The following is an 88,796-nucleotide window of genomic DNA, read 5'->3' as shown; positions in this document are numbered from 1 at the left end:
CCCCCCCCCCCCCCCCCCCCCCCCCCCCCCCCCCCCCCCCCCCCCCCCCCCCCCCCCCCCCCCCCCCCCCCCCCCCCCCCCCCCCCCCCCACCGCCGTACGCGTGTGCGCAGCCGTTCCGAGGGCCCCCGGCGGGGGCCGACGTACCCAGGGAGTGCCATGTCCGGGTTAGCGCCCGAACCCGAGCCCCAGAACGAACCCCAGCCCGCGCCGCAGCCGCAGCCGCAGCCGCAGCCGCAGCCGCAGCCGCGGCCCGCACCGGAGCCCGGTGCCGGATCCGGGCCTTCCGACGCGGAGCTCATCCGGCGGCTCCGCCGCGCGTTCGCGGCCGGGACCGCGGACGCCGGAGTCTGCGAACTGCTCCACCGGCGGCACGGTGCCGCCGCTTTCGCATGTGCGCGCGCGTGCTGCCGAACCCCGCACGACGCCGAGGACCTCGCCTCCGAGGCCTTCCTGCGGACCCTCCAGGCCGTCCGCTCCGGAGCCGGCCCGCGGGAGCGGTGGCGCCCGTACCTGCTGGCGGTCGTCCGGCACACGGCCGCCGAGTGGCGGGCCGGCGCGGGCCGGACGGTGCTGACGCCCGACGTCGAGCCGTGGTGCGGCCCCGGGGCGGGCGGGGACGATCCGCAGCGCCGGCTGCTGGAGTGCGAGGACCGCCGGCTCGTCGCCCGCTCGTTCCGCACGCTGCCCGAGCGCTGGCGGGCCGTCCTGTGGCACACCCTGGTCGAGGACGACTGCCCGCACCCCGTGCCGCTGCTGCTCGGCATCACCCCCAGTGCCGTGACGTCGCTGGCGTTCCGGGCCCGTGAGGGGCTCCGGGAGGCGTACCTGCGCGCGCACCTCGACGGGGCCCCCGACCCCCGCTGCCGCGCTTACGCGGGCCCGCTCGGCGCGGCGGTCCGGCGCGGCGGGGCCCTGCGCGCGCCCGGCCTGGCCGGACACCTGGCGTCCTGCGCGCACTGCTCGCGCGCGTACGCCGAACTGCTGGACCTGCACGCCGCGCTGCCCGGCGGCGGGCACACGCACGGCCCCGGACCGCTCGCGCCGGATGGGCGGCGAGCGGGCCGGGGCCGCGGGGGAGCAGGGGAGTAAAGGGGAGGGGACTGGGTGCGGGCTGGCTGTGGAGGGGCCGCCCGCGCCGGCGGGGGGCGGTGCTAGAGGCCGTTGACGCGGGCCATGCGGTCCACGCCGAGGGGGCGGAAGTCGGTGGCGGCGGCGCGGGCCTTGCGGCCGACGCGCGCGTACTGGCGCCGCACCTGGGCCATGAGCCGGCGGCTGCGCAGGGCCATCTCCAGCTCGAAGCGGGTGCGCGGGTCGCGCAGGCCGGGGCCGAAGAGCTTCTCCAGCTGCCGCATCCGGTAGCGGACGGTCTGCGGGTGGACGCTCAGCGCCTTGGCGGCCTCGGGGGCGCCGCCTCCCTCCAGCCAGGCCAGGAGGGTGACTTCGAGCCGCTCGCTCTGGCGCGGCGTCAGGTCGGCCAGCGGCCGCAGCCAGCGGGCGGCGAGGGCGTGCGCGAGGGGTTCGTCCTGGAGCAGGAGGAGAGTGGAGAGGTGGTCGTCGACGAAGAGGGGCCGGCCCTCCGGTCCGGGCCGCTGGGGGGCGAGGGCCAGCAGGCGCAGGGCCCAGCGCAGGGAATGGCTCGTGTCGCGCGGTGCGACGGGATGCCCCACGGCCGCGAACCGGCCGCGCAGCAGGGTCTCCAGGGCGATGCGCGTGTCGGGGTCGTCCGGACTGGGGACGAGGAGGCACGGCTGGCCGCCGACCATGCCGGCCAGGGCGTCGCCGAGGGCGGCGGCCAGCTGCTGGGTCTCGCCCGGTGTCGCGAGGGCGATGGCGCGTATCTCCGGGGGGAGGGGCCAGCCGGCGGCGCGGGCGAGTTCCGACAGCGCGATTTCAGCCATGGGCATGTCATGTGTGAGAGCGAAGAAGAGCTCCCTCCGCGCCCGTTCCGAGGCGCCGCCGCCCGGGCCGTCCGACGCGACCACCGTGAGCGGCGCCGTCCGCGTCCGGTACGAGCCCTGGCGGGGGATCCGGTCCAGGACCGGGTCCGTAGCCCCGCCGTGCAGTCCCGGCCCGTGCAGGGCGCCTCCGTGGAGCCCGGCCCCGGCCGCGTCCAGGGCCGCCACGTCGAGGTCGACGTCCTCCTCCGGGTCGATCCCCGTGCGGCCGTCCTCGTCGGTGTCGTCGTCGACGTCCGGATGCCCCGCGGGCGTGCCGTACGGGCCGGCCCTGACCGGTTCGGGGCCGCCGTCGGGCGCGGCGCCGTGGACCTCCGCGCGCTCCTGGTGGCGCGCCGCCGGCTCCCGGTACCCGAGCGCCGTCAGCAGGGCCGCCTCGACCTGTGCTCTGACCACCTCGTCGTCGAAGTCATCCACCAGCGCGGCGAAGCCGGGGAGGCCGTCCCTCAGCTCCTCCACCATCCCGGATGCCAGCGCGGGGAGCTCCCGGCGCAGGACCCGGGTCCACTCGCCGCGCGGTCGGGCCCAGATACGGTTCAGCAGTTCGCACATTGTTACCTCGTTCATGCCGGGGTACGGCCTGCCCCGCGGGGAGGGTGACAGGCCCGCGTCGAGCCGCCCCCCTGCCCGTACCGGCCTTGCGGACGGGGCAGTTGAGCACCTCGTACACCCTCCAGGAGGGCGTCAGCCACTTGCGGTCCCGCGGCTTTGCCTCGATTTTGCCGACGGGGAGGTGTGGCGGACGACCAGGCGTGGCCGTGGGGGCCGCCGCACCGTTGGAAGGGAATCTTCCGGGGACGTTCGTCGCGGCGGCGCCACACGCACAAGAACTTGTCACGATTCGATAAATACTGTGGAGGCGTTGCGAAGGTCCACGATGCTTCTGCACTCCGGCCCCCGCTCCCGGCCGGCGAGGCCCATCTCCCGCCCGCCGCGGAGCAGTTCCGTCGACCACCCCGGGCGCCGAGTGCGAAGTGGAGTGCCTCGGGCCCGGCGTATGGGAGAACCCGATGCCCCTGTCCCAGACCCGCGCGCCCCGCTCCCACCGGGCCCGCCGGACCAGACGCCACGCCGGCGCGGCCGCGGCCGCGGCAGCCGGACGGCGGGCGGTGCGCCGACCCCCGCTGCTGTCCCCCGCCGGAGGTCCACGCCCCGCCACCCTGGCCCTCGGCGCGCTCGCCGCCCTTCTGGCCCTCGGCGTCGCCGCCCGGGCCGGCGCCCTCACCAACCTGTGGGAGTTCCTGGACTACGGGGCGGGCGTCCTCTCGCTCGTCTCCCTCACCTCCGCCGTCCTGTGGGGCCTCGCCGCCACCGACCGCGTCCTGCTCACCTCCGGCCACCGGATCGTCGCCCAGGGCGTCCACCGCGGACTCGCGGTCGCGGGGCTCGGCTTCCTCGCCCTGCACGTCTGGATCAAGATCGCCGAATCGCGGACGGACGTCGGCTCCGTCCTCGTCCCCTTCACCGACGACAACCAGCCGATGCTGATCGGACTCGGCAGCCTCGCCGGGTACTTCTTCGTCAGCGTGGCCGTCTCCGGCGCCGTCCGCAGCGCGTTCGCCACCAAGGGCCGCTCCCGCTGGTGGCGGGTGCTGCACGTCGGGGCCTACCCCGCCTGGGGGGCGTCGCTCGTGCACGGCCTCAAGGCCGGCCGCCCCGCCAGCGGCTGGGTCACCGCCGCGTACGCCCTCTGCCTCGTCGCGGTCGCCACCCTGCTCGTCCTGCGCATGCGGGAGCGGATGCGCACCGAACGGGCCCGCCCCGCCGCCGCGCAGCCTCAGCCCGCCGCCCGCCCCGGCGGCCCGGACCGCGCCGGGGCCGCCCAGCGCTTCGTACGCCGGCCCGCCGAGTGGGCCGCCGAGCGGCTGACCGCCCGCCTCGCCCGGCAGGGCGGCCGGAACCCGTCCGGACCCCAGCCCGGCCCGTTCGTCGACACCCTCCCCGATCCCGTGAGCGTGCAGGGCGCCGCCGGCCCGGCCGCCGCCGGACGGGCGCCGCGCCCGGAGACCCCGCCGCGGCCCACCCTCGCCCCCATACCCGACCGCCCGCCCTACGGCGCGGGCGCCGCGTTCGTCACCAGCCGGCTCGACATCGTGCCCGACCTTCCCGGACAGCCGCTCGGCGGCAGGCGGAGGGGCCGGTGACCGAGGTGACCCCGGCCCTCGGATGCGTGGGCCAACCCCGGGTGCTGGCAGGCCTCGACACCCTGCCGCGCCTGGACCGCGCCGACCACCTGGCCGTGCACGGCGCCCTGCCCCTCTACCGGCCCGAAGAACTCGTGGAACTCGCCGAGGACATCGACCTGCGGGGCCGCGGCGGAGCCGGCTTCCCCTTCGCCCGCAAGCTGCGGGCGGTCATGCGCACCGCCCGGTCCCGCGACGGGCGCACCGCCGTCGTCGTCAACGGCAGCGAGGGCGAGCCCAGTTGCCTCAAGGACAAGGCGGTGCTGCTGCACGCCCCGCACCTCGTCCTCGACGGGGCGCTCCTCGCCGCCGCCGCGCTCGGCGCCGACGACGTGGTCGTCGGCGTCACCCGCGACGACGTGGAGCAGTCCCTGCGCGCGGCCGTCGCCGAGCGTGGTCCGGCCGGCAGCCGCGTCCGCGTCGCCAGGCTCCCCGAACGCTTCGTCACCGGCGAGGGCACATCCCTCATCAACGGCATCGAGGGCGGGCCCGCCCTGCCCAACGGGCAGAAGGTCCGCACCAGCGACCGGGGCCTCGGCGGGGTCCCGACCCTGCTGTCCAACACCGAGACGTACGCCCAACTCGCCGTCGCCGCACGGCTCGGCGCCTCCGGTTACTGCTCGGCCGGCCTGCCCTCCGAGCCCGGCACCGTCCTGCTCACGGTCGCCGGGTCGACCGTCGTCGAGGTGCCGACCGGCACCTCCCTGGCGTACGTCCTGGAGCTGTGCGGGTACTCCCCGGGGCAGGGCGTCCTCGTCGGCGGGTACCACGGCCGGTGGCTCACCGCCGCCGCCGCGCGCTCGGTGAACCTGTCCCGGCAGTCGCTGTCCTCCGTCAACGCCGTCCTGGGCGCGGGGGCCGTGCTGCCGCTGCCGGAGGACACCTGCCCGGCCGGCGAAGTGGCCCGCGTGGCCCGCTGGATGGCCGACGAGTCCGCCGGCCAGTGCGGCCCGTGCGTCAGGGGCCTGCCCTCCCTCGCCACGGCCGTGGAGGAACTCGTCGCGGGCGGCGGCAGGACGGCCTGGGAGGCGATCGAGACCCGCATGCGGGCGGTACGCGGCCGCGGCGCGTGCAGCCACCCCGACGGCACCTCCGGCTTCGTCGCCTCCGCGCTCGCCGTGTTCCCCGACGAACTGCGCGACCACGCCCTCGGCAGCGGCTGCGGCCGCCGCGTCCTCGGGGCGCTGCCCCTGCCCGCCGACGAGAACCCCGAGCGGCTCGTCGTCGACTGGACGCTGTGCCGGGGCCACGGGCTCTGCGCCGACCTCCTGCCGGACGTCGTCCGCCTGGACGCGGACGGCTTCCCGGCGCAGGCCGTCATGCCCGTGCCGGAGCGGCTCAGGGCGAAGGCCCTGCGGGCCGTGCGGCGCTGCCCCGCCCTCGCGCTGCGCATCCAGGAGTGAGCAGCCGGCGACGGTGCGCACGGCGGCCAGTTCACCGGTTAGCGGCTTCTGACAAATTCCCCGCCTTTTCCCTTCCAGGCCCCTTGCGGGGTTTATGAATTACTCGGCAGCAAAACCCCCGGGAAAAACCCGAAGGAGCGATCGTGAACAAGATGCGCCGCGTGACAACCGTCGGATCGGTGGCCGCCGTCCTGATGCTTACGGCGGCCTGCGGAGGCGGCGGCGAGGCGCGCGGCGGGAATTCCGTACAGCCCGTGGGCGCGGGGAAGTCCCTCGCGGACGCCTACGGCTCGGGCAGCGGCTACGGGGCCGCCCCCGGAGAGCTGAGCGGCTCCGGCGCGGGCTCGGCGGCGGGTGACGCGGCCGGCGGCGGCAAGGGCGGGCCGGCCGGGCAGCTCGCCGTACGGGAGATCGCGTCGGTCGGCAGCGTCGTCACCGACGGGGCCGGGGCCACGCTGTACCGCTTCGAGAAGGACACGCCGCAGCCGCCGAAGTCGAACTGCGACGGTGACTGCGCCACGGCGTGGCCGCCGGTCCCCGCCGACGACGCCACCGCCTCCGCCGGCATCGACGCGGGCCTGCTCGGCGCGGTCACCCGCTCCGACGGGACCAGGCAGCTGACCCTCGCCGGCTGGCCCGTCTACCGGTACGCCAAGGACACCCGGGCGGGCGAGGCGAACGGCGAGGGCGTCGGCGGGACCTGGCACGCCCTGGCGCCCGACGGGAAGAAGGCGGTCGACAAGAAGCAGCAGGGAGGCGGCGGCCAGACCGGCACGGGAATGGGAATGGGGATGGGAACGGGCGGCGGATCGGGTTCGGGCGGATATTCGAAGAATCCGGACAAGGAACTCTCCGTCGCCGCGAACGAAAAGCTCGGGAAGATACTCGTCGACGGGCAGTGGCGCACCCTCTACCGGTTCGACAAGGACAGTGCCTGGCCCATGAAGGTCACCTGTGTCGGGGCGTGCGCGGAGACGTGGAAGCCCGCCGCCCCGGTCGACAAGTCCAAGGCGTCGGGAATCCGGCCGGAGCTGATCGGCACGGTGAAGCGGCCCGACGGTACCGAGCAGCTGACGATCGACTGCTGGCCGGTGTACACGTTCACCGGCGACACCCAGCCCGGTCAGACCAGCGGGCACAACAAGCAGGGCCTGTGGTTCGCGGTCACCGAGACCGGCAAGAAGGCCCCGGTTTCGGCCGGCTGAGACCCGTGAGGAAAGCCGTGATCCCGACCCCGGCCCGCCTGGCCGCCTGCGCCGCCGCCCTGCCCGTGCTGCTGCTGTGCGGCGGCTGCGGGGGCGGCGGGGCGGCCGCCTCCCCGGACGGGCCGGCCCCCGGCGGGGCCGCGGCCGCGTCCGCTCCGCCGGCCCCCCGCCCCGCCCCGCTCGAGGACATCGCCGGAGCCCTCGGCTGCACGCCCGAGGTCACCGTCGACGCCGAGGAACTGCGGGAGGGGGCCTGCGGTACGGGGGCCGCCGCGTACCGCATGGCCACGTTCGGCACGGAGGAGGGCCGCACCGCCTGGCTGGCCGAGGCCCGCGCCTACGGGGGCACCTACCTCGTCGGCCCCCGCTGGGTCGTCACCGCCGGGTCCGCCGAGGCGCTGGCCCCGCTGCGCGACCGCCTGGGCGGCACGATCGAGTCGGCTCCGGGCCACGGCTCGCCCCCCGCGGACGGCCCCTCCCCCCACGAGGGGCACGGGGCCCCCTGACGCGGGCCCGCGCACCCGGCCTGCGCGGCGCGCCCGCCCACGGGGCGGCCGACACCCTCCACCAGGGGTGCCGGCCGCCCCGTTCCCGCGTGCGCGGCCCGTCGGACTGCCGGCGAGGTCTCCGGCGCCTCCGCGGAGGCCGCCCCTGACGGCCCGCCCGCCGAGCACCGCGCACCGGTTCAGCGGGCAGCCGGCGCGGCCTCGGGCAGCAGGCGCGGTACGAGGCGGACGTACGCCGTCATGCCGAGGACCTCGACCAGGGTCTGCGTGACCACCACCGCGGCCGCGACGGCGAGGGAGTCGGGGAGGGCGAGGGCCAGGGGGAGGACGACGAGCGAGTTGCGGGTGGCGCCGCTGAAGACGATCGCCCGGCCGGCCCCCGTGTCGAGGCGGAAGAGGCGGGCCACGGCCCGGCCCGCGAAGGCCATGACGACGAGGAACGCCGCGTAGAAGGGGATGACGGCGGCGACGCCGGCCAGGCTGCCGCCCACCTTCGGGAGCTGCCCGGCGACGACCGTGAAGAGCGTCGCGGCCATCAGCGGCACCATCGCCGTGGTCGCCGCCGCCGCGGCCCTCCCGCCGGCCGGGCGGCGGGCCGCCCACGCCTGGAGCCCCCAGGCGAGCGCGAGCGGGACGGCGATGAGGGTGAGGAACGCCTCCAGGAACGGACCGAACGCCCCGACGCCGGCGAGGCCCGGCCCCATGAAGACGGAGAGGAAGCAGGGCAGCAGCAGCATCTGCGCCAGCAGCAGGAGCGGCGTGGCGGCGAGCAGGCGCCGACTGGAGCCGCCCGCCAGGCCCGAGAAGACGATCACGTAGTCCACGCACGGGCACAGCAGTACCAGCAGCACGCCGAGGCGGACGGCCTGGTCGGCGGGGAGGAACGCGTACATCGCGGCCACCACGAGCGGGACGACGGCGAAGTTCACCACCAGCGCCGCCGCCAGGAACCGGCCGTCGCGCAGGGAGCGGACCAGCTCGGCGGCCGGCACCTGGAGGAAGGTCACGAAGAGGAGTGCGCCGAGGACCGGGTTGACGGCGTGCTCCAGGCCGGAGCCGACGGCCGGGACCAGCCATGCCAGCGCTCCGCCGGCCGCCATCGCCGCGAGGTACAGCGCGACCTGGCGGTCCTCCATCCACTCGACCGGGCCCTCGGCTTGCCGCTGCTGCACGTCGCTCCGTACGTCTCGTTCCGGATCACCGCCCCTGAGCGGCGGCCCCTCCATCCTCACACCGCGTCCCCTCCCCGACCCATGGCCTACGATTTCCGCATGAACGACACCATGCCGCCGTGTCCGGAGTGCTCCGGCACCTTCACCTATGAGATGGGCGCGCTCCTGGTCTGCCCCGAGTGCGGACACGAGTGGTCGCCGGCCCCGTCCGGGGCCCCGGGCGCCGAGTCCGGCGAGAAGGTGGTCAAGGACGCCGTCGGCAACGTCCTCCAGGACGGCGATACGGTCACCGTCGTCAAGGCCCTCAAGGTCAAGGGCAGCCCCTCCGGCATCAAGGCCGGCACCAAGGTGCGCAACATCAGGCTGGTGGACGGCGTCGACGGCCACGACATCGACTGCCGCATCGAGGGCTTCGGCAACATGCAGCTCAAGTCCGGCGTCGTCAAGAAGGCCTGAGGCGTGACCGTGACACCGGCCGACGGGGAGAAGTGGAAGGAGCGCGGCGTGATGCTGCGCGTCTTCGTTTACGTCTTCGCCACCCACGCGTTCGCCGGTTTCGTGTACCTGCTGTTCTACCTGGGCCAGCACGCGGACAAGTGACCCCCGGCGCCGGGCGGCCTCCCCGCCCCGCCGGTGCGCGCCCTCAGGCGGGCGGGTTCGCTCCCGCCGCCCGCAGGTCCGCCAGCAGCCCCGCGTGTTCGGCGAGCACGCCGGAGAGGATTCCGCGCGCGACGGCCAGGAGTTCCGCCACCTGCGGGTCCGTCAGCGAGTAAAGGACGGCGGCTCCCTCGCGCCGGGACACGACCAGGTTCGCGCGGCGCAGGACCGCCAGCTGCTGCGACAGGTGCGCCGGCTCGATGCCCAGGTGCGGCAGCATCTCGCTCACCGCGTGCTCCCGTTCGCTGAGCAGCTCCAGGACGCGGATCCGCACCGGATGCCCCAGCGTCTTGAAGAAGTCCGCCTTCAGCTGGTAGAGCGGCGTGTTCATGCGCACGGCCTCCCCCCTGCCGGTGCCGGGCTGTCCGTCGGATGCGGTCTCGTCGTCATGCCCCCATCCTCACGCACCCCGTGCCGCCGGGACGAGCGAGGGCCGGCTACCGCGCGCCCTCCCGCCCGGATGCCGGCCTCTGGCCCGGCAGCAGGGGCAGCAGCCCGGCGTCCCGCAGGTGGGAGCGGGCGCCGGCGAGGGCGTCCGAGGCCGTCGCGTACTCCCGGCCCGGGCCGCGCAGCAGGTCCAGGGCCCCGACGGAGTCGAGGACCCGGCGCTGCGCGGGCCGGACCCCCGAGACCATGACGGCGATGCCCCGCCGGTCCAGCTTCTCGACGGCGTCCCTCACGACGAGCGCCCCGGTCGCGTCCATCGTGGTGACGCCGCACATCCTCAGGACGACCACCCGGACGCCGGCCACGCCGGCCAGCTCCGGCAGGAAGCGGTGGGCGGCGGCGAAGAAGAGCGGTCCGTCGATGCGGTACGCGGCGACGTGCTCGGCGAGCAGCGCGTGCTCCTCCTCGCCGTGCTCCCCGGGCAGGTCGGCGCGGAGGTCCACCCTCTCCATCCGCGTCTGCCGCGCCACGGCGCGCAGCGCGAGGGCGCCCGCGGCGGCCAGGCCGATGATGACGGCGTACACGAGGTCGAGGGCGAGCGTGGTGATCGCGGTGAGGACGAGGACCAGCCCGTCCGAGCGGGTGGCCCGGGCCATCGCCCGCAGCGAGGCCACCTCGACCATGCGGACCGCGGTGGCCAGCAGGACGCCGGCGAGGGCCGCGAGGGGGATCTTCGACACCAGGGGCGCCGCGGCGAACACGATCACGGCGAGGACCGCGGCGTGGGTGAGGGCGGCGAGGCGCGAGCGGGCACCGGAGCGGACGTTCACCGCGGTACGGGCGATGGCGCCGGTCGCCGGAACGCCGCCGAACAGCGGGGCGACCAGGTTGGCCAGGCCCTGCCCGAACAGCTCCCGGTCGGGGTCGTGCCTCCGGCCCGCCGCCATGCCGTCGGCGACCTGCGCCGACAGCAGCGACTCCAGTGCGGCGAGGGCCGCGACCGCGACCGCCGGGGCGATCAGCGACCCCAGGGCGGAGAGGTCCAGGAAGGCGAGGGAGGGCGCCGGAAGCCCGGCGGGCAGCTCGCCGATGGGCGCCGCGGCGTCCAGGCCGAAGGCCTGCGCGGCGGCGGTCGCGGCGATCACGGCGAGGAGGGAGAAGGGGACCCCCGGCCGCAGCCGGGCACCGAGCAGCATCACGGCGGCCACGCCGGCGGCGAGCGCCGCGGCCGTCCAGTTCGGCGTACGGGCGAACTCCTCCACGGCCCGCCACGCGACGGGCACGACGCGCTCCCCCTCGATTCCGGGCACGCCGAGGGCGTTCGGGATCTGCTGGAGGCCGATGACGAGCGCGATGCCGAGGGTGAAGCCCTCGACGACGGGCGCCGGGACGAAGGCCATGTACCGGCCGGCGCGCACCAGGGCGAGTCCGATCACGATCAGCCCGGCCAGCAGGCCGACGGTGAGGACGCCGTCCGCGCCGTGCCGGGCCGCGATGGGCACCAGGACGACCGTCATCGCGCCCGTGGGGCCCGACACCTGGAGGTTCGAGCCGCCGAAGAGCGCGGCGAGCGCCCCCGCGACGACGGCCGTCGCGAGCCCGGCCTCGGCGCCGAGGCCGGAGGAGACGCCGAACCCGAGCGCGAGCGGGAGGGCGACGACGGCGACGGTCAGCCCGGCCGGCAGGTCCCGCCGCGGGTTACGCGCCATGGCCGCGAGATCGGCCCGGCGGGGCAGGAGGGAGCGGAGCCGGGCCCGCGCACTGCCGAGGACGCTCACGGGCGCGCGGCTCCGGCCTTGCGGTCGGCCTCCCGGGCGCCCCGGCGCAGCTCGGCGAGGAGCTGGTCCTGCCCGGCCAGCATCTCGGTGAGGATCCGCCGGGCGGCCTGCATCAGGTCCGCCACGTCACCGCCGGCCAGGGTGTAGACGACGCTGGACCCCTCGCGGCTGGACGTGACGATCCCCGAGCGCCGCAGGACGGCGAGGTGCTGCGACAGCGCCGAGGGCTCGACCTCGATCCGCGCGAGCAGCTCCCGCACCGGCAGCGGGCCGGACTGGAGCAGCTCCAGGATCCGGATGCGCACCGGATGCCCGAGCATCCGGAAGAACTCGGCTTTCGCCTGGTAGAGCGGAACCGGCACGGGCCCTCGACTCCTCGCCTCACCGTGGCGGCCGCACGGACGGGTCGGCTGTACCCGGGGCCGCCTGGGGGCGCAGCGCCTCCATGATGTGATGACTTGCTGAATTTCGCAATTGCCGGAACCGGTGGTGCACTGCCGCCGGGGCCGCCCCTGCGCCCCGGCTCGCCGGCAGCGCTTCCCGATGCCGCGCTACGGGTACGGGATCGGCACCCCGGGGCCACCGTCGCCGCGCACACCGGTCACGGGACCCTCGTCGGGGGCTTCACCGCGCTCGGCGCCTGACCGGGGGCCGGGAACGGCAGAGGCGGCGGCCGCCGGCACGCTCCCGCGCACCGGCGGCCGCCGCCCGGCCTTCCTCACGTCACACGCGGCCGACCGCATCCCGGACGGGCTCCGCCGCGGCCGGCTCACCGGACGACGGCCCGCCGCCCCGGCGGCGGCGCTCGCCGACCCAGGCGGCCAACGGCTCGGTGTAGCGGGCGGTCAGCGGCCCGACCACGACCAGGACCAGCACGTACGCGGTCGCCAGCGGGCCCAGCGACGGCTCGATGCCGGCGCTGACGGCGAGACCCGCGATGACGATCGAGAACTCGCCGCGCGCCACCAGGGTCCCGCCGGCACGCCAGCGGCCCTTGGCGCCGACACCGGCCCGCCTGGCCGCCCAGTAGCCGGTGGCGACCTTCGTCAGGGCGGTGACGACGGCGAGCGCCAGGGCCGGCAGGAGCACGGGCGGAATGCTCGCCGGGTCCGTGTGCAGGCCGAAGAAGACGAAGAACACCGCGGCGAACAGGTCCCGCAGCGGGCTCAGCAGCGTGTGTGCGCCCTCCGCGACCTCCCCGGACAGGGCGATACCGACGAGGAACGCCCCGACGGCCGCGGACACCTGGAGCTGCTGCGCGATGCCCGCGACCAGCAGCGTCAGCCCGAGGACCACGAGCAGCAGCTTCTCGGGGTCGTCACTGGAGACGAACCGCGAGATCAGCCGCCCGTAGCGGACGGCGACGAACAGGACCGCACCGGCCACGGCGAGCGCGATCGCCAGCGTGGCGCTGCCGGCCGCCAGGCTCACGCCCGCCAGCAGGGCGGTCACGATCGGCAGGTAGACGGCCATCGCGAGGTCCTCCAGGACCAGCACGCTGAGGATCACCGGCGTCTCGCGGTTGCCGAGGCGCCCGAGGTCGCCCATCACCTTGGCGATCACACCGGAGGAGGAGATCCACGTCACACCGGCCAGCACGACCGCGGCGACCGGCCCCCAGCCCATGAGCAGCGCCGCCAGCGCGCCGGGCACGGCGTTCAGGGCGAAGTCGACCAGACCCGCCGGGTACTGCGTCTTGAGGTTGGAGACCAGGTCGCTCGCCGTGTACTCCAGCCCCAGCATCAGCAGCAGCAGGATGACGCCGATCTCGGCGCCGATCGCGACGAAGCCCTCGCTCGCGCCGAGGGGCAGCAGGCCGCCCTCGCCGAAGGCCAGGCCGGCCAGCAGGTACAGGGGGATGGGAGAGAACCGGAAACGGCCGGCCAGGCGCCCGAGCAGGCCGAGCGCGAGGATGATCGCACCGAACTCGATCAGGAAGATCGCGGAGGAGTGCACGCGTCACTCCCGTCCGAGTATCGCGGCGGCCGCCTCGACGCCCTCGCGGGTGCCGATCACGATGAGGGTGTCCCCGCCGGCCAGCCGGAAATCCGGCCCCGGGGACGGGATCGCCTCCGCCCGCCGCAGCACCGCCACGAGGGACGCGCCGGTCTCGGTCCGCATCCGCGTCTCGCCGAGGGTCCGGCCGTTCCAGCGCGACCCGGAGGACAGCTCGATGCGCTCGGCGACCAGCCCCAGGCCGGTCGTGGACAGCAGGTTGGGGCTGTGGTGCGCCGGCATCAGCGCGTCGACCAGGGTGTCCGCCTCGCCGCTCGTCAGGTGCAGCGACTGGGCGCAGGCGTCCGGGTCGTCCGTGCGGTAGACGTTGACGGTGCGCGTCCCGTCCAGGTGAGCGATCACCGACAGATGCTGGTGTTCACGCGTGGTGAGGTCGTACTGCACGCCGATGCCGGGCAGCGGCGTGGTGCTCATCCGTGGAGCAGGCACAGCCCATCCCCTTCTCTTGTTCTTGCGATGGTGGTGCGAGGTGCGGCGGGCCGGTCGGGCGGCCCGGCGCGCCAAGAGGACATGCTGCCAGGCGCGGCGAACGGCACCGCGCCAACCTGCTCCAGGAGCCCGGCCTCCGCGACCGCCCGGAACTCACCCGCTGCGCGATCCGCGCCGGTCTCATCGAACCGTGAGCCGGGTCAGCGCGGTGCGGGGCGGTGCGACGCCGGCGCCGTGCGCAGGAGTTCGGCGAGGCCCTGCCGGGTCGCAGCGACGACGACGCGGTCCTGGGGGCGCAGGACGTAGCCGGGGTGGAGGTCCCACAGCAGCTGGGGCTGCTCGCCGTCGGAGGGCGGATGGGCGAGGTCGGGCCGGCGGGCCTGCGGGTCGGCCGTGTCGAGCGCGAGGACGCGCCAGACTCCGGGGCGGAACGCCTCGGCGACCGTACGGCCCTCCAGGTGCGGGTGCCCCGCCACGACCAGGGCGGCGAAGACGAGGACCCGCCGCTCGACCGGGATCGCGCCGAGGATCTGCCGGCCCATCATGGCCCCGGCGAACGCCGGAGCGGCGAGGTGCGTGACGCTGCGGCTGCGGGTGAGGGCGCCGGGGTGGGCGGTGCGCAGGGTGCGGTGCACGGCCGTGGCGAAGTCGTCGTCGTACAGCCGCAGCGCCACCTTCAGGTCGCCCTTGACGGTGCGGGCGCAGAGCGTGGCCTCCAGGTTCGTGGTGTCGGAGCTGGTGAGCGCGAGGAAGGCATGGGCGCGGTGGATCTTCGCGGCTTCCAGTACGCCCTCGTCGGTGACGTCGCCGAGGACGACGGGCACCCGGAGGCTGCGGGCGAGGGCAATGCCGCGGGCGTCGGGGTCCTCCTCGACGCAGACGACGGGGATGCCCAGTTCGCGCAGCCGCGCCAGGACGCGCGTGCCGATCTTGCCCAGGCCCAGCAGGACGACGTGCCCGGACAGCCCCCGGGGAGGCCGCCGCAGCACCCCCGCGGCCCGGAACGTGCCGAGGGCCTCCAGCGCGCCGGCGACGAGCAGTGGCAGCAGGGCGAGGCCGACGAGCCCGGAGAGCAGCTGGAGGACCTGGCGCGTGGTGGACTCGTCGACGGCCGGGTCGTTGATGGAGAACAGGTCGAGCAGCGTCAGGTAGACGGCGTGCACGGGGCCGGTGTCGGTGAGCACGGTGGTGGTCACGCTCAGGGCGAGGACGGAGGCGACGACGCCGGCGAGCGCCCAGCGCAGCCGCGGGGAGAACAGCTCGCCCAGCGGGGCGCCGCGGCCGGCGAGCCGGCGGGCGGGCAGCGCGGGCCCGGTGTGGCGGACCGTCTCCAGGACGATCCTCCCGCGCCCCGCCGCGCTCTGCACGGTGCGGTCGTCCGGGAGGAGTTCCGGCGCCGACGGGCCGCTGGAGTCGGAGCCCTCGGCACCCGCGGGGTCGGAGGCCGTGGAGGAGAGCAGCGCCAGCGTGCACAGTCCCGGGTCGGACGGCCCGCGCCCCTGCTGCGGGTGCCGCTCGGCGGCCCGCAGCAGCAGGCCGTCGGCCTGGACGACCTTCCCCGACCCGGCGGCCGCGGTCGCCGCGAGGGAGGGCGCCGCGGTGTCGGCGTCGGACAGCACGGTCGTGGACGCGTCGAGGGCCTCCCGGTCGATCCCGGGCTCGGCCATGAGGACGGTCTGGTCGAGGAGGGTCTCCAGGTACTGGCCGAGCTTGCGGTTGTACATGCGGACCACGAGCCGCAGTCCGGGGCTCAGCCTGCGGGCGGTGAGCGCGGCACGCAGGTTCGTCTCGTCGTCCTCGTACAGCAGGGCCAGGGCGGCCGCCCGGTCCGCGCCGGCCCGCAGGAGCACGTCCTCGGTGGGCGCCGACGCCGCCAGGTCCTCCTCCGGGGCGTTCCCCGGCGCCGCCCCGGAGGCGGCGGCGCCGGGGAACGCCCCGAGGACCGCGCCGAACCGGCCCGCCAAACCCCGCCCCGGCTGCCGGACCGCCCTTTCCTGCTCCTGGTCGCCGGGGACGACGAGGACGACCCGCCGGCGGTAGACGTGCCGCAGCTCCGCGGCGAGCCGGTGCGCCAGCCCGTCGTCGCCGCAGACCACCATGTGCCCGTCGCGGCCGCCGTACGGGCCCGGGCCCTGCTGCGGTGGTACGGCCACGCCGCCCCCTTCCGTTGCCCTCCCGCCCGCCCTGCGCGGGCCGTCTTCTGACGGGGTAGCAGTTTTGCACGTCACCGCTCCCGCCGGCCCGTGCGCGCGTTCGACCTCCGCCGCACCGGTGGCCTTCGCCCCGGGGGCCCGGTCGGCGTGGCAGTGCCCGTGGTCAGTGCACGTACCGGTCCGGGCCGGCGTCGAAGGCAGCGGCGCAGTGGGCGGAGCAGAAGAAGTACTCCCCGCTGTCGGTCCTGCGGTGCTCTGCGGCGTCTGCCGGGTCGATGCGCATGCCGCACACGGGGTCCACGACCTGCCGTGCCGTGTCCGCGGGATGCGGGCGAGGGGTCGCGGCTGCGGTGCGGCCGGGGGATGCCGCGTGCTCGGCCGGGGTCTCGACCCGGGGCTCGACGCGGGCCGGTGCGCTGTGGGGCAGGGGAGAGGGGTGCCAGCGACGCAGGCGGGAGGCGTTGGTGACCACGGAAAGGGAACTCAGGGCCATGGCTGCGGCGGCGATGATCGGGCTGAGGCGGATGCCCCAGAGGGGGTAGAGGGCGCCGGCGGCGAGGGGGACGCCGACGGCGTTGTAGACCAGGGCGAAGAACAGGTTCTGGCGGATGTTGCGCATGGTGGCGCGGGAGAGGCTGACGGCGGTGACGACTCCGGTGAGGGAGCCGGAGATGAGGGTGATGTCGGCGGCCTCGATGGCGATGTCGGTGCCCGTGCCGATCGCGAGGCCCACGTCGGCGGCGGCGAGTGCGGGGGCGTCGTTGATGCCGTCGCCGACCATGCCGACGGTGCGGCCTTCGGCTTGGAGCCGGCGTATCTCATCCGCCTTGTGCTCGGGCAGCACCTCGGCCAGCACCCGGCCGATGCCGACGTGGGCGGCGATCGCGGCGGCGGTACGTGCGTTGTCGCCGGTCAGCATGACCACGTCGATGCCGCGGTCCTGCAGGGCGGCGACGGCGGCTGCGGAGTCCTCCTTGACGGTGTCGGCCACGGCCAGGACGCCCGCCGGGCTGCCGTCGATCCCGGCGAGTACGGGCGTCTTCCCCTCGGCGGACAGGCGTGCCGCCTCCGTGCTCAGCGAGCCGGTGTCGATGCCGGCGCCTGCCAGGAGGCGGGCGGTGCCCACGAGGACGGTGTGGCCGTCGACGGTCGCCCTGACTCCCTGGCCGGTGACGGAGTCGAAGTCGGAGACGGAGGTGGTCGGCGAGGTCACGCCGCGTTCGCGGGTGCCGCCGACGACGGCCTGGGCAAGCGGGTGCTCGCTCGGTTCCTCGGCGGCGGCCACCAGCCGCAGCAGCTCGTCCTCGTCGGTGCCTTCGGCGGGGCGGACGTCGGTGAGGACGGGCTTTCCGGCGGTGACGGTGCCGGTCTTGTCGAGGACCACGGTGTCGAGTTTGTGCGCGGTCTCCAGGGCCTCCGCGGAGCGGACGAGGATGCCGGCCTGGGCTCCCTTGCCGGTGCCGACCATCACCGAGAGCGGGGTCGCCAGCCCGAGCGCGCAGGGGCAGGCGATGATCAGCACGGCGACGGCCGTCACCAAGGCCAGGGTGAGGGCCGGCGCGGGGCCGACGGTGAACCAGATGGCGAACGTGGCGACGGCGATGGCGATGACCGCGGGCACGAAGTAGGCGGAGACTGCGTCGGCGAGGCGCTGGATGGGCGCCTTGGACGCCTGCGCGGCCTGGACGAGGCGGATGATCTGGGCGAGCACCGTGTCCGAGCCGACCTTGGCGGCGCGTACCCGCAGGGAGCCGGTGGTGTTGACGGTGGCGCCGATCACGGTGTCCCCGGTGCGCTTGGTGACCGGCATCGGCTCGCCCGTGACCATCGACTCGTCGACGGCGGACGAGCCGGTCAGGACCTCGGCGTCGACGGGGATCTTCTCCCCGGGCCGGATCACGATCTCGTCGCCCACCATGACGTCGTCGACGGGGATCTCGGCCTCGGCGCCGTCCCGCACCACGCGCGCGGTGCGGGCCTGGAGTCCCAGCAGGGAGCGGATGGCCTCGCCCGTGCCGGCTTTCGCGCGGGCCTCCAGGAGCCGGCCGAGCAGGATGAGGGTGAGGATCACGCCGACGGCCTCGTAGTACACCTCGCGTACGTCCTCGGGCAGCAGGCCGGGGGCGAGGGTGACGAGGAGGCTGTAGCCGTAGGCGGCGCTCGTACCGAGGGTGATCAGTGAGTTCATGTCGGCGCTGCGGTGGCGCAGCGCGAGCCAGCCGGTCACGTGGATCGGCCACCCGGTGTAGAACATCACCGGGGTGATCAGGGCAAGCTGGAGCCAGTGGTCCAGCATCCATCCCGGTACCCAGTCGGCCCCGAACAGCTCGTGCGCCATCACCGCGAACAGCACCGGGGCGGTGAGAACCGCGCCCGTCCCCACCCGCCGGGTCAGGTCCGCGATCTCCGCCTGCCGCTCCGCGGCGTCGGCGGCCTCGGCCTCGGCCGCCGACCGGTCCCCGGCTGCCGGGGCGCCGCCGGGCGCGACGCCGGCCCCGGCGCCGGAGGCGGGCGGTGTCGTGGGTTCCGGCTGTCCGTCCGGCTCGACCAGCAGGGTTCCGTGGATCATGTTCATGCCGCAGGCGAAGCCGAACGTGCCCGGCCGGTCCGGGCTCAGCCGCACCGTGGTACGGGTGTGAGCGGGCAGCCCGGCGCTCACGTGCAGATCCGGGAACACGACGCGGGAGGTGCACTCCCCGGACTCCTGCCGGTCGAAGACCAGCTCCAGCGGTGTGCCCTGCCGGACCTTGATCAGGTTCGGGCTGTAGCCGCCTCGTACGACCACGTCCACCCGCTGCACCCCGTCCTCCAGCCGGGCGGATCCGGCCCGGCGGGGGCCGAAGAAGTACCAGCCCAAACCGCCGATCACCACGACGGCTGCCGTGACGACCACCACGTCAAGGGCGCCCATGGGTTCTCGCCTCCCTGTTCGGCCCGTCCCTTCCAGCATGCGCCTGCCGCGCGGTGCTGCGCGGCAGGGACCGGCGGCCCCCGGAGGGGACCGTTCGGCCCCCTCCCCCGCAGCCCGGTCGGCGGGACGATGCAGAGACAGGTGGGACAAGCTCCGCGGCGAAGAAGGTGAGCGGCGATGATGTTCTGGTACGGACACGTCGGCGGATGGGGCTGGTTCGCGATGACGGCCGGCATGATCCTGTTCTGGGCGCTGGTCATCACCGCGGCCGTGCTCCTCTTCCGGGCCCTGGACCGTCCTCACGAGCACATCCACACCCCCGGCCCGACGCCCGAGGGCATCCTCGCCCGGCGACTGGCTCGGGGAGAGGTCGACGAGGACGAGTACAGGCGTCTTCTGGCCGCCCTCCGATCCCCTCCGCGGAACGGCCCGTGACCACAGGAGGAACGCCATGACCGCCAACCGTCCGCAGGGCCGCCGCGTCGCCCTGACCGCCGCCGCCGCCGCGTTCGCCCTGGCCGCCTCCGGCGGCGCCGTGGCCGCCGCCTCGGCCGAACCGGCTCGCCCCGCCGGTGTGGCGGTGCCGGCCCCCACGCAGGCCGACGAGCACAACAAGGCCGACGTCGCCTTCGCGCAGGAGATGATTCCGCACCACCGCCAGGCCGTCATGATGGCGCGGATGGCGCGCAGCCACGACTCTTCGCCGCAGGTCAAGGCCCTGGCCGCGAGGATCGAGAAGGCTCAGACCCCGGAGATCGAAACGATGACCGGATGGTTGAGGGCATGGGGCGAAACGGTGCCGCGGGGCATGGAGCACATGCCGGGTATGGGGCATGACGACGATGACGCGGGGTCCCCGTCCGGCGTGATGGGCAATCGGGGCATGACGGCCCTCGACCGCGCTTCGGGCCGGGCGTTCGACACGATGTTCCTGACCATGATGATCGAGCACCACGAGGGTGCCGTCGACATGGCCGAGTCCGAGCTCCGGCACGGCTCCTACGGCCCGGCGAAGGACCTGGCCACCGACATCGTCAGGACCCAGACCGCCGAGATCGCCGAGATGCGCGCCATGCTCGCGGCGCGGTGACGGCGGCGTCCGGCCGGCGTTGCCGCCCCGGCCGAGGGGCCGGGGCGGCCATGGCGGTCAGTGGTCGTGGGCGTGGCCGTCCTGCGCCGGCTTGGCGGGCGCCTCGGAGGGAGGGGCTGACTCGGCGGGCGCCTGGTCCGGCTCCGCAGGAGTCCCCGTCGTGGTGCCGTGGTCGTGGCTGTGGCCGTCCGAACCGATGGTGCCGGCCAGAGCGGTCATGCCCAGCCACGCGCCGGCCGCGATGACGACGACGACCGCCGCGAACGGGCTGACCAGGTGCCGCCAGCGGCCCTTGGAGTCCTTGGCGACGAACGCGACGTACGACATGAGCAGCCCGACGGGGGTCATCCACGCGCTGCGTTCGGGGAACTGCTCGAAGTGCTGGATGCCGCCGCCGACCAGGCCGACGCCGAAGGACAGCAGGAGGGAGAAGGAGACCACGGAGACGGCCCGGCCCACGGCCGGACGCTCGTCGGCCAGCACGAACTCGTTGACGATCGTGCCGAGGAGGAAGACGACGGCGCCGACCGCGCAGATGATCCCGTACAGCGAGGGATCGATCGGGTAGTGGACGACGGCGCCTGCGATGAGGGCGGCGCCCATGAAGTAGAGCATCTGGCCGGTGTAGCGGGCCGGGAGGGCTTTCTTGTCGAACGCGGGGCGGCGGTGCTTCGCGGGGGGAGTGCGGTGGTGCTCGGGTTCGAGAACGGTGGTCACGCGGGTCGTGCCTTTCGGATCGTGAGGGTGAGGGCATGCAGAAGCGCGCCGGCACCTGTGGTGCGGCGTCACGCTGGTGCGGCTCTCAGCAGCGCAGGATCGAAAGTCGGTGAAGGCACGGCGGGTCGACGGTGCGGCCGGTCCGGAAGCGCGTGAGCGCTGCCCACGGGCGCAGTGCCCCGGTGGCGCCCGCGCGCCTGAGGGCGAACGTGAACAGGGCGGCGACGATGTACAGCAGCGCCAGGCAGCTCTCCTCGACCCCGCCGTGGTCGCATTCGCCGTCCGGGCCGTGCGGTGCCGTGGTGGTGCCGGCTGGGACGGCGTGGGAGTGGGCGTGCTCCGTCGTCCCCCGTGCGTCGACGAGCTGGTGCCGGGCGGCATGGCCGCTGTGCAGGGGCTGATGGGAAGCCAGGACGTGCATGCCGAGGAGGGCGAGCACCACCGCGAGGAGCGCCGGCGGCAGCCACGCTGCTCTGTGACGGTTGCGACGTACGTTGCCTGAGATCACGCCTCATGCCAAAGGACGGCTTGGCGGTGGGAAGGCCGGCTTCGGGCATCCCCACCCGGACCGGAAGGAAGATAGCACCGGCTGCGGACCGGTCTGCGCGGTGTCCGGAACCCGGGCTCTGCCGTGCTTCGCCGCGGCCCGCAGCGATGCCCGGCTTGCGCGGGTTGACGGCGGTCCGCTGCCCGGTGCTCCGGTGCTCGCCGGGCCCGGAGGCGCCCCCCCCGCGTCAAGGTTGCGTCAAGGCCGCGGCGGATGCCGTATGGGAGCCGTCAAGGACGCTTAACACCACCGGGCGAGTGGGGTTAGCTCGTGCTCGGCCAACCGGCCGATTCCGTACTTTCACCCACTCCAGGAGCTCACGATGGCCGACGTGGCCTTCGTCGCCACCACGATCGCGGTGTTCGCGCTGGTGGCTCTCATAGCACGGGGGGTGGCGAAGCTGTGACTGCCGAGAACATCGTCGGGCTGGTCGTGGCCGCCTCCCTCCTCGGCTATCTCGTCCTCGCCCTCCTCAAGCCGGAGAGGTTCTGAGCACCGAGATGAGCCCCGTTCTTGCCGATGTGCTCCAGGTGGCGGCGCTGATCGCCGCCCTGGCGCTGGTGCACCGCCCGCTGGGCGACTACATGGCGCGCGTCTTCTCCTCCGAGAGGCACCTGCGGGTGGAGACGTGGATCTACCGCAGCGTCGGCGCCGACCCGGACACCGGGATGCGCTGGACGGCGTACCTGCGCGGTGTCCTCGCGTTCTCCGCGGTGAGCGTGCTGTTCCTGTACGTGCTCCAGCGGGTCCAGGACCAGCTGCCGCTGTCGCTCGGCTTCCCGGCGTTCACCCCGGACCAGGCGTTCAACACCGCAGCGTCCTTCGTGTCGAACACCAACTGGCAGTCGTACTCGGGTGAGGCGGCGATGGGCCACATCACCCAGACCGCCGGTCTGGCGGTGCAGAACTTCGTCTCCGCCGCCGCGGGGATCGCGGTCGCGATGGCGCTGGTCCGCGGCTTCGCCTGCTCCCGCACGGGTGAGCTGGGCAACTTCTGGGCCGACCTGGTGCGCGGCACCGTCCGGATCCTCCTCCCGATCGCCGTGGTCGCCGCCCTGCTGCTGGTCGCCGCAGGCGCCATCCAGAACTTCGCCGGCATCCACGAGCTGACCACGGTCACCGGGCAGGCGCAGAGCATCTCGCCGGGCGCCGTCGCCTCCCAGGAAGCGATCAAGAACCTGGGCACGAACGGCGGCGGCTACTTCAACGCCAACTCGTCCCACCCCTTCGAGAACCCCGACGGCTTCTCCAACCTGCTGACGGTCTTCCTGCTGCTCGTCATCCCGTTCTCCCTGCCCCGCACCTTCGGCCGCATGGTCGGCAGCCCCAGGCAGGGCTACGCCATCCTCGGCGCGATGGGCGCGATCTGGCTCGCCGGCGTGGTGCTGGTGACCTGGATCGAGTACGCCCACCCGGGTGCCGCCTCCCAGATCGCGGGCGGCGCCATGGAGGGCAAGGAGCAGCGCTTCGGCGAGGGGGCCTCCTCGCTGTTCGCGGTCTCCACGACCATGACCTCGACCGGCTCGGTGAACTCGTTCCACGACTCCTTCAGCGGCCTGTCCGGCGGCGTGCTGCTGCTCGGAATGATGCTCGGCGAGATCGCGCCCGGCGGCGTCGGGTCCGGCCTGTACGGCATGCTGGTGATGGCCGTGGTCGCGGTGTTCCTGGCGGGCCTGATGGTCGGCCGGACGCCGGAGTTCCTGGGCAAGAAGATCGGCACCCGCGAGATCAGGTCGGCGGCCCTGTACATCCTGATCACCCCGGCTCTCGTGCTGACCGGGACCGCGGTGGCGATGGCCCTGCCGGACGGCAGGGAGGCCATGGCCAACGTCGGGGCGCACGGCTTCTCCGAGGTCCTCTACGCCTACACCTCGGCGTCGAACAACAACGGCTCGGCGTTCGCCGGCTTCGGCGCGAACACGCCGTTCTTCAACACCACGCTGGGCCTGTGCATGCTGCTGGGCCGCTTCCTGCCGATGGTGTTCGTGCTGGCGCTGGCCGGCTCGCTCGCCGAGCAGGCCCCCGTCCCGGCCACGGCCGGGACCCTGCGTACCGAGAAGCCGCTGTTCACCGGCCTGCTCGTCGGCGCGATCCTGATCGTCACCGGTCTGACGTTCTTCCCGGCGCTGGCGCTGGGGCCGCTCGCCGAGGGGCTGGCGTCATGACCTCCAGTCTCAAGAAGCACGAGGACGAGATGTCCACCTTCACCCGGGCCCCCGCGCCGCACAGCGACGTGCCCACGGGCCGCAAGCCCGACGGCGGCCGTGTGGGCGGCGGCCTGTTCGACCCCGAGCAGTTGCTCAGGTCCTTCCCGGACGCGGTGCGCAAGCTCGACCCGCGGGTGATGGCCAAGTCGCCGGTCATGTTCGTGGTGCTGATCGGCTCGGTCGTCACCACGGTGCTGGCGGTCAAGGACCCGACGGACTGGTTCGGCTGGGCCATCACCGCATGGCTGTGGCTGACGACGATCTTCGCCAACCTCGCTGAGGCCGTGGCAGAAGGCCGCGGCAAGGCGCAGGCGGACACCCTGCGCAAGGCGAAGACGGACGCGGTCGCCCGACGGGTCGTCGGCAGGAACGAGGAGCGCGTCCCCGGCACCGAGCTGAAGATCGGGGACCTGGTGGTCTGCGAGGCAGGCGACGTCATCCCCGGAGACGGCGACGTCGTCGAGGGCGTCGCCTCCGTCGACGAGTCCGCCATCACGGGCGAGTCGGCCCCCGTCATCCGGGAGTCCGGCGGCGACCGCAGCGCGGTCACCGGCGGAACGAAGGTCCTCTCCGACCGCATCGTCATCAAGATCACGACGAGGCCCGGTGAGACGTTCATCGACCGGATGATCAGCCTGGTGGAAGGCGCGGCCCGGCAGAAGACGCCGAACGAGATCGCGCTGAACATCCTGCTGGCCTCGCTGACGATCGTCTTCCTGCTGGCCGTGGTCACGCTGAAGCCCTTCGCGATCTATGCCGGGGCCGATGAGCAGACCTCGCCGGTCGTGCTGACCGCGCTGCTGGTCTGCCTGATCCCGACCACCATCGGCGCGCTGCTGTCCGCGATCGGCATCGCCGGCATGGACCGCCTGGTCCAGCGCAACGTCCTGGCCAAGTCCGGGCGGGCGGTCGAGGCCGCCGGAGACGTGTCGACCCTGCTGCTCGACAAGACCGGCACCATCACCCTGGGCAACCGGCAGGCCGCCGAGTTCGTGCCGGTCAAGGGCACCACAAAGGCCGAGGTCGCCGACGCCGCCCAGCTGTCCTCCCTCGCCGACGAGACGCCCGAGGGCCGTTCCGTCGTCGTCCTGGCGAAGGAGGGGTACGGGCTGCGCGAGCGCCACCAGGGCGAGCTGGCGCACGCCGCCTGGATCGGGTTCACCGCCCAGACCCGCATGTCGGGTGTGGACGTGGACGGCAGGAGGATCCGCAAGGGCGCCGCGGGCTCGGTCACCGCCTGGGTGCGGGAGCGGGGCGGCGACGTGGCGGACGACGCCGGCACCCTCGCCGACACGATCTCCCAGGCCGGCGGCACCCCGCTGCTCGTGGCCGTGGAGGACGACAGGGGCGCCCGGATCCTGGGGGTCGTCCACCTCAAGGACGTGGTCAAGGAGGGCATGCGGGAGCGGTTCGGGGAACTGCGCCGCATGGGCATCAGAACCATCATGATCACGGGTGACAACCCGCTGACGGCCAAGGCGATCGCCGAGGAGGCCGGTGTCGACGACTTCCTCGCCGAGGCCACCCCCGAGGACAAGATGGCCCTCATCAAGCGGGAGCAGGCCGGCGGCAAGCTGGTCGCGATGACCGGCGACGGTACGAACGACGCCCCGGCCCTGGCCCAGGCCGATGTGGGCGTGGCGATGAACACCGGCACCTCGGCCGCCAAGGAGGCCGGGAACATGGTGGACCTGGACTCCGACCCGACGAAGCTCATCGAGATCGTCGAGATCGGCAAGCAGCTCCTCATCACCCGCGGCGCGCTGACCACCTTCTCCCTCGCCAACGACGTCGCGAAGTACTTCGCGATCATTCCCGCGATGTTCGCGGTCGCCTATCCGGGCCTGGACAAGCTGAACATCATGGGCCTGGCCTCCCCGGAGTCCGCGATCCTCTCCGCGGTCGTCTTCAACGCGCTGGTCATCGTCGCGCTGGTGCCGCTCGCCCTCAAGGGAGTCCGGTACCGGCCGAGCAGCGCCGACAGCATGCTCCGCCGCAACCTCGGCCTCTACGGCCTCGGCGGCCTCATCGCCCCGTTCATCGGCATCAAGCTCGTCGACATGGCCCTGTCCCTCGTCCCCGGAATCGGCTGATCAGCATGAACACTTCCGTCTCCACCACCGGCCGCCTGATCGGGGCCGCCCTGCGGATGCTGCTGGTCCTGACCGCCGTCACCGGCATCCTGTACCCGCTCGCCGTCACCGGCGCCGCCCAGGCCCTCTTCCCCGGCAAGGCCAACGGCTCGATCGTCGAGGCCGACGGCAGGGAGGTCGGGTCCGAGCTGATCGGGCAGAGCTGGAACCTGCCCGGGCAGAACCCGGACGACGAGGACGAAGCCGCCCGGCCGGACCCGAAGTGGTTCCAGCCGCGCCCGTCGAACAGCGGCTACGACCCGCTGGCCACCGGCTCCGGCCAGCTCGGCGCCGACGACCCGACCCTCGCGAAGACCGTCGCGGCCACCAAGAGGGCGGTCGCGGAGTTCAACGGCGTACCCGAGTCCGACGTGCCCAAGGACGCCGTCACCGGAGCCGCGTCCGCCATCGACCCGCACATCTCCCCGGAGTACGCGCGGATCCAGGTCGCCCGGGTCGCCAGGGCCAACGGCCTGACCGGCCCGCAGGTTGCGAAACTGGTCGAGGACCACACCGAAGGCCGCACCGCCGGGTTCCTCGGCGAGCCGCACGTCAACGTCCTGATGCTCAACCTTGCCCTCAAGGCAGCCACCGGGAGCCGATGACCCACCCGCCCGACCCGTTTCCCTACCGACGAAGAAGGCACGACAGCATGAGCAAGATCTTGGTGGTGGAGGACGACCCCCGGCTCGTCCGGGCCCTGAGGATCAACCTGCAGGCCCGCAAGTTCGAGGTCGTCTCCACCGCCCACGGCCAGGCCGCTCTGCGCCTGGCCGCCGCGGAGCGGCCGGACGTGGTCCTCCTGGACCTGGGGCTGCCCGACATGGACGGCATCGACGTGATCAAGGGGCTGAGGGACTGGAGCTCCGTCCCCGTCATCGTCCTGTCCGCGCGGCAGACCTCCGAGGAGAAGGTCAGGGCCCTGGACGCCGGCGCCGACGACTACGTCACCAAGCCGTTCAGCATGGACGAGCTGCTCGCCCGGCTCCGGGCGGCCGTCCGCCGCCAGGCGGAGAACCCGGCCGGCCGGCCCGACCAGGCGGTCGTGGAGACCGACGAGTTCACCGTGGATTTGCCGGCCAAGAAGGTCCGGCGAGGCGGCCGGGACGTCCGGCTCACGCCCACCGAGTGGCACCTGCTGGAGATCCTCATCACCCACCCCGGACGGCTGGTCAGCCAGCGCCGGCTGCTCATCGACGTCTGGGGGCCGGGGTACGCGGACAAGACGAACTACCTGCGCGTCTACATGGCCCAGCTGCGGCGCAAACTGGAAGCGGACCCCGCGCACCCCCGGTATCTGATCACCGAGCCCGGCATGGGCTACCGGTTCGAAGGCTGAGCACCATGCGACGCGGCACATTCCGCATCTACCTCGGCGCGGCACCCGGCGTCGGCAAGACCTACGCGATGCTCTCCGAGGGGCACCGCCGGATCGAACGCGGCACCGACGCCGTCGTCGGCTTCGTCGAGCACCACGGCCGGCCCCGCACCGAGGTCATGCTGCACGGCCTGGAGGAGGTCCCGAGGCGCGAGCTGGAGTACCGGGGCGGCCGCTTCACGGAGATGGACGTGGACGCCGTCCTGGCCCGGCGCCCCGCCGTCGCGCTCATCGACGAACTCGCCCACACCAACGTGCCGGGCTCCCGCAACGCCAAGCGCTGGCAGGACGTCGAGGAACTGCTCCAGGCCGGCATCGACGTCATCACCACCGTCAACATCCAGCACCTGGAATCCCTCGGCGACGTCGTCGAGACCATCACGGGGATCCGCCAGCAGGAGACCGTGCCCGACGAGGTGGTCCGCCGCGCCGACCAGATCGAACTGGTCGACATGTCCCCGCAGGCACTGCGCCGCCGCATGGCCCACGGCAACATCTACCAGCCCGACAAGGTCGACGCCGCGCTCTCCCACTACTTCCGGCCCGGCAACCTCACCGCCCTGCGCGAACTCGCCCTGCTGTGGACGGCCGACCGCGTCGACGAGTATCTCCGCGAGTACCGCGGCGAGCACGACATACGCACCACCTGGCAGGCCCGCGAACGCATCGTCGTCGGCATCACCGGCGGCCCCGAGGGCCGCACCCTCATCCGCCGCGCCGCCCGCCTGGCCGAGAAGGGCGCCGGCGGCGAGGTCCTCGCCGTCTACATCGCCCGCAGCGACGGCCTCACCGCCGCCTCACCGAAGGAACTCGCCGTCCAGCGCACCCTGGTCGAGGACCTCGGCGGCACGTTCCACCACGTCATCGGCGACGACATCCCGCAGGCCCTGCTGGAGTTCGCCCGCGGCGCCAACGCCACCCAGATCGTCCTCGGCGTCAGCCGCCGCCGGTCCTGGCAGTACGTCTTCGGACCGGGGGTCAGCGGCACCGTCGCCCGTGACTCCGGCCCCGACCTCGACGTGCACATCGTCACCCACGACGAGGCCGCCAAGGGCCGCGGACTGCCGATCGCGCGGGGCGCCCGCCTCGGCCGGTCCCGCATCCTGGGGGGATGGCTCGTCGGCATCGCCGGCCCCGCCCTGCTGACCGTCCTCCTGCGCACCGCCGTCCCCGAGCTGGGGCTCGCCAACGACATGCTGCTCTTCCTGAGCCTCACCGTCGCGGCCGCCCTGCTGGGAGGGCTGCTGCCCGCGCTCGCCTCGGCGGCGTTCGGGTCCCTCCTCCTCAACTACTTCTTCACCCCACCGCTGCACCTGTGGACCATCGCCGACCCCAGGAACATCGTCGCCATCGCGGTGTTCTTCGCGGTCGCCGTCTCCGTCGCCTCGGTCGTCGACCTCGCGGCCCGGCGCACCCACCAGGCCGCGAGACTGCGCTCCGAGGCCGACATCCTCTCCTTCCTCGCCGGCAGCGTGCTGCGCGGCGAGGACTCCCTCGACGCCCTGCTCGAACGGCTGCGCGAGACCTTCGCCATGGAGTCCGTCGCCCTGCTGGAGCGGACCGGCGAGGTGGACCCCTGGAGCACCGCGGCCAGCACCGGCCCCCACCCGGCCGAGCGCCCCGAAGACGCCGACGTCGACCTGCACATCGGCGAGAACTTGGCCGTGGCCCTCACCGGACGGGTCCTGCCCGCCGAAGACCGCCGGGTCCTGGGCGCCTTCGCCGCCCAGGCCGCCGTCGTCCTCGACCGCCAGCGCCTGGTCGGACAGGCGGAGGAAGCGCGCCGCCTCGCCGAGGGCAACCAGATCCGCACCGCCCTCCTCGCCGCCGTCAGCCACGACCTGCGCACCCCGCTCGCCGGGATCAAGGCCTCCGTCTCGTCGCTGCGCGCCACCGACGTCGAATGGTCCGACGAGGACCGCGCCGAACTCCTCGAAGGCATCGAGGACGGCGCCGACCGGCTCAACGCCCTCGTCGGCAACCTCCTCGACATGTCCCGGCTCAGGACCGGCACCGTCACCCCGATCATCCGCGAGACCGACCTCGACGAAGTGGTCCCCCGCGCGCTGCACGGCATCCCCGACGGCAGCGTCGAACTCGACGTCCCGGAAACCCTCCCCATGGTCGCCGTCGACGGCGGGCTTTTGGAACGCGCCGTCGCCAACATCGTGGAGAACGCCGTCAAGCACAGCCCGGAGGGGCACCCCGTCCTGGTCTCCGCCAGCGCCCTCGCCGACCGGGTCGAACTGCGCGTCGTCGACCGCGGACCCGGCATCCCCGACGAGGCGAAGGACCGCGTCTTCGAACCTTTCCAGCGCTACGGCGACGCACCCGCCGGCGCCGGCGTCGGCCTCGGCCTCGCCGTCGCCCGCGGCTTCACCGAGGCCGTCGGAGGCACGCTCACCGCGGAGGACACCCCCGGCGGCGGCCTCACCATGGTCCTCACCGTCCCCACCGCCGAAGCGGCGACGGGGCCCCGCGACGCCCCGCGCGCGGCCCTGACCTGACGCCGTACGAGCCCCTCGGCTGCTGCCCGCGGACGGGGCGCCACGGACACCCTGCCCACCCGTGTGCCCTTCCGCCTACCTGCGGGTACTCTGGGCCGCTGCGGTCCTTGGGGCGTCCCTGACGACGGGGCCCGTTGCCGGGACCGTATCGAAGGGCGAACGAAGTGGCTGGACGCGTGGCCGGGGTGTGGCGGCTGTTCACCGCACATCCCGCCCGAACCGTGGTGTCGGCGTTCGCCCTGGTGACCGCCCTCGGCACCGGCCTGCTGATGCTGCCCGCGGCGTCCACCGACGGCTCGGTCACCGACCCCCTCACCGCTCTGTTCACCTCTACCTCCGCGGTGTGCGTGACGGGACTGGTCGTCGTGGACACCGCCACGCACTGGAGCGGCTTCGGCGAGGGCGTCATCCTGGCCCTCATCCAGGTCGGCGGGTTCGGCATCATGACGATGGCCTCCCTGCTCGCCCTGCTCGTCTCCGGCCGGCTGCGCCTGCGCATGCAGCTCACCGCTGCCGCCGAGACCAAGAGCCTGGGCATCGGCGACGTACGGCGCGTCCTGCTCGGCGTGGCCGGCTGCACCCTCGCGGTCGAGCTCGCCGTCGGGGCCCTCCTCGCCCTGCGGTTGCGGTTCGGGTACGGCAGGCCCCTCGGCGAGGCCGCGTACTCCGGCTTCTTCCACGCCGTCTCGGCCTTCAACAACGCGGGCTTCGGCCTCCACGCCGACAGCATCGTCCCCTACGCGCGGGACCCCTGGATCACGATGCCGATCGCCGCCGCGGTGATCCTGGGCGGTCTGGGCTTCCCGGTCCTGCTCGAACTCCTGCGCCACCGCACCCGCCGGCGCACCACCGGGCGGCGCAACTGGTCCCTGCACACCCGGCTGACCCTCGTCACCAGCGCGGTACTGCTCCTGGTGGGCACCGTCACGACATGCCTGCTGGAATGGACCAACGCCGGAACCCTCGGCGCGTTCGACTGGGACGAGAAGATCCTCAATGGATTCTTCTACTCGGCGATGAGCCGCACCGCCGGGTTCAACGCCATCGACATGGGCGCCCTCAACGCCTCGACCGTCCTGTTCACCTGCACGCTGATGTTCATCGGCGGAGGCAGCGCCGGAACGGCCGGCGGCATCAAGGTCACCACCTTCTCGGTCCTGGCCGCCGCCATGCTCGCCGAGGTCCGCGGCGAACCCACCTCCACGGTGATGGGCCGCCGCCTGGCCCCCCACGCCCTGCGCCAGGCCCTCACCGTCGCACTGCTGGGCATCGGCCTGGTCATCACCGCCACCCTGGCCCTGCTCACCGTCACCAAGGCCCCGGCCGAGGCGGTGCTGTTCGAGGCGGTGTCCGCGTTCGGCACCGTCGGCCTGTCCACCGGGATCACCGCCGACATCCCGGCCGCCGGGCAGCTCATCCTGGTCCTGCTGATGTTCATCGGCCGCCTCGGACCGATCACCCTCGTCTCCTCCCTCGCCCTGCGCGAGCGGACCCGCCGCTACCAGCTACCCGAGGAGCGACCCGTCATTGGGTAACTACCTGAACTCCCTGCGCCACCGCCGCCGCAAGCGCCTCACCGACCTCGGCGCCCAGCTCCACTCCGACCAGCGCGTGGCCGTCGTCGGACTGGGCCGCTTCGGCAGCTCCCTCGCCCACGAACTGACCCGGCGCGGCTGGGACGTCCTGGGCATCGACACCGACGCCTCCCTCGTGCAGAAGCACAGCGACGCCCTCACGCACACCGCCGTCGCCGACTGCACCGACGCCGAGGTCCTCCACCAGCTCGGCGTCCACGAGTTCTCCAGCGTGGTGGTCGGCATCGGCACCGACATAGAGGCCAGCATCCTCATCGCCTCCAACCTGCTGGAGGCGAAGGTCCCGAACATCTGGGCCAAGGCCATCAGCCGCCAGCACGGCCAGATCCTCGAACGGCTCGGCGTCCACCACGTCGTCCTGCCCGAGCACGAGATGGGCGAACGCGTCGCCCACCTCGTCACCGGCCGCATGCTCGACTTCATCGAGTTCGACGACGACTACGCCCTGGTCAAGACGATCACCCCGACCGCGATCACCGGCGTCACCCTCGCCCAGAGCGCGGTCCGCACCAAGTACGGCATCACCGTCGTCGGCATCAAGCGGCCCGGCCAGGACTTCACCCACGCCACGGCCGAGACCGTCGTGGAGAAGGGCGACGTCATCATCGTCACCGGCAGGACGCGCCACGTGGAGGCCTTCGCGGAACTCAGCTGACCCGCGGACCCCCGGTGGCGCCCGCGCCGCTCACGGGATCAGCGCTGCCCCCTGGCGTCGATCTCGGCGACCAGGTTCCCGACGAGGCCCCTGATCTCGTCGCGGATGGGGCGGACCGCCTCGACGCCCTGGCCGGCGGGGTCTTCCAGCTGCCGGTCGAGGCAGGTCCTGCCGGGGAAGGGCGGGCAGGTGTCGCCGCAGCCCCTCGTGATGACGCAGTCGGACGCCTGCGCGGCCTCGGGCGTGAGGACCCCGGGCGTCTGGCCGGAGATGTCGATGCCGACCTCGGCCACCGCGGCCACCGCGGCCACCGCGGAGGGGTTGATCCGGTCCCCGGGCATCGACCCGGCGGATCGGACCTCGACGCGGTCGCCGGCGAGGTGCCGCAGGAACCGGCCGCCATCTGGGAGCAGCCCGCAGCCTGACGCGCCGCACGGACGCGGCGGCCTACGACACCACGCTGCTGCGGCGCTCCAGCAGGACGACGTCCCGCCACACCCCGTGGTGGCGGCCGATCCGCTCCCGGGTGCCGATGACCCGGAAACCGGCCCGCTCGTGGAGGAAGAGGCTGGCGGTGTTCTCGGGGAAGACCCCCGACTGGATCGTCCAGATCCCGGCCGCCTCGGTGGAGGCGATCAGGGCGTCCAGGAGGACGCGGGCGACGCCCCGGCCTCGGGCACCGGGGTGGACGTAGACGGAGTGCTCGACCACACCCGCGTACGCACACCGGTCGGAGACCGCGCTCGCCGCCACCCACCCCAGCACCGTGCCGGCGTCGCCGAGGGCGACGAAGCGGTGGGCGGGCAGCCTGGCCTCGTCGAACGCCGCCCACTCGGGTGCCCGCGTCTCGAACGTGGCGTTGCCCTCGTCGATCCCCGCCTGGTAGATGCCCAGCACCTGTTCGCCGTGCTCGGGCAGGAGCGCCTCGATCCGCAGGCCGGTCACTCCGGTCATGCCGTCTTCGCGGCGCCGGCCAGCAGCGCGCCCATCGCGGCGAGCACGGACGGCTCGACCCGGTAGTACACCCACGTGCCGCGCCGCTCCGAGGACAGCAGCCCGGCCTCCTTCAGCTTCTTCAGGTGGTGGGAGACGGTGGGCTGGGAGACGCCGACATCGGAGATGTCGCACACGCAGGCCTCGCCGCCCTCGTGGGAGGCGACGGCGGAGAACAGGCGCAGCCGGACGGGGTCGCCGAGAGCCTTGAACATCGGCGCCGCGACCTCGGCCTCGTCCGCGGACAGGGGGCGCTCGCTCAACGGAGGGCAGCACGCAGCGGCTGCCTCGGGCTCCAGGAGCGGCAGAACCTTGGCATTCGACATATGTCTATGTTGACACACGTCAAACCAGAGACGACAGGAAGCGCCGACTTCCACGAACATCTATATTTACGAACGTCGAATCAGTCTGCCATCCTGGCGGCACAAGCCAGCGACAGACATCGAAACAAGCAGCAGGGAGCCGACCGTGGACGCGCCAGCCACCACCGATCTGCCCGTCGTCGTCATCGGAGCCGGCCCGGCAGGCCTGGCCGCCGCCGCCCACCTCGTCGACCGCGGCCTCGAACCCCTGGTCCTGGAAGCCGGCCCGGTCGCCGGAGCCGCCGTGCGCGAGTGGGCGCACGTGCGCGAGACCGGCGTATGCGGCGGGGCAGGCCTCTTCGACGAGCCGGAGGCCGCGGAGCCGACCGGCGGCGGCTGCACCGCCCCGCCCACGCTCACCATCGGCCCCGCCCCCGCCGCCTCCGGCGACTGCTGAACCCCATCTCCGCCTCAAGGGGCGTGCGTGTAGCATGCCGAGCCGCTGTGCCCGGCGTGCCCTTCCCGGCCCTTGACTTCGCCGCCGCGTTCTCCGGCGTCCGGTTGCGGTCCTTCGCCGCCGCCACAGCACTGGGAGTCCTCCCCGGCACGGCCGCCTACGTCGTCGCCGGGGCCTCCGCCTCGTCGCCCACCTCGCCGGCCTTCCTGATCTCGGTCGGAGTCATGATCGCGCTGACGGCTCTCACTCTTGTGTCGACGTGGAGACCACGACGGACGTTCGCGGCGCCGACCGTTTCCAGCGCGGTCTGACCGGCCGGATCAACGGGCCGCCCCGACTCCGGCTCCGGGCCCCGCAACCGGAGTCTGACGCTGCTGCTGCATCCGCTGCCCGTAGCGGGTCCGGCCCTGTGGCTTGAACACCGATAGGGCGGTCGCGCCCAGCAGGACGAGCAATGCCGCGCCGGACTGGATGACGAGCTGGGTCCGCAGCCCGACGAGGTCGCCGCCCGTCCAGCCGGGCGCGGCTGCGGCGGCGGCGATGTGGCTGATGGACGGCATGTGGAGGAGGAGCGCTCCGGTGGCCAGCACCGTGATCGCGAGTTTCACCGTGACCCAGTAGTAGCGCAGCAGACCCCACGTGGTGCCGAGGGCCGACACGACCCCGGTCACGAGCGAGGCGAAACAGAGCGGCACGATCACGTACACGCCGGTTACGTCCATCGCCACGTAGACCGACCTCACCGTCAGCGCGTCCTGAGCGACGAGGCCGGTCACTGCCAGGGCGAGGAAGACGGCGACCGCGCCGAACCAGCCGACGGACGCCGTCACATGGGCGGTCAGCGTCAGCTTGCGCCCGCGGGGGGACATCGCCATCAGCCGTGGCCCCGCATACCGCCCCCGGCCAGGTGCAGAGCCAGGAGGACCACTACGAGGAGTGCCGCGCCGATCAGCAAGGCGGTGACCCAGCGGGGCCGGGGAGTGCGCGGGGGAGCGGACCGGTCGGGTGCATCGGACATCGGGAACTCCGCTTCGCGTGGGAACGGCGCACTGCCGTCGAACGCGCTCAGCTTTTTCGAGACAGACTGTCTTTGTCAAGTCATCGTGTCACTACCTCGTCGTACCGTAGATTGTGGGCATGCCGAAGCTGTGGAACGAGACGATCGAGGCCCACCGCAGTGCCGTACGCGATGCGGTGCTCGACGCCGCCGCCGCGCTGGTGGCGGAGCACGGACTGCTGTCCGTGACGATGTCGCGTCTCGCCCAGGAAACCGGCATCGGGCGCGCGACGCTGTACAAGTACTTCCCGGACATCGAGTCTGTCCTGGTTGCCTGGCACGAGCGCCGGGTCGCCGGCCACCTCGCACAGCTCGAAGCCGTACGGGACCGCCTCTGTGACCCCGGCGAGCGGCTGCGGGCGGTCCTTGAGGCGTACGCCCTCATGACGTACGAACGCCACGAGCACCACGGCACGGCCGTGGCCACGCTCCTTCATCAGGGCGCCGGTGTCGCTCACGCCCATCAGCGGCTCCTGGAGCTGGTCGAGGGGTTGGTGGCGGAAGGCGCGGAGGGCGGCACGCTCCGGGACGATGTGGCTGCCGGCGAGCTCGCCGCCTACTGTCTGCATGCCCTCGGGGCCGCTGCGGGGCTCCCGTCCAGCGCGGCGGTGCGCCGGCTCGTCGCCGTGACCGTGGCCGGGCTACTGCCTCCGGCCCACCCCGTCGATGCCGCGGCGGAGCACGGGCACCACCGGGCGCACGGCGCCCACTGAGAAAGCCCTCAAGCTCACCGGCTCGATGATGAAGTACGACACCTGAGCCCCTTCCACCTGGCCGGCTACGTTGCCATCGGTGTCGGATTCTGGCTGATCGCCGCCGCCTGGAAGGTCCTGCACGAAGCCGCGCAGAAGGACCGGCTGGCCACCACCGGCCCGTACGCCTGGGTGCGCCACCCGCAGTACGACGGCTTCCTGCTCGTCATGACCGGGTTCCTGCTGCAGTGGCCCACCATCCCCGCCCTGATCATGTTTCCCGTCCTGGTGTACGTGTACATGAGGCTGGCCCGCGGTGAGGAGCGCGAGGTCGCGGCCCGCTTCGGGGGAGGAGTGGACGGACTTCGCCGCTCGCACCCCTGCGTTATGGCGCAGTCGTCCCCGGCGCAGCGTCCTCCCGGAGCGAGGGACAAGGCCGGACGTGGCCCGTTCCCGCCGACCACACGCCCCAGCGGCTCCGGGGGTGCCCGATGACCGGCAAGCCCGTGTCCTCCCAGGCGACGATCGTGGCCGCCGCCGGCATCGCTGGGCTGCGCGTGGCGCGGGCCCGCACCGAGCGGCCCCCACGGCCCCTCGTCACCACACGTCATTCCGGGAGCAGACCGTGACCAGCACGAGCCGCCACGGGCCACGATCAAACTGCCACACGGGACCTCCGCGCGGACAATGGAAGTGGTGCCCGGCGGTCGGTGACCAGAGGGCGAGCCGGTGGTGCAGCCGCGCGACCGGGGGCTGAACCCTCGAACCCGACGGACGCCTGCAGAGCATGGAGGTCACCATGACCAGCATCACCCAACGCATCACCAGCCTGTTCCGGATCAAGGCGAACAAGGCGCTGGACAAGGCCGAAGACCCGCGCGAGGTCCTGGACTACTCCTACGAGCAGCAGCTGCAGATGCTGCAACGCGTGCGGCGCGGGGTGGCCGACGTGGCGACCAGCCGCAAGCGGGTCGAACTCCAGCTCAGCCGACTCCAGCAGTCCACCGACAAACTGCAGGGCCAGGCCGAGCGGGCGCTGGCCGCCGGGCGCGAGGACCTGGCCCGCGAGGCGCTCACCCGCCGTACCGCTGTGGCCGGGCAGATCGGCGACCTTCAAGCCGAGCACACGTCGCTGAAGGAGCAGGAGGACAAGCTCACGCTCGCCGCCCAGCGCCTGGAGGGGAAGGTGGACGCCTTCCGGACGCGCAAGGAGACCATCAAGGCCAGCTACACCGCAGCCGAGGCCCAGACGCGTATCACGGAGGCCGTGACGGGCATCGGCGAGGAGATGGGCGATGTGGGCCTGGCCATGCAGCGAGCCCAGGACAAGACCGAGCAGATGCAGGCCCGGGCCGGCGCGCTGGACGAACTGATCGCCTCCGGCGCCCTGGACGACGCCACCCTGCCTGCCGGCCGGGACGACATCCAGGCCGAGCTCGAGCGCGTCACCGCAGGTCAGGACGTGGAGCTCGAACTGGCCAGGATGAAGGCACAGCTGCCGGCGGGGTCCGCTCCGCAGGCGGTGGCAGCCGGTGAAGAACAGCCCGGGCAGGAGAAGAAGTCATGATCATGCGGATTCTCGGCGAGGGCCAGTACGACATCGCCGACGAGCACCTCGACCGGCTCAACCACCTGGACTCCGCCCTGCAGAAAGCCGCCGACGAAGGCGACGAGACGGCCTTCGCCACCGCCCTGTCGGCGCTGCTGGACGCCGTACGCAGCCTCGGCACACCGCTGCCCGAGGAGCGGATCACTCCATCGGATCTGGTGTTGCCCGACGAGACGACCGGCCTGCCGCAGGTGCGCGAGCTGCTGTCAGACGAGGGCCTGATCCCGGGTTGACGGACTGATGGGGTGATGGGGATGCGCAGCAGGTTCGAGCCCGACCGGCAGCTGACCGCCCGCATGGCGGTCACCATGTTCCTGCTCGGACTGCTCTACGTGGCGTTCATCGCCGCGCTGATCGTGCTGCTCAAGTCCGTCGTCCTCGTGGTCGTGATCGCCGCGGCCCTGCTGGGGGCCCAGTACTGGTACTCCGACCGGATCGCCCTGTACGCCATGCGCGGCCGGCTCGTCACGCCCGAGGAGCAGCCGCTGCTGCACGGGGTCGTGGACCGGCTGTGCGTGAGCGCGGACATGTCCAAGCCGCGGGTCGCGGTCTCGGACATGGACCTGCCCAACGCCTTTGCCACCGGTCGCAACGCCGACCACGCCGTGGTCTGCGTGACCACCGGCCTCATGCGCCGTCTGGAGACCGAGGAGCTCGAAGGCGTCCTCGCCCACGAACTCTCCCACGTCGCCCACCGCGACGTGGCGGTGATCACCATCGCTTCGTTCCTGGGCGTCATCGCCGGCCTCATCGTCCGCTTCGCCTTCTACTCCCAGCTGTTCGGCGGACGGGGCCAGCGGGACCAGAACACCGCCGTCGTCTTCCTCGCCGTGATGGCCGTCTCGGCCCTCGTCTACGCCATCAGCTTCCTTCTCATCCGGGCCCTGTCCCGCTACCGCGAGCTGGCCGCCGACCGGGCCGCGGCCATGCTGACCGCCAAGCCGTCCGTCCTGGCCTCGGCGCTGACCAAGGTCAGCGGCGACATCGCCCGCATCCCCACGCAGGATCTGCGCACCGCCCAGGCGTTCAACGCGTTCTTCTTCACCCCCGCCCGCGGGCCCGGTACCGCGGTGGCGAACCTGTTCTCCACCCACCCCACCCTGGAACGCCGCCTCGAGGCGCTCGCGGAACTCTCCGCACAGCTCGGCGAAGCGGGCGGCGAACCAGGCAGGGCATGAGGGAAGGAGACGGTGGCCCATGGGCTTCTGGGACGTGCTCTTCGGCCGGAGCAAGCCGATCCGGCCCGACCTGGACCAGCTCTTCGCCCTGCCCTCAGCGGCGATCACCCTCCAGGCGGCCATCGGCTTCACCCCGACCGGCGAGGGCTCGGTCTGCTTCGCCGCGATCGAAGGCGGCGCCTTCGCCCAGGTCCGACAAGAGGTACGGGCCCTCCTGGCCGCCGACTCCGAACGCGCCGGCGCCCCGGCGGAGTTCAGCCTCGACGCCTACGGCTACTCGTGGCTGCTGTCCCGCCGTCCACCAGACGACCTGCCCGCCCTCGTAGGCGACCTCCACGCCGTCAACACCTCCCTGCAGGAAAGCGGCTTCGGCCCGCACCTCCTCTGCTCGCTGATCGCCTTCCACGACGCCGAACTGCGCCCCCTCGCCCTGGTCTACCTGTACAAACGCGGCACCTTCTACCCGTTCGCCCCGCTGCCCGGCAACAAACGCGACAACCCGCTGGAACTCCAGGTCAAGGCCGTACTCAAGGACGACCTGCGCATCGAGCAGGACCTGGCGCGCTGGTTCCCGCTCTGGGGCGCCCCCGGCTTGTGACATGACGCAACCGGCCCACCCGAGCCGTGGAGGTGACGACGTGAACGAACCCCAACCCCGCTCGGGTGACGAACCGCAAACCGCCCGCCCGGTGCTGGCGGCGGCAGGCATCGAGAAGGCGTACCGGCGCGGCCCGTGGCCGGCACGCCGCACGGCGCCGGTGCTGCGGGGCGTGGACCTCACCCTGGCTCCGGGCGAGGTGGTCGGCATCGTCGGTGAGAACGGCTCCGGCAAGAGCACGCTGATGAAGATTCTGGTCGGGGCGCTCGCCGCCGATGCCGGAACCATCACCCACACCGGCCGGCTGGGCTACTGCCCACAGGAACCGGTCGTCTACGAACGTCTCACCTGCGACGAGCACTTCGAGCTGTTCGGCCGCGCCTACGCCATGACGAGCGAGGCGGAACGACGCTCGCGCCGGGAGATCTACGCTGCCCTCGGCTTCGAACGCTACGCCGGCACTCGCGCGGACCAGCTGTCCGGTGGAACCCTCGCCAAGCTGAACCTCGGCCTGGCGCTCCTTGCGGACCCCGAAGTGCTGCTGCTGGACGAGCCGTACGCGGGTTTCGACTTCGACACCTACCTGAAGTTCTGGGACCTGGTCGCCAAGCGCCGCACGGCAGGCCGCTCCGTGCTGATCATCAGCCACTTCGTCACGGACCAAGAGCGCTTCGACCGGATTGTGGAACTGCGGGACGGCAGGGCGGTGAACCGATGACCGCCCTGCCGTTCGCCCGCCGCTTCCTCATCGAGTCCGCCCGGACCCCGGTGAACCTCCTCGTACTCGTGCTGGTGCCGGTGGTGTTCGTGGTGGTGGCCGCACGCCCGCTGGCGGACGCGGCCGAGCTGCTCGGCGGCACCCGCGGGCCCGCCGTGCAGACGGCCACCGCCGGCTGGGCCGCGGGATTCATCGCCGCGATCGCCATGTACTTCCAGATGCGCGCCTCACGCGCGGCTGATCGCCGGCTGATACTCGCCGGACTGGCGCCCCACCGGCTGGTGGCCGCGCGCATGGGCGCCGGCCTGGCCCTGGCCGTACTCGCCGCGGCGGCGGCTCTGCTGGCCCTCCAACTGAGGACCGGACTCGGCGGTGATCCGGGGCGGGTGCTGGCCGGAACGCTGATGTATGCGGTGATCTACCTGGCCATCGGGGCGCTGATCGGCGCGACGGTGACCAGCCCCGTCAACGGCACCCTGCTGGTGCTGTTCGTATGGATCCTGGACGTCTTCTTCGGCCCCGGCCTCGGTGCGGCGGACCGGGCGGCGACCCGGGTACTCCCGACGCACTTCGTGACGCTGTGGATGGTCGATGTCCCTTCCGGCCACAGCGGTCGGCCCGGAGATTTCGGCTGGGCCCTGGCCTGGACCGCGGCAGCCGTCGCCGTCAGCTGGACGGTGATCACCGCCACCAGCCGCACCGCCCGAGCCCGCCGCCGCGCCAGGCCCGGTTCAGCCACCGCCCAACTGGCCGCGGGGGTGCGCGCGGGGCTGCGGGAGGCCGGCCGCAACCGGGTGCTGTGGGTGCTGCTCATCGCGGTGCCGACGGTCTTCGTCCTCCTCGCGGTGGCCACCACCCCCGAGCAGTCCACGTCCCTGACCGTCCGCGAAGGCGGGCGCACCACGGTCCAGCAGGCGTGGCTGCCCGACATCCACGGCGGCACCATGGCACCGATCGCCACCGCCTCCCTCGCCACCCTCGCTGGACTCTTCACGATCGTGAACGCTCGCACAGGCGACCAGCGCCTCGCCATCGCCGGGTTCCGCCCCGCCAGCCTGCTCGCCTCCCGCCTGACCGTAGTCATCCTCGGCGCGCTGCTGGCCACCGCCGCATCCCTCGCGGTGACCGCGACCGTCTTCGACGCCCGCCAATGGGGCCTCTACATCGCCGCGAACGTCCTGATCGCCCTCACGTACGCCCTCATCGGCGTCCTTGTCGGCCCGCTGTTCGGCCGGGTCGGCGGGGTACTGATCGCCTTCCTGCTGCCCTTCATCGACCTGGGCATCGAACAGAGCCCCATGCTCCACCCCGCCCCGCCCACCTGGGCGCACGCCCTGCCCGGCTACGGCTCCACCCGCGTCCTCATCGACGCCGCCGTCACCCCGGGCTTCGACGAAACCGGCCCCCTCCTCCTCGCCCTCGCCTGGCTGGCCGGGCTCACCCTCGCCGCTGGCGCAGTGTTCCGCCGCACCATCAGCCCGGCTCACACCGGACGGACGCCAGAGTGACCCCCCGGCGGCGTCGTCCGCGAGCGCGAGTCATTTGTGCCGTGTAGGGATGTCCTGGAACCTTCGATCCGAGGAGCCCCTTCCGTGAAGCGCACCCGCTCCCTCCACCGCCGTACCGCCCTTGCCGCCGTCGCAGCCGCCCCCATGCTCTTCCTTGCCGGCTGTGGTGATGACGGCTACGGCTCTGCCGCCACCTCTCCCAGCCCCAACGCGTCCGTCTCGGTCCCGGCGGGCGAGCACAACCAGGCGGACGTCGACTTCGCGCAGGGCATGATCCCGCACCACCGCCAGGCCGTCATGATGGCCGACATGGCCGAGGCCCGGGCCTCGGCCAGCGAGGTGAAGGCCCTCGCCGCGAAGATCAAGGAGGCGCAGCAGCCGGAGATCGAGACCATGTCCGCCTGGCTGACGGCCTGGGGTGAAAAGGTCCCCCAGGGTATGGACGATATGGAGGGGATGGACCACGGTGACGCCTCGTCCATGCCCGGCATGATGAACGACCAGCAGATGGAGGACATGCGAGGCGCCTCCGGCAAGGCCTTCGACACCATGTTCCTGACCATGATGATCGAGCACCACGAAGGCGCCGTCGACATGGCCGAGACCGAGAAGAAGGACGGCGCCGACGGCCCCGCCAAGGAACTCGCCGACGACATCATCACCGCCCAGAAGGCGGAGATCACCCAGATGCGGCAGATGCTCGGCACGAACTGACTCCGGCACGGGGCAGGCGACAGGCCGTTTGTGGTGGAGAAGGAGGACAGCCCGGTCTCGCGATGATGGGGCGGGCGGGCGTGATCGCGCCGAGGGCGTTCGCTGGAAGGTGCACCCCGGGACTCGTGAGGCGGCCCGCTCGGGTCCGCCGGCCCCTGGGTGAAGGTGAAGGAGGCAACGATGTCCAGCACCGTCAAGGACATGCCCGCCACCTACCCGGCCGATTTCGGCGAGGTCGACCGCGAGAAGCTCACCCGCCGCATCGAGGAGTGCATCGCCTGTGCACAGGCGTGTACGGCGTGCGCGGACGCCTGCCTAATGAGGGCATGGTGGGTGACCTGACCAAGTGCATCCGTACCGACATGGACTGCGCCGACATCTGCAACGCCACCGCATCCGTGCTCTCCCGCCGCACCGGCTACGACGCCAACATCACTCGCGCTGTGCTCCAGGCGCGCGCCGTGGCCTGCAAGGCGTGCGGCGACGAATGCGCCGCCTCCCACGCGGACATGCCCGAACACTGCCGCGTATGTGCCGAAGCCTGCCGCTCCTGCGAACAGGCGTGCAACGAACTCCTCGGCGCGCTCGGCTGACCTGAGGCGTCGCGTGCGCACCGGGTAGGGCCACGGTGTGATCACGGCCCGGGCTGCAATCGGCGCGACGCGGTCCCGACCAACGCCGGGACCGCTGCGACTGCTGTGTCTGGCCGCCCTGCTGTTCGCCTCCCTCTATACCCACGCCGCCGGAGCCGACAGCGCCTCGGCGCACGTCACCGGTGGCGCCGCCGCCGTAGCCCAGCTGGTGTCCACGGCCGACGACGGCCATCACCGCGACGGCTGGACACCCGATGGACGCGACGACGGCCGCGGGGAGTCCCATACCGCCGGAGTGTGCCTTGGGCCACCCGCAGCAGGGCTGCGAGCTGCCCGGTCCGTACCTGCTCCGGTCACCTCCGGCACGGACCAAGTCGGCCTCCACATCTCCGGCCCACAACGACGGCCACGCTCACTGAGAGCCTGCGGGGCGAGCAGGCAGGCGCTTCCTGTGGAGCACCAACGCGAGAGGGCCGACTGGGGGAGAAGCCCTGTCGTTCGCGACCGAGGTCTCGATCACCTGGACGCGCTCGGTAATTGCCACGGCTTCGCGCTGTCGGCTATCGCCTCGGGGCTGTCTCGATCCGGGCCGCGCACGAGGCGCAGGTCAAACAGGCTGTCCCTGGATACCCGGATCGTGGCGCCGGGCCCGAGGGAGCTCAGGTTCTCGATCAAGGACCGCGATGGCCGCAAGGTCACGGCGTACAAGACCGAGCACGGCAAGGAGCTGCACTTCATCGTCGCCTCACGGGACTTGACGGTCTACCGCCATCTCCACCCGGTCCGGGCGGCCGACGGCACCTGGTCGACGCTGATGGACCTGCCCGCGGCCGGTGGTTACAAGGCGTTCGCCGACTTCACCCCGGCGGCCGAGGGTGCAAAGGGCATCACCATCGGCGCGGATCTCGCCGTTCCCGGCTCGTACACGCCCACCCCGATGCCGCCAGCCGCCGCGGCGGCGGACGTGGAGGGCTACCGCGTCGCGCTGGGCGGGACCCTGGATCCGGGCAAGGCGGGCGAACTCAAGCTCACCATCAGCAAGGACGGGAAGCCGGTCACGGACCTCGAGCCGTACCTCGGTGCGTACGGTCACCTGGTCGCCCTGCGCGACGGAGACCTCGCCTACCTCCACGTCCGCCCCAACCCTGGCGGCCCCGGGCCCGAGGTCTCTTTCACCAACGCCCCCGAGCGCGGGGACGTACCGCCTGTTCCTGGACTTCCAGCACGAGGGCAAGGTCCGCACGGCCGCTTTCACAGTCCACGCGGGCGACCGCGCAGGCGACTCCGTCGCGGAGCCGGGCGGACACTCCCACTAACACGGATCCCGGCCGGCGGGGTGCAGTGTGCGGACGGACGGGCAGCCGGGGAACGAGCTGCTCGGGAAGAACTGACCTCAGCCTCTCGGGCGCTTGTGCTGTAGCGCCCCGGGGGCGTACCCGGACAGCCCAAGCTCGCCCGCACGGCCCGCACGGCCCGCACGGCCCGCACGGCCCGCACGGCCCGCGCGGCCCGCAACGAGAATCGGATGGTCTGTGCTGTGCGGTACCTCGACAGGACCGTTTGGGTCATGCCGCGGTCGTGCGCCCACGCACACTTTGCGTAGCCTCGTCAGCAGAAGGGCACCAGGCAGCTGTTGCGCCACCGCTTCGTCGGTCGCGAGGCAAAAGGGGTGCGGGATGTCGTTGATGAGTCGGCGCGATCTGCTGGCGAAATCTGCGGGAGCGGTGGCGGTCACCCTCGCGCCCAGCTCCGGCGCGGCACGCGTGAGTCCACCGCCGGAGCGGCCGGTCACCACGACCGACGGCCGCGTGGACTGGGACGCCCTGCGGGCCCAGTTCCGTCTGCAGCCGGGATGGGCGAACCTGGCGTTGTTCTATCTGGCCTCGCACCCGAAGGTGGTGCGGGATGCGGTGGATCATTTGGCGGCCCAGATCGACGCCAATCCCCTCTCGGTGCCCACGGGGCTGACGCTGCCCGACGGTCCGACCGGATGGACCCGGGTACGCCAGGCGCTGGCGGCCTATGTGGGCGGCCGGGCCGAGGACATTGCGATGACGGCGAGCACGAGCATCGGGCTCGGTGTCGTGTACAACGGCGTCGTGACCCGTCGGGGACAGGAGTTCCTGCTGACCGAGCACGACCACAACGCCCATCGCACCGCCGCCCGCCTGGCCGCAGAGAAGCACGGCAACACGCTCCGGCTGGCCTCCTGGTTTACCGACCCGGCCACCGCGACGGCGGACGGCATCGCAGCGGCGGTCGGCGAGGCGATACGGCCGAACACCAGAGTCGTGGGGATCACCTGGGTCCAGTCGAGCACAGGGCTCCGGATGCCGGTACGTGCGGTGGCCGATGTCGTGCGCCGGGCCAATGAGGGCCGACGCCCTGCCGACCGGTGCCTGCTGGTCGTCGACGGCGTCCACGGGCTGGCAGCCATTGACGAGGATGCCGCCGGCCTGGGCGCGGACGTGGTGATCGCCGGAACGCACAAATGGTTGTTCGGCCCCAGAGGAACGGGCCTGATCTGGGTGGCGCCGGACGTCCTCGATCAGCTGCGGCCCACGTTCGTCAGCTTCATCGCGGGCGGGGGAGCAGCGCCCTTGTCGCCCGGCGGGTTCCTGGCGTTCGAGCACGCATTCGCCCTGCCGGTGGCGGTGGCCCTGCACGAGCAGATGGGCCGGGCGCGCGTCGCCGCCCGCATCACCGAGCTGTCGACGCGGGTGAAGCACGGGCTGAGCCGCATCCCCGGCGTCATCGTGCACACCCCCGCCGACCCCGGGCTGTCAGCGGGCATCACGTGTTTCAGCGTGGCCGGACACACCCATCAGCAGGTCGTCGACCACGCAGCCACCCGCCGCGTGCGGCTGTCCACCTCGACCTACACCCGGATCGGCACCGCCGCCATCAACACGCCGGCCGAGATCGACACCGCACTGAACAGTCTGGCCGACCTCACCCGCTGAACGTTCTCGGCAGCCGTCGCCGTGCCGCCTGCTGTATGGAAGTCCACCCCCGTCACCGGCCCCCCGAGGCCCGCAGGAGGTGACCAGGGCGGCGCGAGGCCCTGGGCCGCGAGATCCCACACGAGGGCGGCCTTGCCCAGCCGGGTTAGGGCCGCGAGGACGACGGCGGCGGCCGCGAACGGGCTGACGAGGTGCCGCCGGCGGCCCTTGGAGTCCTTGGCGACGAACGCGCCGTACGCCATGAGCAGGCCGACGGGGGTCATCCAGGCACTGCGTTCGGGGAACTGCTCGAAGTGTTGGATGCCGCCGCCGACCAGGCCGACGCCGAAGGACAGTGGCAGGGAGAACGCGACCAGCGAGACCGCCTGGCTCAGCGTCGGGCGCTCGTCGGCCAGTACGAACTCGTTGGCGATGGTCCCGAGGAGGAACGCGACGGCGCAGATGAGCGCGTACAGCGACGGGTTGATCGGGCAGTTGCGGAGCTGCTACGCGTCGACGGCGTTGGTCACGTGCTGCCAGCCGTCCAGGTCTGCGATCCGCGCCTCCAGGGCGGGGCGCATGCCTGTCGTGCTGGAGGTGCCGAGGGCCAGGCGCAGCGGAGGGTTGGGGCTGTCGACCGCGGTCCGGATGCCGGCGGCGACGCGCGCCGCGGCGGAGAACGCGGAGGCCGGCAGTTCGCCGATGCCCTTCTGGGCCTCGCGGACGGTCCGGTCGTAGTCGTCCAGGCCGGCGGCGACGTCGAGGTTGGCGAGGAAGGGGGTCGCGGTCATCCCGGGCTGGATGATCGTGACCTTGACGCCGAGCGGCGCGACCTCGGCCGCGAGCGCGTCCGACAGCCCCTCGACCGCGTACTTGGTGGCGGCCAGCAGACCCACGCCGGGATGGGCGGACTGCCCGTAGACCGACGAGCCCTGGAGGACGTGCCCGGACCGCTGGGCGCGGAGCACCGGCAGCGTTGCGCGGAGCACGTTGAGCACTCCGAAGACGTTGGTGTCGAACACGGCCCGGACCTGCGTGTCGGAGGCCTCCTCAACGGCCCCGAACAGTCCGTATCCCGCGTTGTTGGCCACGACGTCGATGCGGCCGAACCGTGCGAGCGTGCCTTCCACCGCGTCCCGGACGGCTTGCTCGTCGCTTACGTCCGCCCGGATGAGAAGTAGGCGCTCACCGTGCTCTTGCGCCAGTTCGTCGAGGGAGGAGGTGTCGCGGGCGAGGGCCGAGACGGAGTCGCCGTTCTCCAGTGCCTGGAGCGTGAGTTCGCGGCCGATGCCGGACGTCGCGCCGGTGATCAGCCATGTGCGGAGGGGGGCCTGGGTGTTGGATGCTTGATTCATGTTGCGACCGTAAGCTGTTAGATCGCAACGCGTCAAGCTTGATCGGCCGCAGCGGTTGCTTACTAGCCGGATTAGCGATGCTCACCCTGATGTACTGTGGGAGGATGATCGCTGCGGCAGCCGGACCCCCCACACCCACCCCACGCGCCGTCCCGCCGACGGTGGAGACCGTTCTCGCGTTCGTGAACACGCGCGCGGACGGATCGGGCCGCCAGGAGTTGTTCGGGGACGGCGACTCGTTCGCGGCGTGGCTGGCGGAGCGCGACGAGTTCGGTGGCGACACCGTGGTGACGGACGCTGACGCCGCGGTCGCGCGCGAGCTGCGCGACGCCCTGGTGACCCTGCTGCTCGCGCATTCGGGCGACGAGGGGAGTCTGGGCAAGCCGCTGCTGCGTGCCGAGCGGCATCTGCGAAGGGTGGGTGCGCTCTACCCGCTGGCGACGGTGGTCACGGCCGACGGCGTGGAGCTGGCATCGCCCCAGGCGGGGGTGCCGCGCGTGTTCGGAACCGTACTGGCCGCGGTGACCACGTTCGCGCAGAGCGGCGACTGGGGGCGCATCAAGGCGTGCCGGAACCCCCCGTGCCATTTCGGCTTCTTCGACCGCACCCGCAACGGGGGAGGGCTGTACTGCAGTACCGGCTGCGGCTCTCAGGTGTCCATGCGCAAACACCGCCAGCGGCAGCGCCATGGCAGTGGTGCGCCGTCCGAGGCGTGAAGCCGCCAGCGCAGCTTAGACATCCTGCGTGTGATCGCGGGTCGTGGACTGCCAGTCGTATAGGTCGTCGTCGTCCACCATGTACGAGAGCGGCTCCTCCCACGCCCATCCTGTGGCGGCCAGGGCCTCAATGGTGGTGCGGACCTGCAGCTCGCGGGCGAAAGTGAAGTCGATGTCTGCGGTCCTGGACGACACGAATGGCTCCTGATGAAGGTTCGACGGCACCGCATCGTTGCCGAGGATGCGCCGATCTGTCGATCGAATCGAGGATCAAGGGCCTGGGCAGAGGCGTTGGACGTGTCGATGGGTGATGAGGCACGTGGCGAGGCCGAGGAAGGCTTCGTGGATGTCGTCGCGTCGTTCCCAGCGGACGCGTAGGCGCCGGAAGCCGTGCAGCCAGGCGATGCTGCGTTCGACGACCCAGCGGTGCACTCCCAGGCCGGAACCGTGAGGGACGCCGCGGCGGGCGATCACCGGTTTGATGCCCTGGGCCCAGACGAGACGGCGGTACTTGTCGTGGTCGCAGCCCCGGTCGGCCAGCAGCATGTCCGGCCGACGCCGTGGCCGGCCGACCAGGCCGGCAACGGAGTTGACCTTCGCAAGCAGAGGCATCAGCTGCGTCACATCGTTGCGGTTTCCGCCTGTCAGCGACACAGCGAGCGGGATGCCTGCCCGTCGACGAGGACGTGGTGCTTGCTGCCCGGACGTGCTCGGTCGACCGGGCTGGGACCGCTCTTGGGCCCCGCCGAGCAGCCCGGACACGGCTGGAGTCGATCACCGCCCGCGACCAGTCCAGCTGCTTCGCCGAACGCAGCTTCGTCAGCAGGGACGGCATGGAGCCGATCCCAGACGCCGGCCTCGTTCCACGCAGCGAGCCGCCGCCAGCACGTCATGCCCGAGCCGAAGCCTTTCCCGAGGCGCTGTCTGGCGTGACGCCTGGTCGGCGGCTTCAGGGGAGGAGCCTGGTCACAGAGAAGTGCAGGCTGCGAGGCTTCTCGGCGGAGAGGGCGATGTTCCTTTTCATCTTCGCCCCAACGGGCCTCCGTGTAGAGTGCCTAGCGCCCTTGACCTGCAAAAAGCCGGCAGGGAGCCGTCTTCCAGGAGTCCACCATGCTGCGCACCATGTTCAAGTCCAAGATCCACCGGGCCACCGTCACGCAGGCCGACCTGCACTATGTCGGGTCCGTGACCATTGACGCCGATCTGCTTGAAGCCGCGGATCTGCTCCCCGGAGAGCTCGTGCACATCGTCGACATCACCAACGGTGCGCGGCTGGAGACCTACGTCATCGAGGGGGAGCGCGGGTCCGGGGTGATCGGGATCAACGGGGCCGCCGCGCACCTCGTGCACCCGGGCGACCTCGTCATCCTGATCAGCTACGCCCAGGTCGACGACGCCGAGGCGCGGGCGATGCGGCCGCGGGTCGTGCACGTCGACGCGGACAACCGGATCGTCGAGCTGGGTGAGGACGCCTCCGCGCCCGTTCCCGGGAGCGATCAGCAGCGCAGCCCCCACGCCGTGGCCGTCTGAGCCGTCGGTCCGTCGGACGCCCCCGTCACGCCGCCGGGGGTGTCCGGAGGCGTGGGCGGGCGAATCGCGGGAAGGTGGGGCACATGCCGATCGATGTCCATGCCGAGCAGACGCAGCCCCCCGTTCCGGAGCCGACCCCGGTGCCGCCGCCCACGCCGGGGCCGGCGCCCGGGCCGTTCCCCGATCCGGAGCCCGTGCCGCGGCCGGTTCCGCCGGTGCCGGAGCCGGTCCCCGAGCCGGATCCGGTGCCTCCGCCGCCCGGACCCGCGCCGATTCCGCAGCCCCCGCCGCCCAGCTGATCCGCGCGGAGCCGCGGCGGGGCCGTCCGGCCCCGCCGCGGCAGCCGCACGTCAGGCCGTGGTCTCCGTGCGGTCGCCGCTCCAGAGGGTGTGGAACGAGCCCTCGCGGTCCGTGCGCCGGTACGTGTGGGCCCCGAAGAAGTCCCGCTGCCCCTGCGTCAGCGCAGCCGGCAGCCGCTCCGCGCGCAGCGCGTCGTAGTACGCGAGCGACGCCGCGAACGCCGGGACCGGGATGCCGCCGGCTACCGCGGCCGCCACCACCGCACGCCAGTCGTCCTGCGCCGCCCCGATCTCCTGCGCGAACCCGGTGTCGGCGAGCAGGCCCGGCAGGTCCGGCCGGGCGTCGTACGCGGCGCGGATCCGGTCGAGGAACGCCGCCCGGATGATGCAGCCGCCGCGCCACAGCGAGGCCACCGCCCCCAGGTCGATGCCCCAGCCGTACTCCTCGCTGCCCGCCCGGATCTGGTGGAAGCCCTGCGTGTACGAGACGATCTTCGAGGCGTACAGCGCCTGCTCCACCTTCGCGGCGAACGCGTCCGCCGCCCCGCCCGCCAGCGGCTGGGCGGACGGGCCCGCGAGCCCCCGCGACGCCTCCCGCAGCCCGGCGTGGCCCGAGACGGCGCGGGCGAAGACCGCCTCGGCGATGCCCGACACCGGGACGCCCAGGTCCATGGCCGTCTGCACGGTCCAGCGGCCGGTGCCCTTCTGCTCGGCCGCGTCGGCCACCACGTCCACGAACGGCCGCCCGGTGGCCGCGTCCACGTGCGCGAGGACCTCCGCGGTGATCTCGATCAGGTAGGAGTCCAGCCGGCCCCGGTTCCACGTCCGGAACGTCTCCGCGATCCGCGCGGGGGAGTAGCCGGCGACCTCGCGCAGCAGGTGGTACGCCTCCGCGATCAGCTGCATGTCGGCGTACTCGATGCCGTTGTGCACCATCTTCACGAAGTGGCCGGCGCCGTCCGGGCCGACGTGCGAGGTGCACGGCGTGCCGTCGGCGGCCTTCGCCGCGATCCGCTCCAGCATCGGGCCGAGCGCGTCGTACGACTCCGGCGACCCGCCGGGCATGATGCTCGGGCCGAGCAGCGCGCCCTCCTCGCCGCCGGAGATCCCCACGCCCACGAAGTGGATGCCCCGCTCCCGCAGGTCGCGCTCGCGCCGCCGCGTGTCCTCGAAGTGCGCGTTCCCGCCGTCGATGACGACGTCCCCGGGCTCCAGCAGCGGGGCGAACTCGCGGATCACCGCGTCCGTCGGCTCGCCCGCCTTCACCATCACGATCAGCCGGCGCGGCCGCTCCAGCGCGTCGACGAACTCCTTCGCCGACTCGGCCGCGACGAAGTCCCCCTCGTGCCCGAACTCCTCCACCAGGGCACGGGACTTGGCGGCGGTCCGGTTGTGCACGGCCACGGTGAAACCGTTGCGGGCGAAGTTCCGGGCGAGGTTGCTGCCCATCACCGCGAGCCCGGTGACACCGATCTGGGCGGTGCTGCTCATGCGTGCGCTCCTTGGTGCTTCGATGTGCGGGGATCACCGACGCTACCGCGACACGGCCCGCGGCGGGCCGTCCGCCGCCCGGGACAATGTCAACTTGCCCTGCTGTGCGCCCTGTTGCGCCCCTTGTCACGGCCGTGACCGGACCGTTAGGTTGTGCGGTCACCAATGTCTTCGATGGGGGCTCCCAATGGGTGTACGGGGTCGGCACCGCCGGTACCAGCCGAGCAGCATCAACCGCGCCTCGCTGGCCGTCACCGCGGGCGGCGCCGGCATCGCGCTCCCGCTGATCGGCGCCGGGACCGTCCACGCCGCGTCGGCGGAGACCTGGGCCACCGTCGCCGACTGCGAGTCCGGCAGCAACTGGCAGATCAACACCGGCAACGGCTACTACGGCGGGCTCCAGTTCAGCCAGACGACGTGGCGCGCCTTCGGCGGCACGCAGTACGCGCCGCGCGCCGACAAGGCGACCAGGGAGCAGCAGATCGCCGTCGCGGAGAAGGTGTTGCAGGGGCAGGGCCCGCAGGCCTGGCCCACCTGCGGGAAGCAGGCGGGGCTCACCCGCGGCGGTCCCGCCCCCGACCTCTCGCCGCAGGGCGGGGCGAAGGCCACCGTCCAGGTCGTCAAGGTGCAGGCGCAGCCCGCCGGGAAGGCCGCGGCGCCGCCCGCCGCGCCCCGGCCGACCGGGACGTCGGTGCTGCCGAACCCGTACGTCGTGGCCCCCGGCGACTCGCTGTCGTCGATTGCGACCCGCCAGCACGTCGCCGGTGGCTGGCAGGCCCTGTACGAGACCAACCGGACCACCGTCGGCGCCAACCCGGACCTGATCTTCCCCGGGCAGCGCCTCACCCTCCGCATCACCGCCGCCCCGCCCGCGCAGAACCCGGAGAAGCCGCCGCGCACCGCCGAACCGGTCAAGCCGGTCGCGCCCGCGGCGCCCCCGGCCGGCGAGCAGGTCGCCAAGCCCGCCGAGAAGCCGGCGGAGAAGCCGGCGGACAAGCCCGCGGCCAAACCCGCGCCCAAGCCGGCCCCCGCGCAGCAGAAGCCCGCGGAGAAGCCCGCCTCAGCGCCCCAGCAGCAGCCCGCCGCCGGCGGCTACGTCGCCCCCGTCGACGCCTCGGTCGGCACCCGCTACAAGGCCAGCGGATCCTCCTGGTCCAGCGGCTACCACACCGGCGTCGACTTCCCCGTCGCGACCGGGACGTCCGTCAAGTCCGTCGGCCCCGGCCGCGTCGTCTCGGCCGGCTGGGCCGGTGCGTACGGGTACCAGGTGATCGTCCGGCACACCGACGGCCGGTACTCCCAGTACGCCCACCTGTCGGCCCTCGGCGTGAAGGCCGGGCAGGACGTCTCCGCCGGCCAGCGGATCGGGCGTTCCGGATCGACCGGCAACAGCAGCGGGCCCCACCTCCACTTCGAGGTGCGGACCGGCCCCGGGTACGGCTCCGACATCGACCCGCTGAAGTACCTCCGCGCCCACGGCGTGGGCATCTGACGCGGACGCGCGGGGCGGCGCGGCGGCCGTGAGCGCGACCAGGCCGGCCGCCGCCACCGCGGCGCTGGCCAGCGCCCCCGCCGTGCCCGCCGCCCCGTGGCGGAAGCCCTCGCCGAACAGCGTGATGCCCACCGCGGCCGCCACCACCGGGTTGACGACGGTCAGGGTGGCCAGCGGCGCGGCCAGCCCCGCCCCGCGGTAGGCGGCCTGGGACAGCAGCAGCCCGGCGCAGGCCAGGACCGCCACGGCCGCCGCGTCCGGCCACAGGCCGCCCGCGAATCCGCGTACGGCGCCCTCGGCGACCGGCTTCGTGAACACCGACGCCATCCCGAACGCCGTACCCGCCGCCGCGGCCAGCAGCACGCTCCGCAGCACCGGCCGCCGCATCCGGCAGGCGGCCGCGAACAGCCCGGACACCCCGGCCGCGGCCACCGCGAGCAGGAGCACCCGCTCCCCGGCCGCGGGCAGCCGGTCCGCGGCCCCGTCCGGGTTCCCGCCCGTCAGCGCCAGCAGCCCCGCCAGCCCCGCCGACGCCAGGACCGCCCCGCGCCACGCCGCGGCACCGGCCCGCCGCCGTACGAAGACGGCCGCCATCGGCAGCGCGAACACGATCGTCAGCGCGCCCAGCGGCTGCACCAGGCTCAGCGGCCCGTAGGCCAGCGCCACGACGTGCAGCACGGCGCCGAGGCCGTTCAGCGCGACGGCCGCCCACCACGCGGCCCGGCGCAGCGGCGCGTACGGCCGGTCCGGGCTGGTCACCGCGACCCGCTCCTGCACGATCGCGCCGCCCGCGTACGCGACCGCGGACACCAGGCACAGCAGCACCGACAGCCCCAGGGCACTCATGTATCCCACAATGCCGGGTCGGGGCCGCCTATTCCTCCCCCTGGAGGACCACATCGACCCTGCTCAGGGTGTACTGCGGAAGGATGACGCGGTCGCGCCCGCACTCCCCGCGCGGTACGCCTCCGGTGACGGCCCGGACGCGGTGAGTGAGCCGTCGCCGCACGGGTTTGGTTCCGGGGCCGCAGCATCCGTACAGTTGCCGTTTTGAGGACTTCCGCAGCAGGCGGATGCGGACGAGTGACCAAGGAACGGCAGCGGCCATGACGGCGACCGAGACCGAGACCGAAGACAGCCAGGCGTACGGGCCGGGCATCGACCCCGAGCGCATGGCCGTCTGCCTCAGCGTGCTGGACGAGCTGGACAAGCTGGAGGTCGACCACCCCGACGCCGTCGCCGTGCGCCGGGCCACCGCCGGCATCTACCGGACGGTGAAGCAGCGCCGCCGCCAGGAGCGCCGCGCCGCCAAGACCGCCAACGACAAGGCGGTCACCGAGGCCACCGCGACGGGCTCGGCCCAGCGCATCGACGACGAGACCGAGGGCATCCTCCCGACCTCGGTGACGGAGGCCGGCCGGATCGCCGGCATACTCCAGCGCCCGCGCTCCTGCTACGTCTGCAAGACGCGGTACGTCGAGGTCGACTACTTCTACCACCAGCTCTGCCCGCCGTGCGCCGCCGAGAACCGCACCCGGCGCGAGGCCCGCGCCGACCTCGCGGGCAAGCGCGCGCTGCTCACCGGCGGGCGGGCGAAGATCGGCATGTACATCGCGCTGCGGCTGCTGCGCGACGGCGCCCACACCACGGTCACCACCCGCTTCCCGAAGGACGCCATCCGCCGCTTCAAGGCGATGGAGGACTCGGCGGACTGGATGCACCGCCTGGAGGTCGTCGGCATCGACCTGCGCGACCCGGCGCAGGCCGTGGAGCTGGCCGACCGGGTCGCCGCCGCCGGGCCGCTCGACATCCTGATCAACAACGCGACGCAGACGGTGCGCCGCCTGCCCAGCGCGTACGCCGCGCTGGTGGAGGGGGAGGGCGCCCCGCTGCCGGCCGGCGAGCTGCCCGCCCACCACGTCATCGGCGCGTTCAACTCGGGCTCGGTCGACGGCCTGGCGGCGCTGCCCGTCGGCGTGAGCGGCCTGGAGGCGCAGAAGGTCGCGGACCTCGCCCTCGTCGCGGGCAACGCCAGCCTGGAGCGGCACCTGGACGGCACCGCCATCGACGCGGGCGGCCTGCTGCCCGACGTCGTCGAGAGCAACACCTGGGTGCAGACCATCGACCAGATCTCCCCGGTGGAGCTGCTCGAGACCCAGCTGTGCAACTACACGGCGCCGTTCATCCTGATCAGCAAGCTCCGGCCGGTGATGGCCGAGGCGGCCCGCAAGGCCGCCAGCGGTCGGGCGTACATCGTGAACGTCTCCGCGATGGAGGGCGTCTTCAGCCGCGGCTACAAGGGCGCGGGGCACCCCAACACCAATGCCGCCAAGGCCGCGATGAACATGGTGACCCGGACGAGCGGCCAGGAGATGTTCGAGACCGACCGCATCCTCATGACCTCCGTCGACACCGGCTGGATCACGGACGAGCGCCCGCACTTCGACAAGCTCCGGCTGGCCGAGGAGGGCTTCCACGCCCCCCTGGACCTGGTCGACGGGGCGGCCCGCGTGTACGACCCGGTCGTCCGCGGCGAGGCCGGCGAGGACCTGTACGGAGTCTTCCTCAAGGACTACGCGCCCGCGAAGTGGTGAGCGCAGGCCCACCCGACCCCGGTGCGGCAGCGCCCCGGCCCCTCCTCCCGAGGGGCCGGGGCGCTTCTGCGTTTCCGAGCCGGCGGCCGGCGCGAGCCGAGGGCGAAGGACGCCTCAAAGGGCAGACCTCGCCGCAAAGGTGACACACGAACCACAGAACCGATCGGATATTCGCGCCATTGGGGTGGATTTTGCCAATCTACAGAGCGCGAGCCTGCTCAGATGTGTACTCTGAGGGACACGTTAGAGCCCCACCCAGGCCACGCTCCACCACGGCGCCACCGCGTCTTGAAACTCTTCATTCCCGATACCCGATGCGGTTGGCCGCCGGGTCAAGCGACACCGAAGGAGTGCGCGGTGACAGACACGAAGACGAAGTCGGACGAGCTGCTGGAGCGCACGGGGTGGAAGGGCCGCCCCCACAGCGACGAACTGGGCAGCCTCGAGGTCTGGGCCCGCTCGGCCCCGATCCGCCTCGCCGGCTACGAGGACGACCTCGCGGAATCCCACATCCTGCCCGGCATCGACTAGCCCGGCAGCGACCCCGCTGCCCCTCCGGCCGTCACACGACGCACGACGGCAAGGGGGCGGAGCACGGCTCGGCGGGCGGAGGCAGACGTGCCGCCGCCCGGGGCCGGGCAACCGGAGTTCCCCGTTCGCTTCCGCCGTCGGCGTCATCGCTGAGGGCGATCACCGCTTCCACCGCCGCACCGGCCCCGGCACGCTGGCCGCATGACGAAACTGCTGATGCTCGGCGGAACCGAGTTCGTCGGACGCGCCCTCACCGACGACGCCCTCGCCCGGGGCTGGGACGTCACGGTCTTCCACCGCGGCCGCCACGCCCCGCCGCCCGGCACCCGGGCCGTACACGGCGACCGCACCGCCCCCGACGGACTCGCCGCCCTCGCCGCCCCCGGAGCGGGCGAGTGGGACCTGGTCGTCGACACCTGGTCCGGCGCCCCCACCGCGGTCCGCGACACCGCACGCCTGCTGCGCGACCGCGCCGGCCACTACACGTACGTCTCCAGCCGCTCGGTCCACCCCTACCCCACGGGCGTCGACGCCGCCGAGGACGCCCCCGTCGTCGACGGCTCGCCCGACGCCGGCTCCACCGCCTACGCCGAGGACAAGCGCGGCGGCGAGATCGCCGCAACCGACGCCTTCGGCGACCGCGCGCTCCTCGTCCGGGCCGGCCTGATCCTCGGGCCGTACGAGAACGTCGGCCGCCTCCCCTGGTGGCTGGGCCGCACCGCCCGCGGCGGGCCCACCCTCGCCCCGGGCCCGAAGGACCTGCCCCTCCAGTACATCGACGTACGCGACCTCGCCCGCTGGACCCTCGACGCCGCCGCGGCCGGGATCGGCGGCCCGTACAACGCGGTCTCGCCCGCCGGCCACGCCACCATGGGCGCCTTCCTCGAAGCCTGCACGGCCGCCACCGGCGGCGTCGCCGACCTGCGCTGGACCGAGGCCGCCCCGATCCTCGACGCCGGCATCGAACCCTGGACCGACCTGCCCGTCTGGCTGCCCGAGGGCGAACTGCACGCCCACATGTTCGGCGCGGACGTCTCCAAGGCGCTCGCGACCGGCCTGCGGTGCCGCCCCGTCGAGGAGACCGTCGCCGACACCTGGGCCTGGCTCCGGTCCATCGGCGGCACCGCCCCGCTCCGCCCCGACCGCAGCGCCAAGGGCCTCAGCCCCGAACGGGAGGCCGCCCTACTCGGGCTCTGACCGCGCTCCGGCCCCGCCCGAGCCGGACGCCGCCGAGAGGCGAGTGGGGGGCAGGTACTCCCGTACCAGGCTTCGATGCCACCACGCCCCCGTCTCGCGCAGCTCCCGCCAGGTGGTGAACCGGTACCGGTACAGCCGGGCCCGCACGTACACGGGCGGGGCACCGGGGAAGGGGTTGCGGCGGATCAGCCGCAGCGTGTCCCGGTCGCCCTCCAGCAGCCGCTCGACGAAGGGACCGAACCAGTCCCGGGCGTAGCCGGGGGAGAGCGCCGCGAACCACATGAGCCAGTCCAGCCGCAGGTGGTACGGGGCGAACTGGCGCGGGACCCGGCGCGGATCCCCCGGCTTGCCCTTGAAGCCGTACTCCCGCCATTCCCCGTCCTCCCGCGGCACCGCGTCCGGAGTGCCCTCGACGACGACCTCGTCGCGGATGCGGCTCACCGTGCCGAAGGCCCCGTACGTGTTGACCAGGTGCAGGGAGTCGAAGGAGCGGTTCATCACCTGCCGCCGCGAGACCATGTTGCGCACCGGGTGCCTGCTCAGCACCAGCACCAGCAGCGTCACCGCGCACACCAGCACCGCGAACCACACCGGCGGCGGGGCGGAGGCCGCGGCCGGCGGCGGGCCGGCGACCGGGGTGAAGTCGACCGCCGGCAGCGCGAGCGTGATCGTCAGCCAGTTCAGCCAGGCGAAGTTCCCGGAGAGCACCAGCCACAGCTGCGTCGCCATGATCGCGCAGGCGGCGTACGAGGCGACCGGCTGCGGCGCGAACAGCAGCACCGGCACGACCAGTTGGGTCACGTGGTTGGCGGCGCACTCCACCCGGTGCAGCGGCTTCGGCAGGTGGTGGAAGAACCAGCTCAGCGGGCCGGGCATCGGCTGCGTCTCGTGGTGGTGGTACAGGCAGGTCAGCTTCCGCCAGCAGGCGTCTCCGCGCATCTTGATCAGCCCGGCCCCGAACTCCACCCGGAACGCCGCCCACCGCAGCAGCCACAGCACCAGCACCGGCGGCCCGGTCTCCGCGTTGCCGAGGAACACCGCGAGGAAGCCGGCCTCCAGCAGGAGCGACTCCCAGCCGAAGGCGTACCACGTCTGGCCCACGTTCACGATCGACAGGTACAGCGCCCACAGCACCGCCCACATCGCCATCGCCGCACCGAGCGGCACGGCGTCCCCCGCCCCGGCCGCCAGCGCCGCGGCCAGGGCCGCCCCTCCCCAGGCGCAGCCGGCGAAGAACCGGTCCGAGTAGTGGAGTTGGAACAGGCTGGGGGCGCGTTTGAAAGGCACGAACCGCACGTACCGGGGGACCGGCAGCATGCCGCGGCTCCCGATCAGGGCCCGGAACTGGAGGGCGGCCGCCAGGAAGGCGACGAGGTAGACGGCGGCGAGGGCCCGCTGGAAGACCAGCCGGCCCAGCCAGAGGTCGGGCGCCGTGAACCAGTCCATCCCCTCCAGTATCAGGCGGTTCAGCCCGCGGCGGCCAGCCTGCGCAGGGTCCGGCCCAGGCGGCGGGCGTAGCAGCGCTGGAGGAAGGGCACCAGCGGGCCGGCGGCCCGCGTGTACCAGCGCGCGGGACGGCTGAAGGCGGTCACCTCGAACCACACCGTCCCGTCCCGGTCGAGGAGGACCAGGAAGGACTCCTCGCCCTGCTCGGGGTGGCCGGCCAGGGTCCCGTAGGCGAAGCCGGTCCGGGTGGGCTCGTACGCCGTCCAGACGACCTCGCAGGGCACCTCGATCCGCAGCGGGCCCCAGCCGAGCCCGACCCCGACGCGGCTCCCGGGCCGGACGGCGCCGTGGCCGCAGCGGACCGACACGCCCGCGGCGCGGTGCGCGCCGAAGGTGGTGACCGCGGCCCCGGCCGCCTCGAAGACGGCGCGGCCGCGGCCGATCCGGGTCCGGTGGCGGAGGTGGTGGTATCGGTCGGGCAGGGGCAGTGCGGCGGTGGCGCCCCGCTCCGGGTAGGTGAGCGCGGGGCGGGCCGCCCCGGTGAGCCGGGTCATCGGATCGTCTCCTCCGTCTGCGGCGTGGTCTGCTTCTGCCCCGTACGGCCGCGGTCCCGCCCGGTCGGCGGGGGCTGCTGCCCGTGCGGTACGGGACCGGGAGGGCCGGCGGCCGCAAGGCGGCGCCACGCGAGCAGCGCGCACACGGCGAAGCCGAGGGCGTTGCCGACGCCGTGGGTGGCGGCCGTCCAGGCCAGGGTGGGGTGCACGGCTCCGGTGGCCTCGCCGACCGCCCACCACAGGGCGAGGAGCATCGTGGCGACGAGGACGGCCGATGACGCGGCGAGGAGCCCCCGGGTGAGCCGGTCGCGGGCGGTCGGGCGCACCTCCCGCCAGGTCACCAGCGCCACCGCCCACATCCCGGTGGTGAGCACGACCGCGCCCGCCAGCTCCGCCCAGTCGTCCACGAAGTAGCCGAGGAGCACCAGCAGGGTCCCGCCGGGGACGCTGTACGCCGCCAGGCGTGCCGCGGGCCCCGGTGCCGCCCGGCACACGAGCCCGGCGACGAGGGCCGCCGCGAACCCGGCGTAGTGGAAGTGCGGCACCGTGAGCGCCAGGATGTCCAGGTCGAAGCCGAAGAGCCGGTACCCGGCCCGCTCGGCCACCAGCGCCGTCGCGGCGACCGCAGGCGCGGCCAGGGCCGTGGCCGCGGCGAGCGCGGCGGGGGCGGAGCGGGCCCGGTCCGCGGACGGCGCCCGCAGGAGCCGCTGCAGCCGGCCCGGGGCGCGGGCGGCGAGCGCGAGGGCGGCCGCCGCGTAGAGGGCGGCCAGGGCCGTCGCGGCGGCGCCGCGCGGCAGCCAGAGGCACACCGCGCCGGGCGCGGCGGCGAGCGGCCACCAGCGGGCGGTGCGGTGCAGGGCGGCCGGGTCGATCAGCCGCAGACCGGCGGGCACGACGTACAGCATGCCCAACGCCACGACGAGGTTCAGCAGGACGGTCACCGCGCATCCCTTCTCCTCCGGAAACGCCGGACGCCGCGCACGCGGGCGCCCCGGCCCCTCCCGCGCTTTGAACGCGTTCAGGTCGCGGTCGTGACCCTACGGGATTCCCTGAACGCGTTCAAGAATGCTCTCCGGGGTGCGCCCGTACCGCTCGGGGGAGGCCGTGCGCCCGGCTGCGGGCGCTCCGGTTGCGGGGCCCGCCGACATGCGGCAGACAGGAGGGAGCATCCGGGGCGAACAGGGAGAAGACCGTGCACGAGCCGACACCCCGTCAGGCGCCGCGTCGTCACACACCGGCCCGAGCAGCCCTCTTGACGTTGCTCGGCCTCGCCGCCGCGGCTTGCGGAGGCGGCGAGGAGGCCCCCGCGCCGGCCGGCCCCGAGAGCCAGGAGATCCACCTGCAGCCCGTCGGCTCGGCGGGCCCCGATCCCTTCACCCCCTCCTCCGCCACCGCCGAATCCGCCCCGGCCCAGCCCCCGCTCCCCAACCCGACCGGCCGCGGCATCCGCACCGTCAATGCCGCCACCCCCGGCCTCTACGGCGGCACCAAGCGCCTCGGCAGCTGCGACGTCGAACAGCAGCTGCGCACCCTCACCGGCGACGAGGGCAAGGCCCGCGCCTTCGCGGCGGCCTCCTCCGTCCAGGAATCCGGGCTCCCCGAGTTCCTGCGCGGGCTCACGCCGGTCGTGCTCCGCGCCGACACCCGCGTCACGAACCACGGATTCCGCGACGGCGGCGCGTACGGCTTCCAGTCCGTCCTCCAGGCCGGCACCGCCGTCCTCGTCGACGCCCAGGGCATGCCCCGCCTGCGGTGCGCCGGCGGCAGCCCGCTGCTCGCCCCGCTCACCGCCAAGGGCACCCCCGCCGTCAAGGGCGAGCGGTGGAACGGCTACCAGCCCAACCAGGTGATCGTGATCGAGCCGACCCCCTACCCGCTCGCCGGCCTCGTCATCGCCAACGTCGCGGACAACTCGTGGATCGAGCGGACCACCGGCGACGACGGCGCCCAGGACCGCTCCCCGCGCGTCGTGCCCGCGTACGACCCCGCCGACGGCATCCCCCTCGGAGCGGCGCCGGCCACCGCCCCGGCCGCCCCGCCCGGCACCCCCGGGCTGCCGCCCGCGCAGAGCGTCCCGGGCGGCCAGGACGCCCCGCAGCGCACCCCGTCCCAGCCGGGCCTGCCGGGGGTCGGGTCCTCCGACGGGTCGGCCGAGGCGGATCCGGCGGCGGGCGGCGGCGACCTGGCGCCGTGGCCGGGCGGGGACGACGCGGCCGCGGACACGGGCGACCTCTACGACCCGAACGCCCCCGAGGCGGAAGCCGACGCGGCCCTCACCGACACGTCCGCCGACCCGTGGGACGCCGACCTGGACGGCACCGCGACCGACGGCGCGGACCCGGCCACCGCCGACTCCTACGAGGCCGACTCCTACGAGGCCGACTCCTACGAGGCCGACTCCTACGACGCCGACTCCTACGACGTCGACTCCCACGACGCCGACCCCTACGGCACCGGTGTCGAGGAGACGGGCACCGCCGACGGCGCGGCAGGCGCCCCCGGCACCGGAGCGGCGCAGGAGTCCGACCCGGCATCGGCCGGGGTGCCCGCCGCCGGGGCCGCGACCGCCGCCGTTCCGGCCGCGCATCCGGGGGGCGCCTGACCCGCCCGTGTGTCATGGTGGACCGGTGCCGACCACCGTATCGCTGCCGGACGACTGGCCCGCACACCCGGACCGGTCGCTCTCGCTCAACCGGATGGGCAGCTTCGACTGGGACCTGTCCACCGGCCTGATGCACCTGGACACGGCCGCCCTCGACGTGTTCGACACCGCCGCGGAGGAGTACGACGGCCGGCCCGAATCGCTCGCCGCCCGGGTGCCCGAAGGGGAGTCGGCCCGCCTCTTCGACCTCGTCTCCCACGCCCTCAAGAGCGACGAGGACAGCTACGGCGCCTACTTCCGGATCCGCTGCCGCGACGGCCGGCTGCGCTGGACGCACACCCAGGGCCGCGTCATGCGCGACCCCGACGGCCGCCCCCACCGGATCATCGGCATCGTCCGCGACGCCACCGAGGAGCTCAGCCACTCGGCCGAACGCCTCGGCCTCGACGAGGAGCGCCGCCGCCAGACCTCGGTGGTCGAGAGCACCACCGCGGCACTGGCCCACGCCCGGACCGTGAAGGACGTCATCGACGTCATCGGCGACGCCCACGGCCTGGAGCGGCTCGGCTCCATGGGCATGGTCATGGGACTGGTCGAGGCCGGCCGCATCCACCTCGTCGCCGAGGGCCCCTCGGGCAGCTTCGTCCCCGGCACCCGCTACACCCGCATCGACGAGGACTACCCGATGAGCGAGGTGGTCCGCTCCCTCCAGCCGCGCTTCCTCGACTCCGCGGACGAGTTCGCCGAGGGCTACCCCGGCCTGTGGGCGAAGATCTCGTACATGGACATCTCGGCGGCCGCCTACCTGCCGCTGATCGCCCAGGCCCGCCCGATCGGCGCGATCGGCCTGCTCTACCAGGACAAGGACGGCTTCACCCAGGACGAGCGGAACCTCCTCGTCGCCCTGGGCAGCAGCATCGCCCAGAGCCTCCAGCGCGCCATGCTGCTGGAGCAGGAGCACGACCTCGCGGAGGGGCTCCAGCAGGCCATGCTGCCGCGCCGGATCCCCACCGTCCCCGGCGGCGACATCGCCGTCCGCTACCGGTCCGCCCGGATGGGCCAGGACATCGGCGGCGACTGGTACGACGTGATCCCGCTGCCGGGCGGCCGCGTCGGCGCCGTCATCGGGGACGTCCAGGGCCACGACACGCACGCCGCGGCCGTCATGGGCCAGCTGCGGATCGTGCTGCGCGCGTACGCCGCCGAGGGCCACTCGCCGGGCACCGTCATGGCCCGGGCATCGGTGTTCCTGCACGAACTGGACACCGACCGCTTCGCCACCTGCACCTACGTCGAGGCCGACCTGTCGACCGGCGTCCTGCAGGTCGTGCGCGCCGGGCACATCGACCCGCTGCTGCGCACCCGCGACGGCGACTGCCGCCGGCTCGACGTCGAGGGCGGCATGCCGCTCGGCCTCTCGGCGGAGTTCGGCCGCCTGGAGTACCCGGTCACGACGGTGGAGCTCGACCCGGGCGAAACGATCCTGCTGTGCACGGACGGCCTCGTCGAGCACCCCGGAGCGGACCTCGACGACGGGGTGCGGCTGCTGTCCGGGCTGATCCGCGGCGGCCCGGAGGACCTCCAGCGGCTCGCCGACCGGCTGTGCGAGGTGATAGACGAACGCGGCGGCGACGACGACATGGCGCTGCTCCTGCTGCGCCGCCGCGTGGAGGAGGCGGAACGGGGCGGCGGCCGGCTCCAGCAGCACGTCGCCCCCGGCGACCCGGAGGCCCTCGTGTCCGCCCGCCACATGATCGGGGCGGCGGTGCGCGCTTGGGGTGCGCGGGAGCGCTCCGACGAGATCGAACTCGTCGCGGACGAGCTGATCGTCAACGCCCTGATGCACACGGACGGCCCTGCGATCGTCACCCTGCGCGTCCTGAGCGGGCAGGTCCGCCGGCTCCGCGTCGAGGTGGAGGACCGCTCCAGCGCCCTCCCGCGCCGCCGGGAGGCGGGCGAGGCGGGCGTGTCCGGGCGGGGGCTCATGCTGGTCGACCGGCTGGCGGACGTGTGGGGCGTGGAGGCGCGGGGCAGCGGCAAGTGCGTCTGGTGCGAGTTCCTCCTGACCTGAGCCGGCACCCGCCATCCCGGGGCCTCGTCCGGTCGCGCATCCGCGGCCGGATGGGCAGGCTGGGGGCATGCCCGAGCTGCCGGAGGTCGAGGCCCTCAGGGAGTTCCTCGACGAGCACCTCACCGGAAGGGTGGTCGAACGCGTCCTCCCGCTCGCCGTGAGCGTGCTCAAGACGTACGACCCGCCGCTGTCCGCCCTGGAGGGGCAGGAGGCCGGGCACACCGCCCGGTACGGCAAGTTCCTCGCCCTGCGGATCGGGGAACTCCACCTGGTCGCCCACCTGGCACGGGCCGGCTGGCTCCGCTGGCAGGACGCCCTGCCCGACCGGCCCCCGCGCCCCGGCAAGGGGCCGCTCGCCCTGCGCGTCGCCCTCGAAGGCGGCGGCGGCTTCGACCTGACGGAGGCGGGCACCCAGAAGCGCCTCGCCGTCTACGTGGTCCGGGACCCGGCGGAGGTGCCGGGCATCGCCCGCCTGGGGCCGGACCCGCTGGCCGAGGGCTTCGACCGGGAGGCGTTCGCCGCGCTGCTGGCGGGGGAGCGGCGGCAGATCAAGGGCGTACTGCGCGACCAGGGCGTCCTCGCCGGCATCGGCAACGCCTACAGCGACGAGATCCTCCACGCGGCCGGGGTGTCCCCGTTCAAGCCGGCGTCCGCCTTCGACGAGGAGCAGACCACCCGCCTGTACGAGGCCGTCCGGGGCACCCTGCGCGAGGCCGTCGACCGGGCCCACGGCGTGGCCGCCGGCCGGTTGAAGGCCGAGAAGAGGAGCGGCCTGCGGGTGCACGGCCGGGACGGCGAGCCGTGCCCGGTGTGCGGCGACACCATCCGGTCGGTGTCGTTCGCCGACTCCTCCCTCCAGTACTGCCCCACCTGCCAGACCGGCGGCAAGCCGCTCGCCGACCGCAGGCTCTCCCGCCTGCTCAAATGACCCCCGCCCGCGCCCGCCGCTGCGTAGACTCCCGCACCATGCAGGACCCCCCGCCACACCCGCCCCGGCAGGCGGCGGCGCCCCGGCGGGAGACCGTCACGGGGGTGCCGCGCGCCGCCCGCCGCCGTGCTCCCGCCTACACCCCGGCCCGTTCGGAGATCTGCGAGCAGACCAGCCTCGGCACGACGTACGTACGCGCCCTCATGCGCAGCCAACTGCGCGCCGGGCTGGGTGCGGTGGTTGCGCTGGCGCTGGCGGTGGGGGCGCTTCCGCTGCTGTTCGCGCTGCCGCGGGCGGTGCCGGGACCGGTGGTGTGGGCGGTGCTCGGGGTGGCCGCCTATCCCGTGCTGTGGCTGATCGCACGGTGGTACGTCGTCCGCGCCGAGCGCAACGAGGCCGACTTCGCCGGCCTGGTGCTGGACCCGGCCGACCCGCCGCCCCCGCGGAGGCGCCCGTAGCGGGGCGGGCGGCAGGGCCGGGGCCGGTCAGAAGAGGTGCATGGCCAAATGGCCCAGGGGGAGCCCGAGCTGCCAGGCGGGCGTCCACACGCGGGCGTTCTCGTCCAGGCCCTGGTACGGCTCGGCCTGGCCCGGCCGGGCGGCGTCGATGTTGGTGGCGAAGAGCTCCGTCCGGTCCAGCCAGCGCCAGGCGGCGCGGGCCAGTTCGAGGTCGGGGTCCTCGCCGCGGCCGCTCTCGCGGGCCTCCTCGCCGAGCGCGAGGAAGCGGGTGTGGACCCAGTCGCGCCAGGGGTGCCCGTACGCCGTCAGCGACATCCACTCGTCGAGCTGGGAGACCACGCGGATCCCCGAGAGCTCGCCGGCGGCGTCGGAGAGGTAGATGGTCAGGGCGAGCGTGTCGCGGCCGGCGCGGAACTCCAGGGTGCCGGCCGGGATCAGCCGGCCCGTGCGCAGCAGTTCGTCGGCGATGTACTCGGCGTACAGCCACGCCATGGGCACCGCAAGCCCGCCGTCACTGGTGCCGTTCGTACCCTCGGGCTGCACCGTTCCACCTTCTCCCGCGTGTCGAGCTTCCCGTCCGTGGGTTCCGAGCCTTCCCCTCCCGGCTTGCGGCGTGGGGGATGTTTACTCAACTTGAACGGTCTGCGGCCTGTTTCCGCGCACTTCCTGTCCGATCCGCGTGCATTCGGATCGTTTCCCGGTGCGGCGGCCGGGCCGCGGCACTCTCACGCGCCGAGCCCGTACCCGTATCCCTGGAGGCCCTTGCGGAGGGCCCGCAGGGCGTAGTGGGTGCGGGACTTGACCGTTCCGGCGGGGATCCCCAGCTCGGCGGCGGCCTCGGCGACGGACCGGTCGCGGAAGTACACCTCCAGCAGCACCTCCCGGTGCTCCGGCCCCAGCGAGCCGACGGCGCGCCGGACGTCGATGGCCGTCACGGAGCCCGCCACCCCGTCCTCGGGGGCCGGCGCCTGCTCCAGCGCTTCCGCGTCGACCTCCTGCGGGCGCGAGAGGCGCGCCCGGCGGGCGTCGATCGCGAGGCGCCGCGCGACGGTGAAGAGCCAGGGGCGCATGGACGCGTGGCCGCTCGCCAGGGCCTCGGGGTGCTGCCAGGCCCGGACGAGCGTCTCCTGGACGAGGTCCTCGGCGCGCTGGGCGTCCCCGGAGGTGAGGCCGAGCAGGAGGCCGAACAGGGCCCGACCGTGCTCGCGCTGGAGTTCGGCCAGCGCCTCGGGGGCCGTGCGTGCAAGGGTGGGGGAGAGGGGCACGAGGGCCTCCTTCCTGGGGCCGTCCGGGTCCGACGCACCCACCCTCACGTGCGCCGGGCGCCCCGTGAACCGTCCGGCCGCGGTTGTGCGCCCAAGCGCCCGGGACGACCGGTGGGCGGCCGCCCGGACCGGTGGGCGGTCGCCGAACGGTCGAACGGTGCGGTGAACGGCCCCCGCGGGGCCCCACGGTCCCCGGCGCCCCTGCCGCCCCCATGCCCCCGCGGCCCTCGCGCCGGCGGCCTCGGGTGCGGCCGGGCGGCCCCCTCCGACGCGCAGCCCCTCCCTCCATGGACTAAAAGATGATCAGATAGTCGTACTAATTGGAGAGGGAGTCGCGCCCATGACCCAGCGCACCCGCAAGACCCTCGCCCTCCTGTCCGCGGCCCTGCTGTCGGCCGCCGCCGCGGCCGCCTGCTCGGCCGGCCGCACCCCGCCCGCCCGCCTCGGCGACGCCCACCCCCCGCCCTCCCGCGCCGCCGGCCCGGCCGCGACCGCCGCACGCGGCTTCACGCTCGTCGCGAGCGGCGACGTCCTGCCCCACGACTCGGTCATCAAGCGGGCCGCGGCCGACGCCGACGGCGCCGGCCACGACTTCCGGCCGATGTTCTCGCACGTCAAACCGCTCGTCTCCGCCGCCGACCTGGCGCTGTGCCACATGGAGACCGTCTACGGCCCCGACGGCGGCCCCTTCACCGGCTACCCGGCCTTCCAGTCCCCGCCGGAAGTCGCCGACGGCCTCAAGGACGCCGGCTACGACGGCTGCTCGACCGCCTCGAACCACACCCTCGACGCCGGCGCCGAAGGCCTTGCGCGCACCCTCGACCGCTTCGACCGGGTCGGCCTGCGCCACGCCGGCTCGGCCCGCACGGCGGCCGAGGCGGCCACCCCGACCCTCTACACCGCAGGCTCGGCCAAGGTCGCCCACCTCGCCTACACCTACGACACCAACGGGTACCCGATGCCCGAGGGCCGGCCGTGGGCCGTCAACCTCATCGACAAGGACAAGGTCGTCGCGGACGCGCGGGCGGCCCGGAAGGCCGGCGCGGACGTGGTCCTCGTCAGCCTCCACTGGGGCACCGAATGGCAGACCGCGCCGGACGAGCGGCAGCTGACCCTCGGCCGGGAGCTGACCGCGTCCCAGACCGGCGGCCGCCCCGACATCGACCTGATCCTCGGCACGCACGCCCACGTCCCGCAGGCATACGAGAAGGTCAACGGCACCTGGGTGGTCTACGGCATGGGCGACCAGGTCGCCGGCGAGATGTTCAACCACTCCGGCGACCGGGACCTGCGCGGCAACTACGGCTCCCTCGCCCGCTTCACCTTCGCCCCGCCGGCCGCGGCGGGCGGGCGCTGGCAGGTCGCCAAGGCCGAGTTCGTCCCCCAGATGATGGACCTGGACGCCGGGAAGGTCGTCAACCTGCCGGCCGCCCTCGCCGAGGAGCCCGGCGACGCCGGCTACCGCCGCGCCCGCGACACCGTCAGCGAGGCGGTCCTGGGCCGCGGCGCCGCCGCACACGGCCTCACCATGGGCCGCTGACGTGTCCGCGCCCGGCCGGGACGGGCGGGCTCCCCGCCCTTCACCCTCCCGGGGGACCGGGCGCTCGCCGCGCGGACCGCGGCCGGGCTCCCTAGAGTGCCAACCATGAGTGCCACGACGGAGCAGACCCGGGGGACCCGGAACCGCTTCCTGAACCGGGTGCCCGACGGGTTCGCCGCCTTCTTCGGCGTCCTCGGCCTGTTCTGTGCCGTCCTGGCGCTCTCGCCGGCGCTGCGGTACCTGCTGCGGCACGTCGTCCGCTTCCTCGACGACTTCGTGGTACCCGTCAGCGAGAACCTCGCCTACGCGGTCTTCCTCTTCCTCCTCGCCGCCGCGCTCGGCGCCCGCAAGAAGGTCGCCTGGTGGATCGTCGTCGCCTACCTGGCCATGCTGGCCCTCGTCGACGTGCTGCTCATCGGCGACGGCTGGATCCGGATCGGCGGCCCCTCCCTCGTCATCGCCGCCGCCGCGCTGGCGCTGCTGACCGCCGCCCGCAGCGAGTTCTACGCCGCCTCCCGGCCCGGAGCGTTCTGGCGGGCCCTGCTCGTCCTCGGGCTCGGCCTGCTCGCCGCCGTCCTCCTCGGCTGGGCGCTCGTCGCCCTCTTCCCCGGCACCCTGCCCCGCGGCCAGTGGCTGGACTGGGCCGCCAAGCAGGTGTTCGGCGGCCTGTTCTCGGCCCGCGAGTTCGACGGCCGCCCGCCGCGGCCCCTGTCCTTCCTGCTCGGCCTGTTCGGCGCGCTCGCCCTGCTGGGCGCCGCGGCCACGCTCTTCCGCTCCCAGCGCATGACCGCCGCCCTGCACGGCGACGAAGAGCCCCGCATCCGCGCGCTGCTCGGCGCGTACGGCCGCTCCGACTCCCTCGGCTACTTCGCCACCCGCCGCGACAAGGCCGTCGTCTTCGCCCCCAACGGCAAGGCGTGCGTCACCTACCGCGTCGAGGCGGGCGTCTGCCTCGCCAGCGGCGACCCGGTGGGCGACCCCGCCGCCTGGACCCCGGCCATCGACGCCTGGCTGGCCGTGGCCCGCCGATACGGATGGCAGCCCGCCGTCATGGGCGCCTCCGAGGACGGTGCCACCGCCTACGCCCGGTCCGGGCTGAGCGCCCTCCAGCTCGGCGACGAGGCCATCCTGCACGTCGCCCACTTCGACCTCGACGGCCGCGACATGCGCGTCACCCGCCAGGCCGTCAACCGGGTCCGCCGCGCCGGGGCCACCACCTCCATCCGCCGCCACTCCGCGCTGTCCGACGAGGAGATGCAGCGGATCATCGACCGCGCCGACACCTGGCGCGACACCGAGACCGAACGCGGCTTCTCCATGGCCCTCGACCGGCTCGGCGACCCCGCCGACGGCGACTGCCTGCTCGTCGAGGCCTTCGACGCCGACGGCGAGCTCATCGCCCTGCTGTCCTTCGTCCCCTGGGGCAAGGACGGCATCTCCCTCGACCTGATGCGCCGCGACCGCAACGCCCCCAACGGCGTCATGGAGTTCATGGTCGCCCAGCTGTGCGCCGCCGCGCCCGGCCTCGGCGTGCGCCGGATCTCGCTGAACTTCGCCGTCTTCCGCTCCGCCTTCGAGGAGGGCGGCCGGATCGGCGCCGGCCCCGTCCTGAAGCTCTGGCGCCGGCTGCTGCTGTTCCTCTCCCGCTGGTGGCAGCTGGAGGCCCTCTACCGCTCGAACGTCAAGTACGGGCCGGAGTGGTACCCGCGGTTCCTCTGCTACCAGGACGCCGGCTCGCTCGCCCGGGTCAGCCTCGCCTCCGGCATCGCCGAGGGCTTCGTCTCCGTGCCCAGCCTGCGCACGCTGTGGGGCAAGGGCCACCCCAAGGGCGTCACCGCCCCCGCGAACACCGCGGAGCTGCCTCCGCTCGACTCCCTCGGCCTGGACGCGGCCGGCGGGCAGGGCGGTCCGGCCCTCCCCGCCGAGCGCCTGCCCGAGCAGGTCCGCGTCCGCCACGCCAAGCTCGACCGGCTGCGCGCCGCCGGCGTCGACCCCTACCCCGTCGGCGTCCCCGCCCCCACCCACACCGCGTCCGGGCTCCTGACCGCCCGCCCCGGCCTGCCGCCCGGAGCCCGCGGCGACGGCCCCGCCACACTCGCCGGGCGGATCATGGTCGTCCGCGACCTCGGCGGCGTCGTCTTCGCCGTCCTGCGCGACTGGTCCGGCGACATCCAGCTGATGCTCACCCGGGACGAGAGCGGCGCCGCCGTCCTCGACTCCTTCACCTCCCAGGTCGACTTCGGCGACCACGTCACCGCCACCGGCCGGACGGGGGCCAGCAAATCCGGCGAACCCTCCCTCCTCGTGGAGTCCTGGCAGCTCACCGGCAAGTGCCTGCGCCCCCTGCCCGACAAGCGCAAGGGCCTCGCCGACCCCGAGGCCCGCGTCCGCCGGCGCTACCTCGACCTCGTCGCCAGCCCGGAGGCCCGCGACACCGTACGGGCCCGCTCGACGGCCGTGCAGGCCCTGCGGCACGGCCTGCTGGAGCGCGGCTTCCTGGAGGTCGAGACCCCGATGCTCCAGCAGATCCACGGCGGGGCCAACGCCCGCCCCTTCCGCACCCACATCAATGCCTACGACCTCGACCTGTACCTGCGCATCGCACCCGAGCTGTACCTGAAGCGGCTGTGCGTCGGCGGCATGGAGAAGGTCTTCGAGATGGGCCGCACCTTCCGCAACGAGGGCGTCTCCTACAAGCACAACCCCGAGTTCACGATGCTGGAGGCCTACCAGGCCTACGCCGACTACGACGTGATGCTCGACCTGACCCGCGAGCTCATCCAGGGCGCCGCCACCGCCGCCTTCGGCTCGCCCGTCGCCCACAGGACCGGCCCGGACGGCAGGCTCGCCGTCCACGACATCTCCGGCACCTGGCCCGTCAAGACCCTGTACGGCGCGGTCAGCGAGGCCCTCGGCGAAGCCGTCGACGCCGACACCCCGGAAGCCGTGCTGCGCCGGCTGTGCGACCGGGCCGGGGTGCCCCACACCCCCGCCGACACCCGCGGCGACGTCGTCCTGGAGATGTACGAGCGGCTCGTCGAGGAGAAGACCACCCTGCCCACCTTCTACAAGGACTTCCCCACCGACGTCTCCCCGCTGACCCGGCAGCACCGGCGCGATCCGCGCCTGGCCGAGCGCTGGGACCTCGTCGCCTTCGGGACCGAACTCGGCACCGCCTACTCGGAGCTGACCGACCCCGTCGAGCAGCGGCGCCGGCTCACAGCGCAGTCGCTGCTCGCCGCGGGCGGCGACCCGGAGGCGATGGAACTCGACAACGACTTCCTCGACGCCCTGGAGTACGCGATGCCGCCCACCGGCGGGCTGGGCATCGGAGTGGACCGCCTCGTCATGTTCCTCACCGGTCTGACGATCCGCGAGACGCTGCCGTTCCCGCTGGTGCGGCGCGGCTGATCGGGTGAGGGCGCGCGGCCGCGTCCGCGCCTCTCGACATCCCGGCCGGTCTCGTTGATACGTAGTAATAATGAAAAATGACGAGCCGACAGTCGGGCGGCGCGTGCTCCTGCGCACCGCAGTCTTCCTCGGAATCGCCGCAGCCTCCGGACTCCTGGCCTCCGGCGAGTCCGGCCCGCCCGGAAGCGCCTCCGCCGGCGGAACCCCCGGAGGCCGGGGAGCCGCCGGAGCCGCGGGGGCCGCCGGGCAGCCCGGTCCGGGAGGCGCGGCCGGCCCCGGAGGCGTCCGAGCCGTCCGGCCGCAGACCCCCGGCCGGACCGCCTACCGGCTGAGCCCCATGACCGCCGAGGCGCCCGTGCGCCCGCCGGCCGCCAGGCCCGCCGTCCGCACCCGGCCCATCCTGGAGCTCGACCCGGCCGCGGCCGCCGGCAACTCGATGGTCCTCACCTTCGACGACGGCCCCGACCCCCGCTACACCCCCGGCATCCTCGACACCCTCGCCCGGTACGGCGTCCGCGCGATGTTCTTCGTCTGCGGCGAGATGGCCGCCGAGAACCGCGACCTGGTCCGCAGGATGGCCGCGGAGGGCCACCTCATCGGCAACCACACCTGGTCCCACCCCCTCATCCCCCGCCTGAGCAGGCCCGGCCTCGCCTCCGAGATCGGCCGCACCAGCGAGGTCGTCGAGCGGACCGTCGGAGCCCCGCCCCTGTGGTTCCGGGCGCCGTACGGCGCGTGGAACCGGGCCGCCTTCGAGATCGGCGCCGAACTGGGCATGGAGCCCCTCGCCTGGACCGTGGACAGCCTCGACTGGACGGAGCCGGGCACCTCCGTGATCGTCTCCCGCATCCTCAAGGGCGCCGCACCCGGAGTGATCGTCCTCTCGCACGACGCCGGCGGCGACCGCACGCAGAGCGTCCACGCCCTCGGCACCTACCTGCCGCAGCTCCTGGCCCGCGGCCACCGGATGACCCTGCCCGTGCTGCCGCCCCGCTGAGGAAACGTATCCCCAGCGGGGCGCGGCGCCCGCCGGCTCAGCGGGCCTCGACCATGCGGGCGAACACGACGACGTTCCCGTCGTAGCCCCGCGCCTTCGAGTAGCCGCCACCGCACGTGATCACCCGGAGCTCGGGCAGCCCGGTGTCCCCGTACACCCGCGCTCCGGGGAACGTCTCCTTCGAGAACACCTCCACGCCGTACACCTCGAACACCGCGGTGCGCCCGTCGTAGCGGTCGACCTCGACGCGGTCGCCCTTGCGCAGGGCGCCCAGCCCGTAGAACACCGCAGGGCCCTGCTCGTTGTCGACGTGGCCCACGACGACGGCCGAGCCGCGCTGGCCCGGCGCGATGCCGTTGAGGTACCAGCCGGCCAGGTTCGGATCCTGGGCCGGCGGGGCCTCGATCCAGCCCTGCGCGTCCAGCCCCACCGTCATCACCGGTGCGTCCACCCGGATCTGCGGAATCCGGATGCGCTGGACCGACGAGTGCTCCAGCTCCGCGGCGCCCGCAGGCAGCGCCGCACCCGGCGGCAGCGGCATCGGCGCCTGCCCGTCCGGCTGCCCGGCCGGCGCCGACACCGCAGCGGCGGCCGTCGGCTGCGGCGGCCCGTCCCCGGACTCGGCGCCGTTGCGCATCATGGCGAGGCCGCTGAGCATGACCAGCGCGAGCACACCCCAGGGGGAGCGTCTCCTCGGCCGCAGCTCACTCTCGTCCTCGGTCATGGCTCTCCCTTCCCGACGCGGGGGTCCCGACCCGCGTTCCATCCCGCCCCTTCACGCCCTTCTCCACGCACGCTAAGCCCGCCCGCGCAAGACGGCGATCGCTGCCGGGCGAACGGGTGGCGGGCCGGACGGGTTGCACCCGTCCGGGTATTCATCACACAAACTGCTGACGGGTCGTGACCTGCGGTTCCGTCAGATGACACGCAGGGCCGGCGGTGTGTCGCTCAACCGTGCAGACCAAAGCCGGACATGCGCCGCTTGCGGGCCGGCCCGAGGGTTCGTGATGGGAGGCGTTCTCGTCGATCATCCCGGGCGACCGCTCCGGGGCGCTTTCCGCTGGAGGTTCCACCATGCGTGTTCTGCGCGCTCTCACCGTGACCGCGGCGGCGTGCGTCGCCGTCGGTCTCAGTATTCCGGTCGCCTCGGCGAACCCGGCGGCGGGGCCGCCGGAGAGCGGGGGCCAGGGCGGCAACGGCGGCCGCGGCCCCAGCAACGTCTCCGTCACCCCGTACTCGGTGCACCAGGGTGCCACGATGCAGGTCAGCGCCGCCGGCTGCGGCCACGGCGGAACCGTTTCCTCGCCCGGCAACTTCTCGCCGGCGAACCTGTCGGCCGGGTCCGTCGGGTTCGCGACGGTACGGATCTTCAACCACGCCTCGCCCGGGACGCACACGCTGTCGGTCAAGTGCAACGACAGCAACCTGATCGCCACCCACCGCTTCCAGATCCTCGACGGCCGCGGCGCCCAGGGCGGTCTCGGCGGCTCCTTCGGCCCCTCCGCCGCCGAGACCGCCGTCGGCGCGGGTCTCGTCGGCGCGGCGGCCCTCGGCGCGGGCGTCCACGTCCTGCGGCGCCGCCGCCCGCACCGCAACCGGGCCTGACGACCGGCCGACCTCCCCGGTCCCCGCCCGGAACACACGCCGGCCGCCCCGCATCCCGTCCGGGATCCGGGGCGACCGGCTGTCGGCGCCGGCCGCCCGGCGGACGGGCGATGCGGTGCTGTTTGTTGTGCGCGTACGCGCAGGCGGTGCGGGGGTGTTGGCGCAGGGGCGCCGCGTCAGTGGCGGGAGGAGCCGCGGCGCCGCAGCGCGACGGCGGTGCCGGCCGCGGCGGCCAGGAAGAGGGCCGCGCCCGCCCCGAGTTCCAGGGCGTCCATCCCGGCGACGCTGCCGCCGAGTCCGCCCCGCACGCCACGCGCCGCCGCGGTCTCCGCGGGCGCCGTGGCGGTTGCGGTGCGCGGCGCGGTCGGCCGCTCGGCGGAGGTGGAACTGGTCGTCGGGGTGCCGGTGCCGCCGGCGATGGTGAGGTCCGCGGAACCGTTCTCGCCGTTGCAGGTGAACGTCACCGAGTAGACGGCTCCGCGGCGTGCGTCGCGGTCCACGGTCACGCGCGCGGTGCTGCCCCGGGCGATGCTCACGGTGTCGAAAACCCCGGAGGAGGCGGTCGCGAAGGCGGCGTCGCAGCCGGTGACCGAGAGCACTGTCTGGCCGCCGGGGGCGACCGTGGACGGGGTGACGGCGAAGCCGAAAGAGGTGATGGGCTGTGCCTCGGCCGCGATCGCGGCGGGCGCACCGAAGACGCCGACCGCAAGGACGGCGCCCGCGGCGCCGGCGCCGAGCAGGGCAGTGGCGGAGCTGCGTATCGCACCCATGGATGGTTCTCCGGATCCCGGGAAGCAGCCGCGGAACGGTTTCCGCCGGCGGTGGGGGATGCTCCCCGATGCCCGCCACGCTAGGCGCGGGCCCGCCGCCCCGCGATCAGGAGCGGGCGAATGGGGCACACTGCTGGGCCGAACCGGGGACGGCGGGCCCCTCCCCGGTTTGGCGCGGGGCTCAGCCGCCCAGGTCCAGGTGCGGGAACTGCGCAAGGAACGGCTCGGCGGTCGCGGAGATGCCCCGCCCGAACGGGGCGTCGAAGTCCCAGATCAGGAACAGCAGGAACGCGATCAGCGCACTGAACAGGCCCGCCAGCAGCAGCTCCCGGAAGGAGCGGCGGATCTGCAGCATGAAGATCATCCCGACGGTGACGAGCGCCCCGACGATCAGCCCGAACCACACGACCCCGGGCATGGTGGCCCCGGCGCTGAGCCCCCGGGCGCTGCGGGCGTCGTCGACCAGCGCCACCTGGTCCACCAGCGGCTGGTACGCCTGGCCCTCGTGGTCGGTCTGCGGCTCGTAGTCGGTGACGTCCCGGCGGATCCGCTCCAGCAGCTCCCCGCTGCGGTCGGTGACCGAGCCGTGGTCGGCCATCTGCCGCCACTCGGTGTCCACCACGTACGTCACGTACGCGTCGACACCGGCCCGGATCCGGTCGCGGACCCCGGGCGGGTAGACCTGGGAGCGGACGCTGATCTCGTGCAGGGCCTGGGCCTCCTGGCGCACGTACTCCTGGGCCGCTCCCCTGCCCTCCCAGACGCCCGCGATCGCGAGGCCGAGCACGATCGCGTAGATCACGCCGATCATCATCGTCATGTACTCGATGACGTCGGGGGTTTCGCTGGGATCGTCGTCCTCGCCGATCCGCCGGTGCCGGAAGAAGGCGGTGGCGAGGACGACGGCGCAGGCCGCGGCCATCGCGAGGGTCAGGACGAGCCATTCCGACAAGGGGACTCCCAATCGTGGCGCGGGCGGGCGGTATGCGGGCGGGCGGCGGCGGCCGGGGTGGCGGAGGCGGTCAGCGCGGGCGCAGCGCGACGATCGCGAGCACCGCGGGCGCCGCGGTCATCAGGGTGAAGGTCACCGGCGAGATGTGGTGTCCGACGGGTTTCGCGCTCGCGGCCCGGTACGCGGGCCTCGGTACGGGTTTCTTCGCCGGCGGGGTCGGCGGTGGCGGCGGGAGGACTGCGGGCGCGGCCTGGGCCCGCGAGGGCGCGGGCTTCGGCGGGGCCGGCTCGGGCACCTCGGGCACGGGTACGGGCTTCGGCGGCGCCGGCCTCGGCGGGGGCGGTGGAGTGGGCCGGGGCGCGGGCGGCGGGGTCGGCTTCGGGACCGGCGGAGTGGGCTTGGGCGGCGGTGGGGGAGTCGGGGTCGGCTTCGGCGTCGGGGTGGGCGTCGGCTTCGGCGGGCACGGCGGGGGAGGCGGCGGGCAGTGGTGGCCGCGGCCGTGCCCGTGGCAGCGGTGGCCCTTTCCCCGCCCCTTGCCGTGGCCGTGCCCGCGGCCCTTGCCGCCGCCTCGGTCCCCCGCGCGGTCCTCGGCATCCGAGGGGCCGGCGCCGTGATGTGCGCCACCTCCGGCCGCTCTTGCGGCGCCGCTGCCGGCGACGGCGGTCAGCCTGGTGCCGCCCCCGGCGCCGCCGTCGCCGACCGTCGCGTAGGCGCAGCTATCGGCCACGGCGGGCGTGGCGGACAAGGCCGCCCACAGCAGGGCCGGGAGCACGATCAAACGCCGGGTACGGGCTCTGTTCACCCGGGCAGCATGGGCTCGCGCGTGCCCGCGTACGCGGGGCACGGCCTTGGTTCGCCTGAACGGGTGCAGTTCGGAACATAGAGGTTTGAGCCATGAACCGAACCGATGCGATCACCTCTCGGGCGATTCCCAAAAGGGACGTGTCGGTTTCCGCCATCGGTGGCGCGCGGGGCCGCAGAGGTCTTTGGTGTGTGATGAAGAACGGATCACCAATTTCCGCTTTTGCTCGCTCCCTTGGGCGATGATCAGTACATTCGGCTCGGACAGGTGTCCGACCTCCCGGACGACCGCCACGGACTACGGCTTGGAGACCGAGATGGAGCGCCCCACCTGGGCCCCGCCAGGTATCGACATATCGGTGCCGAGCGTGTCCCGCATCTACGATTACTACCTGGGCGGCTCCCACAATTTCGAGGTGGACCGGCAGGCCGCCCGCCGGGCCATGGAATTCATGCCGGGCCTGCCGAAGATCATGCAGGCGAACCGGGCGTTCATGCGCCGCGCCGTCCGCTACGCCGCCGCCCAGGGCGTGACCCAGTTCCTCGACATCGGCTCCGGCATCCCCACCTTCGGCAACGTCCACGAGGTCGCCCGGGCCGCCAACCCCGACGCGCGCGTCGTCTACGTCGACCACGACCCGGTGGCGGTCGCGCACAGCCGCGCCGTCCTGGAGGGCGACCCGCAGACCGGCGTCGTCTCCGCCGACCTGCGCAAGCCGCGGGAGATCCTCGCCGCCCCCGAGGTCGAGCGGCTCCTGGACTTCGACCGCCCGGTGGCCCTGCTGCTCGTCGCGGTCCTGCACTTCCTGGAGGACGCCGACGACCCGTACGGGGCCGTCGCCGAACTCCGCGACGCCCTGCCGCCGGGGAGCCTCCTCGTCCTCACGCACGCCTCGTACGAGGGCATGCCGCTGTCCGAGGAGGTCGCCAGCGGCACGGTCGGCGTCTACCGGGAGATCCGCAACCCGCTGGTCATGCGCACGCGCGAGGAGGTCGCCCGCTTCTTCGACGGCTTCGAACTGGTCGACCCCGGCGTCGTGTCGATGCCGAACTGGCAGCCCGGCGGCCTCGCGGACCCGCAGGACGGAGACATGCCGGAGGACCCGTACGCGTTCTCCGGCTTCGGCGGAGTGGGACGCAAGGCGTGAGATCGACGGCCGCGGTGCCCTCCGGCACACCGACCCCGAAGGACGCGGAGCCCCTGCAGGGCGGCCCCTCCCGCGTCCCGCACCCGTGCCCGCAGCCCGCCCCGCACAGCGGCCTGGACGACCGGATCGCGCGTTTCGCGACGATCTGGGGGCGCGCCATCTTCCCGTTCACGGCGACCTCCCTGACGCGCCCGGAGTTCGAGCAGCACCTGGTGCCGCTGACCCGCACGCTCGCCGAGGCCCTGCGCGCCAGGCCGTTCGACGCGGCCGCCGCCCACCAGGTCGGGGCCGAACTCGTCGCCGTGCACTGCACCGACCCGGAGGCGCTGGCCGGCACGCTCGGCGTCGTCGAGTCCTACCTCGTCCTGTACTGCGGGCCCGACGGCGTAGGGGCGGAGGCCGCCGAGGAGTACCGGTCCCGCTGCGCCCGCCTCCAGCACCAGATCGCCGCCGGCTTCGCCCGCGCCCTGCGGGAGCGCACCCTGCGGGAGCAGGAGGCGATCGCCCGCTCCGCGCTGACCGCCCGCATCGACGCCCAGCAGGCCCTGCACGCCAGCGAGGAGCGGTTCCGCGCGGTCTTCGAGGGCGCGGCGATCGGCATCGGCATCGCCGACCTCGAAGGCAACGTGCTGGAGGTCAACGACGCCCTGCTCCAGATGTTCGGCGGGATGGGCGGCCACGTCCGCGGCCGCAACGTCAGCGAGTGGGGCCACCCCGACGACGCCCCGCAGGTCTGGCGGATGTACGGCGAACTCGTCCGCGGCGAGCGGGAGAGCTACCGCGTCGAGAAGCCGTACTACCGGCACGACGGCACCGTGCTGTGGACCAACCTGACGGTGTCGCTGCTGCGCGACGCCGAGGGCCGGCCCCAGTACCAGCTGGCGCTGATGGAGGACACCACCGAGCGGCGCCTGCTGAACCTGCGGCTGCGCTACGAGGCCACGCACGACGCCCTGACGGGCCTGCCCAACCGGACGCTGTTCTTCGAACGCCTGGAAAAGGCCCTCAGCGGCGGCGGCACCAGATTCGGCCTGTGCTACCTCGACCTGGACGGGTTCAAGGCGGTCAACGACAGCCTCGGCCACTCGGCGGGGGACCGGCTGCTCGTGGAGGTCGCGGACCGCCTCGAAAGCTGCGCGACGGGCCCCGGCGAGGTCGTCGCCCGGCTCGGCGGCGACGAGTTCGTGGCACTGACGACCGGCCCCGACACCCAGGAGAAGGTGACGGAACTCGCCGTCCGCATCCTGTCGGCCCTGTCGGCCCCGATTCGGATCGAGGGCCGGGAGCTGTCCGTCCGCGGCAGCATCGGCATCGTGGAGGGCCCGGCGGGGGAGCGCACCCCGGCGGAGGTGCTGCGCAGCGCGGACATCACCATGTACCGGGCGAAGGCGGCCGGCGGCAGCCGCTTCGAGTTCGCCGACGCGGAGGCCGACGCCCGCGCGATCACCCGCCACGGCCTGACGAACGCCCTCCCCGCGGCCCTGGAGCGCGGCGAGTTCTTCATCGAGTACCAGCCGCTCGTCCACATGCACGACGGCACGGTCCGCGGCGCGGAGGCCCTCGTCCGCTGGGAGCACCCCCAGTACGGGGTCCTCGGCCCGGACCGCTTCATCCCGCTGGCCGAGCGCACCGGCCTGATCGTCCCGCTGGGCCGGTGGGTGCTGGAGGAGTCCGTCCGCCAGGCCCGCACCTGGCAGCGCGAGCACGGCGGCTCGCCGCTGCGGGTCAACGTCAACCTGTCGCCGACCCAGCTCCACCACCCCGGCCTGGTCGCCGACACGGTCGCGGTCCTGGAGAACGCCGGCCTCACCCCGGGCGCACTGTGCCTGGAGGTCACCGAGTCGGCCCTCATCGGCGCGGACGACGACCTGCTGGAACCGCTGCGCCGCCTCGCCGACCTCGGCGTGGACATCGCGCTCGACGACTTCGGCACGGGCTACTCGAACCTCGCGAACCTGCGGCGCCTCCCCGTCAGTGTGCTGAAGCTGGACCGCTCCTTCACCAAGGGGATGCAGCAGCAGCCCGCCAACCCGGTCGACGTCAAGATAGTCGAGGGCATCGTGTCCCTGGCCCACAGCCTCGAACTCGCCGTCACCGTCGAGGGCGTGGAGACCGGCGCCCAGGCGGCCCAGCTCCGCGCACTCGGCTGCGACACCGCCCAGGGCTGGTACTACGCCCGCCCCGGCGCCCCGGACCGCATCCACGCCCTGACCCTCGCCGACGCCGTCCCCTCCCCGGGCTGACCTCCCTCCATTTTCCGGACTGACCGCCCCCGGCAACCGGCCGCGGGCCCGGCCGGTTGCCGGGAGCGGTGGGCGGCCGGGGTGTCAGTCCATGCCCGCCTCCGTGCCGCGGCCCGGGGTGCGCACCGCTGCGACGACGCGCTCGTACCGCTGCGTGGTGTCGGCCACGACCGCTGCCGCCGCGGGAAGGCGCTCCGACTCGTAGGCGCCGAGCACCTCCTGCGCGGCCGGCCCCGCCAGGGCGGCGGCGAGGGTTCGGGCGAGGGCGGCGGCGTCCTGGATGCCGGTGTTCATGCCGAGCCCGCCCGCTATCGGGTGCACATGCGCCGCGTCCCCCGCGAGAAACGCCCGGCCTCGGCGCATCCGGGCCGCCACGCGTGAGTTGACCCGCCATGACGACAGCCAGGTGGGGTCGGCCAGGCGTATGCCGGGGACCCGCGCATACCGGTCGAAGAGCCGCTGGAAGCTCTCCAGGGACGGCGGCAGCACCCGGCCCGCCTCGTCCCTCTCGGGTGCCGCCTGCAGTTGGAAGGAGTCCGTCCCCGGCATGGGGCACAGCAGGATGCCGCCGCCCTCCGCTGTGAACCACTGGTGCCAGAACTCCCTGCTGAGGCCGGGCGCCCGCACGTCGCCGAGGACCATCGCCTCCTCCTCGGCGGTGCTCCCCTCCAGCGGGATCCCGAGGAGCCGCCGCGTGGTGCTGCGGCCCCCGTCGCAGCCGGCGAGGTAGGCCGCGCGCACGGCCGTGCCGTCGGACAGTTCGGCGCGGACCCCCGCAGCGTCCTGGTCGACCGACGCGAGGGCGGAGCCGTGCTCGACGCGCACGCCCAGCTCCGCGAGCCGCTCGCGCAGCGCCTCCTCCACCTGCCACTGCCCCACGAGGATCCCGGCGCCGGAGGGGGTGTCGCTGACGTGCTCGCCGTCGAAGTACTTGCGCAGCACGATCCCGCTCCGCCCGACGGCCCTGATGCGGTCGCCCGCGCCGAGTCGGTCAAGGACCTCCAGGGCCTCCGGGCGGAGGCCCTTGCCGCGCGATTCGCGGTGGGGCTCCGTGCGCCGCTCCAGGACCCGCACCGCGACGCCCCGGCGGGCGAGGCCGCAGGCGAGGGTGAGGCCGGTCGGGCCGGAGCCGACCACCAGGACATCCGGCGCAGGGGTCGGGGCGTTCGTCGTCATGGCTTGTCCTTCCTTCGTCGTCGTCTCAAGGAAAGCGGCCGTCGCGCGAAAAAGCAACCCGGTTACAAAAATTACCCGGTCACTCAATTGGTGCTATGCTCGCCCCATGGCGAACACGACCGGTCTGCGCGAGAACAAGAAGCTGCGCACGCGCCGCCACCTGGCGGCCACGGCGCTGGAACTCTTCCTGGAGCGGGGCTTCGAGGAGGTGTCGGTGGCCGACGTCGCGGCGGCGGCCGAGGTCTCCAAGCCGACTCTGTTCCGGTACTTCCCGAGCAAGGAGGACCTGGTCCTCGACCGGTTCGCCGACCACCAGGACGAGGCGGCCCGCGTCGTGCGCGACAGACCCGCCGGGCAGACGCCGGTGGCGGCGGTGCGCGGGCACTTCCTGGCCGCCCTCGCCGCAGGCGACCCGATCACCGGCCTGTGCGACCATCCGGAAGTCGTCGCCTTCCAGCGGCTGCTGTACACCACGGCCAGCCTGGAGGCGCGCCTGGGCCACTACACCTCGCGCGAGGTCGAGCTGCTGGCCGCCGTGCTGGAGGGGGAGTCCGTCGCACCACTGGCCGCCCGACTGGCCGCGACGCACCTGGTGGCCGTCCGGCACGAACTCGGCCGGGAGAACTGGCGGCGGATATCCGCGGGCCTGAGCGCGGCCGAGGTGCAGCCGGCGGCCGTGGCCGACGCGGAGCAGGCCTTCGCCATGCTGGCCGACGGACTGGACGCCGCCCTGCCCGTCCGCCGCCCCTGACCACGGGCGCCCACCGCCGCGGCCGTCGCCACGGCGCCCGGCCCTCAGCGCAGCAGCAGGATGCGCTTCAGCTCGCGCGCCGCCCTGGGCGGCGCGACATCCGTCCGGTGCGCCAAGGCGATCGTGCGGCGCAGCGGCGCGCCCTCCAGGGGGGTGCTGCGCAGCCCCGGCGCCGCGTTGCCGGCGACCATCGCCGGGACGACGGCCACCCCGAGCCCCGCGCGCACGAAGCCGAGCACCGCGTCCATCTCCCCGCCCTCCACCGTGAAGACCGGCTCGAACCCCTCAGCCCGGCAGGCGGCCACTGTGAGGTCCCGCAGGTCGTAGCCGTGCCGGAACATCACCATCGGCTCGCGCCGCAGCGCCGACACCGTCAGCGGCCCGCCCCCGCCGGGCGGCGGCAGCCGCTCCGACGACACCACCACCAGGTCCTCGGTCAGCAGCTCCACGGTGTCCAGCGCGGGCGCCGAAGGGGGCAGCGGCAGCGCGATCAGCGCCAGGTCCAGCGCTCCGCGCGCCAACTCCCGTACCAGATCCAGCGACCCGCTCTCCTCGATCAGCAGCTCGATCCCCGGATGCGCGGAGTGGAAGGCGCGCAGCACCTCCGGGAGCAGGCCCGTGCACACGCTCGGGGTCGCCCCCAGCCGCACCCGCCCCCGCCGCAGCTGTGCCAGCTCCTGCACCTCCAGCCGCGCCGTCTCCGCGTCGGCGAGGATCCGCCGTGCCAGCGGAAGCAGCGCCTCGCCGGCGTCCGTCAGCGCGATGTTGCCCCGCGCCCGGCTGAAGAGCTCCGCACCCAGCTCCCGCTCCAGCGCCCTGATCTGCTGCGACAGCGACGGCTGCGCGACGTGCACCCGCTCGGCGGCGCGCGTGAAGTGCCGAGCCTCGGCCACCGCCACGAAGTACAGGAGCTGCTGGAACTGCATCACCCCAGGCTACCCGCCATAGGCAGCACCTATCGAGAGCAGCGCCATCATGTCTTGGACCTCTCGGGGTCCGTCTCCTTACCGTCGAGGGCATGGCTCTGGCAACGCGGACGGACCGACGGCCGTCCACCACGCGCACGCTCTGGGACTCCACCGTCGGCAAGAAGGCCGTGATGGCGGTGTCCGGGCTGATCATGCTCGGCTACCTGGTCGTCCACATGATGGGCAACCTCAAGATCTTCTTCGGCGCGCAGGAGTTCAACGCGTACGGGCACTGGCTGCGCCACATCGGCGAACCCTTCCTGCACAGCCACTGGGCCCTCTGGGCCGTCCGCGTGGTCCTCCTCGCCGCCGTCGCCGCGCACGCCGTGTCGGCGTACCAGCTCAGCCGCCGCGACATCAAGGCCCGCCCCGTCGCCTACGCCCACAAACGCCGCCGCGCCGGCTACGCGACCCGCACCATGCGCTGGGGCGGCGTCATCCTCGGCCTGTTCGTCGTCTGGCACATCCTCGACCTCACCACCCTCACCGTCAACGAACGCGCCTGGGCCGGCCACCCCTACGAGAACGTCCTCGCCACCTTCTCCACCTGGTACGGCAACACCCTGTACATCACCGCCATGGCAGCCCTCGGCCTGCACATCCGGCACGGCTTCCGCAGCGCCGCCCAGACCCTCGGCGCCGGCAGCGCCCGCCGCGACCGCACGCTCAAGACCCTCGCCAACGCCCTCGCCCTCCTCCTCTTCGCCGGCTTCGTCTCCGTCCCCGTCGGCGTCATGACCGGAGTGGTGAAGTGACCGCGCACGCAACCGACCCCGGAACCGCCACCATGAGCGACACCTACGCGCACTACACCACCGGCGAGCCCCTCGCCGACACCAGGGCCCCTGCCGGCCCCATCGCCGAACGGTGGGACCGCCGCCGCTTCGAGGCCCGCCTGGTCAACCCCGCCAACCGCCGCAAGCAGACCGTCATCGTCGTCGGCACCGGCCTCGCAGGCGCCGCCGCGGGCGCCACCCTCGCCGAACAGGGCTACCGCGTCATCCAGTTCTGCTACTCCGACTCCCCGCGCCGCGCCCACTCCATCGCCGCCCAGGGCGGCATCAACGCCGCGAAGAACTACCGCAACGACGGCGACTCCGTCCACCGCCTCTTCTACGACACCGTCAAGGGCGGCGACTTCCGCGCCCGCGAGTCGAACGTCCACCGCCTCGCCCAGATCTCCGTCGAGATCATCGACCAGTGCGTCGCGCAGGGCGTCCCCTTCGCCCGCGAGTACGGCGGACTCCTCGACACCCGATCCTTCGGCGGCGTCCAGGTCTCCCGCACCTTCTACGCCCGCGGCCAGACCGGCCAGCAGCTCCTCCTCGGCGCCTACCAGGCCCTCTCCCGGCAGATCGCCGGCGGCGGCGTCGACATGCACGCCCGCACCGAGATGCTCGACCTCGTCGTCGCCGACGGCAGGGCCCGCGGCATCGTCGCCCGCGACCTCGTCACCGGGGAGACCACCACCCACTTCGCGGACGCCGTCGTCCTCGCGACCGGCGGCTACGGCAACGTCTTCTACCTCTCCACCAACGCCATGAACTCCAACGCGACCGCCGTCTGGCGGGCGCACCGGCGCGGCGCGTACTTCGCCAACCCCTGCTTCACCCAGATCCACCCCACCTGCATCCCGCGCACCGGCGACCACCAGTCCAAGCTCACCCTGATGAGCGAGTCCCTCCGCAACGACGGGCGCATCTGGGTCCCCAAGGCCGAGGGCGACACCCGCCCGCCCGCCCGGATCCCCGAAGCGGAACGCGACTACTACCTGGAGCGGATCTACCCGTCCTTCGGCAACCTCGTCCCGCGCGACATCGCCTCCCGCGCCGCCAAGAACGTCTGCGACGAGGGACGCGGCGTCGGCCCCGGCGGCCAGGGCGTCTACCTCGACTTCGCCGACGCCATCCGCCGCATGGGCCGCGACAAGGTCGCCGAGAAGTACGGCAACCTCTTCGAGATGTACGAGCGGATCACCGCCGAGGACCCGTACGAGGTCCCCATGCGGATCTACCCCGCCGTGCACTACACGATGGGCGGACTGTGGGTCGACTACGACCTCCAGACCACTGTCCCCGGCCTGTTCGCGATCGGCGAGGCCAACTTCTCCGACCACGGCGCCAACCGGCTCGGCGCCTCCGCCCTCATGCAGGGCCTCGCCGACGGCTACTTCGTCCTCCCCGCCACCCTCGGCGACTACCTCGCCCGCCACCCCGCCCAGGAGCCCGTCGACGACACCCACCCCGACGCCGCAGCCGCCCTGCGCGAAACCCGCGACCGCCTCGACCGGCTCCTGCACACCGACGGCGACCGCACCCCCGACTCCTTCCACCGCGAGATCGGCGAACTCATGTGGGAGCACTGCGGGATGGCCCGCAGCGACGCCGGCCTGCGCACGGCCCTCGCCCGCATCCCGCGGATCCGCGACGAGTTCTGGCGGCGCGTCAAGGTCCCCGGCAGCGGTGCCCAGCTCAACCAGACGCTGGAGAAGGCCAACCGGATCGTCGACTACCTGGAACTGGCCGAGCTCATGTGCCTCGACGCCCTGCACCGCACCGAGTCCTGCGGCGGCCACTTCCGCGAGGAGTCCCAGACCCGCGACGGCGAGGCGGCCCGCCGCGACGAGGAGTTCTCCTACGCCGCCGCCTGGCAGTTCCGCGGCACCGGCAAGCCGCCCGTCCTCCACAGGGAGGACCTCGTCTTCGAGTACGTCCACCCCACCCAGCGGAGCTACGCATGAAGCTCAACCTGCGCGTCTGGCGCCAGCAGAGCCCCGACGCCCCCGGCGCCATGGTCACCTACGAGGTCGACGGCATCTCCCGCGACATGTCCTTCCTCGAAATGCTCGACACCCTCAACGAGGACCTGATCCTGCGCGGTGAGGAACCCGTCGCCTTCGACCACGACTGCCGCGAAGGCATCTGCGGCGCGTGCAGCCTCGTCGTCAACGGCGAAGCGCACGGCCCCGAGCGCACCACCGCCTGCCAGCTCCACATGCGCTCCTTCCGCGACGGCGACACCGTCGACGTCGAACCCTGGCGCGCGGCCGCGTTCCCCGTCGTCAAGGACCTCGTCGTGGACCGCAGCGCCTTCGACCGGATCATCCAGGCCGGGGGCTACATCACCGCACCCACCGGCTCCGCCCCCGAGGCGCACGCCACCGCCGTGCCCAAGCCCGACGCCGACCGCGCCTTCGAACACGCCGAGTGCATCGGATGCGGCGCCTGCGTCGCCGCCTGCCCCAACGGCTCGGCCATGCTCTTCACCTCCGCCAAGGTCAACCACCTCGGCGCGCTGCCGCAGGGCTCACCCGAACGGGAGACCCGGGTCCTCGACATGGTCGCCGCGATGGACGCCGAGGGCTTCGGCGGCTGCACCCTGGCCGGCGAATGCGCGACCGCCTGCCCGAAGGGCATCCCGCTGCCGTCGATCGCCGCCATGAACCGCGAATGGCTCCGCGCCCTCCGCAAGGGCGGCGCCGCCCGCCACTGACCCCCGCCCGCACCGTCCCGCACCGGCCGCCGGTCAGCCGGTCGGCCCATCCGCTCGGCCGACCGGGCGCTCGTACCGGGTACGCGACGTGCCGCGCCCGGCGGCACCCGGCCGCGTCGGCGACAGTGGACCGCATGCCAGAAGCCCCCGCCGGGAACGGACCGCGACGCCGCACCGTGCTGGCCGCCGCCCTCGCGCCGCTCGCCGCGGCCGGCTGCTCCTCCGGGAAGCCCGCCCCGCCCCCGGCGCACGGGCCCGCGGGCGCCCCGCGCGACGCCATGGTCATGCTGATCCGGCATGCCGAGAAGCCCTACCCCGGAGACACCGGCGAGGACGCGGACGGCAACGAGGACCCCGGCTTCCTCGCCGCCCGGGGCCTGCGCAGGGCCGAGGAGCTCCCCGGGCTGTTCGCCCCCGGCCGCGGCTCGTCCCTGCTGCCCCGCCCCGCCACCCTGTTCGCCGCCGGCGGCGCCGGCGCGCCCGCCCGCTGCCGGCTGACCGTCGAACCGCTGGCCGCGGCCCTGCACCTCCCGGTGCACACCCGGTTCGCCGTCGGCGCCGAAGCGACCCTCGCCCGCGCCGTCCTCACCGCACCGCAGCCCGTCCTCGTCTGCTGGGAGCACCACGGCGTCCCCCGCCTCGTCCGCGCCCTCGGCGCCGACCGGCTGCCGGGCGTGCCCGCCGCCTGGCCGGACCGCCACGACCTGGTGTGGGCGTTCACCCGCCGGAGCGGCCGCTGGGCGTTCCGCGAGGTGCCGCAGCACCTGCTGCCCGGCGACGCCTGACCCGCCCGCCACCGGCCGGCCCGCCGACCACACCACCCCGCACGCAAGCACGCACGTACGCATGCCCGCGCACCCGCCGCCCCCGGCTCAGTCCAGCCCCAGCGCCCTCGCCAGATGCCCCGCTGTCCGCCCGAGCCCGCTCCGCGCGACCTGCTCCGGCGTCCCCGCCGCGACGATCCGGCCCCCGTCCGCGCCGCCGCCCGGCCCCAGGTCCACCACCCAGTCCGCGCCCGCCACCACATCCATGTCGTGCTCCACGACCACCACCGTGTGCCCGGCGTCCACCAGCCCGTGCAACTGCCGCACCAGCACCTCCACGTCCGCGGGGTGCAGCCCCGTCGTCGGCTCGTCCAGCACGTACAGCGTGTGCTCGCGCCGCAGCCGCTGGAGCTCCGCCGCCAGCTTGATCCGCTGCGCCTCGCCGCCCGACAGCTCCGTGGCCGGCTGCCCCAGCCGCAGGTAGCCCAGCCCGATCTCCTCCAGCGCGCGCAGGCTGCGGGCCGCCGCCGGGACGTCCGCGAAGAACTCCGCGGCCGCCTCCACCGTCAGCGCCAGCACCTCCGCGATGTGCAGGCCCCCGTGGCGGACCTCCAGCGTCTCGGCGTTGTACCGTGCCCCCGCGCACTCCGGGCAGGGGGCGTACGTACTGGGCAGGAACAGCAGCTCCACGGAGACGAAGCCCTCGCCCTGGCAGGTCTCGCACCGGCCGCCCGGCACGTTGAAGGAGAACCGGCCGGCCTTCCAGCCGCGGGCCCGCGCCTCGCCGGACGCCGCGAACAGCCGGCGCACCACGTCGAACAGCCCCGTGTACGTCGCCAGGTTGGACCGCGGCGTCCGCCCGATCGGCTTCTGGTCCACCTCCACCAGCCGCCGCACCGGGAACGCCGGATCGGCGGCGAGCCGCTCGCCGGCCTCCCGCGCCAGCACCTGCCCCACCAGCGTCGACTTCCCCGACCCCGACACCCCCGTGACGGCCGTGAACACGCCGAGCGGGAACTCCGCGTCGACGCCCCGCAGGTTGTGCCGCCGCGCCCCGGACACCCGTACGGACCCGGCCGCCGCCCGCACCGCCCGCCGCGCCCCCGGCGCCCGCTCGGCGAACAGGTGCCGCGCCGTCGCCGACCGCGGCACGCCGGCCAGCTCCCCCGGCGGGCCGCTGTGCAGCACCCGTCCTCCGTGCTCGCCCGCGAGCGGGCCCACGTCCACCACCCAGTCCGCATGGCGCACCACGTCCAGGTGGTGCTCCACCACGAACACCGTGTTCCCGGCCGCCTTCAGCCGGTCCAGCACCCCCAGCAGCGCCTCCGTGTCGGCCGGGTGCAGGCCGGCCGACGGCTCGTCCAGCACGTACACCACCCCGAACAGCCCCGACCGCAGCTGCGTCGCCAGCCGCAGCCGCTGGAGCTCGCCCGCCGACAGCGTCGGCGCCGTCCGGTCCAGGCTCAGATAGCCAAGGCCCAGCTCCACGACCGGTGCGATCCGGGCCCGCAGGTCGGCCGCGAGCACCCGCGCAGCCTCCCCGTCCGGCGGCGTCCGCGCCAGCAGCCGGTCCAGTCCGGTCAGCGGCAGCGCCGCCAGCTCCGCGACGGTGTGCCCGGCGTACCTGACGGCGAGCGCCTCCGGCCGCAGCCGCCGCCCCGCGCACGCCGGGCACGGGGAGTCGGTGAGGAACTTCTCCGCGCGCGCCCGCAGGGTGGCGCTGCGGCTCTCCGCGAACGTCTTCATCACCCACCGGTGGGCGCTCGTGTACGTCCCCCGGTACGGGCGCTGGATCCGCTCCGGGTCGCGCACGGGGTGCACGGTGACGACCGGCTGCTCCTCGGTGAAGAGGATCCACTGGCGGTCCGCCGCGGGCAGCTTCCGCCACGGCGTGTCCACGTCGTGTCCGAGCGCCTCCAGGATGTCCCGCAGGTTCTTGCCCTGCCAGGCCCCGGGCCAGGCGGCGATGGCGCCCTCGCGGATGGACAGGCCGGGGTCGGGAACGAGCAGCTCCTCGGTGGTGCCGTGGATGCTGCCCAGCCCCTGGCACGAAGGGCAGGCCCCGGCCGCGGTGTTGGGGGAGAAGGCGTCGGAGTCGAGCCGCTCGGCGCCCTCGGGGTAGCTGCCGGCGCGGGAGAACAGCATGCGCAGGGAGTTGGACAGGAGGGTCACGGTGCCCACGGAGGAGCGGGAGCCGGGCGTGGAGCGCCGCTGCTCCAGCGACACTGCGGGCGGCAGACCGGTGACCGAGTCCACCTCGGGCGCGCCGACCTGGTGGATCAGGCGCCGGGCGTACGGGGCGACCGACTCGAAGTAGCGGCGCTGCGCCTCGGCGTAGAGCGTGCCGAAGGCGAGGGAGCTCTTCCCGGATCCGGAGACGCCGGTGAAGACGGTCAGGGCGTCACGGGGGATGTCCACGTCGACGCCGCGCAGGTTGTGCTCGCGGGCCCCGCGGACGCGTACGAACGGGTCGGGGGCGGACGCCGGCGCCGGGCTCTCGTCGGGCTGGTGCATTCGCCCCACTTTACGGGCGCCCGCCGGTCAGGAGCCGCCCGGCCCGGCCCGCCCCCGCCGGCCGCGCCCCCCGCCCGGCCGCCCCGTCCCGCCGCCGGCGTCGCGGGGCCGCCCGCCACGAGCGGCGGTCCCGGCGCCGTCAATTGCCCCGCCTAGGCTGGCCCGTATGAGTGAGCGCACGAACCG

General features: G+C 73.6%; 81 protein-coding genes and 7 pseudogenes (1 of these 88 running past the window's edge). 54 read left to right on the top strand and 34 right to left on the bottom strand.

Annotated elements, in window-relative coordinates; all coding sequences use genetic code 11:
• Positions 1-158: 158 nt before the first annotated feature.
• Positions 159-1,091: an RNA polymerase sigma factor gene (locus ACZ462_RS05665; RefSeq protein WP_467809498.1), complete on the top strand. Its 933-nt coding sequence runs from the start codon at positions 159-161 to the stop codon at positions 1,089-1,091.
• Positions 1,092-1,153: 62 nt separating this feature from the next.
• Here the strand turns inward: ACZ462_RS05665 and ACZ462_RS05660 are convergent, their stop codons facing one another.
• Positions 1,154-2,524, bottom strand: a complete 1,371-nt coding sequence (locus tag ACZ462_RS05660) for a PucR family transcriptional regulator (protein ID WP_467809499.1) — start codon at positions 2,522-2,524, stop codon at positions 1,154-1,156.
• Positions 2,525-2,967: 443 nt separating this feature from the next.
• On the opposite strand from ACZ462_RS05660, the gene ACZ462_RS05655 reads away from it, so the two are divergent.
• The 4 genes from ACZ462_RS05655 to ACZ462_RS05640 all read left to right on the top strand — a co-directional run bounded on the left by ACZ462_RS05655 (position 2,968) and on the right by ACZ462_RS05640 (position 7,254).
• Positions 2,968-4,101, top strand: a complete 1,134-nt coding sequence (locus tag ACZ462_RS05655; protein WP_467809500.1) for a hypothetical protein — start codon at positions 2,968-2,970, stop codon at positions 4,099-4,101.
• Positions 4,098-5,543, top strand: a complete 1,446-nt coding sequence (locus tag ACZ462_RS05650) for an NADH-ubiquinone oxidoreductase-F iron-sulfur binding region domain-containing protein (RefSeq protein ID WP_467809501.1) — start codon at positions 4,098-4,100, stop codon at positions 5,541-5,543. Before ACZ462_RS05655 ends, ACZ462_RS05650 begins: the two co-directional genes overlap by 4 nt.
• A gap of 152 nt (positions 5,544-5,695) precedes the next feature.
• Positions 5,696-6,748: an SCO0930 family lipoprotein gene (locus ACZ462_RS05645; protein ID WP_467809523.1), complete on the top strand. Its 1,053-nt coding sequence runs from the start codon at positions 5,696-5,698 to the stop codon at positions 6,746-6,748.
• Between the two features lie 17 nt (positions 6,749-6,765).
• Positions 6,766-7,254, top strand: a complete 489-nt coding sequence (locus ACZ462_RS05640; protein WP_467809503.1) for a hypothetical protein — start codon at positions 6,766-6,768, stop codon at positions 7,252-7,254.
• A gap of 179 nt (positions 7,255-7,433) precedes the next feature.
• Here ACZ462_RS05640 and ACZ462_RS05635 read toward each other — a convergent pair whose 3' ends face one another.
• On the bottom strand, positions 7,434-8,390 hold the full coding sequence (locus ACZ462_RS05635) for a bile acid:sodium symporter (protein WP_467809524.1): 957 nt from the start codon (positions 8,388-8,390) through the stop codon (positions 7,434-7,436).
• Positions 8,391-8,525: 135 nt separating this feature from the next.
• On the opposite strand from ACZ462_RS05635, the gene ACZ462_RS05630 reads away from it, so the two are divergent.
• Both ACZ462_RS05630 and ACZ462_RS05625 read left to right on the top strand, forming a co-directional pair.
• Positions 8,526-8,882, top strand: coding sequence for a zinc ribbon domain-containing protein YjdM (locus ACZ462_RS05630; protein ID WP_467809504.1), 357 nt, complete (start codon positions 8,526-8,528; stop codon positions 8,880-8,882).
• 3 nt (positions 8,883-8,885) lie between these two features.
• Positions 8,886-9,026 (top strand): DUF6126 family protein, encoded by a 141-nt coding sequence (locus tag ACZ462_RS05625; protein ID WP_467809506.1) that lies wholly within the window; start codon positions 8,886-8,888, stop codon positions 9,024-9,026.
• A 43-nt stretch (positions 9,027-9,069) separates the two neighbouring features.
• Here the strand turns inward: ACZ462_RS05625 and ACZ462_RS05620 are convergent, their stop codons facing one another.
• The 5 genes from ACZ462_RS05620 to ACZ462_RS05600 form a co-directional block, all read right to left on the bottom strand.
• Positions 9,070-9,414, bottom strand: coding sequence for an ArsR/SmtB family transcription factor (locus tag ACZ462_RS05620; RefSeq protein ID WP_467809507.1), 345 nt, complete (start codon positions 9,412-9,414; stop codon positions 9,070-9,072).
• 106 nt (positions 9,415-9,520) lie between these two features.
• Positions 9,521-11,179, bottom strand: a complete 1,659-nt coding sequence (locus tag ACZ462_RS05615) for a SulP family inorganic anion transporter (protein WP_467809525.1) — start codon at positions 11,177-11,179, stop codon at positions 9,521-9,523.
• Between the two features lie 65 nt (positions 11,180-11,244).
• Positions 11,245-11,610: an ArsR/SmtB family transcription factor gene (locus tag ACZ462_RS05610; protein ID WP_467809509.1), complete on the bottom strand. Its 366-nt coding sequence runs from the start codon at positions 11,608-11,610 to the stop codon at positions 11,245-11,247.
• Positions 11,611-11,971: 361 nt separating this feature from the next.
• Positions 11,972-13,204 carry a cation:proton antiporter gene (locus tag ACZ462_RS05605; protein ID WP_467809510.1) on the bottom strand — a complete coding sequence of 411 codons (1,233 nt, stop codon included), beginning with the start codon at positions 13,202-13,204 and terminating at the stop codon, positions 11,972-11,974.
• A 3-nt stretch (positions 13,205-13,207) separates the two neighbouring features.
• Positions 13,208-13,678: a cation:proton antiporter regulatory subunit gene (locus tag ACZ462_RS05600; RefSeq protein WP_467809511.1), complete on the bottom strand. Its 471-nt coding sequence runs from the start codon at positions 13,676-13,678 to the stop codon at positions 13,208-13,210.
• 113 nt (positions 13,679-13,791) lie between these two features.
• Between ACZ462_RS05600 and ACZ462_RS05595 the strand changes: the two are divergent.
• Positions 13,792-13,887: pseudogene (locus ACZ462_RS05595) on the top strand (DNA-binding response regulator); the annotation flags it as partial.
• A gap of 6 nt (positions 13,888-13,893) precedes the next feature.
• On the opposite strand, the gene ACZ462_RS05590 reads toward ACZ462_RS05595, so the two are convergent.
• Both ACZ462_RS05590 and ACZ462_RS05585 read right to left on the bottom strand, forming a co-directional pair.
• The gene (locus ACZ462_RS05590; protein WP_467809526.1) at positions 13,894-15,792 is read right to left on the bottom strand and encodes a potassium channel family protein; all 1,899 of its coding nucleotides are present in this window, start codon (positions 15,790-15,792) and stop codon (positions 13,894-13,896) included.
• Between the two features lie 217 nt (positions 15,793-16,009).
• Positions 16,010-18,757 (bottom strand): heavy metal translocating P-type ATPase, encoded by a 2,748-nt coding sequence (locus ACZ462_RS05585; protein ID WP_467809512.1) that lies wholly within the window; start codon positions 18,755-18,757, stop codon positions 16,010-16,012.
• A 177-nt stretch (positions 18,758-18,934) separates the two neighbouring features.
• Here ACZ462_RS05585 and ACZ462_RS05580 point away from each other — a divergent pair, with 177 nt between their 5' ends.
• The gene (locus tag ACZ462_RS05580) at positions 18,935-19,192 is read left to right on the top strand and encodes an SHOCT domain-containing protein (protein WP_467809513.1); all 258 of its coding nucleotides are present in this window, start codon (positions 18,935-18,937) and stop codon (positions 19,190-19,192) included.
• A 16-nt stretch (positions 19,193-19,208) separates the two neighbouring features.
• The gene (locus tag ACZ462_RS05575; RefSeq protein ID WP_467809514.1) at positions 19,209-19,847 is read left to right on the top strand and encodes a DUF305 domain-containing protein; all 639 of its coding nucleotides are present in this window, start codon (positions 19,209-19,211) and stop codon (positions 19,845-19,847) included.
• A 57-nt stretch (positions 19,848-19,904) separates the two neighbouring features.
• Here ACZ462_RS05575 and ACZ462_RS05570 read toward each other — a convergent pair whose 3' ends face one another.
• On the bottom strand, positions 19,905-20,564 hold the full coding sequence (locus ACZ462_RS05570) for a hypothetical protein (protein ID WP_467809515.1): 660 nt from the start codon (positions 20,562-20,564) through the stop codon (positions 19,905-19,907).
• Positions 20,565-20,649: 85 nt separating this feature from the next.
• Positions 20,650-21,072 (bottom strand): DUF6153 family protein, encoded by a 423-nt coding sequence (locus ACZ462_RS05565; RefSeq protein WP_467809516.1) that lies wholly within the window; start codon positions 21,070-21,072, stop codon positions 20,650-20,652.
• Positions 21,073-21,513: 441 nt separating this feature from the next.
• Here ACZ462_RS05565 and kdpF point away from each other — a divergent pair, with 441 nt between their 5' ends.
• The 8 genes from kdpF to ACZ462_RS05525 all read left to right on the top strand — a co-directional run bounded on the left by kdpF (position 21,514) and on the right by ACZ462_RS05525 (position 31,585).
• On the top strand, positions 21,514-21,603 hold the full coding sequence (gene kdpF, locus ACZ462_RS05560; protein WP_467809517.1) for a K(+)-transporting ATPase subunit F: 90 nt from the start codon (positions 21,514-21,516) through the stop codon (positions 21,601-21,603).
• Positions 21,604-21,611: 8 nt separating this feature from the next.
• Positions 21,612-23,276 (top strand): potassium-transporting ATPase subunit KdpA, encoded by a 1,665-nt coding sequence (gene kdpA / locus ACZ462_RS05555; RefSeq protein ID WP_467809518.1) that lies wholly within the window; start codon positions 21,612-21,614, stop codon positions 23,274-23,276.
• On the top strand, positions 23,273-25,411 hold the full coding sequence (gene kdpB / locus ACZ462_RS05550) for a potassium-transporting ATPase subunit KdpB (protein WP_467809519.1): 2,139 nt from the start codon (positions 23,273-23,275) through the stop codon (positions 25,409-25,411). Before kdpA ends, kdpB begins: the two co-directional genes overlap by 4 nt.
• A 5-nt stretch (positions 25,412-25,416) precedes the next feature.
• Positions 25,417-26,055 (top strand): potassium-transporting ATPase subunit C, encoded by a 639-nt coding sequence (locus ACZ462_RS05545; protein ID WP_467809521.1) that lies wholly within the window; start codon positions 25,417-25,419, stop codon positions 26,053-26,055.
• Positions 26,056-26,102: 47 nt separating this feature from the next.
• Positions 26,103-26,789 (top strand): response regulator, encoded by a 687-nt coding sequence (locus ACZ462_RS05540; RefSeq protein WP_467809649.1) that lies wholly within the window; start codon positions 26,103-26,105, stop codon positions 26,787-26,789.
• A gap of 5 nt (positions 26,790-26,794) precedes the next feature.
• Positions 26,795-29,335, top strand: coding sequence for an ATP-binding protein (locus ACZ462_RS05535; protein WP_467809647.1), 2,541 nt, complete (start codon positions 26,795-26,797; stop codon positions 29,333-29,335).
• A 164-nt stretch (positions 29,336-29,499) separates the two neighbouring features.
• The gene (locus tag ACZ462_RS05530) at positions 29,500-30,870 is read left to right on the top strand and encodes a TrkH family potassium uptake protein (RefSeq protein ID WP_467809646.1); all 1,371 of its coding nucleotides are present in this window, start codon (positions 29,500-29,502) and stop codon (positions 30,868-30,870) included.
• Positions 30,863-31,585 (top strand): potassium channel family protein, encoded by a 723-nt coding sequence (locus ACZ462_RS05525; RefSeq protein ID WP_467809645.1) that lies wholly within the window; start codon positions 30,863-30,865, stop codon positions 31,583-31,585. The genes ACZ462_RS05530 and ACZ462_RS05525 overlap by 8 nt, the downstream gene beginning before the upstream one ends.
• 38 nt (positions 31,586-31,623) lie before the next feature.
• On the opposite strand, the pseudogene ACZ462_RS05520 reads toward ACZ462_RS05525, so the two are convergent.
• The 3 genes and pseudogenes from ACZ462_RS05520 to ACZ462_RS05510 form a co-directional block, all read right to left on the bottom strand.
• Positions 31,624-31,988: pseudogene (locus tag ACZ462_RS05520) on the bottom strand (arsenate reductase/protein-tyrosine-phosphatase family protein).
• Between the two features lie 44 nt (positions 31,989-32,032).
• The gene (locus tag ACZ462_RS05515) at positions 32,033-32,539 is read right to left on the bottom strand and encodes a GNAT family N-acetyltransferase (protein WP_467809644.1); all 507 of its coding nucleotides are present in this window, start codon (positions 32,537-32,539) and stop codon (positions 32,033-32,035) included.
• Positions 32,536-32,904: an ArsR/SmtB family transcription factor gene (locus ACZ462_RS05510; RefSeq protein ID WP_467809643.1), complete on the bottom strand. Its 369-nt coding sequence runs from the start codon at positions 32,902-32,904 to the stop codon at positions 32,536-32,538. The genes ACZ462_RS05515 and ACZ462_RS05510 overlap by 4 nt, the downstream gene beginning before the upstream one ends.
• 145 nt (positions 32,905-33,049) lie before the next feature.
• Between ACZ462_RS05510 and ACZ462_RS05505 the strand changes: the two are divergent.
• Positions 33,050-33,211 (top strand): annotated as a pseudogene (locus ACZ462_RS05505) (FAD-dependent oxidoreductase); the annotation flags it as partial.
• A 176-nt stretch (positions 33,212-33,387) separates the two neighbouring features.
• A complete protein-coding gene (locus ACZ462_RS05500; protein ID WP_467809642.1) occupies positions 33,388-33,651 on the top strand; it encodes a TVP38/TMEM64 family protein in 264 nt (87 codons plus the stop codon).
• 9 nt (positions 33,652-33,660) lie between these two features.
• Here the strand turns inward: ACZ462_RS05500 and ACZ462_RS05495 are convergent, their stop codons facing one another.
• Positions 33,661-34,215: a hypothetical protein gene (locus ACZ462_RS05495; protein WP_467809641.1), complete on the bottom strand. Its 555-nt coding sequence runs from the start codon at positions 34,213-34,215 to the stop codon at positions 33,661-33,663.
• Positions 34,215-34,358: a hypothetical protein gene (locus ACZ462_RS05490; RefSeq protein WP_467809640.1), complete on the bottom strand. Its 144-nt coding sequence runs from the start codon at positions 34,356-34,358 to the stop codon at positions 34,215-34,217. Before ACZ462_RS05490 ends, ACZ462_RS05495 begins: the two co-directional genes overlap by 1 nt.
• Before the next feature lie 119 nt (positions 34,359-34,477).
• Here ACZ462_RS05490 and ACZ462_RS05485 point away from each other — a divergent pair, with 119 nt between their 5' ends.
• From ACZ462_RS05485 to ACZ462_RS05430, 12 genes and pseudogenes are all read left to right on the top strand, one after another.
• Positions 34,478-35,110 carry a TetR/AcrR family transcriptional regulator gene (locus ACZ462_RS05485; RefSeq protein ID WP_467809639.1) on the top strand — a complete coding sequence of 211 codons (633 nt, stop codon included), beginning with the start codon at positions 34,478-34,480 and terminating at the stop codon, positions 35,108-35,110.
• 42 nt (positions 35,111-35,152) lie between these two features.
• Positions 35,153-35,584, top strand: coding sequence for a methyltransferase family protein (locus tag ACZ462_RS05480; protein WP_467809650.1), 432 nt, complete (start codon positions 35,153-35,155; stop codon positions 35,582-35,584).
• Positions 35,585-35,888: 304 nt separating this feature from the next.
• On the top strand, positions 35,889-36,656 hold the full coding sequence (locus tag ACZ462_RS05475) for a PspA/IM30 family protein (protein ID WP_467809638.1): 768 nt from the start codon (positions 35,889-35,891) through the stop codon (positions 36,654-36,656).
• The gene (gene pspAA, locus ACZ462_RS05470; RefSeq protein ID WP_467809637.1) at positions 36,653-36,931 is read left to right on the top strand and encodes a PspA-associated protein PspAA; all 279 of its coding nucleotides are present in this window, start codon (positions 36,653-36,655) and stop codon (positions 36,929-36,931) included. The genes ACZ462_RS05475 and pspAA overlap by 4 nt, the downstream gene beginning before the upstream one ends.
• Positions 36,932-36,952: 21 nt before the next feature.
• Positions 36,953-37,876 (top strand): zinc metalloprotease HtpX, encoded by a 924-nt coding sequence (gene htpX, locus ACZ462_RS05465; protein ID WP_467809636.1) that lies wholly within the window; start codon positions 36,953-36,955, stop codon positions 37,874-37,876.
• A 19-nt stretch (positions 37,877-37,895) separates the two neighbouring features.
• Positions 37,896-38,474 carry a PspA-associated protein PspAB gene (gene pspAB, locus ACZ462_RS05460; protein ID WP_467809635.1) on the top strand — a complete coding sequence of 193 codons (579 nt, stop codon included), beginning with the start codon at positions 37,896-37,898 and terminating at the stop codon, positions 38,472-38,474.
• A gap of 40 nt (positions 38,475-38,514) precedes the next feature.
• Positions 38,515-39,192, top strand: coding sequence for an ATP-binding cassette domain-containing protein (locus ACZ462_RS05455; protein WP_467809634.1), 678 nt, complete (start codon positions 38,515-38,517; stop codon positions 39,190-39,192).
• The gene (locus ACZ462_RS05450; RefSeq protein WP_467809633.1) at positions 39,189-40,700 is read left to right on the top strand and encodes an ABC transporter permease; all 1,512 of its coding nucleotides are present in this window, start codon (positions 39,189-39,191) and stop codon (positions 40,698-40,700) included. Before ACZ462_RS05455 ends, ACZ462_RS05450 begins: the two co-directional genes overlap by 4 nt.
• 84 nt (positions 40,701-40,784) lie before the next feature.
• Complete coding sequence (locus ACZ462_RS05445) at positions 40,785-41,414, top strand: DUF305 domain-containing protein (protein ID WP_467809632.1); 630 nt, start codon at positions 40,785-40,787, stop codon at positions 41,412-41,414.
• Between the two features lie 180 nt (positions 41,415-41,594).
• Positions 41,595-42,007 (top strand): annotated as a pseudogene (locus ACZ462_RS05440) (four-helix bundle copper-binding protein).
• 451 nt (positions 42,008-42,458) lie between these two features.
• Positions 42,459-43,323: pseudogene (locus tag ACZ462_RS05435) on the top strand (hypothetical protein).
• A 360-nt stretch (positions 43,324-43,683) separates the two neighbouring features.
• Entirely contained in the window at positions 43,684-44,970 is a 1,287-nt protein-coding gene (locus ACZ462_RS05430) for an aminotransferase class V-fold PLP-dependent enzyme (protein WP_467809630.1), read from the top strand.
• On the opposite strand, the gene ACZ462_RS05425 is transcribed toward ACZ462_RS05430, so the two are convergent.
• Both ACZ462_RS05425 and ACZ462_RS05420 read right to left on the bottom strand, forming a co-directional pair.
• A complete protein-coding gene (locus tag ACZ462_RS05425) occupies positions 44,886-45,233 on the bottom strand; it encodes a hypothetical protein (RefSeq protein WP_467809629.1) in 348 nt (115 codons plus the stop codon). The two genes, ACZ462_RS05430 and ACZ462_RS05425, sit on opposite strands and share 85 nt — an antisense overlap.
• Before the next feature lie 222 nt (positions 45,234-45,455).
• Complete coding sequence (locus ACZ462_RS05420) at positions 45,456-46,304, bottom strand: SDR family NAD(P)-dependent oxidoreductase (RefSeq protein WP_467809628.1); 849 nt, start codon at positions 46,302-46,304, stop codon at positions 45,456-45,458.
• A gap of 104 nt (positions 46,305-46,408) precedes the next feature.
• On the opposite strand from ACZ462_RS05420, the gene ACZ462_RS05415 reads away from it, so the two are divergent.
• Positions 46,409-47,020: a CGNR zinc finger domain-containing protein gene (locus ACZ462_RS05415; protein ID WP_467809627.1), complete on the top strand. Its 612-nt coding sequence runs from the start codon at positions 46,409-46,411 to the stop codon at positions 47,018-47,020.
• Positions 47,021-47,035: 15 nt separating this feature from the next.
• Here ACZ462_RS05415 and ACZ462_RS05410 read toward each other — a convergent pair whose 3' ends face one another.
• Entirely contained in the window at positions 47,036-47,215 is a 180-nt protein-coding gene (locus ACZ462_RS05410) for a hypothetical protein (RefSeq protein WP_467809625.1), read from the bottom strand.
• Between the two features lie 75 nt (positions 47,216-47,290).
• A pseudogene (locus tag ACZ462_RS05405) lies at positions 47,291-47,928 on the bottom strand (IS5 family transposase); the annotation flags it as partial.
• Positions 47,929-48,130: 202 nt separating this feature from the next.
• Between ACZ462_RS05405 and panD the strand changes: the two are divergent.
• Entirely contained in the window at positions 48,131-48,550 is a 420-nt protein-coding gene (gene panD, locus ACZ462_RS05400; protein WP_467809624.1) for an aspartate 1-decarboxylase, read from the top strand.
• A gap of 350 nt (positions 48,551-48,900) precedes the next feature.
• On the opposite strand, the gene gndA is transcribed toward panD, so the two are convergent.
• Positions 48,901-50,340, bottom strand: coding sequence for an NADP-dependent phosphogluconate dehydrogenase (gene gndA / locus ACZ462_RS05395; protein ID WP_467802756.1), 1,440 nt, complete (start codon positions 50,338-50,340; stop codon positions 48,901-48,903).
• Between the two features lie 187 nt (positions 50,341-50,527).
• On the opposite strand from gndA, the gene ACZ462_RS05390 reads away from it, so the two are divergent.
• Positions 50,528-51,832, top strand: coding sequence for a transglycosylase family protein (locus ACZ462_RS05390; protein WP_467802757.1), 1,305 nt, complete (start codon positions 50,528-50,530; stop codon positions 51,830-51,832).
• A gap of 27 nt (positions 51,833-51,859) precedes the next feature.
• On the opposite strand, the pseudogene ACZ462_RS05385 reads toward ACZ462_RS05390, so the two are convergent.
• Positions 51,860-52,678 (bottom strand): annotated as a pseudogene (locus ACZ462_RS05385) (DMT family transporter); the annotation flags it as partial.
• Positions 52,679-52,938: 260 nt separating this feature from the next.
• On the opposite strand from ACZ462_RS05385, the gene ACZ462_RS05380 reads away from it, so the two are divergent.
• From ACZ462_RS05380 to ACZ462_RS05370, 3 genes are all read left to right on the top strand, one after another.
• Positions 52,939-54,426 (top strand): SDR family NAD(P)-dependent oxidoreductase, encoded by a 1,488-nt coding sequence (locus tag ACZ462_RS05380; RefSeq protein WP_467802759.1) that lies wholly within the window; start codon positions 52,939-52,941, stop codon positions 54,424-54,426.
• 357 nt (positions 54,427-54,783) lie between these two features.
• A complete protein-coding gene (locus ACZ462_RS05375; protein WP_185902756.1) occupies positions 54,784-54,957 on the top strand; it encodes a hypothetical protein in 174 nt (57 codons plus the stop codon).
• Between the two features lie 201 nt (positions 54,958-55,158).
• Positions 55,159-56,154 (top strand): NAD-dependent epimerase/dehydratase family protein, encoded by a 996-nt coding sequence (locus ACZ462_RS05370; RefSeq protein WP_467802760.1) that lies wholly within the window; start codon positions 55,159-55,161, stop codon positions 56,152-56,154.
• Here the strand turns inward: ACZ462_RS05370 and ACZ462_RS05365 are convergent.
• Genes ACZ462_RS05365 through ACZ462_RS05355 form a run of 3 tightly spaced genes read right to left on the bottom strand, consistent with a single transcriptional unit; the run spans position 56,140 to position 59,095 of the window.
• Complete coding sequence (locus ACZ462_RS05365) at positions 56,140-57,600, bottom strand: lipase maturation factor family protein (protein ID WP_467802761.1); 1,461 nt, start codon at positions 57,598-57,600, stop codon at positions 56,140-56,142. The two genes, ACZ462_RS05370 and ACZ462_RS05365, sit on opposite strands and share 15 nt — an antisense overlap.
• A gap of 20 nt (positions 57,601-57,620) precedes the next feature.
• On the bottom strand, positions 57,621-58,154 hold the full coding sequence (locus ACZ462_RS05360; RefSeq protein ID WP_467802763.1) for a DUF1990 family protein: 534 nt from the start codon (positions 58,152-58,154) through the stop codon (positions 57,621-57,623).
• Complete coding sequence (locus ACZ462_RS05355; RefSeq protein ID WP_467802765.1) at positions 58,151-59,095, bottom strand: YndJ family protein; 945 nt, start codon at positions 59,093-59,095, stop codon at positions 58,151-58,153. Before ACZ462_RS05355 ends, ACZ462_RS05360 begins: the two co-directional genes overlap by 4 nt.
• A 311-nt stretch (positions 59,096-59,406) precedes the next feature.
• On the opposite strand from ACZ462_RS05355, the gene ACZ462_RS05350 reads away from it, so the two are divergent.
• The 4 genes from ACZ462_RS05350 to ACZ462_RS05335 all read left to right on the top strand — a co-directional run bounded on the left by ACZ462_RS05350 (position 59,407) and on the right by ACZ462_RS05335 (position 64,213).
• A complete protein-coding gene (locus tag ACZ462_RS05350) occupies positions 59,407-60,756 on the top strand; it encodes a DUF6777 domain-containing protein (RefSeq protein ID WP_467802766.1) in 1,350 nt (449 codons plus the stop codon).
• 7 nt (positions 60,757-60,763) lie between these two features.
• Positions 60,764-62,827 (top strand): SpoIIE family protein phosphatase, encoded by a 2,064-nt coding sequence (locus ACZ462_RS05345; RefSeq protein ID WP_467802767.1) that lies wholly within the window; start codon positions 60,764-60,766, stop codon positions 62,825-62,827.
• Between the two features lie 67 nt (positions 62,828-62,894).
• Positions 62,895-63,755 (top strand): Fpg/Nei family DNA glycosylase, encoded by an 861-nt coding sequence (locus ACZ462_RS05340; RefSeq protein WP_467802768.1) that lies wholly within the window; start codon positions 62,895-62,897, stop codon positions 63,753-63,755.
• 38 nt (positions 63,756-63,793) lie between these two features.
• A complete protein-coding gene (locus tag ACZ462_RS05335) occupies positions 63,794-64,213 on the top strand; it encodes a hypothetical protein (protein ID WP_467802770.1) in 420 nt (139 codons plus the stop codon).
• Positions 64,214-64,240: 27 nt separating this feature from the next.
• Here ACZ462_RS05335 and ACZ462_RS05330 read toward each other — a convergent pair whose 3' ends face one another.
• On the bottom strand, positions 64,241-64,705 hold the full coding sequence (locus ACZ462_RS05330; protein ID WP_467802895.1) for a hypothetical protein: 465 nt from the start codon (positions 64,703-64,705) through the stop codon (positions 64,241-64,243).
• A gap of 233 nt (positions 64,706-64,938) precedes the next feature.
• Positions 64,939-65,478 carry a sigma-70 family RNA polymerase sigma factor gene (locus tag ACZ462_RS05325; RefSeq protein ID WP_467802771.1) on the bottom strand — a complete coding sequence of 180 codons (540 nt, stop codon included), beginning with the start codon at positions 65,476-65,478 and terminating at the stop codon, positions 64,939-64,941.
• 340 nt (positions 65,479-65,818) lie between these two features.
• On the opposite strand from ACZ462_RS05325, the gene ACZ462_RS05320 reads away from it, so the two are divergent.
• The 3 genes from ACZ462_RS05320 (at position 65,819) to ACZ462_RS05310 (ending at position 71,426) form a co-directional block, all read left to right on the top strand.
• Positions 65,819-67,018 (top strand): CapA family protein, encoded by a 1,200-nt coding sequence (locus ACZ462_RS05320; RefSeq protein ID WP_467802772.1) that lies wholly within the window; start codon positions 65,819-65,821, stop codon positions 67,016-67,018.
• A gap of 105 nt (positions 67,019-67,123) precedes the next feature.
• Positions 67,124-70,429, top strand: coding sequence for a bifunctional lysylphosphatidylglycerol synthetase/lysine--tRNA ligase LysX (lysX, locus tag ACZ462_RS05315; RefSeq protein ID WP_467802773.1), 3,306 nt, complete (start codon positions 67,124-67,126; stop codon positions 70,427-70,429).
• 70 nt (positions 70,430-70,499) lie between these two features.
• Positions 70,500-71,426 (top strand): polysaccharide deacetylase family protein, encoded by a 927-nt coding sequence (locus ACZ462_RS05310; protein ID WP_467802774.1) that lies wholly within the window; start codon positions 70,500-70,502, stop codon positions 71,424-71,426.
• A 37-nt stretch (positions 71,427-71,463) separates the two neighbouring features.
• Here ACZ462_RS05310 and ACZ462_RS05305 read toward each other — a convergent pair whose 3' ends face one another.
• On the bottom strand, positions 71,464-72,150 hold the full coding sequence (locus tag ACZ462_RS05305; RefSeq protein WP_467802775.1) for a class F sortase: 687 nt from the start codon (positions 72,148-72,150) through the stop codon (positions 71,464-71,466).
• A 350-nt stretch (positions 72,151-72,500) separates the two neighbouring features.
• Here ACZ462_RS05305 and ACZ462_RS05300 point away from each other — a divergent pair, with 350 nt between their 5' ends.
• Positions 72,501-73,031, top strand: coding sequence for a hypothetical protein (locus tag ACZ462_RS05300; protein WP_467802776.1), 531 nt, complete (start codon positions 72,501-72,503; stop codon positions 73,029-73,031).
• 176 nt (positions 73,032-73,207) lie between these two features.
• On the opposite strand, the gene ACZ462_RS05295 is transcribed toward ACZ462_RS05300, so the two are convergent.
• The 3 genes from ACZ462_RS05295 to ACZ462_RS05285 all read right to left on the bottom strand — a co-directional run bounded on the left by ACZ462_RS05295 (position 73,208) and on the right by ACZ462_RS05285 (position 75,057).
• Complete coding sequence (locus tag ACZ462_RS05295) at positions 73,208-73,801, bottom strand: hypothetical protein (protein WP_467802777.1); 594 nt, start codon at positions 73,799-73,801, stop codon at positions 73,208-73,210.
• A 181-nt stretch (positions 73,802-73,982) separates the two neighbouring features.
• On the bottom strand, positions 73,983-74,753 hold the full coding sequence (locus ACZ462_RS05290; protein ID WP_467802778.1) for a bestrophin-like domain: 771 nt from the start codon (positions 74,751-74,753) through the stop codon (positions 73,983-73,985).
• A 70-nt stretch (positions 74,754-74,823) separates the two neighbouring features.
• On the bottom strand, positions 74,824-75,057 hold the full coding sequence (locus ACZ462_RS05285; protein ID WP_467802779.1) for a hypothetical protein: 234 nt from the start codon (positions 75,055-75,057) through the stop codon (positions 74,824-74,826).
• An 814-nt stretch (positions 75,058-75,871) separates the two neighbouring features.
• On the opposite strand from ACZ462_RS05285, the gene ACZ462_RS05280 reads away from it, so the two are divergent.
• Positions 75,872-76,702 (top strand): SAM-dependent methyltransferase, encoded by an 831-nt coding sequence (locus ACZ462_RS05280; protein WP_467802896.1) that lies wholly within the window; start codon positions 75,872-75,874, stop codon positions 76,700-76,702.
• Between the two features lie 53 nt (positions 76,703-76,755).
• On the top strand, positions 76,756-78,945 hold the full coding sequence (locus ACZ462_RS05275) for a putative bifunctional diguanylate cyclase/phosphodiesterase (RefSeq protein ID WP_467802897.1): 2,190 nt from the start codon (positions 76,756-76,758) through the stop codon (positions 78,943-78,945).
• Between the two features lie 84 nt (positions 78,946-79,029).
• Here ACZ462_RS05275 and ACZ462_RS05270 read toward each other — a convergent pair whose 3' ends face one another.
• The gene (locus ACZ462_RS05270) at positions 79,030-80,121 is read right to left on the bottom strand and encodes an FAD-dependent monooxygenase (protein ID WP_467802780.1); all 1,092 of its coding nucleotides are present in this window, start codon (positions 80,119-80,121) and stop codon (positions 79,030-79,032) included.
• A gap of 106 nt (positions 80,122-80,227) precedes the next feature.
• Here ACZ462_RS05270 and ACZ462_RS05265 point away from each other — a divergent pair, with 106 nt between their 5' ends.
• Positions 80,228-80,872, top strand: a complete 645-nt coding sequence (locus ACZ462_RS05265; protein WP_467802781.1) for a TetR family transcriptional regulator — start codon at positions 80,228-80,230, stop codon at positions 80,870-80,872.
• Between the two features lie 44 nt (positions 80,873-80,916).
• On the opposite strand, the gene ACZ462_RS05260 is transcribed toward ACZ462_RS05265, so the two are convergent.
• Positions 80,917-81,798, bottom strand: a complete 882-nt coding sequence (locus ACZ462_RS05260; protein ID WP_467802782.1) for a LysR family transcriptional regulator — start codon at positions 81,796-81,798, stop codon at positions 80,917-80,919.
• A gap of 92 nt (positions 81,799-81,890) precedes the next feature.
• On the opposite strand from ACZ462_RS05260, the gene ACZ462_RS05255 reads away from it, so the two are divergent.
• The 4 genes from ACZ462_RS05255 to ACZ462_RS05240 all read left to right on the top strand — a co-directional run bounded on the left by ACZ462_RS05255 (position 81,891) and on the right by ACZ462_RS05240 (position 86,117).
• Complete coding sequence (locus ACZ462_RS05255) at positions 81,891-82,595, top strand: succinate dehydrogenase (protein WP_467802783.1); 705 nt, start codon at positions 81,891-81,893, stop codon at positions 82,593-82,595.
• A gap of 32 nt (positions 82,596-82,627) precedes the next feature.
• The gene (locus ACZ462_RS05250; RefSeq protein ID WP_467802899.1) at positions 82,628-84,580 is read left to right on the top strand and encodes a fumarate reductase/succinate dehydrogenase flavoprotein subunit; all 1,953 of its coding nucleotides are present in this window, start codon (positions 82,628-82,630) and stop codon (positions 84,578-84,580) included.
• The gene (locus ACZ462_RS05245; protein WP_467802784.1) at positions 84,577-85,332 is read left to right on the top strand and encodes a succinate dehydrogenase/fumarate reductase iron-sulfur subunit; all 756 of its coding nucleotides are present in this window, start codon (positions 84,577-84,579) and stop codon (positions 85,330-85,332) included. Before ACZ462_RS05250 ends, ACZ462_RS05245 begins: the two co-directional genes overlap by 4 nt.
• Positions 85,333-85,466: 134 nt before the next feature.
• Positions 85,467-86,117, top strand: a complete 651-nt coding sequence (locus ACZ462_RS05240; protein ID WP_467802785.1) for a hypothetical protein — start codon at positions 85,467-85,469, stop codon at positions 86,115-86,117.
• 87 nt (positions 86,118-86,204) lie between these two features.
• Here ACZ462_RS05240 and ACZ462_RS05235 read toward each other — a convergent pair whose 3' ends face one another.
• A complete protein-coding gene (locus ACZ462_RS05235) occupies positions 86,205-88,610 on the bottom strand; it encodes an excinuclease ABC subunit UvrA (protein ID WP_467802786.1) in 2,406 nt (801 codons plus the stop codon).
• A 166-nt stretch (positions 88,611-88,776) separates the two neighbouring features.
• On the opposite strand from ACZ462_RS05235, the gene ACZ462_RS05230 reads away from it, so the two are divergent.
• Positions 88,777-88,796: the start of a phosphatase domain-containing protein gene (locus ACZ462_RS05230; RefSeq protein ID WP_467802788.1), read on the top strand. It continues 475 nt past the right edge of the window; 20 of the gene's 495 nt are visible here — the first part of the coding sequence; its start codon is at positions 88,777-88,779; its stop codon lies beyond the right edge, outside the window.

It is taken from the genome of Streptomyces sp. NPDC031121 (assembly GCF_055570615.1).
Note: the sequence above shows the minus strand (reverse complement) of the source record. Positions and strands in the feature narration are given on the sequence as shown.

Coding starts and splice junctions, on each gene's coding strand:
- ACZ462_RS05665 (WP_467809498.1), top strand. CDS start 159: ATGTCCGGGTTAGCGCCCGAACCCGAGCCCCAGAACGAACCCCAGCCC.
- ACZ462_RS05660 (WP_467809499.1), bottom strand. CDS start 2,524: ATGAACGAGGTAACAATGTGCGAACTGCTGAACCGTATCTGGGCCCGA.
- ACZ462_RS05655 (WP_467809500.1), top strand. CDS start 2,968: ATGCCCCTGTCCCAGACCCGCGCGCCCCGCTCCCACCGGGCCCGCCGG.
- ACZ462_RS05645 (WP_467809523.1), top strand. CDS start 5,696: ATGCGCCGCGTGACAACCGTCGGATCGGTGGCCGCCGTCCTGATGCTT.
- ACZ462_RS05635 (WP_467809524.1), bottom strand. CDS start 8,390: ATGGAGGACCGCCAGGTCGCGCTGTACCTCGCGGCGATGGCGGCCGGC.
- ACZ462_RS05630 (WP_467809504.1), top strand. CDS start 8,526: ATGAACGACACCATGCCGCCGTGTCCGGAGTGCTCCGGCACCTTCACC.
- ACZ462_RS05620 (WP_467809507.1), bottom strand. CDS start 9,414: ATGAACACGCCGCTCTACCAGCTGAAGGCGGACTTCTTCAAGACGCTG.
- ACZ462_RS05615 (WP_467809525.1), bottom strand. CDS start 11,179: ATGGCGCGTAACCCGCGGCGGGACCTGCCGGCCGGGCTGACCGTCGCC.
- ACZ462_RS05600 (WP_467809511.1), bottom strand. CDS start 13,678: ATGAGCACCACGCCGCTGCCCGGCATCGGCGTGCAGTACGACCTCACC.
- ACZ462_RS05590 (WP_467809526.1), bottom strand. CDS start 15,792: ATGGTGGTCTGCGGCGACGACGGGCTGGCGCACCGGCTCGCCGCGGAG.
- ACZ462_RS05585 (WP_467809512.1), bottom strand. CDS start 18,757: ATGGGCGCCCTTGACGTGGTGGTCGTCACGGCAGCCGTCGTGGTGATC.
- ACZ462_RS05580 (WP_467809513.1), top strand. CDS start 18,935: ATGATGTTCTGGTACGGACACGTCGGCGGATGGGGCTGGTTCGCGATG.
- ACZ462_RS05575 (WP_467809514.1), top strand. CDS start 19,209: ATGACCGCCAACCGTCCGCAGGGCCGCCGCGTCGCCCTGACCGCCGCC.
- kdpA (WP_467809518.1), top strand. CDS start 21,612: ATGAGCCCCGTTCTTGCCGATGTGCTCCAGGTGGCGGCGCTGATCGCC.
- kdpB (WP_467809519.1), top strand. CDS start 23,273: ATGACCTCCAGTCTCAAGAAGCACGAGGACGAGATGTCCACCTTCACC.
- ACZ462_RS05545 (WP_467809521.1), top strand. CDS start 25,417: ATGAACACTTCCGTCTCCACCACCGGCCGCCTGATCGGGGCCGCCCTG.
- ACZ462_RS05540 (WP_467809649.1), top strand. CDS start 26,103: ATGAGCAAGATCTTGGTGGTGGAGGACGACCCCCGGCTCGTCCGGGCC.
- ACZ462_RS05535 (WP_467809647.1), top strand. CDS start 26,795: ATGCGACGCGGCACATTCCGCATCTACCTCGGCGCGGCACCCGGCGTC.
- ACZ462_RS05515 (WP_467809644.1), bottom strand. CDS start 32,539: ATGACCGGAGTGACCGGCCTGCGGATCGAGGCGCTCCTGCCCGAGCAC.
- ACZ462_RS05510 (WP_467809643.1), bottom strand. CDS start 32,904: ATGTCGAATGCCAAGGTTCTGCCGCTCCTGGAGCCCGAGGCAGCCGCT.
- ACZ462_RS05495 (WP_467809641.1), bottom strand. CDS start 34,215: ATGGCGATGTCCCCCCGCGGGCGCAAGCTGACGCTGACCGCCCATGTG.
- ACZ462_RS05490 (WP_467809640.1), bottom strand. CDS start 34,358: ATGTCCGATGCACCCGACCGGTCCGCTCCCCCGCGCACTCCCCGGCCC.
- ACZ462_RS05485 (WP_467809639.1), top strand. CDS start 34,478: ATGCCGAAGCTGTGGAACGAGACGATCGAGGCCCACCGCAGTGCCGTA.
- ACZ462_RS05475 (WP_467809638.1), top strand. CDS start 35,889: ATGACCAGCATCACCCAACGCATCACCAGCCTGTTCCGGATCAAGGCG.
- pspAA (WP_467809637.1), top strand. CDS start 36,653: ATGATCATGCGGATTCTCGGCGAGGGCCAGTACGACATCGCCGACGAG.
- htpX (WP_467809636.1), top strand. CDS start 36,953: ATGCGCAGCAGGTTCGAGCCCGACCGGCAGCTGACCGCCCGCATGGCG.
- pspAB (WP_467809635.1), top strand. CDS start 37,896: ATGGGCTTCTGGGACGTGCTCTTCGGCCGGAGCAAGCCGATCCGGCCC.
- ACZ462_RS05450 (WP_467809633.1), top strand. CDS start 39,189: ATGACCGCCCTGCCGTTCGCCCGCCGCTTCCTCATCGAGTCCGCCCGG.
- ACZ462_RS05430 (WP_467809630.1), top strand. CDS start 43,684: ATGTCGTTGATGAGTCGGCGCGATCTGCTGGCGAAATCTGCGGGAGCG.
- ACZ462_RS05425 (WP_467809629.1), bottom strand. CDS start 45,233: ATGACCCCCGTCGGCCTGCTCATGGCGTACGGCGCGTTCGTCGCCAAG.
- ACZ462_RS05420 (WP_467809628.1), bottom strand. CDS start 46,304: ATGAATCAAGCATCCAACACCCAGGCCCCCCTCCGCACATGGCTGATC.
- ACZ462_RS05415 (WP_467809627.1), top strand. CDS start 46,409: ATGATCGCTGCGGCAGCCGGACCCCCCACACCCACCCCACGCGCCGTC.
- panD (WP_467809624.1), top strand. CDS start 48,131: ATGCTGCGCACCATGTTCAAGTCCAAGATCCACCGGGCCACCGTCACG.
- gndA (WP_467802756.1), bottom strand. CDS start 50,340: ATGAGCAGCACCGCCCAGATCGGTGTCACCGGGCTCGCGGTGATGGGC.
- ACZ462_RS05390 (WP_467802757.1), top strand. CDS start 50,528: ATGGGTGTACGGGGTCGGCACCGCCGGTACCAGCCGAGCAGCATCAAC.
- ACZ462_RS05380 (WP_467802759.1), top strand. CDS start 52,939: ATGACGGCGACCGAGACCGAGACCGAAGACAGCCAGGCGTACGGGCCG.
- ACZ462_RS05370 (WP_467802760.1), top strand. CDS start 55,159: ATGACGAAACTGCTGATGCTCGGCGGAACCGAGTTCGTCGGACGCGCC.
- ACZ462_RS05365 (WP_467802761.1), bottom strand. CDS start 57,600: ATGGACTGGTTCACGGCGCCCGACCTCTGGCTGGGCCGGCTGGTCTTC.
- ACZ462_RS05360 (WP_467802763.1), bottom strand. CDS start 58,154: ATGACCCGGCTCACCGGGGCGGCCCGCCCCGCGCTCACCTACCCGGAG.
- ACZ462_RS05340 (WP_467802768.1), top strand. CDS start 62,895: ATGCCCGAGCTGCCGGAGGTCGAGGCCCTCAGGGAGTTCCTCGACGAG.
- ACZ462_RS05335 (WP_467802770.1), top strand. CDS start 63,794: ATGCAGGACCCCCCGCCACACCCGCCCCGGCAGGCGGCGGCGCCCCGG.
- ACZ462_RS05330 (WP_467802895.1), bottom strand. CDS start 64,705: ATGGCGTGGCTGTACGCCGAGTACATCGCCGACGAACTGCTGCGCACG.
- ACZ462_RS05320 (WP_467802772.1), top strand. CDS start 65,819: ATGACCCAGCGCACCCGCAAGACCCTCGCCCTCCTGTCCGCGGCCCTG.
- lysX (WP_467802773.1), top strand. CDS start 67,124: ATGAGTGCCACGACGGAGCAGACCCGGGGGACCCGGAACCGCTTCCTG.
- ACZ462_RS05310 (WP_467802774.1), top strand. CDS start 70,500: ATGAAAAATGACGAGCCGACAGTCGGGCGGCGCGTGCTCCTGCGCACC.
- ACZ462_RS05305 (WP_467802775.1), bottom strand. CDS start 72,150: ATGACCGAGGACGAGAGTGAGCTGCGGCCGAGGAGACGCTCCCCCTGG.
- ACZ462_RS05300 (WP_467802776.1), top strand. CDS start 72,501: ATGCGTGTTCTGCGCGCTCTCACCGTGACCGCGGCGGCGTGCGTCGCC.
- ACZ462_RS05295 (WP_467802777.1), bottom strand. CDS start 73,801: ATGGGTGCGATACGCAGCTCCGCCACTGCCCTGCTCGGCGCCGGCGCC.
- ACZ462_RS05280 (WP_467802896.1), top strand. CDS start 75,872: ATGGAGCGCCCCACCTGGGCCCCGCCAGGTATCGACATATCGGTGCCG.
- ACZ462_RS05270 (WP_467802780.1), bottom strand. CDS start 80,121: ATGACGACGAACGCCCCGACCCCTGCGCCGGATGTCCTGGTGGTCGGC.
- ACZ462_RS05265 (WP_467802781.1), top strand. CDS start 80,228: ATGGCGAACACGACCGGTCTGCGCGAGAACAAGAAGCTGCGCACGCGC.
- ACZ462_RS05260 (WP_467802782.1), bottom strand. CDS start 81,798: ATGCAGTTCCAGCAGCTCCTGTACTTCGTGGCGGTGGCCGAGGCTCGG.
- ACZ462_RS05255 (WP_467802783.1), top strand. CDS start 81,891: ATGGCTCTGGCAACGCGGACGGACCGACGGCCGTCCACCACGCGCACG.
- ACZ462_RS05250 (WP_467802899.1), top strand. CDS start 82,628: ATGAGCGACACCTACGCGCACTACACCACCGGCGAGCCCCTCGCCGAC.
- ACZ462_RS05245 (WP_467802784.1), top strand. CDS start 84,577: ATGAAGCTCAACCTGCGCGTCTGGCGCCAGCAGAGCCCCGACGCCCCC.
- ACZ462_RS05240 (WP_467802785.1), top strand. CDS start 85,467: ATGCCAGAAGCCCCCGCCGGGAACGGACCGCGACGCCGCACCGTGCTG.
- ACZ462_RS05235 (WP_467802786.1), bottom strand. CDS start 88,610: ATGCACCAGCCCGACGAGAGCCCGGCGCCGGCGTCCGCCCCCGACCCG.